Origin of the sequence: Pseudoduganella sp. R-34 (assembly GCF_049904655.1) — a bacterium.
GTDB lineage: Bacteria > Pseudomonadota > Gammaproteobacteria > Burkholderiales > Burkholderiaceae_D > Rugamonas.
On the sequence record NZ_CP184572.1, the window covers coordinates 1,466,335 to 1,575,866 of the forward strand.

Annotated in this window: 116 protein-coding genes and 1 riboswitch (2 of these 117 only partly in view); of the genes, 73 read left to right on the plus strand and 43 right to left on the minus strand. The window is 62.4% G+C overall.

The window, feature by feature from the left end; genetic code table 11:
• The 3 genes from ACN9MW_RS06810 to ACN9MW_RS06820 all read right to left on the minus strand — a co-directional run.
• Positions 1 to 506: the beginning of an acyclic terpene utilization AtuA family protein gene (locus tag ACN9MW_RS06810; protein ID WP_426168977.1), read on the minus strand. It extends 1,297 nt beyond the left edge of the window; 506 of the gene's 1,803 nt are visible here — the first part of the coding sequence; its start codon is at positions 504 to 506; its stop codon lies beyond the left edge, outside the window.
• 167 nt (positions 507 to 673) lie between these two features.
• Positions 674 to 1,876 (minus strand): DUF4382 domain-containing protein, encoded by a 1,203-nt coding sequence (locus ACN9MW_RS06815; protein WP_426168980.1) that lies wholly within the window; start codon positions 1,874 to 1,876, stop codon positions 674 to 676.
• Positions 1,877 to 2,044: 168 nt separating this feature from the next.
• A complete protein-coding gene (locus ACN9MW_RS06820) occupies positions 2,045 to 2,662 on the minus strand; it encodes a hypothetical protein (RefSeq protein WP_426168982.1) in 618 nt (205 codons plus the stop codon).
• Positions 2,663 to 2,719: 57 nt separating this feature from the next.
• Positions 2,720 to 2,831, plus strand: a riboswitch (TPP riboswitch).
• 77 nt (positions 2,832 to 2,908) lie between these two features.
• Between ACN9MW_RS06820 and thiC the strand changes: the two genes are divergently transcribed.
• The 10 genes from thiC to ACN9MW_RS06870 all read left to right on the plus strand — a co-directional run bounded on the left by thiC (position 2,909) and on the right by ACN9MW_RS06870 (position 13,237).
• The gene (thiC, locus tag ACN9MW_RS06825) at positions 2,909 to 4,768 is read left to right on the plus strand and encodes a phosphomethylpyrimidine synthase ThiC (protein ID WP_426168985.1); all 1,860 of its coding nucleotides are present in this window, start codon (positions 2,909 to 2,911) and stop codon (positions 4,766 to 4,768) included.
• Entirely contained in the window at positions 4,765 to 4,968 is a 204-nt protein-coding gene (gene thiS / locus ACN9MW_RS06830) for a sulfur carrier protein ThiS (RefSeq protein ID WP_426168987.1), read from the plus strand. The genes thiC and thiS overlap by 4 nt, the downstream gene beginning before the upstream one ends.
• Positions 4,969 to 4,984: 16 nt before the next feature.
• On the plus strand, positions 4,985 to 5,767 hold the full coding sequence (locus ACN9MW_RS06835) for a thiazole synthase (protein ID WP_426168989.1): 783 nt from the start codon (positions 4,985 to 4,987) through the stop codon (positions 5,765 to 5,767).
• Positions 5,764 to 6,762 (plus strand): bifunctional hydroxymethylpyrimidine kinase/phosphomethylpyrimidine kinase, encoded by a 999-nt coding sequence (gene thiD, locus ACN9MW_RS06840; RefSeq protein ID WP_426168992.1) that lies wholly within the window; start codon positions 5,764 to 5,766, stop codon positions 6,760 to 6,762. The genes ACN9MW_RS06835 and thiD overlap by 4 nt, the downstream gene beginning before the upstream one ends.
• Before the next feature lie 9 nt (positions 6,763 to 6,771).
• A complete protein-coding gene (gene thiE, locus ACN9MW_RS06845) occupies positions 6,772 to 7,389 on the plus strand; it encodes a thiamine phosphate synthase (protein WP_426168994.1) in 618 nt (205 codons plus the stop codon).
• Positions 7,390 to 7,406: 17 nt separating this feature from the next.
• Positions 7,407 to 8,036, plus strand: coding sequence for an ANTAR domain-containing response regulator (locus ACN9MW_RS06850; protein ID WP_426168997.1), 630 nt, complete (start codon positions 7,407 to 7,409; stop codon positions 8,034 to 8,036).
• Between the two features lie 155 nt (positions 8,037 to 8,191).
• Positions 8,192 to 8,584 (plus strand): response regulator, encoded by a 393-nt coding sequence (locus ACN9MW_RS06855; RefSeq protein ID WP_426168999.1) that lies wholly within the window; start codon positions 8,192 to 8,194, stop codon positions 8,582 to 8,584.
• A 37-nt stretch (positions 8,585 to 8,621) separates the two neighbouring features.
• The gene (locus ACN9MW_RS06860) at positions 8,622 to 9,728 is read left to right on the plus strand and encodes an S-(hydroxymethyl)glutathione dehydrogenase/class III alcohol dehydrogenase (RefSeq protein ID WP_426169002.1); all 1,107 of its coding nucleotides are present in this window, start codon (positions 8,622 to 8,624) and stop codon (positions 9,726 to 9,728) included.
• A 245-nt stretch (positions 9,729 to 9,973) separates the two neighbouring features.
• The gene (locus ACN9MW_RS06865; protein ID WP_426169004.1) at positions 9,974 to 11,977 is read left to right on the plus strand and encodes a M56 family metallopeptidase; all 2,004 of its coding nucleotides are present in this window, start codon (positions 9,974 to 9,976) and stop codon (positions 11,975 to 11,977) included.
• A gap of 147 nt (positions 11,978 to 12,124) precedes the next feature.
• Positions 12,125 to 13,237, plus strand: a complete 1,113-nt coding sequence (locus ACN9MW_RS06870; protein ID WP_426169007.1) for an aldo/keto reductase — start codon at positions 12,125 to 12,127, stop codon at positions 13,235 to 13,237.
• Between the two features lie 42 nt (positions 13,238 to 13,279).
• Here the strand turns inward: ACN9MW_RS06870 and ACN9MW_RS06875 are convergent, their stop codons facing one another.
• The gene (locus ACN9MW_RS06875) at positions 13,280 to 13,585 is read right to left on the minus strand and encodes a DUF7709 family protein (RefSeq protein ID WP_426169010.1); all 306 of its coding nucleotides are present in this window, start codon (positions 13,583 to 13,585) and stop codon (positions 13,280 to 13,282) included.
• Positions 13,586 to 13,737: 152 nt separating this feature from the next.
• Here ACN9MW_RS06875 and ACN9MW_RS06880 point away from each other — a divergent pair, with 152 nt between their 5' ends.
• On the plus strand, positions 13,738 to 14,175 hold the full coding sequence (locus ACN9MW_RS06880; RefSeq protein WP_426169012.1) for a hypothetical protein: 438 nt from the start codon (positions 13,738 to 13,740) through the stop codon (positions 14,173 to 14,175).
• On the opposite strand, the gene ACN9MW_RS06885 is transcribed toward ACN9MW_RS06880, so the two are convergent.
• Positions 14,167 to 15,090, minus strand: a complete 924-nt coding sequence (locus ACN9MW_RS06885; RefSeq protein WP_426169015.1) for a DMT family transporter — start codon at positions 15,088 to 15,090, stop codon at positions 14,167 to 14,169. The genes ACN9MW_RS06880 and ACN9MW_RS06885 overlap by 9 nt on opposite strands.
• 222 nt (positions 15,091 to 15,312) lie before the next feature.
• A complete protein-coding gene (locus ACN9MW_RS06890) occupies positions 15,313 to 17,619 on the minus strand; it encodes a UvrD-helicase domain-containing protein (protein ID WP_426169018.1) in 2,307 nt (768 codons plus the stop codon).
• 427 nt (positions 17,620 to 18,046) lie between these two features.
• Here ACN9MW_RS06890 and ACN9MW_RS06895 point away from each other — a divergent pair, with 427 nt between their 5' ends.
• The 16 genes from ACN9MW_RS06895 (at position 18,047) to ACN9MW_RS06970 (ending at position 27,975) form a co-directional block, all read left to right on the plus strand.
• The gene (locus tag ACN9MW_RS06895) at positions 18,047 to 18,325 is read left to right on the plus strand and encodes a hypothetical protein (RefSeq protein WP_426169020.1); all 279 of its coding nucleotides are present in this window, start codon (positions 18,047 to 18,049) and stop codon (positions 18,323 to 18,325) included.
• 87 nt (positions 18,326 to 18,412) lie between these two features.
• Positions 18,413 to 18,730, plus strand: a complete 318-nt coding sequence (locus tag ACN9MW_RS06900) for a hypothetical protein (RefSeq protein ID WP_426169022.1) — start codon at positions 18,413 to 18,415, stop codon at positions 18,728 to 18,730.
• A gap of 86 nt (positions 18,731 to 18,816) precedes the next feature.
• The gene (locus tag ACN9MW_RS06905; RefSeq protein ID WP_426169025.1) at positions 18,817 to 19,104 is read left to right on the plus strand and encodes a DUF2695 domain-containing protein; all 288 of its coding nucleotides are present in this window, start codon (positions 18,817 to 18,819) and stop codon (positions 19,102 to 19,104) included.
• A 356-nt stretch (positions 19,105 to 19,460) separates the two neighbouring features.
• Complete coding sequence (locus tag ACN9MW_RS06910) at positions 19,461 to 19,991, plus strand: hypothetical protein (RefSeq protein WP_426169027.1); 531 nt, start codon at positions 19,461 to 19,463, stop codon at positions 19,989 to 19,991.
• The gene (locus ACN9MW_RS06915) at positions 19,988 to 20,515 is read left to right on the plus strand and encodes a hypothetical protein (protein WP_426169030.1); all 528 of its coding nucleotides are present in this window, start codon (positions 19,988 to 19,990) and stop codon (positions 20,513 to 20,515) included. Before ACN9MW_RS06910 ends, ACN9MW_RS06915 begins: the two co-directional genes overlap by 4 nt.
• Positions 20,516 to 20,531: 16 nt before the next feature.
• Positions 20,532 to 20,921 (plus strand): MoaD/ThiS family protein, encoded by a 390-nt coding sequence (locus tag ACN9MW_RS06920; protein WP_426169033.1) that lies wholly within the window; start codon positions 20,532 to 20,534, stop codon positions 20,919 to 20,921.
• 78 nt (positions 20,922 to 20,999) lie between these two features.
• Positions 21,000 to 21,413, plus strand: coding sequence for a hypothetical protein (locus ACN9MW_RS06925; protein ID WP_426169035.1), 414 nt, complete (start codon positions 21,000 to 21,002; stop codon positions 21,411 to 21,413).
• A gap of 85 nt (positions 21,414 to 21,498) precedes the next feature.
• A complete protein-coding gene (locus ACN9MW_RS06930) occupies positions 21,499 to 21,948 on the plus strand; it encodes a hypothetical protein (RefSeq protein ID WP_426169037.1) in 450 nt (149 codons plus the stop codon).
• 20 nt (positions 21,949 to 21,968) lie between these two features.
• Positions 21,969 to 22,487: a DUF7716 domain-containing protein gene (locus ACN9MW_RS06935; protein ID WP_426169040.1), complete on the plus strand. Its 519-nt coding sequence runs from the start codon at positions 21,969 to 21,971 to the stop codon at positions 22,485 to 22,487.
• A 121-nt stretch (positions 22,488 to 22,608) separates the two neighbouring features.
• The gene (locus ACN9MW_RS06940; RefSeq protein WP_426169042.1) at positions 22,609 to 22,881 is read left to right on the plus strand and encodes a hypothetical protein; all 273 of its coding nucleotides are present in this window, start codon (positions 22,609 to 22,611) and stop codon (positions 22,879 to 22,881) included.
• Positions 22,882 to 22,967: 86 nt separating this feature from the next.
• Entirely contained in the window at positions 22,968 to 23,480 is a 513-nt protein-coding gene (locus ACN9MW_RS06945; RefSeq protein ID WP_426169045.1) for a hypothetical protein, read from the plus strand.
• Positions 23,481 to 23,570: 90 nt separating this feature from the next.
• Positions 23,571 to 24,032 carry a DUF695 domain-containing protein gene (locus ACN9MW_RS06950; protein ID WP_426169047.1) on the plus strand — a complete coding sequence of 154 codons (462 nt, stop codon included), beginning with the start codon at positions 23,571 to 23,573 and terminating at the stop codon, positions 24,030 to 24,032.
• 1,558 nt (positions 24,033 to 25,590) lie between these two features.
• A complete protein-coding gene (locus ACN9MW_RS06955) occupies positions 25,591 to 26,091 on the plus strand; it encodes a hypothetical protein (protein WP_426169050.1) in 501 nt (166 codons plus the stop codon).
• Between the two features lie 401 nt (positions 26,092 to 26,492).
• Entirely contained in the window at positions 26,493 to 26,879 is a 387-nt protein-coding gene (locus ACN9MW_RS06960) for an acyl carrier protein (protein ID WP_426172133.1), read from the plus strand.
• Positions 26,880 to 26,980: 101 nt separating this feature from the next.
• On the plus strand, positions 26,981 to 27,484 hold the full coding sequence (locus ACN9MW_RS06965; protein ID WP_426169053.1) for a DUF6985 domain-containing protein: 504 nt from the start codon (positions 26,981 to 26,983) through the stop codon (positions 27,482 to 27,484).
• A gap of 38 nt (positions 27,485 to 27,522) precedes the next feature.
• Positions 27,523 to 27,975, plus strand: a complete 453-nt coding sequence (locus ACN9MW_RS06970) for a DUF4275 family protein (RefSeq protein WP_426169056.1) — start codon at positions 27,523 to 27,525, stop codon at positions 27,973 to 27,975.
• A 729-nt stretch (positions 27,976 to 28,704) separates the two neighbouring features.
• Here ACN9MW_RS06970 and ACN9MW_RS06975 read toward each other — a convergent pair.
• From ACN9MW_RS06975 to ACN9MW_RS06985, 3 genes are read right to left on the minus strand one after another with little or no spacing between them, the layout of a single operon-like run.
• Positions 28,705 to 29,487 carry a BPSS1780 family membrane protein gene (locus ACN9MW_RS06975; protein WP_426169058.1) on the minus strand — a complete coding sequence of 261 codons (783 nt, stop codon included), beginning with the start codon at positions 29,485 to 29,487 and terminating at the stop codon, positions 28,705 to 28,707.
• Positions 29,488 to 30,444, minus strand: a complete 957-nt coding sequence (locus ACN9MW_RS06980) for a homoserine kinase (RefSeq protein ID WP_426169061.1) — start codon at positions 30,442 to 30,444, stop codon at positions 29,488 to 29,490.
• A 36-nt stretch (positions 30,445 to 30,480) separates the two neighbouring features.
• Complete coding sequence (locus ACN9MW_RS06985; RefSeq protein ID WP_426169063.1) at positions 30,481 to 30,900, minus strand: hypothetical protein; 420 nt, start codon at positions 30,898 to 30,900, stop codon at positions 30,481 to 30,483.
• A gap of 109 nt (positions 30,901 to 31,009) precedes the next feature.
• Here ACN9MW_RS06985 and polA point away from each other — a divergent pair, with 109 nt between their 5' ends.
• From polA to ACN9MW_RS07020, 7 genes are all read left to right on the plus strand, one after another.
• Positions 31,010 to 33,763, plus strand: a complete 2,754-nt coding sequence (gene polA, locus ACN9MW_RS06990; RefSeq protein ID WP_426169065.1) for a DNA polymerase I — start codon at positions 31,010 to 31,012, stop codon at positions 33,761 to 33,763.
• Positions 33,764 to 33,905: 142 nt separating this feature from the next.
• Positions 33,906 to 34,781: a dienelactone hydrolase family protein gene (locus ACN9MW_RS06995; RefSeq protein WP_426169068.1), complete on the plus strand. Its 876-nt coding sequence runs from the start codon at positions 33,906 to 33,908 to the stop codon at positions 34,779 to 34,781.
• A 130-nt stretch (positions 34,782 to 34,911) separates the two neighbouring features.
• Entirely contained in the window at positions 34,912 to 35,625 is a 714-nt protein-coding gene (locus tag ACN9MW_RS07000) for a ZIP family metal transporter (protein ID WP_426169071.1), read from the plus strand.
• A 53-nt stretch (positions 35,626 to 35,678) separates the two neighbouring features.
• Positions 35,679 to 36,281, plus strand: coding sequence for a type VI secretion system-associated FHA domain protein TagH (gene tagH / locus ACN9MW_RS07005; protein ID WP_426169073.1), 603 nt, complete (start codon positions 35,679 to 35,681; stop codon positions 36,279 to 36,281).
• An 11-nt stretch (positions 36,282 to 36,292) separates the two neighbouring features.
• The gene (locus ACN9MW_RS07010) at positions 36,293 to 37,063 is read left to right on the plus strand and encodes a PP2C family protein-serine/threonine phosphatase (RefSeq protein ID WP_426169075.1); all 771 of its coding nucleotides are present in this window, start codon (positions 36,293 to 36,295) and stop codon (positions 37,061 to 37,063) included.
• A complete protein-coding gene (locus ACN9MW_RS07015) occupies positions 37,060 to 38,826 on the plus strand; it encodes a serine/threonine-protein kinase (RefSeq protein WP_426169077.1) in 1,767 nt (588 codons plus the stop codon). Before ACN9MW_RS07010 ends, ACN9MW_RS07015 begins: the two co-directional genes overlap by 4 nt.
• Positions 38,823 to 39,293: a TssQ family T6SS-associated lipoprotein gene (locus tag ACN9MW_RS07020; protein WP_426169080.1), complete on the plus strand. Its 471-nt coding sequence runs from the start codon at positions 38,823 to 38,825 to the stop codon at positions 39,291 to 39,293. The genes ACN9MW_RS07015 and ACN9MW_RS07020 overlap by 4 nt, the downstream gene beginning before the upstream one ends.
• Positions 39,294 to 39,296: 3 nt before the next feature.
• Here ACN9MW_RS07020 and ACN9MW_RS07025 read toward each other — a convergent pair whose 3' ends face one another.
• Positions 39,297 to 39,482, minus strand: a complete 186-nt coding sequence (locus tag ACN9MW_RS07025) for a hypothetical protein (protein WP_426169083.1) — start codon at positions 39,480 to 39,482, stop codon at positions 39,297 to 39,299.
• A gap of 152 nt (positions 39,483 to 39,634) precedes the next feature.
• Here ACN9MW_RS07025 and ACN9MW_RS07030 point away from each other — a divergent pair, with 152 nt between their 5' ends.
• Positions 39,635 to 40,435 carry a hypothetical protein gene (locus ACN9MW_RS07030; protein ID WP_426169086.1) on the plus strand — a complete coding sequence of 267 codons (801 nt, stop codon included), beginning with the start codon at positions 39,635 to 39,637 and terminating at the stop codon, positions 40,433 to 40,435.
• Between the two features lie 134 nt (positions 40,436 to 40,569).
• Here ACN9MW_RS07030 and ACN9MW_RS07035 read toward each other — a convergent pair whose 3' ends face one another.
• The 3 genes from ACN9MW_RS07035 to ACN9MW_RS07045 form a co-directional block, all read right to left on the minus strand.
• Positions 40,570 to 41,424, minus strand: coding sequence for a sulfurtransferase (locus tag ACN9MW_RS07035; RefSeq protein WP_426169088.1), 855 nt, complete (start codon positions 41,422 to 41,424; stop codon positions 40,570 to 40,572).
• Between the two features lie 81 nt (positions 41,425 to 41,505).
• Positions 41,506 to 42,420, minus strand: a complete 915-nt coding sequence (locus ACN9MW_RS07040) for a DMT family transporter (RefSeq protein WP_426169090.1) — start codon at positions 42,418 to 42,420, stop codon at positions 41,506 to 41,508.
• Positions 42,420 to 43,520: an aromatic ring-hydroxylating oxygenase subunit alpha gene (locus ACN9MW_RS07045; protein ID WP_426169093.1), complete on the minus strand. Its 1,101-nt coding sequence runs from the start codon at positions 43,518 to 43,520 to the stop codon at positions 42,420 to 42,422. Before ACN9MW_RS07045 ends, ACN9MW_RS07040 begins: the two co-directional genes overlap by 1 nt.
• A gap of 262 nt (positions 43,521 to 43,782) precedes the next feature.
• Between ACN9MW_RS07045 and ACN9MW_RS07050 the strand changes: the two genes are divergently transcribed.
• Genes ACN9MW_RS07050 through dxs form a run of 3 tightly spaced genes read left to right on the plus strand, consistent with a single transcriptional unit; the run spans position 43,783 to position 46,779 of the window.
• Positions 43,783 to 44,022: an exodeoxyribonuclease VII small subunit gene (locus tag ACN9MW_RS07050; RefSeq protein WP_130315456.1), complete on the plus strand. Its 240-nt coding sequence runs from the start codon at positions 43,783 to 43,785 to the stop codon at positions 44,020 to 44,022.
• Positions 44,019 to 44,909, plus strand: coding sequence for a polyprenyl synthetase family protein (locus tag ACN9MW_RS07055; RefSeq protein ID WP_426169096.1), 891 nt, complete (start codon positions 44,019 to 44,021; stop codon positions 44,907 to 44,909). The genes ACN9MW_RS07050 and ACN9MW_RS07055 overlap by 4 nt, the downstream gene beginning before the upstream one ends.
• A gap of 1 nt (position 44,910) precedes the next feature.
• The gene (gene dxs / locus ACN9MW_RS07060) at positions 44,911 to 46,779 is read left to right on the plus strand and encodes a 1-deoxy-D-xylulose-5-phosphate synthase (RefSeq protein ID WP_426169098.1); all 1,869 of its coding nucleotides are present in this window, start codon (positions 44,911 to 44,913) and stop codon (positions 46,777 to 46,779) included.
• Positions 46,780 to 46,941: 162 nt separating this feature from the next.
• Here dxs and ACN9MW_RS07065 read toward each other — a convergent pair whose 3' ends face one another.
• Positions 46,942 to 48,024, minus strand: coding sequence for a hypothetical protein (locus ACN9MW_RS07065; protein ID WP_426169101.1), 1,083 nt, complete (start codon positions 48,022 to 48,024; stop codon positions 46,942 to 46,944).
• A 93-nt stretch (positions 48,025 to 48,117) separates the two neighbouring features.
• Here ACN9MW_RS07065 and ACN9MW_RS07070 point away from each other — a divergent pair, with 93 nt between their 5' ends.
• Complete coding sequence (locus tag ACN9MW_RS07070; RefSeq protein ID WP_426169103.1) at positions 48,118 to 48,852, plus strand: M48 family metalloprotease; 735 nt, start codon at positions 48,118 to 48,120, stop codon at positions 48,850 to 48,852.
• On the opposite strand, the gene ACN9MW_RS07075 is transcribed toward ACN9MW_RS07070, so the two are convergent.
• The gene (locus ACN9MW_RS07075) at positions 48,772 to 50,058 is read right to left on the minus strand and encodes an SGNH/GDSL hydrolase family protein (RefSeq protein WP_426169105.1); all 1,287 of its coding nucleotides are present in this window, start codon (positions 50,056 to 50,058) and stop codon (positions 48,772 to 48,774) included. The genes ACN9MW_RS07070 and ACN9MW_RS07075 overlap by 81 nt on opposite strands.
• 103 nt (positions 50,059 to 50,161) lie before the next feature.
• Here ACN9MW_RS07075 and ACN9MW_RS07080 point away from each other — a divergent pair, with 103 nt between their 5' ends.
• Positions 50,162 to 51,058 (plus strand): LysR family transcriptional regulator, encoded by an 897-nt coding sequence (locus ACN9MW_RS07080; protein ID WP_426169108.1) that lies wholly within the window; start codon positions 50,162 to 50,164, stop codon positions 51,056 to 51,058.
• Here the strand turns inward: ACN9MW_RS07080 and ACN9MW_RS07085 are convergent.
• Positions 51,055 to 51,609 carry a cob(I)yrinic acid a,c-diamide adenosyltransferase gene (locus tag ACN9MW_RS07085; protein ID WP_426169111.1) on the minus strand — a complete coding sequence of 185 codons (555 nt, stop codon included), beginning with the start codon at positions 51,607 to 51,609 and terminating at the stop codon, positions 51,055 to 51,057. The two genes, ACN9MW_RS07080 and ACN9MW_RS07085, sit on opposite strands and share 4 nt — an antisense overlap.
• 102 nt (positions 51,610 to 51,711) lie before the next feature.
• Between ACN9MW_RS07085 and ACN9MW_RS07090 the strand changes: the two genes are divergently transcribed.
• The 3 genes from ACN9MW_RS07090 to glcF are packed head-to-tail and all read left to right on the plus strand — an operon-like array spanning position 51,712 to position 55,481.
• Entirely contained in the window at positions 51,712 to 53,169 is a 1,458-nt protein-coding gene (locus ACN9MW_RS07090; RefSeq protein WP_426169114.1) for an FAD-linked oxidase C-terminal domain-containing protein, read from the plus strand.
• Between the two features lies 1 nt (position 53,170).
• Complete coding sequence (gene glcE, locus ACN9MW_RS07095) at positions 53,171 to 54,247, plus strand: glycolate oxidase subunit GlcE (RefSeq protein WP_426169117.1); 1,077 nt, start codon at positions 53,171 to 53,173, stop codon at positions 54,245 to 54,247.
• A 1-nt stretch (position 54,248) separates the two neighbouring features.
• Positions 54,249 to 55,481, plus strand: a complete 1,233-nt coding sequence (gene glcF, locus ACN9MW_RS07100) for a glycolate oxidase subunit GlcF (RefSeq protein WP_426169119.1) — start codon at positions 54,249 to 54,251, stop codon at positions 55,479 to 55,481.
• Positions 55,482 to 55,483: 2 nt separating this feature from the next.
• On the opposite strand, the gene ACN9MW_RS07105 is transcribed toward glcF, so the two are convergent.
• Genes ACN9MW_RS07105 through ACN9MW_RS07125 form a run of 5 tightly spaced genes read right to left on the minus strand, consistent with a single transcriptional unit; the run spans position 55,484 to position 62,179 of the window.
• The gene (locus tag ACN9MW_RS07105) at positions 55,484 to 56,467 is read right to left on the minus strand and encodes an HD domain-containing phosphohydrolase (protein WP_426169122.1); all 984 of its coding nucleotides are present in this window, start codon (positions 56,465 to 56,467) and stop codon (positions 55,484 to 55,486) included.
• Positions 56,464 to 59,496 carry an MHYT domain-containing protein gene (locus tag ACN9MW_RS07110; RefSeq protein ID WP_426169124.1) on the minus strand — a complete coding sequence of 1,011 codons (3,033 nt, stop codon included), beginning with the start codon at positions 59,494 to 59,496 and terminating at the stop codon, positions 56,464 to 56,466. Before ACN9MW_RS07110 ends, ACN9MW_RS07105 begins: the two co-directional genes overlap by 4 nt.
• A gap of 15 nt (positions 59,497 to 59,511) precedes the next feature.
• Positions 59,512 to 59,997 carry a glutathione peroxidase gene (locus tag ACN9MW_RS07115; RefSeq protein WP_426169126.1) on the minus strand — a complete coding sequence of 162 codons (486 nt, stop codon included), beginning with the start codon at positions 59,995 to 59,997 and terminating at the stop codon, positions 59,512 to 59,514.
• Positions 59,997 to 61,133 (minus strand): PilT/PilU family type 4a pilus ATPase, encoded by a 1,137-nt coding sequence (locus ACN9MW_RS07120; RefSeq protein ID WP_426169129.1) that lies wholly within the window; start codon positions 61,131 to 61,133, stop codon positions 59,997 to 59,999. Before ACN9MW_RS07120 ends, ACN9MW_RS07115 begins: the two co-directional genes overlap by 1 nt.
• Before the next feature lie 2 nt (positions 61,134 to 61,135).
• The gene (locus ACN9MW_RS07125; protein WP_426169131.1) at positions 61,136 to 62,179 is read right to left on the minus strand and encodes a type IV pilus twitching motility protein PilT; all 1,044 of its coding nucleotides are present in this window, start codon (positions 62,177 to 62,179) and stop codon (positions 61,136 to 61,138) included.
• 57 nt (positions 62,180 to 62,236) lie between these two features.
• Between ACN9MW_RS07125 and ACN9MW_RS07130 the strand changes: the two genes are divergently transcribed.
• The 3 genes from ACN9MW_RS07130 to ACN9MW_RS07140 all read left to right on the plus strand — a co-directional run bounded on the left by ACN9MW_RS07130 (position 62,237) and on the right by ACN9MW_RS07140 (position 64,896).
• The gene (locus tag ACN9MW_RS07130) at positions 62,237 to 62,944 is read left to right on the plus strand and encodes a YggS family pyridoxal phosphate-dependent enzyme (protein WP_426169133.1); all 708 of its coding nucleotides are present in this window, start codon (positions 62,237 to 62,239) and stop codon (positions 62,942 to 62,944) included.
• Between the two features lie 4 nt (positions 62,945 to 62,948).
• Positions 62,949 to 63,785: a pyrroline-5-carboxylate reductase gene (proC, locus tag ACN9MW_RS07135; protein WP_426169135.1), complete on the plus strand. Its 837-nt coding sequence runs from the start codon at positions 62,949 to 62,951 to the stop codon at positions 63,783 to 63,785.
• Positions 63,786 to 63,900: 115 nt separating this feature from the next.
• On the plus strand, positions 63,901 to 64,896 hold the full coding sequence (locus ACN9MW_RS07140) for a DUF4424 family protein (RefSeq protein ID WP_426169138.1): 996 nt from the start codon (positions 63,901 to 63,903) through the stop codon (positions 64,894 to 64,896).
• On the opposite strand, the gene ACN9MW_RS07145 is transcribed toward ACN9MW_RS07140, so the two are convergent.
• From ACN9MW_RS07145 to ACN9MW_RS07160, 4 genes are read right to left on the minus strand one after another with little or no spacing between them, the layout of a single operon-like run.
• Positions 64,835 to 67,093: an ATP-binding protein gene (locus ACN9MW_RS07145; protein ID WP_426169140.1), complete on the minus strand. Its 2,259-nt coding sequence runs from the start codon at positions 67,091 to 67,093 to the stop codon at positions 64,835 to 64,837. The genes ACN9MW_RS07140 and ACN9MW_RS07145 overlap by 62 nt on opposite strands.
• Positions 67,094 to 67,139: 46 nt before the next feature.
• Positions 67,140 to 69,533: a TonB-dependent receptor gene (locus tag ACN9MW_RS07150; RefSeq protein ID WP_426169142.1), complete on the minus strand. Its 2,394-nt coding sequence runs from the start codon at positions 69,531 to 69,533 to the stop codon at positions 67,140 to 67,142.
• A gap of 12 nt (positions 69,534 to 69,545) precedes the next feature.
• A complete protein-coding gene (locus ACN9MW_RS07155; RefSeq protein ID WP_426169144.1) occupies positions 69,546 to 70,676 on the minus strand; it encodes an SO2930 family diheme c-type cytochrome in 1,131 nt (376 codons plus the stop codon).
• The gene (locus ACN9MW_RS07160; RefSeq protein ID WP_426169146.1) at positions 70,676 to 71,923 is read right to left on the minus strand and encodes a parallel beta-helix domain-containing protein; all 1,248 of its coding nucleotides are present in this window, start codon (positions 71,921 to 71,923) and stop codon (positions 70,676 to 70,678) included. The genes ACN9MW_RS07155 and ACN9MW_RS07160 overlap by 1 nt, the downstream gene beginning before the upstream one ends.
• A 111-nt stretch (positions 71,924 to 72,034) precedes the next feature.
• Here ACN9MW_RS07160 and ACN9MW_RS07165 point away from each other — a divergent pair, with 111 nt between their 5' ends.
• Positions 72,035 to 73,036 carry a GlxA family transcriptional regulator gene (locus ACN9MW_RS07165; RefSeq protein WP_426169149.1) on the plus strand — a complete coding sequence of 334 codons (1,002 nt, stop codon included), beginning with the start codon at positions 72,035 to 72,037 and terminating at the stop codon, positions 73,034 to 73,036.
• On the opposite strand, the gene ACN9MW_RS07170 is transcribed toward ACN9MW_RS07165, so the two are convergent.
• Complete coding sequence (locus ACN9MW_RS07170; protein ID WP_426169152.1) at positions 73,012 to 73,761, minus strand: substrate-binding periplasmic protein; 750 nt, start codon at positions 73,759 to 73,761, stop codon at positions 73,012 to 73,014. The two genes, ACN9MW_RS07165 and ACN9MW_RS07170, sit on opposite strands and share 25 nt — an antisense overlap.
• 8 nt (positions 73,762 to 73,769) lie before the next feature.
• Positions 73,770 to 74,750, minus strand: a complete 981-nt coding sequence (locus ACN9MW_RS07175) for a porin (protein ID WP_426169155.1) — start codon at positions 74,748 to 74,750, stop codon at positions 73,770 to 73,772.
• Between the two features lie 114 nt (positions 74,751 to 74,864).
• Between ACN9MW_RS07175 and ACN9MW_RS07180 the strand changes: the two genes are divergently transcribed.
• On the plus strand, positions 74,865 to 75,647 hold the full coding sequence (locus tag ACN9MW_RS07180; RefSeq protein WP_426169157.1) for a substrate-binding periplasmic protein: 783 nt from the start codon (positions 74,865 to 74,867) through the stop codon (positions 75,645 to 75,647).
• On the opposite strand, the gene ACN9MW_RS07185 is transcribed toward ACN9MW_RS07180, so the two are convergent.
• Genes ACN9MW_RS07185 through ACN9MW_RS07195 form a run of 3 tightly spaced genes read right to left on the minus strand, consistent with a single transcriptional unit; the run spans position 75,644 to position 77,896 of the window.
• Complete coding sequence (locus ACN9MW_RS07185; protein ID WP_426169160.1) at positions 75,644 to 76,024, minus strand: DUF883 family protein; 381 nt, start codon at positions 76,022 to 76,024, stop codon at positions 75,644 to 75,646. The genes ACN9MW_RS07180 and ACN9MW_RS07185 overlap by 4 nt on opposite strands.
• Positions 76,025 to 76,072: 48 nt before the next feature.
• Complete coding sequence (ubiA, locus tag ACN9MW_RS07190) at positions 76,073 to 76,927, minus strand: 4-hydroxybenzoate octaprenyltransferase (protein ID WP_426172135.1); 855 nt, start codon at positions 76,925 to 76,927, stop codon at positions 76,073 to 76,075.
• Positions 76,928 to 76,957: 30 nt separating this feature from the next.
• On the minus strand, positions 76,958 to 77,896 hold the full coding sequence (locus ACN9MW_RS07195) for a hydrogen peroxide-inducible genes activator (RefSeq protein WP_426169163.1): 939 nt from the start codon (positions 77,894 to 77,896) through the stop codon (positions 76,958 to 76,960).
• 97 nt (positions 77,897 to 77,993) lie between these two features.
• Between ACN9MW_RS07195 and ACN9MW_RS07200 the strand changes: the two genes are divergently transcribed.
• From ACN9MW_RS07200 to ACN9MW_RS07235, 8 genes are all read left to right on the plus strand, one after another.
• Positions 77,994 to 79,190, plus strand: a complete 1,197-nt coding sequence (locus ACN9MW_RS07200) for a PilT/PilU family type 4a pilus ATPase (protein WP_426169165.1) — start codon at positions 77,994 to 77,996, stop codon at positions 79,188 to 79,190.
• On the plus strand, positions 79,187 to 79,669 hold the full coding sequence (locus tag ACN9MW_RS07205; RefSeq protein WP_426169168.1) for an adenylyltransferase/cytidyltransferase family protein: 483 nt from the start codon (positions 79,187 to 79,189) through the stop codon (positions 79,667 to 79,669). The genes ACN9MW_RS07200 and ACN9MW_RS07205 overlap by 4 nt, the downstream gene beginning before the upstream one ends.
• A gap of 9 nt (positions 79,670 to 79,678) precedes the next feature.
• Positions 79,679 to 79,933 (plus strand): hypothetical protein, encoded by a 255-nt coding sequence (locus ACN9MW_RS07210; RefSeq protein ID WP_426169170.1) that lies wholly within the window; start codon positions 79,679 to 79,681, stop codon positions 79,931 to 79,933.
• Positions 79,934 to 80,085: 152 nt separating this feature from the next.
• The gene (locus ACN9MW_RS07215; protein WP_426169173.1) at positions 80,086 to 80,550 is read left to right on the plus strand and encodes a RidA family protein; all 465 of its coding nucleotides are present in this window, start codon (positions 80,086 to 80,088) and stop codon (positions 80,548 to 80,550) included.
• A 219-nt stretch (positions 80,551 to 80,769) separates the two neighbouring features.
• Positions 80,770 to 81,135 (plus strand): hypothetical protein, encoded by a 366-nt coding sequence (locus tag ACN9MW_RS07220; protein ID WP_426169175.1) that lies wholly within the window; start codon positions 80,770 to 80,772, stop codon positions 81,133 to 81,135.
• Positions 81,136 to 81,615: 480 nt separating this feature from the next.
• The gene (locus tag ACN9MW_RS07225; protein ID WP_426169178.1) at positions 81,616 to 82,134 is read left to right on the plus strand and encodes a hypothetical protein; all 519 of its coding nucleotides are present in this window, start codon (positions 81,616 to 81,618) and stop codon (positions 82,132 to 82,134) included.
• A 49-nt stretch (positions 82,135 to 82,183) separates the two neighbouring features.
• Entirely contained in the window at positions 82,184 to 82,558 is a 375-nt protein-coding gene (locus ACN9MW_RS07230; RefSeq protein WP_426169181.1) for a hypothetical protein, read from the plus strand.
• Positions 82,559 to 82,604: 46 nt separating this feature from the next.
• Positions 82,605 to 83,273 carry an AbiV family abortive infection protein gene (locus ACN9MW_RS07235; RefSeq protein WP_426169183.1) on the plus strand — a complete coding sequence of 223 codons (669 nt, stop codon included), beginning with the start codon at positions 82,605 to 82,607 and terminating at the stop codon, positions 83,271 to 83,273.
• Positions 83,274 to 83,377: 104 nt separating this feature from the next.
• Here ACN9MW_RS07235 and ACN9MW_RS07240 read toward each other — a convergent pair whose 3' ends face one another.
• The gene (locus ACN9MW_RS07240; RefSeq protein ID WP_426169186.1) at positions 83,378 to 83,836 is read right to left on the minus strand and encodes a DUF421 domain-containing protein; all 459 of its coding nucleotides are present in this window, start codon (positions 83,834 to 83,836) and stop codon (positions 83,378 to 83,380) included.
• Between the two features lie 134 nt (positions 83,837 to 83,970).
• Here ACN9MW_RS07240 and ACN9MW_RS07245 point away from each other — a divergent pair, with 134 nt between their 5' ends.
• On the plus strand, positions 83,971 to 84,708 hold the full coding sequence (locus tag ACN9MW_RS07245) for a hypothetical protein (protein WP_426169187.1): 738 nt from the start codon (positions 83,971 to 83,973) through the stop codon (positions 84,706 to 84,708).
• Positions 84,709 to 84,721: 13 nt separating this feature from the next.
• Here the strand turns inward: ACN9MW_RS07245 and trmL are convergent, their stop codons facing one another.
• Together trmL and ACN9MW_RS07255 are read right to left on the minus strand one after the other, a co-directional pair.
• A complete protein-coding gene (trmL, locus tag ACN9MW_RS07250) occupies positions 84,722 to 85,192 on the minus strand; it encodes a tRNA (uridine(34)/cytosine(34)/5-carboxymethylaminomethyluridine(34)-2'-O)-methyltransferase TrmL (RefSeq protein WP_426169190.1) in 471 nt (156 codons plus the stop codon).
• 16 nt (positions 85,193 to 85,208) lie between these two features.
• Positions 85,209 to 85,946, minus strand: a complete 738-nt coding sequence (locus ACN9MW_RS07255) for a phosphoribosyltransferase family protein (protein WP_426169193.1) — start codon at positions 85,944 to 85,946, stop codon at positions 85,209 to 85,211.
• 60 nt (positions 85,947 to 86,006) lie between these two features.
• Between ACN9MW_RS07255 and ACN9MW_RS07260 the strand changes: the two genes are divergently transcribed.
• The 7 genes from ACN9MW_RS07260 (at position 86,007) to ACN9MW_RS07290 (ending at position 91,893) form a co-directional block, all read left to right on the plus strand.
• Positions 86,007 to 86,930 (plus strand): methyltransferase domain-containing protein, encoded by a 924-nt coding sequence (locus ACN9MW_RS07260; protein WP_426169195.1) that lies wholly within the window; start codon positions 86,007 to 86,009, stop codon positions 86,928 to 86,930.
• Positions 86,931 to 87,265: 335 nt separating this feature from the next.
• Positions 87,266 to 88,492: a cytochrome c oxidase subunit II gene (gene coxB, locus ACN9MW_RS07265; RefSeq protein ID WP_426169197.1), complete on the plus strand. Its 1,227-nt coding sequence runs from the start codon at positions 87,266 to 87,268 to the stop codon at positions 88,490 to 88,492.
• A 13-nt stretch (positions 88,493 to 88,505) separates the two neighbouring features.
• Positions 88,506 to 90,104: a cytochrome c oxidase subunit I gene (ctaD, locus tag ACN9MW_RS07270; protein ID WP_426169200.1), complete on the plus strand. Its 1,599-nt coding sequence runs from the start codon at positions 88,506 to 88,508 to the stop codon at positions 90,102 to 90,104.
• A 44-nt stretch (positions 90,105 to 90,148) separates the two neighbouring features.
• Positions 90,149 to 90,265 carry a cytochrome oxidase small assembly protein gene (locus tag ACN9MW_RS07275; protein ID WP_229209989.1) on the plus strand — a complete coding sequence of 39 codons (117 nt, stop codon included), beginning with the start codon at positions 90,149 to 90,151 and terminating at the stop codon, positions 90,263 to 90,265.
• A 1-nt stretch (position 90,266) separates the two neighbouring features.
• Positions 90,267 to 90,806, plus strand: a complete 540-nt coding sequence (locus tag ACN9MW_RS07280) for a cytochrome c oxidase assembly protein (RefSeq protein ID WP_426169203.1) — start codon at positions 90,267 to 90,269, stop codon at positions 90,804 to 90,806.
• A 9-nt stretch (positions 90,807 to 90,815) separates the two neighbouring features.
• Complete coding sequence (locus ACN9MW_RS07285; protein ID WP_426169206.1) at positions 90,816 to 91,001, plus strand: DUF2970 domain-containing protein; 186 nt, start codon at positions 90,816 to 90,818, stop codon at positions 90,999 to 91,001.
• A 28-nt stretch (positions 91,002 to 91,029) separates the two neighbouring features.
• Positions 91,030 to 91,893: a cytochrome c oxidase subunit 3 gene (locus tag ACN9MW_RS07290; protein WP_426169209.1), complete on the plus strand. Its 864-nt coding sequence runs from the start codon at positions 91,030 to 91,032 to the stop codon at positions 91,891 to 91,893.
• Between the two features lie 63 nt (positions 91,894 to 91,956).
• Here ACN9MW_RS07290 and ACN9MW_RS07295 read toward each other — a convergent pair whose 3' ends face one another.
• A complete protein-coding gene (locus tag ACN9MW_RS07295) occupies positions 91,957 to 92,157 on the minus strand; it encodes a DUF2909 domain-containing protein (protein ID WP_155455435.1) in 201 nt (66 codons plus the stop codon).
• Between the two features lie 33 nt (positions 92,158 to 92,190).
• Between ACN9MW_RS07295 and ACN9MW_RS07300 the strand changes: the two genes are divergently transcribed.
• From ACN9MW_RS07300 to ACN9MW_RS07325, 6 genes are read left to right on the plus strand one after another with little or no spacing between them, the layout of a single operon-like run.
• A complete protein-coding gene (locus ACN9MW_RS07300) occupies positions 92,191 to 92,916 on the plus strand; it encodes an SURF1 family protein (protein ID WP_426169212.1) in 726 nt (241 codons plus the stop codon).
• Between the two features lie 37 nt (positions 92,917 to 92,953).
• Positions 92,954 to 93,505, plus strand: a complete 552-nt coding sequence (locus ACN9MW_RS07305) for an SCO family protein (protein WP_426172137.1) — start codon at positions 92,954 to 92,956, stop codon at positions 93,503 to 93,505.
• Positions 93,506 to 93,515: 10 nt separating this feature from the next.
• A complete protein-coding gene (locus tag ACN9MW_RS07310; protein WP_426169215.1) occupies positions 93,516 to 94,655 on the plus strand; it encodes a COX15/CtaA family protein in 1,140 nt (379 codons plus the stop codon).
• A 2-nt stretch (positions 94,656 to 94,657) separates the two neighbouring features.
• The gene (gene cyoE / locus ACN9MW_RS07315) at positions 94,658 to 95,533 is read left to right on the plus strand and encodes a heme o synthase (protein WP_426169218.1); all 876 of its coding nucleotides are present in this window, start codon (positions 94,658 to 94,660) and stop codon (positions 95,531 to 95,533) included.
• Positions 95,534 to 95,538: 5 nt separating this feature from the next.
• Positions 95,539 to 96,117 (plus strand): SCO family protein, encoded by a 579-nt coding sequence (locus tag ACN9MW_RS07320; RefSeq protein ID WP_426169220.1) that lies wholly within the window; start codon positions 95,539 to 95,541, stop codon positions 96,115 to 96,117.
• Positions 96,118 to 96,136: 19 nt separating this feature from the next.
• Complete coding sequence (locus ACN9MW_RS07325; protein ID WP_426169223.1) at positions 96,137 to 97,180, plus strand: AI-2E family transporter; 1,044 nt, start codon at positions 96,137 to 96,139, stop codon at positions 97,178 to 97,180.
• A gap of 3 nt (positions 97,181 to 97,183) precedes the next feature.
• Here the strand turns inward: ACN9MW_RS07325 and ACN9MW_RS07330 are convergent, their stop codons facing one another.
• The 7 genes from ACN9MW_RS07330 to ACN9MW_RS07360 all read right to left on the minus strand — a co-directional run bounded on the left by ACN9MW_RS07330 (position 97,184) and on the right by ACN9MW_RS07360 (position 105,894).
• The gene (locus ACN9MW_RS07330; RefSeq protein ID WP_426169225.1) at positions 97,184 to 97,969 is read right to left on the minus strand and encodes a substrate-binding periplasmic protein; all 786 of its coding nucleotides are present in this window, start codon (positions 97,967 to 97,969) and stop codon (positions 97,184 to 97,186) included.
• 1 nt (position 97,970) lies between these two features.
• Positions 97,971 to 99,308, minus strand: a complete 1,338-nt coding sequence (locus tag ACN9MW_RS07335) for a hemolysin family protein (RefSeq protein WP_426169228.1) — start codon at positions 99,306 to 99,308, stop codon at positions 97,971 to 97,973.
• Positions 99,309 to 99,396: 88 nt separating this feature from the next.
• Positions 99,397 to 100,854 (minus strand): efflux transporter outer membrane subunit, encoded by a 1,458-nt coding sequence (locus ACN9MW_RS07340; RefSeq protein WP_426169231.1) that lies wholly within the window; start codon positions 100,852 to 100,854, stop codon positions 99,397 to 99,399.
• 12 nt (positions 100,855 to 100,866) lie between these two features.
• Positions 100,867 to 101,985 (minus strand): ABC transporter permease, encoded by a 1,119-nt coding sequence (locus ACN9MW_RS07345; RefSeq protein ID WP_426169233.1) that lies wholly within the window; start codon positions 101,983 to 101,985, stop codon positions 100,867 to 100,869.
• Positions 101,986 to 101,987: 2 nt separating this feature from the next.
• The gene (locus ACN9MW_RS07350) at positions 101,988 to 103,130 is read right to left on the minus strand and encodes an ABC transporter permease (protein WP_426169235.1); all 1,143 of its coding nucleotides are present in this window, start codon (positions 103,128 to 103,130) and stop codon (positions 101,988 to 101,990) included.
• A complete protein-coding gene (locus tag ACN9MW_RS07355) occupies positions 103,127 to 104,896 on the minus strand; it encodes an ATP-binding cassette domain-containing protein (RefSeq protein WP_426169238.1) in 1,770 nt (589 codons plus the stop codon). The genes ACN9MW_RS07350 and ACN9MW_RS07355 overlap by 4 nt, the downstream gene beginning before the upstream one ends.
• Positions 104,897 to 104,898: 2 nt before the next feature.
• Positions 104,899 to 105,894: an HlyD family efflux transporter periplasmic adaptor subunit gene (locus tag ACN9MW_RS07360; protein WP_426169241.1), complete on the minus strand. Its 996-nt coding sequence runs from the start codon at positions 105,892 to 105,894 to the stop codon at positions 104,899 to 104,901.
• Positions 105,895 to 105,971: 77 nt separating this feature from the next.
• Here ACN9MW_RS07360 and ACN9MW_RS07365 point away from each other — a divergent pair, with 77 nt between their 5' ends.
• Positions 105,972 to 106,649, plus strand: coding sequence for a CerR family C-terminal domain-containing protein (locus tag ACN9MW_RS07365; RefSeq protein WP_426169243.1), 678 nt, complete (start codon positions 105,972 to 105,974; stop codon positions 106,647 to 106,649).
• Here ACN9MW_RS07365 and nhaR read toward each other — a convergent pair.
• A complete protein-coding gene (gene nhaR / locus ACN9MW_RS07370) occupies positions 106,603 to 107,493 on the minus strand; it encodes a transcriptional activator NhaR (protein WP_426169246.1) in 891 nt (296 codons plus the stop codon). The genes ACN9MW_RS07365 and nhaR overlap by 47 nt on opposite strands.
• 100 nt (positions 107,494 to 107,593) lie before the next feature.
• On the opposite strand from nhaR, the gene ACN9MW_RS07375 reads away from it, so the two are divergent.
• Both ACN9MW_RS07375 and ACN9MW_RS07380 read left to right on the plus strand, forming a co-directional pair.
• Positions 107,594 to 108,634, plus strand: coding sequence for a DUF475 domain-containing protein (locus ACN9MW_RS07375; protein ID WP_426169248.1), 1,041 nt, complete (start codon positions 107,594 to 107,596; stop codon positions 108,632 to 108,634).
• 4 nt (positions 108,635 to 108,638) lie between these two features.
• Complete coding sequence (locus ACN9MW_RS07380; RefSeq protein WP_426169250.1) at positions 108,639 to 109,337, plus strand: TIGR00266 family protein; 699 nt, start codon at positions 108,639 to 108,641, stop codon at positions 109,335 to 109,337.
• A 75-nt stretch (positions 109,338 to 109,412) separates the two neighbouring features.
• Here the strand turns inward: ACN9MW_RS07380 and ACN9MW_RS07385 are convergent, their stop codons facing one another.
• Positions 109,413 to 109,532, minus strand: the final stretch of a protein-coding gene (locus ACN9MW_RS07385) for a CPBP family intramembrane glutamic endopeptidase (protein WP_426169253.1). Its footprint extends 2,211 nt past the window's final position; the window shows 120 of its 2,331 coding nt (coding positions 2,212-2,331); its start codon lies off the right edge, out of view; its stop codon occupies positions 109,413 to 109,415.

The window sequence follows — 109,532 nt, forward strand, 5'->3', positions numbered from 1 at the left end:
CTGTCGACGCAGCGGCCGGTGATCACCACGTCGGCGCGTGCATCCAGCGCGGCCTTGATCGGCAGCGCGCCGAGGTAGGCGTTTGCGCTCAGCACCGTGGCCGGCAGCTCGATGCCTTCCGCATGCAGGGCGGGCAGCAGGGCAGATACATCGTCGCCTTCGACCACGGCGATGCGCGGCTCCAGCCCCTGTTCCGCCGCCAGCGCGAGCAGTGCTGCCGCGCAGCCTTGAGGGTTGATGCCGCCGGCGTTGGCGACGATGCGTACGCGGCGCGCCAGGGCGTCGCCCAGCACGTCGCGCATGACGTCGATGAAGTCGGTGGCGTAACCGAGTCCGGGCTGCTTGCGGCGCGCTGCCGCCAGCAGCGACATGGTCAGCTCGGCCAGGTAATCGAAAACCAGGTAATCGAGGTCGCCGCCATCGAGCAGCTGGCGCGGGCCGAGGGCGCTGTCGCCCCAGAAGCCTGCTGCACCGCCGATCCGGACATGGTTCCTGCCTGCGCGCACTGCGGCTCCCTTTTTATTAAATCGATCGATTGAATAATTCAGGATACCGCGGAAAAGCGCGCCTGCGCAAGCCTGTTGCGTTGCTGCGGCACGACGCATGAAAAAAGCCCCGGCTGCCGCCAGTGGCGGGGCCGGGGCCGTCGCGTCGGCGGAGCCGACGCAGGTGCTTAAGGCACCAGGTTGAAGTTCACGTTGACCGCGTTGGCGACATTGATGTCGACCGCCGCGTTGGACAGCGTGGTGTAGCCGGTGGCGGAGGCATCCACCTTGTACATGCCGGTTGCCGGGATCGTGCCTGCGCTGGAGAATGCCAGCGGCAGGGTGGCGCTATAGGCGGCGTACTGCGGCGCGGCCAGCGGCAGCTTGGTGATGCTGTAGGCGCCGGTGGCCAGGTCCGCATTGGTGTAACGCAGGGTGACGGTCGGGCCGCCGGTAATGGCTTGCTTGGCCGAGACCAGGGCCGATTCCGTGGCGCTGGCCGGGGTCAGCGTCGCGGTGCCGCTGATCGAGCCCATCAGGCTGGTGTTGGCCAGGGTGAAGGGCGCGCCGGTGGTGCTGATCGGGACCATGCCGGTGGTGGAGGTCACTGGCACGCCGCCCACCACGTAGGCCGCGTGGGTGTTGGAGGTGATCACCACGTCGTAGTTACCGAGAGGCAGGCGTGGCAGCACGAATTCACCGGTGGCGCTTGGCACCGTCGCCGCCACCACGGCGCCGTTTTGCTGGGCGCTGACGGTGACGCCGTCGGACAGCGTCGACGTGGCAACGAAGCCGCTGATGCCGTTCAGTGCAGTCGGGATCACTTTAACGACCGGTTTCAGCGCGTACTTGCCATTGCCCTTGGTGACGATGGATTTGCAGGCGTCGAAATCCATCACCAGGTCGTAGCGCTGGCCCGCTTCCACGGTGAAGTCGGCATTCATCTTGATGCCGGACTGGACCGCGCTCGGGGTGTCGAGCGAGATCTCGGTGGTGGTGCCGCTGAGGACCACGGAGTTGGCAGTCGCGTTGCCGGTGTTCGGGTCCAGTACCAGGCGCACCTGGTTGTAGCGGCCTGCTGCCAACGAGGTCTGGCCCAGTGCATCCAGGGTGCCGTTGGTCAGGTTCAGCAGGTTGATTTTCTTGCCGGGCGACAGGGTGATGTCGGTCCAGCCGCTGTCGGTGTCGCTGGCGGTCGCGCTTGTGTTGACGCGTACTTTGTTGACCGTCACGTTGACGGCATCGAAGCCGCAGGCCGGTGCGTCGGTAATCGACACGCCCAGGGTGCCCATGGTCTGGACCGGCGGGGCGTCGCCGCCGCCACCGCCGCCGCAGGCCGAGAGCAAGAGGGATGTCAGTGCGAGTGGAAGCAGGGAGACTTTGGAGTTCATGGTGTTGCCTCTCGAAGTAGTTATTGGTGCTCTTCCATTATCGGAACCGAGAGGAAAAACGCTATGTGCGATTACGCACATAGTAACGAATTGTTACACTTGCAGATGGCAAGTAACTGAGCGGTTCCGCCTTGTGTTGGCGCATGGCAACACAGCCATCCCGCACTCCTATGGGCAGTTGACATTCCACGCGGTGAGCTCCGCGCGCGACGGCCGCACCGTCACGTCTACCTTGCTGCCGATATCGCTTTCGTAAGCAAGCAGGAACATGCCATCGGGACTGCGGCCCAGTGCGCGCAACTGGAAATTGCGCGAGCGCGTTGGTGCGCAACTGGTGTTGCCGGCCATGAGCAGGCGAGCGCGCTGCAGCAGTTCGCCCTGGGCCTGGATCAGGCGCAGCATGTCGATCTCGGGCAGTGGCGCGCGCAGTTCGACCATCGTGGCCGGCGGCGTGCCGCAGCTGGTGGTGTGGTGAATCCAGACATGCTGGCTGCTGTCGGCGCTCCAGCTGTCGTCGGCCTGCTGTGCGTAGCGGGTGCGCGTGACGCGGCACAGCGGCAGCACCAGGCGCACCGGCGGCGCGTCGCTGCTAGCGCTGGCAATCCATTTTCTTCCATCGTGTCCGCGCTCAATGCGCAGCGGCGGAACGGGCGCGCCCGGCGCGGTGCGCTGCATGAACTGTTCGAACGAGCGCTGCTCGGCCAGCGTTGGGGCGCGCGCATCGGCGCCTGGCGCCGCCATGGCGGCCTGCGCAGCCATCGCTGCCAGGAATACTACATATCGCATCCGGTCTCCTTTTAATGCGCACCGATTATAGATATAATCCGCTCGCTGCCGAAAGGTGGCACACGCTAGGGGTCCTGTGCGCGCGGTTCGATACCGGGTGCGCGGGTGAGAAATACCCTCCGAACCTGATCTGGATAATGCCAGCGAAGGGAAGCTTCAGGATACGCAGCGGCTGCGCCTACACGGCGCAACCGCAAGCGCAACCTAACCTCCTTTGCTGGCTCCTGCGCCAACAAAGGAGCCAAAATGAACGCCAATCCAACCTTCCTCGCCGCCCAGGCCGAGGTCGACTCCGCAGCCGTTACCCCGCTGCCGAATTCCCGCAAGATCTATGTTACCGGTAGCCGCCCGGACCTGCGCGTGCCGATGCGCGAAATCAGCCTGTCCGGCGACAACGCACCGGTCACCGTGTACGATTGCTCCGGCCCGTACAGCGATCCGGACGCCACCATCGACATTCGCAAGGGTTTGGGCACGCCGCGCGCCGCCTGGATCGCCGAGCGCGACGACACCGAATTGCTGGCCGGCCCGACTTCCGATTACGGCCGCCTGCGCCTGGCCGACCAAAAGCTCGACGCGCTGCGCTTCGAGCTGCACCGCCAGCCGCGCCGCGCCCAGGCCGGCCGCAACGTAACGCAGATGCACTACGCGCGCCAGGGCATCGTCACGCCGGAAATGGAATACGTGGCGATCCGCGAAAACCTGCGCCGCAAGGAATACCTGGCCGGCCTGCGTGCCCAGGGCGAGAAGGGCCAGCGCATGGCCGACCTGCTGGGCCGCCAGCACCGTGGCGAATCGTTCGGCGCCGCCATCCCTGAGGAGATCACGCCGGAATTCGTGCGCCAGGAAATTGCCCGCGGCCGCGCCATCATCCCAGCCAACATCAACCACCCGGAACTGGAGCCGATGATCATTGGCCGCAATTTCCTGGTCAAGATCAACGCCAATATCGGCAACTCCGCCGTCACCTCCTCGATCGGGGAGGAAGTGGAGAAGATGACCTGGGCCATCCGCTGGGGCGGCGACACCGTGATGGACCTGTCCACCGGCAAGCATATCCACGAAACGCGCGAGTGGATCGTGCGCAACTCGCCGGTGCCGATCGGCACCGTGCCAATCTACCAGGCGCTGGAAAAGGTGAACGGCAAGGCCGAAGACCTGACCTGGGAAATCTTCCGCGACACCCTGATCGAACAGGCGGAGCAGGGCGTCGACTACTTCACCATCCACGCCGGCGTGCTGCTGCGCTACGTGCCGCTGACGGCCAACCGCATGACCGGCATCGTGTCGCGCGGCGGTTCGATCATGGCCAAGTGGTGCCTGGCGCACCATCAGGAAAACTTCCTGTACACGCACTTCGAAGAGATCTGCGAAATCATGAAGGCCTACGACGTGAGCTTCTCGCTGGGCGACGGCTTGCGTCCCGGCTCGGTGTGGGATGCCAACGATGCGGCGCAGCTGGGCGAGCTGAAAACCCTGGGCGAACTGACGCAAATCGCCTGGAAGCACGACGTGCAGGTGATGATCGAAGGCCCTGGCCACGTGCCGATGCAGCTCATCAAGGAGAACATGGACCTGCAGCTGGAACAGTGCAGCGAGGCGCCGTTCTACACCCTGGGCCCGTTGACCACCGATATCGCGCCGGGCTACGACCACATCACCTCCGGCATCGGCGCCGCGCAGATCGGCTGGTACGGCACCGCCATGCTGTGCTACGTGACGCCGAAGGAGCACCTGGGCCTGCCGAACAAGGCCGACGTCAAGGAAGGCATCATCACCTACAAGATCGCGGCTCACGCGGCGGACCTGGCGAAGGGCCATCCGGGCGCGCAGATCCGCGACAACGCGCTGTCGCTGGCGCGCTTTGAATTCCGCTGGGAAGACCAGTTCAACCTGGGCCTGGACCCGGACCGCGCGCGCGAATTCCACGACGAGACCCTGCCGAAGGATTCGGCCAAGGTGGCGCACTTCTGCTCCATGTGCGGCCCGCATTTCTGCTCGATGAAGATCACGCAGGAAGTGCGCGACTTCGCTGCCAAGGGCATGCAGGAAAAATCGATCGAGTTCGTCAAGGGCGGCGCGAACATCTACCGCGAGCAAGCATGATCGAGATTGAACTGAATGGCGCCGCGCATGCGGTGCCGCCGCAGCAGACGCTGGACCAGCTGATCGATTCGCTCGAGCTGACCGGCCAGGCGCTGGCGCTGGCGGTCAACCGCCAGGTAGTCCCGCGCCAGCGCTGGCCGCAGGTCGCGCTCAACCACAACGATAAAGTAGACATCGTCCGCGCCATCGGCGGGGGCTAAAAAGGGGAGACTGCAAATGCAAGACAAACCATTGGTTATCGCAGGCAAGGAATACAACTCGCGCCTGCTGGTCGGCAGCGGCAAGTACAAGGACCTGCCGCAGACCCGCGAAGCCACGCTGGCGGCGGGCGCGGAAATCATTACGGTGGCGATCCGCCGCGTCAACATCGGCCAGGACCCGCAAGCGCCCAGCCTGCTGGACCATGTGCCGCCGCACGAATTCACCATCCTGCCGAATACGGCCGGCTGCTACACGGCGCAGGACGCCGTGTACACGCTGCAGATGGCGCGCGAGCTGCTGAACGGCCACAAGCTGGTCAAGCTGGAAGTGCTGGGCGACGAGAAGACCCTGTTCCCGAACATGCCGGAAACCCTGGTCGCGGCGCGCGAACTGGTGAAGGACGGCTTCGACGTCATGGTCTACTGCAGCGACGACCCGATCCAGGCGCGCATGCTGGAAGACATCGGCTGCTGCGCGGTGATGCCGCTGGCGTCGCTGATCGGCTCCGGCATGGGCATCCTGAATCCGTGGAACCTGTCGCTGATCATCGAACAGTCGAAGGTGCCGGTGCTGGTCGATGCCGGCGTCGGCACCGCCTCCGATGCAGCGATTGCCATGGAGCTCGGTTGCGACGGCGTGCTGATGAACACCGCCATCGCCGCTGCCGGCGACCCGGTACGCATGGCGCGCGCCATGAAGCTGGGCGTGCAGGCCGGCCGTGAAGCCTTCCTGGCAGGCCGCATGCCGCGCCGTTTCGCCGCCTCGCCTTCGTCGCCGACGGCGGGGAGGCTCGCATGAGCGACCGGCCCTGCGTGCTGGTGTTTTCCGGCGCCGATCCTTCGGGCGGCGCCGGCATGGCGGCCGATATCCAGGCCATCACCGCGATGGGGGCGCATGCGCTGCCGGTGCTGACTGCCATCACGGTGCAGGACAATAACCGCGTGCATGCGGTGATGCCGGTGGCTGCGGATGTTGTGCTGCAGCAGGCGCGCGCGCTGCTGGCGCAGGTGCCGGTGGCGGCGGTGAAGATCGGCATTCCGGGCAGCGCGGAAAACGCGCAGGCCATCGCCATGCTGATCGGCGAGCTGCGCGCCACGCATCGCGCGGCAGCCGGCGCGGCGCCGGGCTGGGCGCAGCGGCTGTACAGCGATCCGCCGGTGGTGCTCGATCCCGTGCTGCGCAGCGGTCACGGAGATGCGCTGGGCCGCGACGATGCGGTGCAGGCGCTGGCGCCCTTGCTGCCGCTGGCAACGCTGATCACGCCGAATGGACCGGAGGCGGCAGCCCTGGCTGGCAACGCGGCGCGCTATCGCGCTCCCGTTCGCGTGGGCGCCGCGGCGGAGTCCATGATGGCCTCCATGGCCGCCGCGCCGGTTGCTGGCAGCGCGGAACCGTACGATGAACCCGGCCCGGAGCGTGGCGAAGTGCCCGCCCGCGCGGCGCCTGGCGTGCCGCGGGCATGGCATGGCACTGCCCATGGCAATGCACTGGCCCATGCCCGCGCGCTGCGCGCCCTGGGCTGCACCCACGTGCTGGTGACCGGCGGCCACGACGAAGACAGCGACGTGGTGGTCAACCGCTGGCTCGGGCCGGACCGCCAGCAGAACTGGAGCTGGCCGCGCCTGCCCGGCGGCTTCCACGGCAGCGGATGCACGCTGGCCGCCGCCACGGCAGCCCTGCTGGCGCTGGGCAATACCATGGCACAAGCATTAACCAAGGCGCAAGGCTACACCCAGCGCGCACTGGCCGCCTCATATGCGATCGCACCCGGCCAGCGCATTCCGCAGCGATAAGGAGAAATAATGCAAGGACTTTACCTGGTGACCCCGAATTGGGACGACACCGACAAGCTGCTCGAGGTCACCGAGCAGGCCCTGCGCGCCGGCGTCGCGCTGCTGCAGTACCGCCACAAGGACGCCAGTGCCGCCCTGCGGCGCGAGCAGGGCGGGGCGCTGCGCGAACTGTGCCACAAGTACAGCGTGCCTTTCCTGGTCAACGACCACGTGGCGCTGTGCCGCGAACTGGGCGCCGACGGCGTGCACCTCGGCGGCACTGATGCACCGCTGGCCGAGGTGCGCGCTTCGCTCGGCCCCAACAAGCTGATTGGCGCTTCCTGCTACGGCGAGCTGGCGCGCGCCCAGGCGGCACAGGCGGCCGGCGCCAGCTATGTGGCGTTCGGCGGCTTTTATCCATCGAAGGTGAAGCAGTACGCCGTCACCACCCAGCCTTCCGTCCTGCGCCATGCGCGCGAGGTGATCAGCGTGCCGCTGTGCGTCATCGGCGGCATGACGCCGCAGAATGCCGCGCCGCTGGTGGCCGAGGGGGCGCAGCTGGTAGCGGTTATCACCAGCGTCTACCTGGCCGAAGATGTAGCGGCGGCAGTGCGGGAGTTTCAGTCTATAATTTGTCCATTAGCATAACCATAAGGTTGACGCCGATGAACTCCCAGACTCCGCCAAAGCGCCTGATCCTGATCGTCGATGATGACAAGATCCTGACCGAGTTCCTGGGCGAATTGCTAGCCCGCGCCGGCTACGACACCATGCTGGCGCATTCGTCGGACCAGGCCTTGTCCCTGATCGCCGAGCGCGAACCCGACCTGGCCCTGCTCGACATCCACATGCCGGGCATGTCGGGCCTGGAGCTGGCCAAGCAGCTGAACCGCAACACCACGGTGCCTTTCATGTTCCTGTCCGGCCGCGGCGACGCTGACGCCGGCAAGCAGGCAGCCGCCTACGGCGCCGTGGGTTTCGTGGTGAAACCTGTCGACGAGCACCACCTGATGCCGGCCTTCGAGGCCGGCCTGGCGCGCGCGGACGAAATCCGCCAGTTGCGGCGCACCGAGATCAACCTCAACGCGGCGCTGGCGGCCGGCCGCGAGACCAGCCTGGCCGTCGGCCTGTTGATGTGCAAGTACCAGACCGACCGCAACACCGCCTTCGAAGTACTGCGCGACCACGCCCGCTCCAGCCGGCGCAAGATCAATGAAGTGGCCGACCAGTTGCTGGCTGCGGAGGAAATGTTGAACGGCTTGCATGCAGCGTTTAACGCACGCCTGAAAAAATAAGACTTTCCGCCGGCCATCTTCTTGCATTAGACTATTGCGGTGGGCCCCGACTCGCCCGCCGCAACACCCTTCAGCGGCCGCCACTCCTTCGCGGCCCGGCAATATCCTTCGGCCCAGCTCCGCCGACCATTCCCTGCAGTGCGGAGAAACGCTTCATGAACATGTCATTTGATTTGCATCCGGCGCCACGGGTGCTGCACGTCGATCACGATGAAGATAGCGCCGTGGTCCTGGCGACCTTGCTGGCGCCCGAAATCCACGTGGTGCATGCCGCCAGCTTCGACCAGGCGCAAAGCCAGTTGCAGCAAGGCGAATTCGCGTTGCTGGTGATCGATCCCGACCTGCCCGACGGCGATGGCCACGCCCTGATCCGCTCCATGCGCCAGGCCGAGCAAGACATTCCGGTGCTGCTGTATTCGGCCAGCCAGCCGATGCTGCACCACCAGGCCCACGCCTTCCTGCCCAAGCCCTGGACTTCGCCGCGCCAGTTGTGGCGCACCGTGTCGCACATGCTGGGGCTGGAGTCCATGCTGGCGGTGAGGAGTTAGGCTATGCTGTCGTCTTTATCACATTCGGAGTACCGGGATGAAGACGAGAGCAGCAGTTGCATGGAAGGCGGGCGCGCCCCTGACCATTGAAGAAGTGGACCTGGACGGGCCACGCGCGGGCGAAGTACTGGTGGAGATCAAGGCCTCCGGCATTTGCCACACCGACCACTACACGCTGTCCGGCGCCGATCCGGAAGGGCTGTTCCCGGCCATCCTCGGCCATGAAGGCGCAGGCGTGGTGGTAGACGTCGGGCCGGGCGTCACATCGCTCAGGAAGGACGACCACGTCATCCCGCTGTACACGCCGGAATGCCGCCAGTGCAAATTCTGCCTGTCGCGCAAGACCAACCTGTGCCAGGCGATCCGCGCCACCCAGGGCAAGGGCCTGATGCCGGACGGCTCCAGCCGCTTCTCGCTGGACGGCAAGCCGCTGTTCCACTACATGGGCACGTCCACCTTCTCCAACTACATCGTGGTGCCGGAGATTGCGCTGGCCAAGATCCGCCCCGACGCGCCGTTCGACAAGGTGTGCTACATCGGCTGCGGCGTGACCACCGGCGTCGGCGCCGTGCTGTTCACCGCCAAGGTTGAAGCGGGCGCCAACGTCGTGGTGTTCGGCCTGGGCGGCATCGGCCTGAACGTGATCCAGGCGGCGAAGATGGTCGGCGCCGACAAGATCATCGGCATCGACATCAACCCGGCGCGCGAAGCGATGGCGCGCCAGTTCGGCATGACCCACTTCATCAACCCGCGCGACGTGGAGAACGTGGTGGACGCCATTGTGCAGCTGACCGATGGCGGCGCCGACTACAGCTTCGAATGCGTCGGCAATACGCAGCTGATGCGCCAGGCGCTCGAGTGCTGCCACAAAGGCTGGGGCAAGTCGATCGTGATCGGCGTGGCGGCGGCAGGGCAGGAGATCTCCACCCGTCCGTTCCAGCTGGTCACCGGGCGCCATTGGCTGGGCTCTGCTTTCGGCGGAGCGCGCGGCCGCACCGACGTGCCGAAGATCGTCGACTGGTATATGGAAGGCAAGCTCAAGATCGATGAGCTGATCACCCACACCCTGCCGCTCGATCGCATCAACGAAGGCTTTGACCTGATGGAACGCGGCGAATCGATCCGCTCCGTGGTCGTCTACTAAACCTCTACAGTCCGCGGCTTTGGCCGGTTGGGTCAGGCCCTCGGGTCTGACCCAGGGTTACCGGTTTTAAGCATCCTGGAACAACAAATCTGCATTCTGTCGCACTTCGCATGCTGCCGTGGCAGCGCGCGGCTACATTGGCTCCAGAGCACTTGCATCCCGATCTAGACAAAAAGTTCTAGACACGAAGTTCTAGATCATTTAATCTAGTTTGCAAGGACACCATCAAACCGGAGCCGCCCGCCATGAGCAACCTGCTGAACGCCGTCATTCCAGCCCTGGGCTGGTCATTGCTGCACTTCCTGTGGCAAGGCTTGCTGATCGGCTGCGTCGCGGCACTGCTGCTGCATGCCTTGCGCAACGCCCGCCCGCAGGCGCGCTACCTGGTCGCGTGTATCGCCTTGTTCATGTGCGCAGCGCTCCCGCTGGCCAACTTCGCCTGGCGCCTGGCCGATGCCGCCGACACCGGCTACGTGCTGCCGGCGCCGCTGGAAACCGCCGCCATTGCCGCCATCCCCGGCGCAGCCGATGGGCAGGGCGCCGAAACCGCCTTGGTCGACGTCGACGCCATGGCCTCCTGGGAATACCTGCTGCGCCGCCAGATGCCCTGGCTGGTGCTGCTGTGGGCCGCCGGCGCCGCTCTGATGACGCTGCGCCTGTCGCTCGGCCTGCAGTGGGTGCGCACCCGCACCCTGCCGAACCATTACCACGCCGACGCCACCTGGCAGGCGCGCGCCACCGCACTGGCGCAGCGCATGGGCATTCGCCGCCCGGTGCGCCTTGGCGTATCCGACGATGCGCTGGAAGGCCCGATCACAGCCGGCATCCTGCGGCCGATCGTGCTGCTGCCAGCCTCGCTGGTCAGCGGCCTGCCGCCCGACTTGCTGGAAGCGTTGCTGGCCCACGAGCTGGCGCATGTGCGCCGCCACGACTACCTGGTCAACCTGGTCCAGAGCGGCATCGAGATTTTCCTGTTCTACCACCCCAGCGTATGGATGCTGTCGCAATGCATCCGCCGCGAACGTGAACAGATAGCAGACGACTTAGCAGCAAGCACGCTCGGCGAACCGCGGCGCCTGGCACTTGCACTTTCCGAGCTGGATAAATTCCAGTTCACCACCAATCACTTTGCCGTTCCCGCGGCAAACGGAGGAGACCTCATGTCCCGAATCAAACGCCTGATCCGTCCCGATGCACAGCCACTGAGCTGGAAGATGGCGACCCCACTACTAGGAATTTTTGCTGCCTGCGCCGCCTTGTATGCCCACGCCATGCCGCAGGCAGTATCGCTCCCCGCCGCCAGCGCTGTTGCGGCACCAGCGCCCGCCGTGGCAATGCACGTCACCGATGCCGACGACCAGCACGACGTCGAGCCCGCGCCGCCAGCTCCGCCAGCGCCGATGGCTGCAGTCCTGGTTCCGCCCAAGCCGCCGAAACCGCCAAAGCTGCCGAAAGAGCTGCGGGATATCGAGAGCCACAACTACTTCTCCATCGATGACGGCAGTCGCAGCGCCTACGCCTATGTGCGTGACAACAACCAGAAGCTATCGGTGACCAACTTCCACGGCGCCCCCAGCGACCTGGCTGCGCTGCGCAAGCTGCACCAGGAAACCAAGGGCGAATTCATCTACGTGCGCAAGGATGGCAAGTCCTATGTCATCCAGGACCCGGCCCTGCTGGGCAAGGTGCGTGAGTTGTGGAAGCCAGCCGAAGCACACGGCAAGCTCATGGAAGAGCAGGGCAAGTTGATGGACGTCCAGGGCAAGCAGGTAGAAGCCATGAGCGACAAGATCGCAAAAGAAGCCGAAGCCGCCATGGGCAGCAAAGAGCAGCAAGCGATCGAGCGCGAGCTGGAGCGCCAGATGGAGCTGCCCGCGCGCCAGCAGGAACGCATCGCCCGCGCCATGGAAAAAGCCAGCCGCAAAATGGAAATGGCCGACGACAAGACCCGCGCCCAGCTCGAACGCGACCTGGAAGGCTTGCGCAAGCAGATGGAGCCGCTGTCGGAAGAGATGGCGCGCCGCGGCAGTGAGATCGGCGCCCGCCATGCCGCGCTGGCAGCACGCCAGGCGCCAATGGCCGCCATGCACGCCCGCATCGCCGAAGCGTCCCGGCCCCTGGCCGAAATGGGCCGCAAAATGGGCGAGCTGGGACGCGAACAGGGCCGCCTGTCGCGTGAAGCCGACAAAGCCTCGCGCGCCCTGATCGACGAAGCCATCGGCAACGGCAGCGCCAAGCCGCTTATGTAATAAAAGTCGGGGTCAGGTCTGGCAATCCGCCATCTTTTTCGCCATGCGAAAAAGATGGCGGATTGCCAGACCTGACCCCGACTTTCATTTCCATGGTATTGTTGATTTTGCATTTCCTCATTGTCAACAAACCACCATGGAGAAAGCATGTCCCTCAAACAGTATTACACCCTCGGTAATTCCGGCTTGCGCGTGTCGCGCCTGGCGCTTGGCACCATGACCTTCGGCACCGACTGGGGCTGGGGCGCCGACAAGGCCAGCGCGCGCGAGCAATTCATGACGTACACCGAGGCCGGTGGCAACCTGGTCGATACGGCCGACCTGTACACCAATGGCGAATCGGAACGCTGGGTCGGCGAGTTCGTGCGCGATAGCGGCCTGCGCGACAAGATCGTGCTGGCCACCAAGGCGTCCTACAGCAGCGATCCATCCAACCCGAACGCGGGCGGCAATGGCCGCAAACATTTGATGCGCGCGCTGGAAGGTTCGCTGCAGCGCCTGGACACCGATTACGTCGACCTGTACCTGGTGCACGCCTGGGACATGGTGACGCAGCCGGAAGAGGTGCTGCGCACGCTGGACGATGCGGTACGCGCTGGCAAGGTGCGCCACATCGGCCTGTCGAACGTGCCGGCCTGGTATGCCAGCCGCATGCAAACGATCGCCGAACTGCGCGGCTACGAAGCATTGTCCGCGCTGCAGATGGAATACTCGCTGGTGGAGCGCGCCATTGAAGACGAATACATCCCGCTGGGCACGCGGCATGGCATGGGCGTGATGGTCTGGAGCCCGCTGGCCAGCGGCCTGTTGTCCGGCAAGTACAAGCCCAGCACCGGCGGTCAGTTCGGCGAAGGGCGCCTGCAAACCATGAGCGGCTCGAACAACCCGGCCTTCGCCAAATTCAACGAGCGCAATTTCGCCATCGTGGCGGAGTTGGAAAAGGTGACGAACGAGGTGGGCCGCAGCATGGCGCAGGTGGCGGTGAACTGGGTGGCCAACCGTCCGGGCGTCGCAACCGTGATGGTGGGTGCGACCAGGCTGGCGCAGTTGCAGGACAATCTCGGAGCGCTGGACTTCGACTTGCCGGCGCAATTGCGCGAACGCCTGGATGCGGTCAGCGCCAAGGCGGCAGGCTATCCCTACACCTTCTTCACCCCGGGCATGCAGACCATGCTGTCGGGCGCGGCGCCGCTGGGCGACAAGCCGGGCGGATACCGGGCGCCGGTGCGCATCAGCGGCCCCGCGGCAGGCGTGCAGTAAAAATATCTGGACGTCCGTCACTGGCAACGGTGCGCACAGCGCTCAGGCAAAGTACTGCGCCGCCAGGGTGCCGACCAGACGGCGCCCCTGGTTGTCCCCTGCAATCCATTCTTCCGGGGGGAACAGGTCGAACAGCCCGACCTGGGCGACGGTCGGGATGGCCGCCGCGAGTTCTTTCTCAATCTCGCCACGCTCGCCGGCGTTGTATAACTCGATGTTGCGCAGCATTGTTGCGACGGTGCCGGTTTGTACCTTGCTGCCGTCTTTTAACTGCACCAGCGGCAGGGACTCGCCGTCGGCGAGGATCTTCTGGTTGATAGCAGCAAGCTCGTTTTGCGTGTTCATCATTGCTCCTTTGGTTTGCATGAAGCGCATATTCGCATCTTCAGGAGCGCCTTCAAGGCCCGGGCCCCCAACTTGGCGGTTTCCCGACAAGATGTGGCGAAAATCCTGCATTCAGTACAATGCAGGCACGATGAACCGCGAGCAAATGCTAGGGAATGAGCAAACTTAAAGACGATATCCTGTCGGGCGATGCGACCAGGGTCTGGTCGAGTGCATGCGCGATTATCAAGCTGCGCGACAGCGCCGAACTGGACGCACTCGCTTCGATTCTCGACGAGATCACGGCCAGCACGAAGAAGCTCTCGCTTGGGGGCGTGGTGTTCCCCAACGATAAACACCTGCAGTTTGCCCTTCGAAAGCTGCGTTTTCACCGTGACGGGGAGGGGTGCCTGTGCCGCCTTTATCCCGAATACCTGATGTTCGACCCGAATCAGGAGCAAGCCGCAGGGAATGTGCGCATCGAAGGAGTCACCTACCTCGAAGGCAACTGGGTCGACTTTTACCGGTGTTCATGCTCTGTTTGCGGAACTGCCTTCAAGGTCGAGGAGCGCGAATACCACTATACCTGGTGGGGCTGGGGTCTCTCACAGTAGCTTGATGACTGCCACACCGGCCAGCAGCAGCACGACGCCCGTCAAGCGCAGTGCGGAAACATCACGCTGCGGCAGCCGGAACCAGCCATGACGGTCGACGAAAACTGACGCCACTTGCTGTCCTGCCACCGTCAAGCCGACTGCCGCCGAAGCGCCGATGACCGGGATTGCGGTGAAAACGGTGGTCACATAGATCGCGCCGGCGAAGCCGCCCAGCCAACCCCACCAGGGCATGGCAGGCAGTCCTTGCAGCGTGGGCGCCGGTGCGCGCAGTACCGTGGCCGAGAACAGCAGCGTCACCGTCATCGCCAGGGTGGCGACGAGAAAGCTCACGGCGCCGACCACGAACGGTGCACCAAGGTCATGCCGCAGCAAACCGTTCACCACGCCCTGCATCGGAAGGACCGCCCCGGCCAGCAGCGCCAGGACAATCCAGCCAGCCTTGCCCGCGCCAGGCTGCGACTGCTGGCCCGACTGCCCCTTCACGATGATGGCGGCACCTGCCAGGATGGCCAGCATGCCGATGGCAAGCGGCGCATCGATTGTGCGCGGCGTGCCGCCCGCCAGTCCGGTGACATCAAGCGCAAATGACGCCAGCATCTGGCCCGCAATGAACAGGCCAACCGATACGATCGCGCCTAGGCGAGGAAACAGCAGGATGGTGGAGACGACATAGAAGGCGCTCGCCACGCCGCCGACCGCATGCCACCAAGGCACGCTGGGGAGGGCAGCGACGGCGGTCAATGTTCCAGTGAGCGAGGCAAGCACCAGCAGCGCAAGCGTGCCGACCGAGAGCTGCAGCGTGGTTGCCGCAAAAGGACTGCCGGTTGCTTTGGACAGTTGCGCATTGGCGCCCGCCTGCACGGCGAGCAGGCCGCCGGCTAGGAGCGAAGCAGGGATCAATAGGGTTTCCATGTGTAGCCTCCGTGGGAATGTCAGTAACGATGGCGTCCACTGTAGGCTATGCCTCATTGCATGAAAATTCCAAATAATCGCGTTTATCCTATGCAAAAATGCATAACGATGGCGACCTGTGTTTCGAGAACAGCTATGGGCACCCGGGGATTAGATTTCGCTCAAAGAGTTAGCGCGGTGAAGTAGTGGGCGGAAATGCGAGCACTTCCGCCCGAGCCGGCATCAGAGCCGTTCCAGCTTGGCGACCGAGAGGTCGAGCACCTTCATGCCGAAGGAGCCGAAGTTGATTTGCGCGCGGCAGTTGGCGCCGCTGCCTTCGAGGTTGACGATTACGCCTTCGCCGAACTTGGCGTGAGCGACCGACTCGCCGATGCGCCAGCCGCCGGATGCACCGGAGCGCTCGTTCATGCGTGCAGCCAGGCGGTTGTCCGCGCTTGGCACGGAAGGCATTTCATCCCACGCCGACTTGCGCGAGCCGGTAGAGAACCAGTTGTTCTGCACGCGCGCCGTCAACCACTTCAACGATTCCTCCGGCAGTTCGTCGAAGAAGCGAGACTTCATGTTGTAGCGCGTCTGGCCGTGCAGCATGCGGGTCTGGCAGAACGACATGTACAGCCGCTTGCGCGCGCGCGTGATCGCGACGTACATCAGGCGACGCTCCTCTTCCACGCCGCCTTCTTCCTTCGAGCTGCTCTCGTGCGGGAACAGGCCTTCTTCCAGGCCGGTGATGAAGACGTTGTCGAATTCCAGACCCTTGGCCGAGTGCACAGTCATCAATTGCAGCGCATCCTGGCCTTCCTGCGCCTGGTTGTCGCCGGCTTCCAGCGAAGCGTGCGACAGGAAAGCTGACAGCGGCGACATCACGGTCGCCAGCGGAGCGTCTGCATCAATGATCTCGACACCATCGGCCACCACCACTTGCGCGCTCGCAGCTGCAGAGGCCTGCGGACCGAGGTGCGCAGGCGCGCCCTGGCCGAAGCCTTCCTCCGAAACGAACTGCGTTGCCGCGCTGACCATCTGCTCCAGGTTTTCGACGCGGTCGGCGCCTTCCTTCTCGTTTTGGTAATGCTGCAGCAGGCCGGAAGAATCCAGCGTGATCTTCACCAGTTCCGGCAGCGCCAGTTGCTGCGTCTCGAAACGCACGCCCTCAATCAGCTTGGTGAAGGCGGCCAGCGAGCTGCCAGCTTTGCCGACCATGTATGGCACGGCTGCATACAGCGAACAGTTGTAAGTAGCCGCTGCATTCTGCAGTTGCTCGATCGAGCGCGCACCGATGCCGCGCGCCGGGAAGTTCACCACGCGCAGGAAAGCCGAATCGTTGTGCGGATTGTCCATTAACTGCAAGTAGGCGATGGCATGCTTGACCTCAGCGCGCTGGAAGTAGCGCAGGCCGCCGTACACGTGGTAAGGCATGCCGGCCGAGAACAGCGCATGTTCGATCACGCGCGATTGCGCATTCGAGCGGTACAGGATCGCGATCTCGCGGCGCAGGGCGCCTTCGGCAATCAGCGACTTGGCTTCCTCGATGATCCATTGCGCTTCCTGCAGGTCCGAGCTCGCCTCGTACACGCGAACTTGCTCGCCGTGGCCGGCGTCAGTGCGCAAGTTCTTGCCCAGGCGGCGGCTGTTGTTCGAGATCAGCAGGTTGGCGGAATCCAGGATGTGGCCGTGCGAGCGGTAGTTCTGTTCCAGCTTGATCAGGTTCTTGACCTGGAACTCGCTTTCGAAGGCCTGCATATTGCCCACGTTGGCGCCACGGAAGGCGTAGATGCTCTGGTCATCGTCGCCCACCGCGAACAGCGCGCCGCCGAACGGCGAGGCGTGGCCCGCCATCAGCTTCAGCCAGGCGTACTGCAGGTTGTTCGTATCCTGGAACTCGTCGACCAGGATGTGGCGGAAGCGCTGCTGGTAATGCTGGCGCAGCGGCTCGTTGCGCGACAACAGTTCGTAGGTGCGCAGCAGCAGTTCGGCGAAATCCACCACGCCTTCGCGCTGGCACTGATCGTCGTAGAGCTGGTAAAGCTCGACCAGCTTGCGCTCCAGCGCGTCGTAGGCCTCCACCTGCGAGGCGCGCAATCCCTGGTCTTTGTTGTTGTTGATGAAGTACATCACCTGCTTCGGCGGGAACTTCTCGTCGTCGATATTGTTCGCTTTCAGCAGGCGCTTGATCATCGACAGCTGGTCCTGCGAATCGAGGATCTGGAAAGTCTGCGGCAGCGCAGCATCCTTGTAGTGGGTGCGCAGCAAGCGGTTGCACAGGCCGTGGAAAGTGCCGATCCACATGCCGCGTGTATTGATCGGCAACATGGCGCTCAAACGGGTGAGCATTTCCTTCGCCGCTTTATTGGTAAAGGTCACCGCCAGCACGCCGGCCGGAGAGACCTGGCCAGTCTGGATCAGCCACGCGATACGGGTGGTCAGCACGCGCGTTTTGCCCGATCCGGCGCCGGCCAGGATCAGGGCGTTTTGCGGTGGCAGGGTGACTGCTGCGAGTTGTTCGGGATTGAGGTTGTGGAGGAGATTTTGCATGCCGCCATTATACCGGCGGTGCGCTTGGAAGGTCGTCTGGCCGCCGCCATAGCTAGTTGGTTATGGCTTGGAGATTGATTGCCAGAGTGTTAGGCGTCATAATGATGTTTGTTAAAACGTCAATATGACATCGAATTCACGTTGTACCTCGCTTTGATTTGTTTATGACGCTTGCCTCCGCCACTTCGTTCAGCCTCTGGGCCGCCGCCAAATCTGGCCGTGCGGCTCGCGGTGGCGTTTGGGCCGCTGGCAGCGCCGCGTTCTGTGGCAAGAGCAAGCAGGTGCGGTATGCTGCTGGTCGCATGGGCGCTGACGCGGACGCACTGGTGGCCCTGCCTTCGTGGCAAGTTCATACGCGTTGCACAACCCTACATTCGAGCGGACGCGCTAAAGCGCACCGCTCAATTCCACGTTATGCGGCAATAGCATGAACCTGCAAGAGATTTCTGAACTGCTTAAGAACCATAGGGAATTCGAACTTCCCGACCTGGTCGTAGAACGTGCATTCATGCTAGCTCTGGTTGAGTGCGAAAACCCTCAGTTCCTCTTTGAAGTACCGGAGCCGTTTCGCTCAAGGATCGTAATATTCGGCCTTAGCGTTACAAATGAATGGTATGAGATATCGAGCGATGGTCGGCGGGACTATTCACACCATGCTCCGGCACTGCGCAAACTGGTAGAACAATTCGCGGCCATTTCGCGTTGAGACTAGAATGCAAACGAAAAATCGGCATAACAACAAGTTCCAGCGGACGCCTTGCAGCGCCGCTGAACAGTCACGTTGGGCTGTGTAATGGAGCTATCCGAATACTTTGAACAATTTGAACGGCGCCGGAACGTTGAAGTCGGGACCGGTTTCCCTGCCAACATCGCAGCGGAGATCGCCGCTGCACATTCCATTGGTTTGAGCCTTGAGAAACTTCAGCAATTTCTTGCCCGTCGTACTGAAATCACCAGCGTTGCCGTTGCTTTGAAAGGGCATACGCTCTCGGTAGAAAAAATTGAACGAATCCTTTCTACTCGTCGTAAGGGGCTAATCTATCCAAAAGACATTTTGGGAGCAGGATTTTCGAAAGACGAAATCTTGGAGAACTTCCATGCTGATTTGTGAGCGAACTGCCCAACAATTCATTCAACACGGACGCGCTGACGCGCGCCGGTTAATTCAAACACGTTGGGCTGCTGGATCGAAAACTAATGGATAACACCGACCGTAATCGTAAACGTGCGTGGAAAGTCGAACAGAAAATCCAGGCGCGAGCGTCCTTCCCGCTGAAAGACGAATTGATGGAGCAGCTCTTTTCTGCTGTCGATCAGGCGCTGGAAGCTGAAGGATGCGATCACACCCTCCGATTCACTGAGTCTTGGCTCGATCGCAGTGGCTTCGATCGGCAGGCCCCGATCGCCTGGCTCAAAGAACATGGCGGGTACTGCGACTGTGAAGTCATTGCGAACGCTTGCGATCACTGGGAGCAAAATCGGTGAACATTAGCTTTTCTATGCCCAACCCTTCCGTCAACCGAACCTCCGCATCGCTTCGCGCTGCTACGGCCGGTTACGTCCCACGTTGGGCCGCATGATGAAAGAAGAAGGGAAGCGCTGCGATGAATGCGGAAGCCCGTTCGTGGCAGCTCGTTCGCCGATGGCTTCGTTATGTGCCGAGTGTGCCTCGGCTCTGTACGGATATCCGGCATGCGAGCACCTATTTGAAAATGGTCGCTGCAAAACCTGTGGCTGGGACGGCAGTCGCTCCGAGTACGTGGGTGTTCTTCGCCCAACTGTTCATTCAACACGGACGCGCTGACGCGCGCCGGTTAATTCAACCACGTTGGGAGTTTTGAGTGCGTAAACTTATCGCCGGTATCGCGGCATTATTAACCACAAGCGCCGCTTCAGGTACTGCGCAGCCCGTTGGCTCGAAACAGATCAACTACCGCGGGGGCCTAGTCGAGTTTTCCATACCAGCGGCATGGGTCGAAGAGTATGAACCCGAGGGCGGCGGCACATTCTATGAGCCAGGCGACGGTACGGGCACGCTCAGGCTGAATGTCATTTCGGCGAAGCCACCGAATTCGGACGCAAAGTTGACGAGTGATCGAGTCCTTGCGCAGATCGGTCACCCCGCATCTGAAATCCTTCCGAACGGGAATGCCATTTCAACGAAGGTCTCAAGAGAAACCGAGCAAGGAACTCCGCCCATAACCTTTTGGTGGCACGTGGCGAATGTGGTGAGCCCAACGCACGTTCGAATCGCGAACTTCAGTTATACGATATTGAGCTCTAACGAAGGAACTGCGCTTACAAAATCAGAACTATCCTTTCTTGAGAAATCAATTCGAAACGCTAGTTTTAGTCCGGTGACTGGAAAGTGACCTATCCCAACTTTTCCATCAACACGGACGCGCTGGCGCGCGCCGGTTATGGCCCACGCTGGGAGAATCAATTGCGCGGTATTCTTGCAGTCCTGTTTATGGCCGTGCTTCCTTTAGCATCGGCGACTAAAGTTCAAGACATGCCTTTGAAAGACATGGTTCAAGGGGCAACGCAGATCGCAGTGGCAACGAGTGATTCTGTTTATGGGCGAACTGCTGACGGCTCGATCCTTCTGAAAGGGCAATTCCGAACCGGCCCTGGGCTGGGGAACGTCCTCGTGTCAAAAATGCGAATTGTTCGCGTGCTTCGCGGAAATGCTTTACGCAAAGGAGAGGTCCGCGACGTTGAGTTCTGGCCGGGGTGGCATATGGACACAGACTTGGCTGCAAAGTCGGATCACTATCCGGTAATTCTGATGCTAAAGGAATCCGAAGGTTCATTGGCCCCTGTTTTCCCGCCGGAGCCTTGGATCGATAGTCGTTTGGAAAAAGATGTTCTCGGCTTGTTGAAGGTCAAGAAATGAGTCATGCATACTTTTTTTGTCCCAACCCATCATTCCAGCGGACGCCTGCGGCGCCGTTGAATTCAACACGTTGGATTTCTGCCTAAATATGCCAGTTCTTTACACCCCTGATCATCCGCAATTTGAAATGCCGGATCTGCGCGAACTTGTGGAGAATCCTGGGTTCGCATCCGAAGCGACAACCCTTGGCGGGCTGCTTGAGGAGTACGAATCTTCTACTGGATTTTGCTTCGCACTTCATGATCCGCCAAAGTACTTCCGTTACTTTGGCAACGACTTCAAGCCCGAATTTATCTTGGTTGACATCCATGTGATGCGCAATGGAATTGAAATATGCCCCAAGCAAGCACTCGACTTTCCACTTGAGCCGAATGATGTTGTAGAAGCGGGAGTGTTAATTTGCTGAATTTCTACAATCGCAACACGTTTTGTTCCGACCATTTGTTCCAGCGGACGCCCGACGGTGCCGCTGAACAGCGACGTTATGCCTAAGATGATCCTGAACTGGGAACGCCCCTTATACAAATTGCATGCGGATTTGGCTGCTTCAACATCATCAGTTGCGGACGCCGACGTGCTGTTCGTGATCGATGGAATTGAGCGCTCGCTGCAAACAAACTGCGACAGCGCCGCTCAATACCTTTTTTTCGCAATCGCGCCTATCTGCCAAAGCAAACCATACCTGGAAAGTGCATTGCTCCCTATTGCGCTGCGTCCGCTATACGCTCTCGGCATCGAAACTGAGGCCGCCGTATCAGAATGGCTCAAAGACTTCCTCGCTCGAGGCAAACCGTACGTTGATTTATCGGAGAGCGGGCGTACCTGGCTTGAGCGCGCGGTGTCTAGTCCGAACACCTTTCAATCAGCCCTCTCCAAATTGGTCGTGTCAGGTGAGTGAGCCTCCTAAGCTGCATAACACTTCCGTCAACCGGACCGCTACATCGCTGCGCGCTGTAGCGTCCGGCTACGTCAAACGTTAGCCAATGAAGAACGCCAACGACTACTTTGAACTGATTGCAGCAACGGCTGATTTGGATGATCCGAGTGAGGTGGCTCTCGCTCAGAAGTTTATGATCGACGCGCTGTATCGGGTAACTGACGATTTACCACTTCAAGCCCGAGATGCCGCTGCAGTGGCAAATCGATTTTCGACCGGGGTGGCGACTGAGTCCGACCTTGAAAAAGAGCGAGTTCGCCTGTGGAATTCAATCAACGGGCGAGATATGTCTCAAGATGCTGATGTACTGCGTACTCGAACGGCAATTCATGTACTGTACCCGCCAAAGGCTCTCGACATGCGCGATACTCTGGCTTCCTTCTTGGGGTTCTGGTTTGGAAGTGGCCTGAGTGAATCTAAGCTTTCCGCTGTGCTTGCGAACGACTATGGGCTAACAATCAATTCCAGCGGATCGCCTGCGGCGCCCGCTGAATAATCACGTTGGGCCCAAGAGCAATGACTACCTCAGTACGTTCGTTAACAATGCGCTTCGCGCTTCGCGCTGCCGCGGCCGCAAAACTAGAGGACGGTTGGCTTTATCTGCCCTGCGACAAAAATCCTAGCCTTGATTCTGCTTGCCTATTGGTCGTTTCTGATTCAGATGATGACCCTCAGGCTATCGCAAGTGAACACGGGTTCCCTTCGGAGGGCTTGGACACGCCAACGATTGAGGACACGGTAAACGCTGCTCGGCAATTCCAAGACTCTCCGTCGGACGAACTCATGCTGGAGTCCTTTATTTATTATTGGCGCTTTGATGCATGGTTGCCTGAGCCTGGAGCACCGGAACCCCCTCCTTGGGAAGAAGCGAAGCTCAAGTGGGATAGAGAGTTTTTTGATTCATTGGGTGCCGAACGACCGACGGAGCCGTGCCATGCCGAGGGATGCCCGCGCGGTGCGATTCATCACAGCGTTCTTTGTTGGATACATCACTTCGAAATGATCAGGAAAGAACCATGTCCGTTTCTGGAGTAAGTATTTGCCCAACAATTTGCTCAACCGGACACGCCAATCGCTGCGCGTTTGTCGTGCCGGTTGGCACGGCACATTGGGCCAAACCTGAGCTCACGTCTGCTTTAGGCATATGAATACCCTCATGGATAAGATTGAAGACTACTCTAGGCTCCTTGAAGGCTACGACCGCGGCCTATATACCGACGGCGAAGTTGTGTCCGCAGCACTCGGGTTTCTTTTCGAGAGTGCAAATCGTGAAGCAATTTGGAAATCTCTGACTCCTGCTCACCGAGAAATAATGGAGCGACTCTTGCTTGAGTTCGATGAAGCTGACGAACCTTTTTCCATTCGAGGTGATCCACACCAACTGTGGCGTGAGTTGTCGATCTTAAAGCGGTGGCTTTCCGGAATCTGAACATGACGCTATTGCCCAACCTTACATTCGACCGGACCTGCGCGAAAAGCCGCGCAGTCCGGTGATCTTGCACGTTTAGAGAGTCGATGAAGATCTTCACCGTTCCGGACACAGAGACCCAAGCTTCGTTGCGCCGCCAGTTTCCTGAGTTCCAGGCAGTACTTGAGCATGAACCCCATTCGATGGGGCGATTTGGTATTTCGGTTTTTGATCACTGGCTTCGCGACGAAACCGAGTGGAATTTGATGGACTGCTATGACGGACCGGAGCGGATCGAACGCGATCGGAAGTTCCTGTCGCACTGGGAGGCTCTATTCGATGCTACTGACATTTATGCGGTTAGGTATCGCGGGCGCTGGCCACATAAGTCAAAGCTGGTGTTGAAGAAGTACCTCGATAAGGGCGGATTCCTTGAGCGCTGCCGTTTTGATCCCAGTAGGGCTCCTACTCAATTCGTCTTGCTGCCTGAGTATGATTGTATCTTGGTCGCCTCTTGGGACGACACCAACGTTGCCTTCTTCAACTCCAGAGAGCGTGCCGAACCACTTATCTCTCTTGCAAAAGACTGCGGATTGCATTGCCTTGAATTCGACGCTTAAGCCTAACCCACTAATCAACCGGACGGCGTCCGCGCTGCGCGCTCCAGCCGCCGATTATCGCTCGCGTTATGCCTGAAAAAACTTAGCTATGTGGCCCTTCAAAAAAAACACCTCCCAATAGAAACGCTCGACGATGATAATCACAAGTGGTCGATCGCCGAAACGACGGGAAACGGCGGTCCGATGATTGTCCGTTTCAACGAAACGGCAAAGTCGTGGGCTAAGCACCCAGCACTTGATATCCGCGTTGGCTTTGCCGTTCCTTTGAAGCAGGCAAATCCGGATGGGCTACCTGTCCCCGAAGAAAATCAGGAGCTCTCCCTCGTCGAAGACTCGATTCTCTCCCATGTCCGAAAGTTGGGGCCATCGGTTCAAGTCCTAGCCATTACAACCGGGACCTTTAAGGAATTCGTGTTCTACGTTGGCAACGCTGCAGGCATTGCCGATGTCCACAAACAAATCATGTCTGATGTAACTTCACATGAAGTTCAATGTGTAGCAGAGCGGGATCCAAAGTGGAGCGTCTATGACGTTTTTGCGAAATTCGCATAACAATTCCGTCAACCGGACTCACGGAAATGGCCAACTGGCGGCTGAGGGACACTATGAAAATGGTAAGGAGGTCGGCACCTGGAACTACTGGAACGCGACGGTCAAAAGGAGCAGTAATTGTTTTGGCCTTCTGCTCCAGCGGACGTGCTACAGCGGGCGATGCCCGCTTCCGCTCGCCGCTGAGCAATCACGGTCGAAGCGTCCTTCGAACACGTCACAGATTTGCTTGCGGAGAAAGGGCTTCTTGAACAGATTACGGCTGCGTATAGGCTTCTTGATGACGAGCGCTATTCAGTCCTCTGGCCAAATACGTTTCAAGGTGTATTTGAAATCGCATGATCAGTGATGGGAGCCGCGCGGCTTCACGCAGGGTCGTGGCTATCAGGTCTACTTATTCAAGGAGTTCGTATAATGCCCAACAATTCCGTTAATCGGACCCCAGCATCGTGCCGCGCTGCAACAGCCGGTCAAGTCCAACTTTAAGCATCATGAACATCTCTCGCAGTCGATTCGAACGATATCAATGTGCCGACTACCTCACTTCAGTCTGGAGCGTGGACGGTCTTTGGGATGAGGCTTCCTGCCTTTGGCTTCTGGAACCGTTATCTCAAATCGACGAAATCGGCGAGAGGGGCTTCTTACAAGTTGGACGTGCCGGTGTCGATGGAATTGGATTTGGATATCGGCTCGGGTATGAGGGATTCTGGGCGTATTACCCGATGGAAGATCACTTTGAGATTTTGTCTCCATCGATAACCGAGTTTGTAGAGGGGTGGCAAGCCGGTACGATTGCGGTATAGGCTCACTTTGCATTCCGGCCGACGCCTTCGGTGCGACCGAACCCACACGTTAAGTACGCAGGCCCTGAGGGGAAATTTTTAGGTTGAATATGAACGAATCACAAAGCACCACTGGACAGACATCCGCGAAGCAGCCCAACGCGGGCCTCTACGAAAAATTCATTCACGGTGAGTTTGGCCTTGCGAAAACATATTGGTTATTTGGAGTTCTTCCCAATTTCCTTGTCAACATTGCGCTACGTACTGTAGCGTCGGATGACTTGGCGTACTGGATTGGAGCCACGTTCCTGATCTATTTGTGTGTCTTGCTCGTGGCGCTTTGGAACGCGGGGCGGAAATACACTGGGTCCAAGATCTGGTCGGTCCTAGCCTTCCTTGTAGTATTGTCGGCAGTACTGCGGAGCATAGGTCCGGTTCTCAATATGGGAAAGAGCTAGCGCGAATGCCCAATCATTCAATCCGGCGGACGCCTGACGGTGAGGTTGAACCTGCGCGCCAGGCGTCATGCTTACTAGACCCGATATCATCCAACGGCGCTCGAGGCGACATGGACGGCGCCTGCCACTCGAAGCCTGTTTCTGGACGAATCGACCTTGAGCAAAAGTACGCTGAAGCCATACTGGCGTCTTGGGTTCCACGACATATTCGTAAGTCGTATATTCGTGACGCAAAAAAACGAAACGTCCCAACAATGCCGCCGGCCGCCGTCCTCGGGATGGCTGAACGGTTATGTTGTTATGATCTAGAAAGAGCCTCTTATGAGTCAGTTCCAACGGTTGAAAACGTTATTCATGATCCTGCTAATGAGTACTTCGTTACAGGGATGCGTGGGCCTTGTTCAGTATGGAGAAAAGACAACGCAAACTGAGATGCCGAGCGTTTCACTCAGTGCAAAGTCTCCATCCGCTAATCCGCCTGCAATCTCTCCAGGAACTGATAAGCAAGACGGTCGCTGGATTTCGACACCGACCACCAGCTGGATGCGGGAAAACTGGGGTAAGCCGACACGCGTGAAGGCAGTTTCAGAAGAACCGAAAGCCGAACTATGGACTTACGAGTTCGACACAATTTGGGGTGGAGTGATGCCTATTTTCTTGGTCCTGCCAATCCCACTTCGTGCGCCCACTGGCAAGGAAAAAATCGAGTTCTTGCTACAAGACGATCGAGTTATCCGTGCCACCGTGACGCAAGCTACTTACCAGTATGGCGGTGTTTTCCTCTTTTCCCCAGAGGGCCCATTTGTCAGGTCATTCCGTTGAAGGGTAAGGGGTTCTAATGCCGATCTTTACAGAAGGACGGTTCACGCAGGTAAGGAAAGGCCTCGGTCGTTTCTTGTTCAGCCCAGGCCCGATCGAACTCGCAAGAAGGAGGAAGAGAGATCTTGAGCGGGAACGGTCCACGCTCACTGCAAGTGCTAGTCCTGACGAACACGCTCAGCTCAGCGCGCTGATTGACTTTGAAGAGGAGTTCATCCGTTCTATGTCGGAGCGAGCGGCTGAAATAAGGAAGCGGGACTATTCGGTCAGCGCAAAAGGCATTCTTCAACTCTTGGGGTTGTCCGTGCTCGTGCTTTTCGTCGTCGTTTGGCTAAGGTGATTGTCATCCACGTCAGGAGGCAGGCATCAAAACTTTCGTGATAATTCTATGCGTCGTCGTGTTGATGCCCACCTCTGTGCGGCTCGACGCCTGGCGGCGGAGAAGAAGGATTGAGCGTGCGTTCCAGGGCCGCGAATCCCTCACGCCCGAGACGTTCTATGAAACGTATTTTCTGAAGAAGGGCTTTCCACTTTCTGTGGTGGCTGGCGTGCGAGACGTGCTCGAAACGCAGCTTTCTGCAGACTTGTCTCGGCTTGTAGATACCGACGATTTTTCTAAGAACCTGAGTTTCTTTTGGTCCTTTGACTCGATGGCGGACGTGGAAGTGGTGTGTGCGTTGGAAGAACGGTTTCACATTGAGATCTCGGACGACGAAGCCTTGAACGCCCACACGGTTGAAGACATTGTAAGTCTTGTACATAAAAAAACTGGAGTACAGGGGCAACCGTGAGCCATGGTACATTCCGATCTCAAACTTTCTAACCAGCGCACGCTAGGGCCTCAGTTATGTCTTCCGAAAGATTATCGTTTTCCTGTGTCAACGACACATTGATGGTTGCACGCGTCAGCGGTCAACGTTGGGGAGAGATTAATTTTCAGGCTGCCGACCGTCAGTTGGATATCTACTTGATTTACGCTCCTTACGGGCGCGAACCTGTTCCTTTATCGGAGCGGGAAATGGAAATCGTGGAGTGGGTGCTTGAGAACTCCGAAGAAATTGGCCACTCGATTGTTGATGCGGTTCATAGCAACTGCGCAGAGTTGCTGGCCACCAGTTCATCTACGCGAAAACACGACAATCCATTGCCCAACATTCAGTCAAGGGAAGAGGTGCTACGTCATATTAGTCTCAATGCGATATATATCCATCACTTGCCAGATGTGCCTGGTACGATCATTGGTGCGGAACTGGGCTGCACGTGGGACCGCTGGGGCGTTGGTGTGTTGTTGTCGGGAAGTACGGTGCTTCGCGTTGGTTCTCTCGAAACGGCGTTCTCTGAGACGCTGGCGCGGCAATATGCCAGCGAACCATCTGGGACCAAGGCTTCGGACTGACCTGCGGCTGACCAGGGAAGCGTATGCGGGTTAAGGAAATGATTCATCCGGGCAGCGTAGTGCGCCAGTTCTCCGAGGCGGAGGCGAGCCAGCTTGCCGACGACTGGCTCGCGGTATTTGGCAAGAACCGGCAAGGCGCCAACACAAAGGCGTACCTCTGGCATGTCTTCAGCGCCGCGCGCTATCCGAGTATTGCCGGCGCCGAAGCAATTCAACAATACGAGCAACAGGCGGGCATGGAGTTCGTCGTCCTGTCGAACGATCGCAAATTGGCCTTTGTTACCGATTTGCTCCCCAAGTCATCGTCGCTTGCCGACTACTATGTGTTCCCGCCAAACCTCGCGTGGACCATGGCATTCACGCACGAAGACGGCTGGCTGGGCCCGTACTTTGCGCGCCATCCTGACTTTGTGAAACTGGATGCTGAAAATCAGTTCAAGCTGGAGAAGCGACGCCAGGCCGAGGCGGCGCGTCGGAAAGGATGGGCCTAAGGGTTTTATGATCGGGGGGAATGAGCGCATTCAAGGCTTGCCAGTAGCGGCGGCGCGGATGGGGCGGACCCTTGGGTCTGACCCTGGGTTACCGGGTTTGCACTTTTGGGATGAGACAACTGCGGTCGCGGCGATCATGCGGCCTGTGCGCCAGCCTGACTTTTGCACTCTTTCGATTTTCAAACCAGAACCGGTAATTCAGGGTCAGACCCAAGGGGCAGACCCGATACGCGACGGTCGCTGACTTCGGTATTCCCCATGAAATTGCAGATCTCAACCTTACTGTTCTTAGCTCTCATGACGAATACTTTTGCCGCCGAAGTTGGGCGGCCTGGTGAGCTTCTCGGATGCTGGGGCGGTAGTGAGGCTGAGACTCGTTTCAGCGATGGCGTGGTGCAGCGAACTACTACGGAGTGCACGCGCTTCTACTCGGATTCGGAAATTTTCGTGACCTGCGCTGGGCCAAATCCAGGCCAACCTCATGGCTCACACTCGAGTACCAGGTGGAATCTGCGTCAACATACACGCAGCAGCCTCGAAGAGGCAGCCATATGGCGCAGTCGGTAGGGTATTTGCGTCCGAACGAGTTCTCGATTGATGGCGACCTTCTCAGCGTTACCAGCTATCCGGACGCCACTGGCCGGAGCGGGCGATCAATCACGCAGATGACTGCCCGGTTCAAACGTATATCTGGCGTGAACGCGCCAAGTGAATGTGTGCTCGAGAGGTTTATTGACCTGGCGCCGCTCCCGGCAGCGCCGGCTCGCCAAAAATAGCCTTATAAGCGGCGTATACCGAGCATTGGATGACCATGACGAGTACCATCAGCGACGATTGCAGCACTGCCATGCCCAGCAGGGTCTTGCCGAGCAGGAGCAGCACCACATTAGTCAGCAGCATCACAATCGCCACCCAGCATACGAAATACAGCAGGAAGGCACGCAGCGCTCGCCAGACGGCAAAGAAGCTGTAGAACAGCGCTTTGCCGACCCGCATTTGCTGCCAGAAGATTAGCGGCGCGGCGAACAGCATCGCCATGCTGAGCGGCAGCGACAGCAGGAAGATCACAAACATGGCCCAGCCGAAGTTGCCGTTGGCAGCCGCGGCCGCTGCTGCTGCATCCGGCTTTGCCTGCTGCTCCGCCAGCTGGCGCATCGTGTCCATGCCGACCACGGACGCAAACAGCATGGCCAGCAGGGCCAGCACCAGGACGAACAGCGCCCCCAGTCCGGCCAGGCGCGGGAAAATCGGTTTCTGGAAGACCGGGCGCAGCATTTCCGGCGTCAGGCTTTGCTTGCGATCGGCGGCGGCGCAGGCCTGCACGAAGACTGCGGTGAATACCGGCGCCAGGATCATTGGCAGCCATTGCCCCAGCAGGGGAATAATTCCCAGCACCACACCCGCCACCAGGTAGGCCAGCATCAATAGCATCAGCCCGCCGGGCTGTTTGCGGAAGATGGCGAAGCCTTCGCGAATCCAGGCGACGCCTGCGCTGGCGGGGATGTTACTCATTTAATACAACTCCGGGGCCGGAACGGCAATGCGTGTGCGCAGGATGCGCTCAAAGTGGGTCGGGTCGTGCGGCGTCAGCATTTCGGCGGCGCGCGGCAAATAAAAATCGTACAGGCGCGACAGCCAGAAGCGCAAGGAGCCGGCACGCAGCAGGGCCGGCCACAGCGAATGCTCGGTGGCGGTGAAAGGCCGCACCGCGTGGTAGGCGTCCAGCATGGCGCGCACGCGTGCTTCGTCGAGGGCGCCGGTCGCCAGGTCGATGCACCAGTCGTTGACGGTCACTGCGACGTCGAACAGCCAGCTATCGCAGCCGGCAAAGTAGAAGTCGAAGAAACCGGTCAGGCGCTCGCCGTCGAACATCACGTTGTCGCGGAACAGGTCGGCGTGCACCGGGCCGCGCTGCAGGGCGTGGTAGTCGTCGGAGGCGTGCAGCGCTTCCTGGAACTTCATTTCATCGTGCAGCAGGTGGGCTTGTTCCAGCGCCAGGTGCGGCAGCACGGCGGCGGTGGCTTCGCGCCACCATGGCAAGCCGCGCAGGTTGGGCTGCTGCAGGGCGAAGTCCTGGGCGGCCAGGTGCATGCGCGCCAGCATGGCGCCGACGGCAGCGCAGTGCACCGGTTGCGGCGCCATTTGCGGCTTGCCTTCCAGCTTGGAGACGATGGCGGCCGGCTTGCCGTGCAGCGGCACGCAAAGTTCGCCCTGGTCGTTGGGGACGGGCGCCGGCACCAGCACGCCGTGGTCGGCCAGGTGGCGCATCAGCTGCAGGTAGAACGGCAGCTGCTCGAACGTCAGGTTTTCAAAAATCGTGAGCACGAACTCGCCGCGCTCGGTAGTCAGGAAAAAATTGCTGTTCTCGATGCCGGACGCGATGCCTTTCAGCGCGAGGGCTTTGCCAAGGGGGAATTGCTTGATCCAATGGCCGACATCTTCCAGTGAGACCGGGGTAAAAACTGCCATGAGAAACCAGGTTAAGTGTTCGTACGGGGCGCGCGCTTACTTGGTCGGCGCGGCCGGCTGGGCTGGCGGTGGAGGTGGCGGCGGGCCGTCTTCCTTTTCCGCTTCCTCGGCAGAGCGTTTCTTCTTCTTGCTGAGGAGGTCGAACTCCAGCACAGTCCACTGCGGGCCACGGTTGGCCGAGCCGGCTGCATCGCCGGGCAGTGCGCTGCCAGCCGGGGTATTCGGCTTGACGGTATACGTGCTTCCGCCGCTCTTGACCTTGGCTTCGGTCACGCGGCCACCTTCGCGCTTTTCCACAATCTTGGTTTCCCGGCCCGGCTTGGCCGTGACGGTGACCGGATTGTCCACTTCCTCGATGCGTTCCAGTTGCTGCGGCTGGGGCGGGGCAGACTGCGCCAGGGCGCCGGAAGCCAGCAGGACTAGGGGGAGGGCAAGCCAGGAAGTGTGGGCGCGCATGATGGGATTTCGTTCAATTTATTGGTTTGACCATTGTATCAAATGCCCTCCTGTCCCGTTGTAAAACTCTGCGATAATGGAATATTGAGATTTACACCACTCCCCCGCTATGCAAAAGACCCTGTTGCTGGTCGATGGTTCCAGCTACCTGTACCGTGCCTTCCATGCCTTGCCTGACCTGCGCAGTGCCGAAGGCTATCCAACCGGCGCCATGCACGGCATGGTCAATATGCTGCGCCGCCTGCGCGCCGATTTCCCGGCTGCCTACATTGCCTGCGTCTTCGATGCCAAGGGCAAGACTTTCCGGGACGATATGTATCCCGACTATAAGGCGACCCGGGCGCCGATGCCGGACGACCTGCGCCTGCAGATCGAGCCTATCCACGAAGCGGTGCGTGCCATGGGCTGGCCGATCCTGATGGTGGAGGGGGTGGAAGCGGACGACGTGATCGGCACCCTGTCGGTGCAGGCTGAGCAGGCCGGCCTGGACGTGGTGATTTCCACCGGCGACAAGGACCTGGCCCAGCTGGTGACGCCGAAAGTCATGCTGATCAACACCATGACCAATGAAAAGCTGGACGAGGCGGGTGTGCTGGCCAAGTTCGGCGTGCCGCCGAACCGCATCATCGATTACCTGACCCTGATCGGCGATACCGTCGACAACGTGCCGGGCGTGGCCAAGTGCGGCCCGAAAACCGCGCTGAAGTGGCTGCAGGAGTACGACAGCCTGGCCGGCATCATGGAAAACGCCGACAAGATCGGCGGCGTGGTGGGCGGCAACCTGCGCGCGGCGCTGGAATGGCTGCCGAAGGGGCGCGAGCTGATTACCGTGAAGACCGATTGCGACCTGTCGGCGCACATGATGTCGATTTCGGAATCGCTGGGCGCCAAGGATGAAGACCGCGAACAGCTGGTCGCCTTCTTCACCAAGTACGGCTTCAAGACCCTGCTGCGCGAGCTGTCCGGCCTGACCCCGGCCGCGCCGGCACCGGGCAGTGCTGCCGCTGCCGTGCCGGCACCGGGCGCCACGGCCGACCTGTTTGCCGCGCCGCCGGCGACCATCAGCTACGAAACCGTGCTGACCGAAGAGCAGTTGGAAGCATGGCTGGCGCGCATCGATGCCGCCGCGCTGACCGCGCTCGATACCGAAACCACTTCGCTGGAACCGATGTTGGCCGAAATGGTCGGCATTTCGCTGTCCACCGAGCCTGGCATTGCCTGCTACATTCCGCTGGCGCACCGTTACCCTGACGCGCCGCAGCAGCTGCAGCGCGACTGGGTGCTGTCGAAGCTGAAGCCCTGGCTGGAAGACGGCAGCAAGCCGAAACTGGGCCAGAACCTGAAGTACGACGCGCACGTCTTCGCCAACCACGGCGTGACCCTGCGCGGCATCGTGCACGACACGCTGCTGCAATCGTACGTGTTCGAGTCGCACCGCACCCACGACATGGACAGCCTGGCGCTGCGCCACCTGAACCACAAGGCCATCGCTTACGAAGAAGTGTGCGGCAAGGGCGCCAGCCAGATCGGCTTCGACCAGGTTGAAATCGGCCGCGCCACCGAGTACGCGGCGGAAGATGCCGACATCACGCTGCGCCTGCACCTGGCCATGCACGGCCAGGTCTCCGGCGACGAAGGCCTGACCCGCATCTACAACACCATCGAGCTGCCGACCGCCGTGGTGCTGCAGAAGATCGAGCGCAACGGCGTGTTGATTGATGCCGCCCTGCTGGCGACCCAGTCCAACGAACTGGGGGCGCGCATCCTGGAACTGGAGCAGAAAGCCTACGAGCTGGCAGGGCAGCCGTTCAACCTCGGCTCGCCCAAGCAGATCGGCGAGATCTTCTTCACCAAGCTGGAACTGCCGGTGGTGAAAAAGACCCCGAGCGGCGCGCCATCGACCGATGAGGAAGTGCTGCAAAAGCTGGCGGAAGATTATCCGCTGCCGAAAGTGCTGCTGGAATACCGCGGCATGGCCAAGCTCAAGTCGACCTATACCGACAAGCTGCCAAAGATGATCAACAGGCTGACCGGCCGCGTGCATACCAACTATGCCCAAGCGGTGGCGATCACAGGCCGCCTGGCGTCCAACGATCCCAACCTGCAGAACATTCCGGTGCGTACCGCCGAAGGCCGCCGCATCCGCGAAGCATTCATCGCGCCGCCTGGCGCGCACATCGTGTCGGCCGACTACTCGCAGATCGAGCTGCGCATCATGGCCCATATTTCAGGCGATGAAGCGATGCTGCGCGCCTTCCACGAAGGCGAAGACATCCACCGCGCCACCGCCGCCGAGATCTTCGGCGTGGCGCCAGCCGATGTGCAGCCGGAGCAGCGCCGTTATGCCAAGGTGATCAATTTCGGCCTGATCTACGGCATGAGCGCCTTCGGCCTGGCGGCAAACCTTGGCATCGACCGCACCGCCGCGCAGAACTACATTGACCGCTATTTCGCCCGCTTTGCCGGCGTCAAGCGCTACATGGACGAAACCCGCGCCGAAGCCAAGGCGCAAGGTTATGTGCAGACCGTGTTCGGCCGCCGCTTGTGGCTGCCGGAGATCAACTCGCCAAATGGCCCGCGCCGCCAGGGCGCCGAACGCGCGGCGATCAATGCGCCGATGCAGGGCACGGCGGCGGACCTGATCAAGCTGGCCATGATCGCGGTGCAGGACTGGATCGAGCGCGAAGGACTGGCGACCAAGATGATCATGCAGGTGCATGACGAGCTGGTGCTGGAAGTGCCGGACGCCGAACTGGCCTTGGTCAAGGACATGCTGCCGAAGCTGATGGCCGGCGTGGCCGAACTCAAGGTGCCGCTGGTGGCCGAAGTGGGCGTTGGCTGCAACTGGGAAGAAGCCCACTAAGCCGACTGGTAGCCCTCGAGCCGTTGTTTTGCCTGTGCCATTTCCTGTGGGGCTGACAGAATTTGGCAATCGGGTTGACAATTTTTGTCATATCAGGCTGCTGCAATTGTCATTCAATTAATATTCCCAACAATTAAACCGCATGCAGGATTTGCAAAACGACGCCAAAGCGCTGATTGGCCCAGCAGAAGGCATGGATCGCCGCGATTTCATCAAGGCTGCCTTGGGCACCGGTTTCGCCACCGCTGTGATGCCGGTGCAGGCGCAAACCGTGATCAGCACGGATACCACGGGCCTGACTGCCGGCACCATCCAGATCCAGGTCGGCGGGCAAACCGTCCCGGTCTACCGCGCCCAGCCGGAAGGCAAGACCAGGCTGCCCGTGATTCTTGTTGTTTCTGAAATTTTCGGCGTCCACCAGCACATTGCCGACGTGACGCGCCGCCTGGCCAAGGCGGGATACCTGGCGCTGGCGCCGGACCTGTTCGTGCGCCAGGGTGACGCAAGCCGCGAGCAATCCATCGCTGACCTGATGGCTAACATCGTCCGCAAGACCCCCGATGCTGACGTGATGGGCGATCTGGATGCCGTTGTGGAGTGGGCGCACACTAACGGCGGCGATGCCAGCCGGCTGGGTATCACCGGCTTTTGCTACGGCGGCCGCATCACCTGGCTGTACAGCCACCACAACCCGCAAGTCAAAGCCGGCGTCGCCTGGTATGGCCGCCTGGTGGGGGAACGCACTGCCGCCTGGCCCGCGCTGCCGGTCGACATTGCGCCAACCCTGAAAGTGCCGGTACTGGGGCTGTACGGCGGCAAGGACCAGGGCATCACGCTTGCTTCGGTGGAGCAGATGCGCGCCGCCCTGGCGCAAGGAAGCGGCAAATCCACCATCCACGTCTATCCCGATGCCCCGCACGGCTTCAACGCAGACTACCGTCCGGAATATCGCCCGGACGCGGCGCAGGATGGCTGGCAGCGCACGCTAGCGTGGTTCCAGGCCCACGGCGTGGCCTAAGTTAGCGAAAAATGCTGCAGGGCGGTAAAATGCCCGGTTTGCACGCGAAGGAAGCACCATCGACCCCGTCCTGACCTCCATCCTGCTGGCCACCACGATTGCCGGCGTTGCCAGTATCACGGCAGCGGCGGTGTTTTCGTTCGCCCTGCTGTCGAAGGTGGTCGAAAAGATGGTCAGCCTGTCGGTCGGCATCATGCTGTCGACCTCGCTGCTGCACGCGCTGCCGGAAGCGTTTGAATCGGGCACCGACCCGCGCCACCTGTTCGGTGCGCTGCTGGCCGGCCTGCTGGCCTTCTTCCTGCTTGAAAAGCTGGCAATCTTGCGCCATTCGCACCATCACGAGCATGACGGCCACCACCACCATCACGGCCACGACAAGGCGGAAGCCGGCCGTGCAGGCTGGATGATCCTGCTGGGCGACGGCATGCACAATTTCACCGATGGCATCCTGATCGCGGCGGCCTTCCTGGCCAACCCGCAGCTTGGCATCGTCACTGGGGTAGCCATCATCGCCCATGAAATCCCGCAGGAAATCGGCGATTTCATCGTGCTGCTCAATGCCGGCTTTTCACGCACCCGGGCCTATGTCTACAACCTGCTGTGCAGCCTGTTGTCCGTCGCCGGCGGGGTGCTTGGCTACTACACGCTGGACAAAGCTACCAACCTGATCCCCTTCGTGCTGGTGTTTGCCTCATCGGGTTTCATCTATATCGCGGTCAGCGACTTGATGCCGCAAATGCAACGCCGCGCCACCATGCGCGAAACCATCCCCCAAGTTGTCTTAATTGCACTTGGTGTTGTAATTGTGCTTTTCCTGACCGCCGGTGCGCACAATACGCACTGATTAGTTACGTGCGGGCATCATTTTTGCTACGCTACGGGGGATAGGAGATCCACATGCAAGAAACTTCGACCGAACACCACACTGCCGATGCCCTGATGGCTGCGTTCCAACGCGGCGCCGGGGTGCAACCGAACTGGCAACTCACGCCAGAATTCATGGAAATGCTGGGAAAACTGGTCGGTACCTCGATCAGCGGTGCGCATAGCCTGCTGCTGAATCGCGCTGAGCTCAAGCGCAATATCCACGCCGACGCAACGGTCGTCGTCGTACGCAACAACAATCCCCTGAAGTTCCTGCCTGACAGCCAGGCTGCCAAGACCCAGATGCTGCGCAAGAAAATGCCTGGCTTCATGGGCCCGGTGGAAGCGCTGGAAGATGCCTTTGCCGACCTCTCCGCCCACCAGGCCTGCGTCAAAGCCGGCATGGAGGGCGCCGTGGCGGAAGCGTTGACGCGCCTTTCGCCGAAAGCGGTCGAGGAGCAGCAGAAGCGCAGCGTGCTGGGCACGGTGCTGCCGATGGCGCGCAAGGCCGCCCTGTGGGATAGCTACCGCGCCCGGCATGCAGACCTGGCCAAGGCCTGCGAGTCCAACTTCAACGGCACGCTGGGCGATGCTTTCCTGAGCGCCTATGAGCGCCGCCAGGACGAGATGGAATAAGGGAGTCAGCCATGGCCGATATGCCCCAGCGCATTGCGCTCAGCGTCGCGGAGGTTTCCTCCGTCGGCGGACGTGCATCCAACCAGGATGCCATTGGCCGTGCCGAGCGCGGTGAACTGGTGTGCTTCGTGGTCTCCGACGGCGCGGGCGGCCATGAGGGAGGCGAAATCGCCTCCCAGATCGTGGTGCAGGCGGTTTTGTCCAACTTTGGCGCGCGGCCCGACTTCAGCGCCGACGCCACGCCGGCCATGGTGGCCGAAGCGGCTATTGCGGTGGCCCGCAGCAAGAGGGAGCGCCCGGCGCTGCAGGGCATGAGCGCCACGGTGGCGCTGGCGCTGGTCGATCGTGCCGGCGCCCAGGCGACGTGGGCGCATATGGGCGACACCCGCATCTACCTGTTCCGCCGCGGGCGCCTGCTGCATGCCACGCGCGACCACAGCATGGTGCAGCAGATGATCGACGCCGGCCTGGCCGCGGGCGCCGACCCGCGCAGCCATCCCAAGCGCAATGTGCTGTATGCTGCCATTGGCACTGAGAACGAAGTGCAGCCGTCCGTGATGCCGCCGATGGCGCTGCGCGCGGGCGACGCGATCCTGATCTGCACCGACGGCCTGTGGGAATGGGTCGCCGAGCCGCAGATGGAGTTGTTGCTGGCGAAAGCGGGCAGCGCGCAGGAATGGCTGTCCGCCATCTGCACCCTGGCCGACGAGCGCGCGGGCCTGGTGCACAAGGCCCGCGATAATTTCAGCGCGCAGGCAATTTTTATCGGTGAAGCTCCATGAACAAAGCAGTCGAACTGCCTAACAGCCTGCCAATCGGCACCCGCGTCGCGGAATTCGAGATCCGCGAAGTGATCGGTGAAGGCGGTTTCGGCATCGTCTACCTCGCCTTCGACCACTCGCTGCAACGCACGGTGGCCATCAAGGAATACATGCCGTCGGCGTTGGCCGCGCGCGCAACCGATCATACGGTGACGGTGCGCTCCAAGCGCCATGCGGAAGCGTTCGAAGCCGGCCTGCGCAGCTTCATCAACGAAGCGCGCCTGCTGGCGCAATTCGACCACCCGGCGCTGGTCAAGGTGTACCGCTTCTGGGAATCGAACGGCACGGCGTACATGGCCATGCGCTATTACGAAGGGCGCACGTTCAAGGCGGTGGTTCGCGACAATCCCGAGCTGGTGAACGAGGCCTGGCTCAAGCGCCTGCTGCAGCCGGTGCTTGGCGCGCTGGAAGCGCTGTACGCGGCCAAGATCCTGCACCGCGACGTTTCGCCGGAAAACATCATGATCCAGCCCGACGGCCAGCCGGTGCTGCTCGACTTCGGCGCGGCGCGCCAGATCGTGCAGGACATGGCACAGTCGCTGACCGTGATCCTGAAGCCGGGCTTTGCGCCGGTCGAACAGTATGCCGATGACGAATCGATGCGCCAAGGCCCGTGGACCGATATCTATTCTCTGTCGGCCGTAATGTACGCCGCCATCACAGGCAAGGCGCCGCCGGCAGCGGTGGCGCGCATGCTGAATGACCCGATCGAGCCGCTGGCGATCAGCGGGCGCGAAGGCTACAGCAACCAGTTCCTGGAAGCGATCGACCGCGGCATGGCCGTGCGTCCGGAAATCCGGCCGCAATCGATCGCCGAATTTTCCTCGCTGCTTGGTTTTGACGCTGCTGCGCCGGCCGCGGCGCCCGCCGCCGAGGGCAGCAATGCAGCAGCCGACGCCGCTGCCGACGGCGCAAATGCCAGCGCCGCCGGCGACGCCAGCGCAGCGCCAGAGAGTGCGCCGCGCCGCCATCGTTCGCGCTCGGCCCGCAATGCCGAGAAAGGCGGGCCGGCAGCAAGCGAAGCCAGCGCCAGTTCAAGCCCGAGCGCCAGTTCGCCGTTCGACTCCGGCTCGCGCTCGAGCCGCAACAAGACCAGCAGCAAATCGGGCAGCAAGTCGGGCCGGCAGGCAATGCCGGTCGCACGCAGCTCGCGCCCGTCAAACAATATGATCGCTGGCGGCCTTGTCGTGCTGGCTTTGCTCGTTGGCGGCATTTCGTGGCTGGCCGACGGCAGCCCGGTCAAGCCGGCCGCGCCGGAAGTAGCCAGCGCGCAGGTGCCGGCCGCTGGCAGTGCCGGCAGCGAAGCGCCGGCCAGCGCAGCATCGGCCGGCACAGAATCGGCCAGCGCGATTGCCGCAGCCAGCACGCCGCCTGCCGAGCCACAGCTTGCAGTTGCCGGCAGCAGCACTAATGCAGCGTCGACCTCCGGCGCCGCGCCTGTCGCGGCACAGGCGGCATCGGCCGGCGCAGCGCCAGGCGCTGCAGCCGCGAGTGCAGAAGCTGCCGCGCCGACTACCGGCACGCTCAGCATCGCTGTGCAGCCCTGGGCTACAATCTACGTCGACGGCGTCCAGAAAGGCATCACACCGCCTTTGAAGAAACTGACGCTGCCGCTGGGCGAGCACGAAGTGCGCCTCGAGAACCCCAACTTCCAAGCCTATGTCCAGAAAGTCAACGTGGACGCCAGGAAGCCGGTCACCATCAAGCATGACTTTGCACAATGAAGAATAAGATTTTCCTGATCGCCGCCGCACTGGTGCTGGCCGGCTGCGAATCCTTCGGGCCACTGCACGACAAGCCGGCGCACCCACCTGCGACGGCCAAGGAAGCGGCGCCGACGCCGGTCAAGAAGGCCAGCCCGCCCCCTCCGCCAGCGGAGCCTGAAGTGCCCGATGCGCGCAAGGCGCTCAACGCGGGCATCGAGATGTACAAGGCCGGCAATTTCAACGGCGCGATCAAGCAGCTCACCGGGCCGGAACTGGCCAATGCGGAAAAGCCGCTGCAGGTGGAAGCGCTCAAGTACACCGCCTTCAGCTACTGCGTCACCAACCGCACCACGCTGTGCCGCCAGCAGTTCGCCAAGGCCTTCAAGCTGGACAGGTCCTTCGACCTGAGCCCGGGCGAAAAAGGCCATCCTCTGTGGACGCCTTCTTTCGAACGCGCCCGTAAGGAAGCCGCAAAAAAAAAGTAGTTGCTAATGAACGACGCGCAATGACGGGGTGTGACGCAGCAAGTTCATGATCTCTTCATCCCGGAAGCCATTCTGCTTCAGGAAGATCCAGGCATGAATGCTGCCTGCCTCCACGTTGATGCGCATGGCAATCTGGACGATGTCCTGGGTCTCGAATTGCGCGGCCGCCAATTCTGTTCTGATTTTCATATTTTTGCTCTCGCAACAAGTTCGTTATCCCCGACGAACTCCCAAGAACATAGTCACACGTTCCCATGCAAATTTCCAACGAAAAGCGAGCTGTTGCGGCAAGCACGCCACGTTGTAATACACTTGTCATAATCTTTCCATAGGCTGGCATCATGATTTGGACAATGTTGAATACCTGGTACGCCCAGCGTCTCATGCAGCGCTCGCGGCACGGCAAGGCGCTCAAGGAACTACCGCCCGGCCTTTACAATTACTGGAAAAGCAGCGCACGTCTCGAATACCACGGCATCCCGACGGATGCCGTTTTTTTTGCCCGATCCGCGATTGGCCTGCTCGACTTTTTCGAATGCGCCGCACAGGGCCAGACGCCATGCGCCTTGCCCTCCAAGGCCGCTGACTCGGTCTGGCATGCCTGGCTGCGCCTATCCCCGCTCAAGCTGGAAGCGTTCTGCCGCAAGCACTTTGGCCGCGTGGTGCCGCACGTGGAAGGTTCTGCCATGGGCGGCAACCTGGATGAAGCGCTGGCGGTCTGCCTGGTAAGGGCGCGCCATGCGGAAGGACTGAACCGCGAAGGACCGCGGCTGCCGTCGCTCTTCCTGTTGGACAAGAAGCTGAAAATGCCGCTTGGCTACGGCTACTCGGTCAAGCACGGACAGCCGGGATACAGCCAGCTCGACGCGCGGGGCCGGTTCGACCCAAACATCAGCTGCCCACCGCAGATGGCTGCCGCCGGCTTGCTGACAGCGGGCCTGATCACGACCGCACAGTTCAACGACTTCGAGCAACGCGCCCGGCAGCAGGTCACGGGCAGCAGTGACAGCAGCGGCAGCAGTTGCGGCTCCGGCTGCGGCAGTTCGGTCGACTGCAGCGATGCCTCAAGTTCCAGTTGCGACAGCGGTGGCAGCAGCTGCGGCAGCAGTTGTGGCAGCAGCTGCGGCGGAGGCGGCGACTAACGCTACGCTCGAGCCCGTGTCACACCCTGGGGTCACACCCCAAGTGTGACACGGCCTCGGCTGTTCACGCAGATGAGGCCGTGTCACTGTCGGGGTGTGACCCCATGGTGTGACACGAGCTGGGCCGTGGGATTTCAGGCGGGGCCGGTGGCGACGGGGCGGGTGCTGTCGGCGCACCATTCGGACCAGGAGCCGGGGTACAGCGCGGCACCTGGCAGGCCGGCGATTTCCAGTGCGAGCAGGTTGTGGCAGGCGGTGACGCCGGAGCCGCATTGCATCACGGCGCTGGCCGGCGCGCCGACTATCTGCTGCAGTTCCTGTTTCAGCACTGCGGGCTCTTTGAAGCGGCCGTCGGCTTGCAGGTTGTCCTTGAAGAAGCGGTTGCGCGCGCCGGGGATATGGCCGCCTACCGGGTCGATCGTTTCGTTCTCGCCGCGGAAGCGGTCGTTGGCGCGGGCGTCGACGACTTGCAGGCGTTTCGTGTCGAGATTTTCAAGCAGCTCGCCGACCGTTGCCGTGCGCGTCAGCGTTGCCTTGTCGGCGAGCTTGCCGCGCGGGCGCTCGGTGATCGTCGTCACCAGGGGCTGGCCGGCGGCGCTCCACGCTGCCAGGCCGCCATCGAGCACCGCTACCGCGCCATGCCCGACCCAGCGCAGCAGCCACCACAGGCGCGCTGCGTACATGCCGCCGTGTGCATCGTAGGCGACGACTTGCGTGTCGTCGTTGATGCCCCAGCGGCGCAGGGTTTCCAGCAGCGCTGCGCGTTCCGGCAGCGGATGGCGGCCGCGGAACACGCCTTCGGCGTCCTTCTTGGGGCCCGACAGGTCGGTGTCGATATTGGCGAATTGGGCGTTCTGGATGTGGCCTTCGGCAAAGGCATCGCGGCCGAAAGCGGGATTCATCAGGTCGTGGCGGCAGTCGAGGATGACCCATTGCGGGTCGTCCAGGTGCTGCGCAAGGGTGTTGGCGTCAATCAGGGTGGTATGCATGCAGTTTCCTTCAGTGTCGCTGGCAATGCTGGCGACTATAGCAGCTTAGCTCCGCGCATGACAGCGCGCGGAGCCGCCTGCTCAGACTTCACTGGCAATCGGGTCGGTTTCGGAAATGGCCTTGCCGCGATCCGTGCTGCGGGTGTTGTAGAACGTCGCGGCCACGCCGGACAGCAGGATGATCGCCATGCCTACCCAGCTTAACCAGCCGAAGCTGTCGCTGAACAGCAGGACGCCCCAGATGCTGGAGAACACAATCCCGGTGTACTGCAGGTTGGCCACCACCAGCGTCTTGCCGAGGCGGTAGGCGCGCGTCATTGCCACTTGCGCGGCGGTGGCGCACAGCCCCACGCCCAGTATCAGCAGGATGCTGCGCGAGTTGTCCAGCGGGTGCCAGTGCCAGCCGCTTTCCAGCAGGTGCCCGCTGAAACCGGCGAAGAGGTTGGTCACGCTGAAGAAGAACACCACGCGCGATTCGGGTTCGCCCGCCAGGCCCAGCTTGCGCACCTGCATATAGGCCATGGCCGACAGCACGGAGGAGCCGAGCGCCATCAGGGCCGGGCCGAGCTGGTTGGCGTCAAAGGCCGGCTGCAGCAGGCAGGTGACGCCGACAAAGCTCATGCCGACCGCCAGGATCAGCGGCCATTCGACGCGGTTTTTCTGGTGCCACCAGCCATGCGCGAACAGCCACACGGCGATCCAGATCGGCGCCATGTAATTGAGCGTCATGGCCGTGGCCAGGGGGAGCTTGGCGATGGTGTAGTACCAGATCCAGAGCGAAAGGACGCCGACTGCGCCGCGCCAGAGGTGGGCCAGCGGCATGGTGGTCTTGAGGGTGCCGCCTTGCAGGCGCAGCATGGTGAACAGGATGATCATGCCGATCACTCCGCGGTACATCACCATTTCGGATACGCTGAATTCGTCGGACGCCAGTTTCACGCACACCCCCATGGCGGCGAACAGGAAACTGGCAACTAACATCCAGAGTGATTGCATCAGATGTCCAGTTTGCTCCGGTACCATTCATGGAAGTGCTGCATGCCGTCTTCCATCGGCGATTGGTAAGGGCCGGCGTCGTTTTCGCCGCGTTCCATGAGGATCTTGCGGCCGGCGTCCATGCGGGCGCCGATTTCATCGTCCTCGACGCAGGTTTCCATGTAGGCTGCGCGTTCGGCTTCGATGAATTCGCGTTCGAACAGCACGATTTCTTCCGGATAGTAGAACTCCACCACGTTGCGGGTGCGGTTCGGGCCTTCCGGCCACAGTGTCGATACCACCAGCACGTGCGGGTACCATTCGACCATGATGTTCGGGTACAGGGTGAGCCAGATCGCGCCGTGCTTCGGCGGTTCGCCGTTGCGGAACTTGAGCAGCTGCTCGTGCCATTTCTGGTAGGTGTCGGAGCCGGACTTCTTCAGGCCCCGGTTCACGCCCACGGTCTGCACGCTGTAGTCCTGGCCGAATTCCCAGCGCAGGTCGTCGCAGGTGACGAAGCTGCCCAGGCCCGGGTGGAACGGCTCGACGTGGTAGTCCTCCAGGTAGACCTCGATGAAGGTCTTCCAGTTGTAGTCGCAGTGGTGCACTTCCACGTGGTCCAGCATGTAGCCGCTGAAATCCAGGTCCTTCGTGACCGACAGGGCGCCCAGCTTGTTCATCACGTCGTAGCCGTTCTGCTCGAACAGCAGGCCGTTCCAGTTCTGAAGCCTGGCTTTCGGCAGGTTCAGGCACGGGGTGTCCGGGAAGTGCGGCGCGCCAATCAGCTCGCCCTTCAGGTCGTAGGTCCAGCGGTGCAGCGGGCAGACGATGGTGTCGGCATTGCCGCGGCCATTGAACATCAGCGCCTGGCGGTGGCGGCAGACGTTGGACAGCAGTTCGATGCCGTTGGCATTGCGGACCAGCATGCGGCCTTCATTTTCAGCCGCCAGCGTGGCAAAGTCGCCGATATTCGGCACCATCAGCTCGTGGCCGACGTAGCGCGGGCCTTTCTTGAACAGTTCCTGCATTTCACGCTGCAGCAGCGTTTCGTCAAAATAGACGTTGACCGGAAGTTGCGCGTTCGAACGCGCCAGCTTGGCGTGGCTACCCAGATCGGACATCCAAACCCCCCTTAATTAAATATCAAACCAAGAAGAGAAAGATCCGTAAAGACCTGAATTCAGATTATAAAAACGGTATTTCGGACAGAACCGGAGATTATAGCGCGGAATAGGCTATCTTCGCTGAACTTTCTGGGGTGGGGCGCCCCGCAGGCGGCGTGAATGTAATTGCAACGTTTCCACCCTGTTTAGAGGCCGCTTTTTAGACCGAATGCAGGAGTTTGTTCTAAAATAGCGGGCTACACTAGTGTTATATAGCTTTATGACCAAGAAAATGAATGCGCCCGCCACCTTTGAGGAAGCGATGGCCGAACTGGCCCAGCTGGTCAGCCAGATGGAAGCCGGCCAACTGCCACTGGAAGCTTCGGTGGCCGCCTATGCGCGCGGCTCCGAACTGGTGAAGTTCTGCGCCGGCCAGCTCGACAAGGTCGAAGCCCAGGTCAAGGTGCTCGAAGGCGATATGCTCAAGCCTTTCGCCGAAGGCGAGGAGGCAGCCCAATGAGCGCATCGTTCCAGGACTGGATGAAGACCATCCAGGCCGGCATGGAGCAGGACTTGTCGTCCTACCTGCCTGCCGAAGATGTAGTTCCAACCAAGCTGCATGCCGCCATGCGCTATGCCGTGCTCGATGGCGGCAAGCGCGTGCGTCCGCTGCTGGTGCATGCTGCCGGCGCCTTGTCTGGCGCCGATGCACAGGCCCTGAGCCGCGCCGCCGCCGCCTTGGAAATGATCCACGCGTATTCGCTGGTGCATGACGACATGCCCTGCATGGACGACGACGCGCTGCGCCGCGGCAAGCCGACCGTGCACGTGGCTTATGACGAAGCCACCGCGCTGCTGGTGGGCGATGCGCTGCAGGCGCAAGCCTTCGGCGTGCTGGCCGGCGTCGAATCGGTGCCGCCGCAACGCCTGGTCGGCATGCTGCGCCTGCTGGCGGATGCCGCCGGTTCGGCCGGCATGTGCGGCGGCCAGGCCATCGACCTCGATAGCGTGGGCATCAGCCTGACGCTGGAACAGCTCGAGCGCATGCACCAGCTGAAGACCGGCGCGCTGTTGCGTGCCTCGGTCGTGCTGGGCGCGATGGCTGGGAAGGACTTGACGGATGCCGAGCTGGCGGCCCTGCACGATTATTCGCGCGCCATCGGCCTGGCCTTCCAGGTGGTGGACGATGTGCTCGACGCGACGGCCGATTCGGTCACGCTGGGCAAGACGGCAGGCAAGGATGCGGCGGACAACAAGCCGACTTACGTATCCATCCTCGGCCTGGAACCATCGATCGCCCTGGCGGAAAAACTGCGGCAGGATGCGCACGCTGCGCTGGCGCCGTTCGGAGAACAAGCTCTGCGCCTGCGTGAACTCGCAGACCTGATCGTGCAGAGGAAAGCTTAAAATGAAACTGCTTGAAACCATCAATAACCCGGCCGACCTGCGCAAGCTGGCTCGCCACCAGCTTACGCCGCTGGCCGAAGAACTGCGCAGCTTCCTGCTCGATTCCGTGTCCAAGACCGGCGGCCACCTGTCCTCCAATCTGGGCACGGTGGAACTGACCGTCGCGCTGCACTACGTGTTCAACACGCCGCAGGACCGCATCGTGTGGGACGTGGGCCACCAGACCTATTCGCACAAGATCCTGACCGGCCGCCGCGACCAGTTCCATACGCTGCGCCAGTTGAACGGCATTTCCGGCTTCCCGCGCCGCGTGGAATCGGAATACGACACCTTCGGCACCGCGCACTCCTCGACCTCGATTTCCGCCGCGCTGGGCATGGCCCTGGGCGCCAAGATCAAGGGCGAGCACCGCCATGCGATCGCCGTGATCGGCGACGGCTCGATGACCGCCGGCATGGCATTTGAAGCGCTGAATAACGCCGGCGTGGAAAAGGACTGCAACCTGCTGGTGATCCTGAACGACAACGACATGTCGATCTCGCCCCCGGTCGGTGCACTGAACCGCTACCTGGCACGCCTGATGTCGGGCCAGTTCTATGCAGCAGCCAAGAACGTCGGCAAGTCCGTGCTGCCAGGCCCGCTGCTGGAAGTGGCCAAGCGCCTGGAAGAACACGCAAAAGGCATGGTGGTTCCTGCCACCATGTTCGAAGAGCTTGGATTCAACTACATCGGCCCGATCGACGGCCATGACCTCGATTCGCTGATCCCGACGCTGCAGAACATCAAGCAGCTCAAGGGTCCGCAGTTCCTGCACGTGGTAACCCGCAAGGGCCAGGGCTACAAGCTGGCCGAGGCCGAGCCTATCCTGTACCACGGTACCGGCAAGTTCAATCCGGCCGAAGGCATCAAGCCTGCGCTGGCGCCTTCCAAGAAAACCTATACCGAAGTGTTCGGCGACTGGCTGTGCGACATGGCCAAGGCCGACAAGCGCCTGGTGGCGATTACGCCGGCCATGCGCGAAGGCTCGGGCATGGTGCGCTACGAGAAAGAGCACCCGGACCGCTACTTCGACGTCGGCATCGCCGAGCAGCATTCGGTGACCTTTGGCGCCGGCCTGGCCTGCGAAGGCTTGAAGCCGGTGGTGGCGATCTACTCGACCTTTCTGCAGCGCGCCTACGACCAGCTGATCCACGACGTGGCGCTGCAAGACCTCGACGTGACCTTTGCGCTGGACCGCGCGGGCCTGGTGGGCGCCGACGGCGCCACCCACGCCGGCAATTACGACCTCGCCTACCTGCGCTGCATCCCGAACATGGTGGTGATGGCGCCGTCCGACGAGAACGAATGCCGCCAGATGCTGACGACCGCTTACCAGCATCCTGGTCCTGCGGCCGTGCGTTATCCGCGCGGCGTCGGCATCGGCGCGACCATTGCCCAGGAACTGACAACGCTGCCTATCGGTAAAGGCGAAATCCGTCGCAAGGGCCAGAAGATCGCGATCCTGGCTTTTGGTTCGATGGTGGCCCCGGCCATGGGCGCGGCCGAACTGCTGAACGCCACCGTGGCCAATATGCGCTTCGTGAAGCCGCTGGACGTGGAACTGGTCAAGCAACTGGCGGCCGACCACGATGTCCTGGTGACGGTGGAAGAGGGCTGCATCATGGGCGGCGCAGGCGCCGCCGTGGCCGAAGCCCTGGCGGCCGAAGGCATCATCAAGCCGATCCAGATGCTCGGCCTGCCGGACAAGTTCATCGACCACGGCGACCCGGCCAAGCTGCTGGCGCTGGTGGGCCTGGATGCCGCCGGCATCGCAGCCTCGATCAAGGGCCGTTTCGGCGACGAACCGCGCCTGGTGGTCAACAACGGCTGATCACGCACAGCCTGCAAGGGACGGCAAGAGGCGAGGGATGCTGGCCGGGCTCCGGAGTTCAGCCAGCTTGGCGGGCGCTGAGTGCCTATTGGTGATTGGCCCCGAGGTGCTGCACGGGTTCAACCCGGCTGCGCTGGATGCCTCGATCCGGCGCGCCGCGCCTTAGGGCAGGCGTGCCACGCGCAGCGTTGGGGCTTCCTTGTCGCGTGCATCAAGCGTGAAGGAGTAGCGGCCGGCGCTTTCCACTTTGAGGCGCAGGCGCTTGCCCTGTTTGGCCAGCGGCACGGCTACGCCGTCCGCTAGCTGCTGTTCCGGCGCCGGCGCGCCAAGGCTGATTGCCGCCAGGCCGCGCGTGCCGACCTTGAATGAATGTGAGCCCTTGTCCAGGTCCAGTTCTGCGGCGTAGATGCCTTCCTCAACCCTGCGCAGCGGATTGCGCGAAGCCCAGTCGCTCATGGAACCGGTCACGAACAGCGTTTGCAGCCAGGGATTGGCTTTTTCTTCCGGCGTCAACTCCGGGGCGTAACGCAGCTCGATGCGGGCTTCGTTCGACCAATCGCTTTCGCCGATCGGCGAGCGGAAACTGAAGTCGCCGGTATCGAGCTTTTCGTGGCGTTCGCCGTCGATGATTTCGGCGCTTTCGAGCGGGCGCAGGCTGCGGAAGGCGAACCTGATCTTCTTCTTGTCAAAGCTCATGTCGCACCAGTTGGTCGTCATGGCGACAGTGTTGACGAACAGCTTCATCATCAGGCCCATTTCCTTCTTGGCGATGGCGATCATCACCTGGCATTCCAGGCGCAGGTCGCCCAGGCGACGGACGTTTTCCGGCAAGCCTGGCGTGCGGATATCGGGGTAGCCTTTCAGCACTCCCTTCTTGCGGTTCAGTATCAGATCGGCATCGTCATCGATTGCCGATTGCACGCGTGGCACGGCGAAGGTGCCGTCTTGCGCGATGGGGACCGGGATCGGTTCGCCGTTGCCGACAATGCGCAGGTAGAGGGCATCGCCGGCAGGCTGCTCCTGGCCCTCGCGCCCCGTCAGCCGGAAGCGCAGCTCCGGCACCGATGGCGCCAGCGCATGGTGCTCCTCGAATGCATCAAGGCCGGCCACGACGGCGCGGTAGGACTTCATGTCCGGATTCTTTACGCCCTGTACCTCGACGCTTGGAGTCGTCTCCTGGGCTGCCGCGCCACCGGTCGCGAACGCGACTGCGATGGCAAAAACGCATTGTTGAAATTTTCGCATCTGCGCAGTCTAACAAACTTCCATCAAACCTTGTGCCTGCGGCGAGTGTCGCCTAGATTGGTATAAATAGTTTATTCCAATCGAGGGAGTGAAATGCGCTATCTCCTGCTCGCACTGCTGGTCTCGGCCTCGCAAGCCATGGCGCAGGTTCCCGAATCCGGCCGCTGGCAGGAGCTGCGTTTTCCCGCCGAAGAAGTCGAGCAACAGGCGGAGAGCCAGTATATCGAGCAGACGGTGTCGCTGGCTGCTGTTGGCCGGCTTGACCGCGACAAGGTCCTGCTGCTGCGCGTGAAGGGCATCGCCGATGGACTGGTGCGCGCAGCCAGCTCGCTAAGGCCCGCTGCTGCGGGATGGCCGTGGGAATTCCACGTTACCGACGATCCGGCTGTGGAAGCCGAAAGCCAGGCCGGCGGAAAATTGTTGGTCGGCAGCCTGTTTGTCGAACGCCTTCGGCTGAATGATGGCGAACTGGCGGTCCTGCTTGCGCATGAAATTGCCCACGTCGTCGCAGAACACGAGCGCGAAACCCTGTCGGAGGCCTTGCTCGACAGCCGGCGCGACTTGCCGCTCGATGTGGTTCTGGAGCGGTTGGCCTCCGACGTGCCCCTGCAATTCCGCCTGTCCAAACTCGCCGCGATCCAGGAGCGGGAGGCTGACCAGCTTGGCATGCTGATCGCCTATCGCGCGGGCTGGCCATGCGCGGCCATGCTGACCTTTTACAGCAAGCTTGCCGCCGATTCCCCCGCCTTAACCGTGCTCGCCAGCCACCCCAGTGGCGCCACTCGCCTGAGCCTTGCCAAAGGCATGTCGCGCTTGCTTGGCGATTAATGCTGCGGCGCGTGCCATTTCGGCATAGCCAGCGTCGCTGGGGTGCAGGTGGTCACCAGAGTCGAATTCGGGGCGCAGGCGGGATGGGTGCGCAGGGTCTTGCAGCAGGTGGTCGAAATCGATGATGGCGTCGAATTCACCGCTGTGGCGGATCCACTCATTGGCTTCGCGGCGCACGCGGTCCTTGGCGGGCGAGTAGTGGCCGGCGTAGGGCGTGCCTTGCAGGGCGTCTTCGAAGGGCAGCAGCGTGCCGCCGACGATGCGCACTTGCCGGGCGCGTGCGGCGGCGATCAGCTTGCGGTAGCCGGCAATCATGGCGCCGGCCGTGACTGGCGGCTCGTGCGGGGCAAATGCGCTGCCAGGCCAGCCGATGTCGTTGATGCCCAGCAGGACGATCACCGTGTCCACGCCTGGTTGCGACAGCACATCCCGCTCGACGCGCGCAGCCGCCTTTTCGCCCATGCCATCCGCCAGGAGGCGCGCGCCGGAAATGCCGGCATTGACCACGGCGACGCCCTCGGCACGCTCGGCCAGCTGGTCGGGCCAGCGCAGGTTGCGGTCGGGTGTGGAGCCGTTGCCGTCGGTGATTGAATCTCCGAGAGCGACAACGGTGCGTCGCGCTGGGCCCGAGACTTGCACGGCACTCAGGAAGGTGCGGCCAGCCAGCGCTTGGGCGCCCGGCAGCTCGGCGGCAGCGGCCCAGTTGCCGGGAGCCGCAAAGGCCGTTTGCTGCGCACCCCAGTGGAAAGTCGTGAGCGGAGAGCGTTGCGGCAGCCAGGTGGAAATTGACAGGCGCTGGCGGGCGCCAACCGCCAGCGGGGCCGCGTCGCTGGTGACCGACTGTCCCGGCGCAATTGTCACGCTGCGCTGGCCACCAAAGGTCAGTTGCACGCCTGCGCCATCTTGCTGCGACGTAGCTGCGCGCGACGGTTCGCCGCGGGCCGGCGCCAGCCGCACTTCGCCGATCACGAGCGGCGCGCTGCCATAGCGGTTGGAATAGCTGACGCGCACCTGGTCGCCGCCGACGCTGGTGCGCACGAACTCCCGCACTGTCTGCGCCTCCAGCGACGGCGGCATCATGGTGGGCAAGGCGAATTCGGCGCCCCAGGCCGGCATCGGCGCAGCGTACCAGCTGGTGCGCCATTCGGCTGCATGGACGGCTGTTGCGGCGAGCAAGGCAGCCAGGGAAAAAGCAAGGCGTTTCATGTGGATTCTCCAGTCAAGTTCGGATGGAGCCATGCTCCCTTATTCCGATGTCGACTGGTAGTCGCGAAAATGGACTATATTTAAGTCCAAAAAGGAATGATGGATGGACACTTTACGCTCCCTCGAATGCTTCGTGCGTGCCGTTGAACTGGGTAGTCTTTCGGCCGTCGCCCGCGAGCAGCACACCACGCAATCGAATATCAGCAAGGTCGTCGCGGCGCTGGAGGCCGACCTTGGCGTGCGACTGCTCGAACGCAGCACGGCCAGCCTGTCGCCGACCGTGCCCGGACGCCGCTTTTACGAACGCGCCCGCGGCGTGCTGGAAGAATATGCCGACGCGGTAGCCGACGTGCGCGGCGAGACGGCTGCCGCCAGCGGCCTGCTGCGCATCAATGCACCGGTGGCCCTGGGGCAGTTCTGCCTCAACGCCTATGTGCAGGACTTCCTGCGGCAATACCCCGCCATTGAAGTTGAACTGATCCTGAACGACCGCATGGCGGACCTGGTGGAAGAGGGCGTGGACATCGCGGTGCGTCTCGGCAGCGACTTGCCGCCGAACGTGATCGCGCGCCGCATCGGGGCTTCGCCGCGCCTGCTGGTGGCCGCGCCGTCCTACCTGAAGACGCACGGCACGCCGCAAACGCCCGTTCAACTGGGCGAGCACGAATACATCCGCTTCGCCTGGTTGAGCAGCGGGGACACGCTCGAATTATCGGATGGGGAGCAAAATGTGACAGTCGCCACGCACGGCCGTTACCGCGTCAACAATGCGCTGGCAATCCGCGATACGCTCGCTGCTGGCGGAGGGATCGGCTTGTGCCCGGAATGGCTGGTGCATGACTTGCTGGCCCAGCGCAAGCTGCGCCGGGTGCTGCGCGGCTGGCAGGGGCCGGCGCAGGAACTGCACCTGCTCTACCCCAGCCGCCGCTACCTGCCGCACCGGGTGCGGCTCATGCTTGATTACCTGCAGCAGCGCTTTGCCGCGCAGGCCGGCTTTTAACCGCGCTTGCGGTCGTGGTGCCACAGCACGTCGCTGCCGCCTGCAAAGCGGTTCAGCACACGCGCCAGCACGAACATCAGGTCCGACAGGCGGTTCACGTACTGGCGCGGGAAGTCGTGGATGGTTTCGTTCTTGCCCAGCATGACGATGGCGCGCTCGGCGCGGCGGCATACGGTGCGGCACACGTGCGACAGCGCCGCGGCGCGCGAACCGGCCGGCAGGATGAATTCCGTCAGCGCCGGCAGCGTCGCGTTGTACTTGGCCAGCAGCGCATCCAGGCGCTCGACGTGTTCTTCCTTGATCATCTGGTAGCCCGGAATGCACAGCTCTCCACCCAGGTCGAACAGGTCGTGCTGGATCGAGACCAGTTCCTCGCGCATCTCGTCCGGCAGCGCTTCGGCCAGCAGCACGCCTAGGTTGGAGTTCAGCTCATCCACTTCGCCGATGGCCTGGATGCGCACATTGTCCTTGTCCACGCGGGAGCCGTCGCCCAGGCCGGTGGTGCCTTTGTCGCCGGTGCGGGTGGCGATTTTCGAGAGTCGATTACCCATTGCAGCCTCAAATTGTCGTTAACGGTGGCAGGATACGACAAATTACCATTGGTTGGGAGGGGAATTCCGCGTGCTTGCAGGATTTGAACTTACAATGGATCAATGAAAAACAGCACAGCCTTTGTTGCCGCCCTGCGCGCGGCCCTGCCGCCATCGAGCGTGCTGTCGGAAGCGGAAGACACGCGTCCCTATGAGTGCGATGGCCTGTCGGCGTATCGCCAGCTTCCCATGGCGGTTGCCTTGCCGGCTGACGAAGCTCAGGTGCTGGCCGTCCTGCAGGTCTGCCGCGAATTCAATGTGCCGATCGTGCCGCGCGGCGCGGGTACCGGCCTGTCCGGCGGCGCCATGCCGATTGCCGACGGCCTGGTGCTGTCCACCGCACGCATGAACCAGATCGTGCGCATGGACGCCTTTTCACGCACGGCAGTCGTGCAGCCGGGTGTGCGCAACCTCGCCATCTCCGAAGCTGCCGAACCATACGGCCTGTACTATGCGCCCGATCCTTCCTCGCAGATCGCCTGCACCATCGGCGGCAACGTGGCGGAGAATTCTGGCGGCGTGCACTGCCTGAAGTACGGCCTCACCGTGCACAACGTGCTGCGCGTGCGCATGGCAACCATCGAGGGCGATGTGGTGGAGCTGGGCGGCGAGTCCCTCGATGCCCCGGGCCTGGACCTGCTGGCCGCCTTTGTCGGCTCCGAGGGCATGCTGGGCATCGTCACCGAGGTCACCGTCAGGCTGGTGCCCAAGCCCGCCAGTGCGCGCGTCATCATGGCTTCCTTCGACGAGGTTGGCGCAAGCTGCAGCGCCGTGGCTGACGTGATCGCGGCCGGCATCATCCCGGCCGGCCTGGAAATGATGGACCGCACTTCGTCGCGCATGGTCGAACCCTTCGTGCGCGCCGGCTACGATACCGATGCCGCCGCCATCCTGCTGTGCGAAGCCGACGGCACGGTCGATGAGGTCGAAGAGGAAATCGCCCGCATGACGGCCGTGCTGCAGGCGGCTGGCGCCAGTGCGGTACTGGTCTCGAGCAGCGAGCAGGAGCGCCTGAAATTCTGGTCCGGCCGCAAGAACGCCTTCCCGGCAGCAGGGCGCATTTCGCCCGACTATTACTGCATGGATGGCACCATCCCGCGCAAGCAGCTTGCGCGCGTGCTGCTTGGCATTGAGCAGATGGAAGCCAAGTACGGCCTGCGCTGCGCCAACGTGTTCCACGCGGGCGACGGCAACCTGCACCCGCTGATCCTGTTCGATGCCAACCAGCCCGACGAGCTGCATCGCGCCGAAGCTTTCGGCGCCGAGATCCTGGCGCTGTGCGTGGAAGTGGGCGGCACCATCACCGGCGAGCATGGCGTGGGCATCGAGAAGATCGACTCCATGTGCGCCCAGTTCAGCGATGCCGAACTGGCGGCCTTCCTTGCGGTGAAGCGGGCGTTCGATCCTGTGTCGCTGCTGAATCCGAACAAGGCGATTCCAACGCTGAACCGCTGCGCGGAGTTCGGCAAGATGCATGTGCGTGCGGGACGTTTGCCGCATGCCGGATTGCCGAGGTTCTGAGATGGATGCGATGCTCGAACAGTTCCGCGCCCGCATCCAGGCTGCCAGCGCCGATGGCACGCGGCTGATGCTGCGCGGCGGCGGCACCAAGGACTGGTATGGGCAGAACGTGGTCGGCGATGTTTTCGATACCCGCGCCTATGCCGGCGTCGTCGAATATGAGCCGACCGAGCTGGTGGTCACGGCACGCTGCGGCACGCCGCTGGCCGACATCGAAGCCTTGCTGGCGCAGCATGGACAGATGCTGGCCTTCGAACCGCCGCGCTTCGGCGCTGGCTCGACCATTGGCGGCGTGGTGGCCAGCGGCCTGTCCGGCCCGCGCCGCGCCACAGCAGGCGCCTTGCGCGACTTCGTGCTGGGCGCGCAGCTGATGGATGGCCGCGGTGAACTGTTGTCCTTCGGCGGCCAGGTAATGAAGAATGTGGCCGGCTATGACGTATCGCGGCTGCTGGCCGGTTCGCTGGGGACGCTGGGCCTGGTCACCCAGGTGTCCTTGAAGGTGCTGCCCGTGCCTTTCTGCGAGGCGACCATCCGCTTCGAGGTGGACGAAACCGGGGCGCTGCGCATGATGAACGAGTGGGCCGGGCGGCCGCTGCCGGTGTCGGCGACTTGCTGGCATGGCGGGATGCTGACCGTGCGCCTGTCGGGAGCCCAGGCGGCAGTAAGGGCGGCGCAGGCTGGCATGGGCGGCGAGGCGCTGGCCTACGGCAGCGCGTTCTGGAGCGCCTTGCGCGACCAGCGCGGCGATTTTTTCGCGAGCGCAGAGGCGGGAGCGGCGGAGCTGTGGCGGCTGTCCGTGCCAAGCGCCGCCAGCGCGCTGGTGATGCGCGGCGAACAGCTGATCGAGTGGGGCGGGGCGCAGCGCTGGCTGCGCGTCGACCACGGCGTCGCCGAAGACATTCGGCGCGTCGCGGCTGCGGCCGGAGGACACGCTACGCGTTACCGGGTCGCGAGCGAAGATCTTGGCGCAGGCGTTGGGGCCTTCCATCCGCTGGCGCCGGCGATCGCGCGCATCCACGAACGACTGAAGGCCGCCTTCGACCCGGCGGGCATTTTCAATTGCGGCCGCATGTACTGATATGCAAACGAACCTGGCAGATTTCATCAAGGGCACGCCGGACGGCGACGAAGCGGAAGCGATCCTGCGCGCCTGCGTGCATTGCGGCTTTTGTACTGCGACCTGCCCGACATACCAGCTACTGGGCGACGAACTGGATGGGCCGCGCGGCCGCATCTACCTGATCAAGCAGGTGCTGGAGGGTGCGCCGGTGACGGCCAGCACCCAGCTTCACCTGGACCGCTGCCTGACTTGCCGCAATTGCGAAAGCACCTGTCCTTCCGGCGTTAAGTATGGGCGCCTGGCCGACATCGGCCGCAAGGTGGTTGAGCAGCGCGTGCCGCGCAAGCTGCCGGACCGCATCCGGCGCTACGTGCTGAAGGAAGCCTTGCCGCGCCGCTGGCTGTTCGAACCGGCCCTGCGCGCGGGGCAGTTGCTCAAGCCTTTGCTGGGCAAGCCGTTGCAGGACAAGCTTCCCGCGCGCCGGCCCGCGAGCGCATGGCCGGTGCGAGCGCACGCCCGCAAGATGCTGGTGCTCGATGGCTGCGTGCAGCCCGGCCTGGCGCCGAACATCAACGCGGCCGCTGCGCGCGTGCTGGACACCCTGGGCGTGCAGTTGCTTGCCGCACCCGGCGCCGGCTGTTGCGGGGCGCTGCGCTTTCACCTGAACGACCAGGATGCGGCGCTCGACGATATGCGGTGCAATATCGACGCATGGTGGCCATACGTGGCGCAGGAGCAGGTGGAGGCGATTGTGATGACCGCTTCCGGCTGCGGCGTCACGGTCAAGGAATACAGCCATCTGCTGGCGCACGACAGCGCCTATGCCGCCAAGGCGGCGCGCATTTCGGAAATGACGCGGGACCTGAGTGAAATCCTGCCGGCGTTCGAGGCCGAACTGGTGCAGCGCGCAGGCGCGCGCGCTGCCGGGGCGCCGGTCGCGTGGCACCCTCCATGCACGCTGCAGCACGGCCAGCAGATCCGCGGCAAGGTCGAGGGGCTGTTGCGCGCGCTGGGCGTCGAGGTAAGGATGTGCCGCGATGCGCACTTGTGCTGCGGTTCAGCCGGCACCTATTCGCTGCTGCAGCCGGAATTGTCGCTGCAGCTGCGCGACCGCAAGCTTGCCAGCCTGGCCGGCACCGGCGCCGAACGGATCGTCTCGGCCAATATGGGCTGCATCGGGCACCTGCAGTCCGGTACGCAAACGCCGGTCGAGCACTGGATCGAACTGCTCGACCGCGCCTTGCACGGCTAGCTTCAGCGCTCGGCCCACTTGTCCATGATGCGCGTCACCTCGGGCAACTGGTCGAGGAACAGGTCGACCAGCCGCGGCTCGAAATGCCGGCCGCGCTGGTCCTTCATCCAGGCGCAGGCATCCTCCAGCTTCCAGGCTGCCTTGTAAGGGCGCACGGACGTCAGCGCATCGAATACGTCGGCAACCGCAACGATGCGGCCCGCCAGCGGGATGTCTTCGCCGGCCAGGCGATTGGGATAGCCGCTGCCGTCCCATTTTTCATGATGGCACAGCGCCACGTCGTGCGCCATGGCCAGCATGCCGCCCTCGTGCTGGCCGATGATGTGGGCGCCGATGCCGGGGTGGGTTTGCATGACCAGGTATTCTTCCGGCGTCAGGCGGGCAGGTTTTTGCAGGATGCTGTCGGGGATGCCGATCTTCCCGATATCGTGCATGGGGGCGGAAATGAACAGGTCATCCGCGTCCTGCTCGTCGAGGCCTGCGGCAGTGCCGAGCAGGCGGGCATAATGGCTCATGCGAATCACGTGCAGGCCGGTCTCGTTGTCCTTGTACTCGGCTGCCAGGCCAAGCCGCTGCACGATGGCCAGGCGGCTGGCGCGCAGCTCCTCCATGCGCACCATCGACAGGTGCAGCTTGACGCGGGCCTTGACCACGGCGGGGCTGAGCGGCTTGCTGATGAAGTCCACCGCGCCCGCTTCGAAACCGTCCACTTCGTCGTTCGAATCGGTCAGCGCGGTGACGAAGATCACGGGGATATTGGCGGTGGCGGGGTTGGCCTTCAGTACCCGGCAAACGTCGTAACCCGTCATTTCGGGCATCATCACGTCAAGCAGGATCAGGTCGGGTTTTTCGTTGACCGCCAGCTCGATGGCGCGCGCGCCATCCTTGGCAAACAGCAGGCGGTAACTGTCCTGCAGGATCTGGCGCAGCAGCTGCAGGTTGGTCGATTCGTCGTCGACGGCAAGCACGGTGGCTTGTCGGGTCATGGCGTATTCCTTTGCGTGTCCAGGCATTCGTCGAGCAGCGCTTGCAAGGCGTCGCGGGCGGCCGGGAAGTCGAAGTCGTCCAGCGCGCGCTGCAGGGCCTGCAGGTGCGCTTCGGCAACGCAGCCGCGCAGCACATCGGCCAGCGCGGCCAGTTCCTGCTGCTCGAAGCTGCCGCGCTCCAGCGACTGCAGCATGGCCTTGCCCATCGCCTGCACCTGCTCCAGGTCGAGCGGCGACGCCGGCGTTGCGGACTGCGCAAGCGGGTCGCCGGCATCGTCCCGCGCCCACACGGCGGCCAGGGCGTCCGCCAGACGCTGCGTCGCCTGTTCCAGCAAGGCCGGCAGCCCGGCACGGCCGTCCTGCGCCTGCAGGCCGGTCTCCAGCCGCCACAGCGCATCTGCCAATTGTTCCATGCCAAGGTTGGCGGCGGCGCCACGCAGGCGGTGCGCCAGGGCTGCGCAGGCTGCGTGCTGGCCAGCAGCAATTGCGGACCCGAGTTCCCGCTGCGCGCTCTCATAGTCTTGCGCGAAGCGCTGCAGCGCGCGCTGGTAGGCTTCGCGCTGGCCGGCCCAGCGCGCCAGGCCCTTGTCCGCATTCAGCACCATGCCGCGCACCGGGCTGGCCGCTGGCGCCAGTTGCGGCGCGCCGGACGGCATGCCAAGCACGCGCGCCAGTTCCTGCGTCAGCACGGCCACGTCCACCGGCTTGGTGGTGAAGCCGTCCATCCCGGCCTCCCGCGTGGCGTCGCGGTCGCGTTCCAGCACGCTGGCCGTCATGGCGATGACCGGGGTGCGCTTGCGGCCCGCGGCCGCTTCGTCGGCGCGGATGCGGCGTGTGGCCTCCAGGCCGTCCATGCCGGGCATCTGCACGTCCATCAGGATCGCATCGAACTGCGCTTCGGACGCCAGTTGCGCAGCCATGGCGCCGTCGCTGGCGCCGGTCACGGTATGGCCCAGCTTTGCCAGCAACAGCATCAGCACTTCCAGGTTCTGCGGCACGTCGTCGGCAGCCAGGAGATGCATCGGCGGCAGCAAGGTGGGCGCTGCCGCGCTGCGCACGGCTTCGTCGCGCGCCGCCAGCAGCGGCAGCAGCACGTGGAAGGTGCTGCCCGCGCCCGGCGTGCTGTCGGCCCACAGGCGTCCGCCCATCAGCTCCACCAGTTGCTTGCAGATGGTGGTGCCCAGGCCGGTGCCGCCGAAGCGGCGGTTCATCGAAGCGTCGGCCTGCACGAAGGGCTCGAAGATGGCAGCCATGCGGTCGGGCGCAATGCCGATGCCGGTATCGCTGACGGCGAAATGCACCAGGCGCCGCTCGCCTTCGCGCTCGGCGTTGACAGCCAGCGACACGCTGCCCTGGCTGGTGAACTTGACGGCGTTGTCCAGCAGGTTGGTCAGCACTTGCCGCACGCGCAGTTCATCGCCGTGGATCCAGTTCGGCAGTGCCGGGTCGTAGTGCAGCGACATCGCCAGGCCCTTGGCCTTGGCCGCATTGCCCATGCTGGAAGAGAGTTCGTCGGCCAGGGCCAGCAGGCTGAAATCATGCAGTTCGAGTTCCACCGCGCCCTTGTCCAGCTTGGCGGTATCGAGGATGGCGTTCAACAGTCGCAGCAGCGAACGGCCGGCATTGCGCACCGTGTCGAGGTGGCGCCGCTGCACGGCGCTCAATTCGCCATGCAGCAGCACGTCGGTGAAGCCAAGGATGGAGTTCATCGGGGTGCGGATCTCGTGGCTCATATTGGCCAGGAAAGCGGCGCGTGCCGCCGCTGCCTGCTCGGCGCGCTCCTTGGCAATGCGCAGGTCCTGCTCCATCAGGCGCCGGTTGCTGATGTCGAGCACCACGCCGTCCAGCAGTTCGACTTCGCCGTCCGGGCCGAGCACCACGTTGCCGTTGCCCCAGAACCAGTGGATGCTGCCGTCGCGGTGGATGATGCGGTATTCCAGCGTGAACGCGCGGCGCTGTTCGACCGCGCTGCGGCAGCCTTGCTGCACGCCCGGCCAGTCGTCTGGATGCACCAGTTCCCCGAACAGGCGCCGGGGCGGATCGCCGAGGAAGTCGGAGGCGGGGTAGCCGGTCATGCTTTCGATGGCGTCGCTGACGAATACCAGCGGCCAGCCTGGCGCATTGCGGCAGCGGAAGGTGATGCCGGGGATGTTGGCGACCAGCGAACGCAGTTGCTCTTCGCTGGCGCGCAGCGCCTGTTCCAGGTCGCTCACGTGGTGGAACAGTGCGCGGTAGCGCAGCATGCCGTTGGCGAACACCACCAGCGCCGTCAGCAGCGCGGTGGTCAGGGTCACCGCCAGCGCCAGAAAGCCGGCATTCGCGATGCCGCTGGCCGGGTCGAGCGGCACGCGGCCGACGAAGCGCGCCGCAGCCATGCCGGTATAGTGCATGCCGGAGATGGCGCAGCCCATGATGACGCCGGCCGCGGCGACGGTCCCGCGTTCCCCCAGCCGGCGGCGCAAGCCCTGCGAGCCCTGCAAGCCGAAGCGCACCCACAGCGCCAGGGTCGCCAGCGCAATGGCGACCACGATGGACAGCCCGAACATCCACGGGTCATAGCGCAGATGCAGCGCCGAGCGCATGGCCGCCATGCCCGTGTAGTGCATGGCGCCGATACCCGCGCCGACCAGTACCCCGCCCACCAGCAGGCTGCGCACGCCGATACGATGACGGCCAAGCAGCGGCAGGGCGACGCTGGAAGCGGCGATGCTGGGCAGCATCGACAGCAGGGTGGTGGAAGGATCGTAGGAAACCGGCGTGCACAGGTTAAAGGCCAGCATGCCGATGAAGTGCATGGCCCACACGCCGCTGCCGAGCGCAAAGCTGCCGGTCGCCAGGGCGGCCAGGCGCAGCGTGCGCTTGCTGCTGCGTGCCGCCTGGCCGGCCATCTGCAGGCCCATGGCGGAGGAAAAACTCGCCACCAGCAGCGACAGGATGACAAGCGAGGGAGTGTAGATCCCGTAGGTGAGTAGCGCCGGGTCAGCTGGCGGCGAAAACAGCTGGATCAAGTAGTGCTTGATCTCGCCCATGGCGGCGCTTCCTCCTTACTGCGCTATCAGCTTCCTGATCTCGTCTGCCAGGTCGGCAGGCTTGGTGGTCGGCGCATAACGGTCATGGATGCTGCCGTCCTTGCGCACCAGGAATTTGGTGAAGTTCCACTTGATGCCTTCCGTGCCGAGGATGCCCGGCGCATTCTTTTTCAGGTGCTGGTACAGCGGGTGCGCGTTGTCGCCGTTGACGTCGATCTTGGCGAACACCGGGAAAGTGACGCCATAGTTCTTCTCGCAGAAGGCGCCGATTTCGTCGGCGCCGCCAGGCTCCTGCTGGCCGAACTGGTTGCAGGGGAAGCCCAGCACTTCGAAGGGCTGGCCGGCGAACTGCTTGTGCAGTTCCTCCAGCCCCTGGTACTGCGGCGTGAAGCCGCATTTGCTGGCCGTGTTCACGATCAGCAGCACCTTGCCCTGGTACTGTTTCAGGTCCACCTGCTGGCCTGACAGGCTGTCGGCGCTGAAGTCGTAAACAGTGCTCATCAGACGATCCCCAGGTGCTCGGTGCCGGCGGCCAGGTCGCGGTTCCTCGCTTCCTTCGATTCCAGCTTGATGGCCAGGCGCAGGTCGTTGACCGAGTCCGCGTTGCGCAGCGCATCTTCATAGGTGATCTGGCCCGCTTCGTACAGGTCGAACAGCGCCTGGTCGAAGGTTTGCATGCCAAGTTCGCGCGAGCGCTTCATCAGCTCCTTGATCTCGTGCACCTGGCCCTTGAAGATCAGGTCCGCGATCAGCGGGGAGTTCAGCATGATTTCCACCGCCACGGCGCGGCCCTTGGCATCCTTTTTCGGAATCAGGCGCTGCGAAATCATGCCCTTCAGGTTCAGCGACAAGTCCATCAGCAGCTGCTGGCGGCGCTCTTCGGGGAAGAAGTTGATGATACGGTCCAGCGCCTGGTTGGAGCTGTTGGCGTGCAGGGTGGCCAGGCACAGGTGGCCGGTTTCGGCGAAAGCGATCGCGTGGTCCATGGTCTGGCGGTCGCGGATCTCGCCGATCTGGATCACGTCCGGCGCCTGGCGCAGGGTGTTCTTCAGCGCCACTTCCCAGTCCTCGGTATCGACCCCCACTTCGCGCTGGGTGATGATGCAGTTGCGGTGCGGGTGCACGAACTCGACCGGGTCTTCAATGGTGATGATGTGGCCGTAGCTGTTTTCGTTGCGGTGGCCCACCATGGCCGCCAGCGTGGTCGACTTACCGGAACCGGTCGCGCCGACCATGATCACCAGGCCGCGCTTGGACATGATCACGTCCTTCAGGATGGGCGGCAGGCCCAGTTCGTCGAATTGCGGGATCGAGCTGTTAATGGTACGCAGCACCATGCCGACCGCGCTCATTTGCACGAAGGCCGAGACACGGAAGCGCCCCAGGTCGCCGGGGCTGATCGCGAAGTTGGCTTCCTTGGTCAGTTCGAAAGAAGCGGTCTGCTTGTCGTTCATGATCGAACGGGCCAGGTCGGAGGTGTGGGCCGGCGTCAGCGCCTGCGCCGACACGGGCGTCATCTTGCCGTCGATCTTGATGGCCGGCGGGAAGCCGGCGGTAATGAATAAGTCGGAGCCCTTCTTGCTGACCATCAGGCGCAGCAAGTCGAACATGAATTTTGAAGCCTGGTCGCGTTCCATGGTTAGCCTGGGAAGTTATCTGGGATCTTGGCCGCCGAGCGTGCTGCTGCCGGGGAGATCATGTTGCGACGGATCAGGTCCGTCAGGTTCTGGTCCAGCGTCTGCATGCCAACGTTGTTGCCGGTCTGGATCGAGGAGTACATCTGCGCGATCTTGGCTTCGCGGATCAGGTTGCGGATTGCCGGGGTGCCGATCATGATTTCGTGCGCGGCGACGCGGCCGGAGCCGTCCTTGGTCTTGAGCAGGGTTTGCGAAATGACCGCCTGCAGCGACTCCGACAACATGGCGCGCACCATTTCCTTTTCTTCGGCCGGGAACACGTCGATGATACGGTCGATGGTTTTCGCGGCCGAGGAGGTGTGCAGGGTGCCGAACACCAGGTGGCCGGTTTCCGCCGCCGACAGCGCCAGGCGGATGGTTTCCAGGTCGCGCAGCTCGCCCACCAGGATCGCGTCGGGGTCTTCCCGCAGCGCCGAGCGCAGCGCGTTGTTGAACGACAGCGTATGCGGGCCCACTTCGCGCTGGTTGATCAGGCACTTCTTCGATTCGTGCACGAATTCGATCGGGTCCTCGATGGTCAGGATGTGGCCGTACTCGTTTTCGTTGAGATGGTTGATCATCGCTGCCAGCGTGGTCGACTTGCCGGAGCCGGTCGGACCGGTCACCAGCACCAGGCCGCGCGGCTTCATGGCGAAATCGGCGAAAATCTTCGGTGCGTTCAGTTCTTCCAGCGTCAGGACCTTGGAAGGAATGGTACGCAGCACGGCGGCGGCGCCGCGCTCCTGGTTGTAGGCGTTGACGCGGAAACGCGCCAGGCCCGGAATGGCGAACGAAAAGTCGCATTCCAGCATCTCTTCGTATGCCTTGCGCTGGCCGTCGTTCATGATGTCATAGATCATGCCGTGCACGTCCTTGTGCTCGAGCGGAGGCAGGTTGATGCGGCGCACGTCGCCGTGCACGCGGATCATCGGTGGCAAGCCTGCCGACAGGTGCAAGTCGGATGCCTTTTGCTTGAAGGAGAATGCGAGAAGTTCGGAAATGTCCATTTATAATCCCTGTGCTTTTTCAATAGCCAAAAAAGCTTGGCACTGTCTCATTCGATTATGTCCACAATAGCCCACAACTTGCAAGTTGTTACTGAAGCAATTAACGTTGCCGCGCGCGAAGCGCGGCGCGCGCCCAACGAAGTGCAGCTGCTGGCCGTCTCCAAGACCTTCCCGGCGCAGGCAGTTTTCGAGGCGGTGCTGGCGGGACAGCGTGCTTTCGGTGAAAACTACGTGCAGGAAGGTGTGGACAAGATCCACGAACTGGCAAGAATGCGCGGCTGCACGCCGTTGGAATGGCATTTTATTGGACCAATCCAGAGCAATAAGACGCGTCTTATAGCTGAAAACTTCGATTGGGTGCACACGATTGAACGCGAAAAGATCGCGCAACGCCTGAGCGAGCAGCGGCCGCAAGGCCTGCACCCCATGCAGGTGTGCATCCAGGTCAATACCAGCGGGGAAGCCAGCAAAAGCGGCGTGCTGCCCGCCGACGCCGCAGCGCTGGCCCGTACCGTGGCCGCGCTGCCGCGCCTTGTCTTGCGCGGCCTGATGTCCATCCCCGAGCCGCAAGACGATTTCGACCAGCAGTGCGCGGCCTTCCGCGTCCTGCGTGAACTCTCCGATCAACTGCGTGCAGAGGGCTTGGCGCTCGACACGCTGTCGATGGGCATGTCGGCCGATATGCGCGCCGCCATTCATGAAGGCGCGACCATCGTGCGCGTCGGCAGCGCCATTTTCGGCGCCCGCGACTACAACAAAGGATAACGTGATGAAGATTGCATTTATCGGCGGCGGCAACATGGCCGCCGCGCTGATCGCCGGCCTGGCCAGCAAGCTGGCGCCCGGCGCCAATATCCACGTGGTGGACCCGAACCCGGCCTCGCTGGAAAAACTGCGCCAGGAATACGGCGTCACCGTGGCCGCGGCGGCCGGCGAACCGGTGGCGGCGGCCGAGGTGCTGGTGCTGGCGGTCAAGCCCCAGGTCATGCACGAAGTGACGCAGCAATTGCTGCCGCTGCTGCAGGCGGCGCAGGCGGCCGGCCGCTCGCCGCTGGTGCTGTCGATTGCGGCCGGCATCCGCGCCGCCGACCTGTCGCGCTGGCTGGGCGGCTACCAGGCCATCGTGCGCACCATGCCGAATACGCCGGCCCTGATCGGCATGGGCGTGACCGGCATGGTGGCTTCCGCCGGCGTCAGCGTCCAGCAGCGCGAGGCGGCCGACCAGATCCTGCGCGCCGTGGGCGCCACGGTGTGGCTGGACGATGAAGCGAAGATCGACGCCGTGACGGCCGTTTCCGGCAGCGGTCCGGCCTATGTCTTCTATTTCATCGAAGCGATGCAGCAGGCGGCCGAGGAGCTGGGGCTGACGGCGGAGCAGGGCAAGGCGCTGGCCATGGCCACCTTTACCGGCGCAGCCCAGCTGGCGCTGCAGTCGCCCGACCCGGTGCCGGTGCTGCGCGAGAAAGTGACCTCCAAAGGCGGCACCACCTATGCCGCCCTGGCCTGCATGGAAGCGAGCGGCGTCAAGGCCTCCATCGTCGCCGCCGTCAAGGCTGCCGCCGCGCGCGGCAAGGAGCTGGGCGAGCAGCTCGGCGCCGCCGGCTGACGCCGGGCGGCTTCCCTGGCTTGCCAGGCCATGCGCTTGGCTCGCCGGGCCAGTGGACCCGGTGTGGCACAGCACATATCATTCTTGCTTTGTTGATATTGGAATGGAGCAGGATATGCGCAGGACGATCGCGGCTGGCCTGGCAGTGCTGGCCGCCTTGTTTTCCGGGCCGGTGGCACAGGCCAACGATTCCACGGCGCGCGTCGGCGCCGGCGGCCTGGTGCTGCAAAAAAACGGCGACATCCGCATGCTCAGCGAACACCTGAGCATTTCCGTCAAGCGCATCGAAGTGGAATACCGCTTCCGCAACGAGAGCGCGCGCACGATCGAAACCGTGGTCGCTTTCCCGATGCCGGAATTCCATTGGGACCCGGAACAGGATGCGAACTGGCGCAATATCGGCCCGGTCGAGAGCTTCCTGGTGCACGTCGATGGCAAGCCGGCCGTGGTGCGTGCGGAACGCAAGGCTTTGCTGCAGGGGCGCGATATCACGGCGCTGTTGCGCCGGGCCGGCTTGAGTGAAGACCACATCTTCCGCACCTTTGGCGATGCCTTCGATACCGGCGGCATGACGCTGCCGGAGGCGGTGGTGGCACGCCTGCATGCACTGGGCGCGAGCGACCAGAGGATGCCGCAATGGCGGGTGGCGGAAACGGCGTACTGGACCCAGGCCTTCCCTGCCGGGAAGGAAGTCGTCGTCACGCATTCCTATCGTCCCTTTGCCGGCCGCATCTTCGGCACCTATGATGGCGCAAGGCCACCTTCTGAAGATAGCGTCCCGCTTTCATCCATCGGGGAACAGGATCGCGCCTGCCTGGGGGAGGGGGGAATGAAGGCCGTGTTGAACAAGGCACGCCAGAGAGTGAAAGATGGCGCCAGATCGGGCTACATCAACCTGAAGGACGTTGAATACATCCTCGGTACGGGGCGCAACTGGAAAGGCAGCATCGGCGAGTTCACGCTCGACGTCGTCAAGGAGACACCGCAGGACACCGTCTCGCTATGCTTCCCCGGCAAGCCGGAACGCATCGGCGAGCGCACCTTGCGCTTCAAGATGCGTGACTATGTGCCACAGGAGCGGCTGGTGCTGAATTTTTACAGTTTTGAATAAGGGCCAGTTCGGCCAGCAGCGCCGCCAGCTCGCTTTCCACTTCGCTGACAAGCGGCGGAATGCGCTCGATCATGCCGGCGTTGGCAAGCGTTTCGACCAGGCCGCACAGGGCGCTGAGTTCGCGCGCGCCAAACAGGCCGGCGCTGCCTTGCAGGCTATGCGCGTTCAGGCTGATGGCCGAAACGTCGCCGCACTGGATGCCCTGCCGGATTGCGGCAAGCTGGCGCGGGCCTTCCTGCATGAAGGCGGCGCAGGCTGCGGGGCTTAAGGCGCGCGTCGCCGGCGGCGGCGCCACGCTGTCCGCGGTGCCGAACATGGCGTCAAGCTCGGCACGGCGCGGCGACTGCATCAGCAAGCCGGCGTGGCGGCCGATTTCCGCATGCAGGTTTGCCTCGTCGATCGGCTTGGGCAGGAAACCGTTGGCGCCGGCTTCCATGAAGCGCTCGCGCTCTTCGGCAGCCGCGTTGGCGGTCAGGGCGATGACCGGAATGGCAGGCTGCCGCACGCCGGCCGCACCGGCACGCAGCAGGCGCAGGGCGGCGATGCCGTCCATGCGCGGCATGCGGCTGTCCATGATCACCAGGTCGAAGTCGCGTTCCGCCAGGCGTGCCAGCGCAGCGGCGCCATCTTCCGCGATCGTGACGGCATGGCCCATTTCGCCCAGCAGCTCGCGCAGGATGATCTGGTTGGTGCTGCCGTCTTCCGCGCACAGGATCTGCAGGCGCGCGGCATGCGGGGCGCGCGCCTCCAGCGCCCTTTCGGTTGCGGGCTGTCCTGCCTGCAGCGGCAGCCACACCTCGAACACGCTGCCGGCGCCGCGTTCGCTGCGCACCTCGATCGTGCCGCCCAGGGCGTCGACAATGTTCTTGCAGATCGCCAGGCCCAGGCCGGCGCCGCCGTACTTGCGCGAGGTGGCTGCATTGGCCTGCTCGAATTTTCGGAACAGGCGGGAAATCGCATCGGGCTCGATGCCGATGCCGGTGTCGCAGACGGCCAGCGCGATGCCGCCGTTGTGCGCCACGCTGGCCATCAAGCGAACTTCGCCGCGCTCGGTGAACTTGACGCCGTTGCCCACCAGGTTCATCGCCACCTGGCGCAGTCGTACCGGATCGCCGCGCCACCAGCGCGGCAAGGCCGGGTCGATCTCGGCCACCAGCGAAATGCCCTTGGTCTCGGCACGATCGGCCAGCAGCGCCACCACGTCGCGCAGCAGGGCCGGCAGGTCGAAGTCGATGCTTTCGAACGGCATCTTGCCCGCCTCCAGGCGCGAGAAATCGAGGATGTCGTTAATGATGTGCAGCAGCACCTCCGCGTTGCCCAGGCTGATGCGCAGCTTGTTGCGTGTTTCGGGCGACAGGCTGGCGTCCTTCTTCGCAAGCTGCAGCATGCCGATCACGCCGCCCAGCGGTGTGCGCACTTCGTGGCTGATCATGGCCAGGAATTCCGACTTCTGCTCGTTCGATTCTTCCGCCGCCTTGCGTGCAGCCATTGATTCGCGCAATTCCAGGTCGCGCGCCTGCAAGGTGGCGACCTGCTTTTCCAGCGCTTCCTGCACCGCACGCTGGCGCGCCAAGGCGCCTTCCAGGCCGTGCAGCAGGTAGGCGCAGGACACCACCAGCACCGCAGCCACCAGCGTGAAGTTCAGCGACACCAGCGACCAGTGCATCAGCAGGGTCACAAACACCTTGCTCAAGCCAGGATCGATGTTCCCGAAATAGCCGACGATGAAAAGGGTGGCGCTGCACCAGAGCAAGGCCACCATGGCCGGGCGTAGCCCGAGCAGCACGGTGCACAGGATCGGAACGGCAAGCAGGTAGGGCTGGACCAGCGGCCCCACGGAAAAGAGCTGGACCAGTGCAAGCAGGTAGCTGATGGCCAGGAATGCCAGCGCGCGGAAGCGGAACGACAAGGCGCGATAGCAATACAGGATGCCGACGCAAACCAGGGCCGTGATATCGCTCACGATCAGCGGCCACTGGTTCATCTTCATGCTGCCCACGACGCTGGGGATTGCCACCACCAGCCCGAGGAACAAGGCAACGGCGCACAAGCCGTTCAACAGGTTGTTGCGCCAGGTTTGCAGGTTGTCGGCCTGTTCGTTCAGGCCATCGAGCCGGCGGGACAGGAAGTCCCCGGCCCCGTCGTACTGCGGGGGCCGGTCCGGTGTGGTGGAAGAACGCTTGGCGCGGACGAACATTGCAACATAAAAGTATTGGCTAAGGGGTTGATTTTACTACAAGTGGCTACATGTTCACGCGCAGTTCGACGCCGACCTGGCGCGGCGAGTTGACCATGGCGTACGGCGTGCCAAGCAGGCCGGTGGTCATGTTGCCGATGCTGGTCACATAGCGCTTGTCGAACAGGTTGTTGGCAAACAGCGCCACTGCCCATTGATGGCTGGCGGCTTCGTAGCCGGCGCGCAGGTCGGTGCGCTGGGTGGCGCCGCCGACGCGGAAGCGAGGCGTGGTCAGGCAGGCGCCCTGCAGTGCATCGGCATTGCAGCGCGTGGCGCTGGTATAGGCATGCTGCAGCGTGAAATTCAGGTCCCCGCCCGCCACGCCGCGCACCCAGTAATCGGCGCCGAGCGCGGTGGTCCACTTCGGCGTGCCGACCGGCTGGCCATCGAGCCGGATGCCGTCGCTGGTGGTGAAGGTCTTGTAGGTCTGGTCGATGTAGGCGGCGCTCATGTTCAGGCGCAGGTCGCGCACCGGCTGCCAGCGCATGTCGAAGTCCAGGCCATGCGCTTCCTGGTCGCTGCTGGTGACCTGGTAGGTCGGGATGGCGGAACCGTTGTTCACCAGGGCCAGCGATTGCAGGTTGCTGAACTTGTACTTGTAGAGCGAGGCGTTCACCAGCAGCTTGTACTGGCGGTAGTAGTTTTTCACGCCGACTTCCGCGTTCCACACTTTTTCCGGTTCGTAGGTGGCGTTCACCTGCAGTGCATTGAACCCGCCGGCCTGGTAGCCCTTGGCGATGGAGCCGTACACCATCATGTCGTCGTTGAGCTTGTAGTCGAGCACTGCGCGCGGGCTGGTGTCGTTCCACCTGTTCTTCCTGGACAGCGGCGCCGTGGTCGCGCCGGCGCTGGTGAACTCGATGTTCTGCGTCATCGCGCCCAGCGCCATCATCAGCTGCTCCGGCGTGAGGGCGCCCATGCCGACCAGGGCATCGAAGAAGCCGAGGTTTTGCAGGCGGGTGATGCTGTCGTCCAGGCCGGCCGCCGTGCGCGGCGGGCTATACCAGCTGAAGCGCTTGTCGTCGCGCGTGTAGCGCACGCCGGTGGTCAGGTTCAGCTTCGGCGCCAGGTGCCAGATCACGTCGCCGTAGATCGCGGTCGCCTTGTAGCGGCCCTCGACGTGCATGTTCTCCTGCCAGGGGTTGCCCAGCAAGCCGGCCGGAATGTCGACGGCGGCCGCGGCGCCTTCCAGCAGGCTGAAAACGGGGAAGCTGGCCACGTTGCCGAAAATGGTGTCCAGGGTGTTGGTGTTGGTGTTGACCTGGCTGGTCTGGCGGGCTTTCTCGTGATAGAAGCTGAGGCCCGTGACCCAGTCGGCCATGCCGGTATTGCCCGACAGGCGGAATTCCTGCTGCCAGCTGCGGTTGCGTTCCGAGTTTTCGGTATCGACGTAGTGGGTGATCAGGTTGGTGCCGTCGTTGTCCTGCCGGTTGCGCGAGTCGAAGCGGCGATAGCCGGTGGTGGAATTGAAGGTGGCCCAGCCCAGCGGCACTTCGATGCGCAGCGTGCTGCCGCGGAAGTCGCGCGTTTCGCCGTTGTTCATGGCGTCGTTGTAAACCGGGGCCGTGCGCGGGTCGAGGTAGGTGGAAGGGTCGGACGGCACTACCGGAACGCCGGCCACCAGGCCGATGGCAGGGCGCGCCATGTGGTCGAGCTTTTCGGCCTCCACCGACAGCAGCACTTTCGCGCGTGCCGGCGCGTCCCAGCGCAGGGTCGCGCGCAAGCCGTTGTCGGTGCCGTGCTGTAGCGAGTCGCCTGTGGCCGCATCCTTCAGCCAGCCGTCGGTGCCGTGATGCACGGCGGTGATGCGCAGCGCCGTGGTGTCGCCGAGCGGCGTATTGGCCATCAGCTCGACGTTGCGAGTGTGGAAGCGGCCGTAGCGCAGGCGCGCTTCCAGTTCGGTGTCGCGGCCCGGTTCGCGCGTCACGACCGAGATGGCGCCAGCCGCGCTGTTGCGGCCGAACAGGGTGCCTTGCGGCCCTTTCAGCACTTCGATGCGCTGCACGTCGTTGAAATTCATGATCGCCCCGCCGGTCTTGCCGGCATAGACGCCATCGATGTACATGCCGACCGGAGCGTCGGTGCCGATGCCGAAGTCGCCGGTGCCGATGCCGCGCAGCGACAGCGAGGGCTGGGTCGCCTGCTCGGCGTTGACCGACAGGCCGGGGATGTAGCCGTTCATTTCGGCCAGGCTGGGAGCGGCCAGCTTGTCGATCTGGTCGGCGCCAATGATCTGCAGCGCAATCGGCACGTCCTGCGCCTGCTGCGTGCGGTTCTGCGCGGTGACGACCACCACATGGGTTTCTTCCTTCGGCGCCGGATCGGCGGCCATGGCGGCGCCGCTGCAGGCGAGCAGGGCGGTGGAAATGCTGGACGACAGGACTTTCTTGCGCAGCTTCATGTGGTCTCCCCGTTATTGTTGGTTGCAGCTTTCCTTCATCGATGCGATCCATTCGCGTATCAGTTCAACACCTTCGCGGTGCGAAGTGGTGCGACCCAGTTCGGGCATCATCACGCCGGTTTCGGTCGATTTCAGGCGGAAGACGAAAATCGAGTCGTCCGGTTTGCCGGGATTGATGCCGAAGGAGTTGCCGCCGGTGCCGGCGCCTGCGGCCACGGGCGGTTTGCACAGGCCCAGGTGCTGGTTGGCCGGCGCGCCAATCTCCAGGTGCAGGGCGGTGGTATTGGCGGTGCCCTTGTTGTTATGGCAGTGGGCGCAGTTGATATCGAGGTAGGCGCGCGCGCGGGCATCGATCGGAGCACCCTTGTCGCGCCAGTCGACATTGTGCGGCACGTCGGCGGCGCCCGGGACGCCTTGCAGGTAGCCTGCCTGCACCATCTTTTCCAGCTGGCCGTTCAGGTTGATGTGGCGCGCTTTCAGGCCAAGCGGTTCGAACTTCCTGCTCTTCAAGTCCGTCACATGGCAGGAGGCGCACTGGTTCACGTTCGGCACCACGTAGGTGAACTTCTGGCGGCCCTGGGCCGACACCAGCTCCATCGGCACCTGGTCGCCGGTGCGCTTCAGTTCGGCCTCGGTCTGCGCCTCGTTCCAGACGTAAGGCAAGGCGACCCAGCCGCCTTCGCGCCGCACCAGCAGGCGCGTTTCCATAAGCCGCACCTTGCCCAGGTCGAGCGTGGTGTCGGTGCCGCTGTCGTCGCTCGCCAGCACGGCCTGGCTGCCGCCGTCGCGCGGGTAATAGAAGGTCTTGCTGATGATGGTCCCGACCGGGAAGTCGAAGGCGGCATCGGCCTTGTAGGCAGCCGAAACGCCTTTCGGCATCCACACCGTGCGCAGCTTGTGGGCGTAGTCGCTGAAAAGAGGCGTGTTCAGCGTGTAGGGCAGCACGTCCTTGTTCAGTGCCAGGCGGCCGTCGCTGGCCGCCATCAGGCGCCACTCGCTGAGTTTTTCAGGACGGCCCTCGACGATGAACTTCACGGGTTCGGCGGGCGGGGCAGGGCTGCGTGCGCAGGATGAAAGAACGAGCGCGCACGCCGCCACGCCGGCCGCCCTCCACGGGCGGAAAGCAGGGACGGCAAGCTTCATCAGGATTGCGAACTGAGTTGAGGGATGGTAACCGGCGGCAGCTTGGCAAGCTGGCAGCGGTGCGGGGCCGAATCGGCTTTCGGGTTCTTGTACTTGTTGGGGCCATCGGCATTCAGCACTTCGACGTTGTCCTGCACGCAGATACGGGCCTCGGCAGGCATAACGCCGTTCCTGGCCAGCGCATTGTCGGCGTAGCCGTCCCACAGCACGTCGGGCAGGTGGCCGGACAGGCCGTACATCGCCACCTTCAGCGCCTTCAGGTCCAGGCCGTCGGGCGCGTCGCCGCCGCCCTTGAAGCGGTTGCCGTAGACGTAGATCGCCTTTGGATACGGGTCGTAGTCCTTGGAGACGCCTTTCTCGGTGAAGTAGCCGGTCGAGTGGTAGCTGGAGATGATGACGTTGGCGGTCTGGTTGTTGACGATGTCGTTGTCGAAGATCTCCACCTTCGAATTCGAGTTTATCACCACCCCCGAACCGGCCGGCACGCTGGCCACGGCCGTGCCCTTGGCGGCAAAGTTGCCCAGGTTATTCTCGATGACCTTGTTCCTGAACACGCGCGTGCTGTGCCCCGGCTGCTGCAGGTTGGGCATGTTGAACACCAGGATGCCGCCGGTGTTGGCGGTGGCAACGTTGTCGTAGACGTCGGCGTTGATGGTGTTTTCGATTTCAATGCCCGCTACATTGGCTTCGGCGCGCGAGTTGCGCACTACCACGTTCTGCGACTGGCCGACGTAGATGCCGGCGTCCGATGCGGCAATGGCCACGCAGTGGTCGATCAGCACATTCCTTGTCTTGACCGGGTAGATGCCGTAAGCGCCGTTGGTCACCTTGGAGCCGCCGGTCCATTGCACCCTCACGTTGCTGATGGTGATGTGGTCGCCGTCATTGATTTTCAGGCCATCGCCTTTGGAATCCTCGATGGTCAGGCCTTCGATGGTGAAGTCGTTGCCGTAGACAAGCAGACCTTCCGGTCCTGTTACTTGCGGCTTGAAAGACAAGACAGTCTTGTCCATCCCCGCGCCGCGGATGGTCACGCCGTCCGCGCGCAGTTGCAGCCCGCTGGTGAACCGGTATTTGCCGGCGGGGATCTCGATCACCGAGCCGGGCTTGGCGTCGAGCAGTTGTTCCTGGAGTTGCTTCTGGAACGCGATGTCGGCAGCCGAAGCAGGCGCCGGCAAGGAAGGCGTGGTCTTGTAGCAGGCGGATAGCAGGCCGCACAGCGCGAGTGCGCCGATGGCTTTGTACATACATGTCTCCCATTTATTGTTGTAGGGATGCAGCAGCGAAGCCAGTATATCTGTCCATTATTGAAATGATATGTGCAAGATCGGCCAATTCTGCTGTTAGTATCGGCCAGGATGAGAGCGCCAGTTTCAATCGCCATTGTTGTGGGGGACGACTGCTGGGGAGGCCTTGCCCTGCTGGCGCGGGAAGCGTTTGCGATCGCCGGCACGCTGCATGCGCGCAACGCGGACCTGCGCGCAGCGGAGCTGTTCCGGGCGCGCCTGGTGGCCATCGACCGTGCGCCGGTGCGTTCCTTCACCGGCCCGTCATTGCAGCCGGAGGCAACGCTGGCCGACATGCCGGCGCCGCAAGCCGTCATCGTGCCGCCTTATTATCTGCCGCTGTCCGCGCGCCAGCCGATCGCCTCGCCGCTGCGCGATTGGCTGCTGCAAGCCCACGCCGCCGGCGCCGTGCTGGTGGGCATGGCGGGCGGCATGCGCATCCTGGCCGAGACTGGCCTGCTCGACGGCCGCGAAGTGACGGGCAACCTGTCGGACCAGCGCGTCTTTGCCCAGCACTATCCGGAGGTGCGCTTCAGCCCCGACGTGCCGCTGGTGATCGACGGCAGCATCATCAGCGCCGGTTCGGTCAACCCCTGCCTGGATGCCTGCAGCTACCTGGTCGGCCACTTCCACGGCGACGCGGTGGCGCACAAGCTCTCGCGCTATACCAATCCCCCCAGCCAGCCGAGCGCGGGGCACATCGCCCTGCGCAATGCAGGGCTGAAACAGCATGGCGACCAGCGCATCCGCCAGGCGCAGGAATACATCGAGCGCTGCTTCAAGCAGGACTTGACGGTGGAAGGGGCTGCGCAGCGCACGGCCATGAGCGTGCGCAATTTCTCGCGCCGCTTCCAGCATGCGGTGGGCATGCCGCCGCACATCTATATCGCCCGCTGCCGCGGCGAATATGCCAAGGAGCTGCTGGCCCGGCCGGGCCTGTCGATGCTGCAGGTTGCGCTGAAATCGGGGTTTCGCAGCGAGGCGATGATGCGCCGCAGTTTCTGCCAGCTATTCGGCGTCACGCCGGCCGCGTTCCGCGCCGGCGCCGCTCAGTCGCCTGCCAGGTATTTATAGTAGATGGCCTGGAAGCGGCCGGTATCCTTCAGCTGCTTCAGGCCTGCGTTGAAATCGTCGCGGATGGCGGCGTCGCGGAAGACAGGCCGGTAGTCCATCGGGTTGAGCTTGACGAAGGGATGCTCGACCACCGGCTTGGGCCTGAACGACTTGTTAAGCTTGAGTTGCAGGGTAAAGTACTTGAAGATGTTGCGGTCGCTGAGAACGACGTCGTAGCGTCCGCGATCGAGCGTCAGCACTTGCAAGGCCTGGTCGTTCTGCTCATAGTAATGGCCCGCCTTGCGTACGGCGTCCAGCCAGTCCGGATAGCGTTTGGATGCGCCGGCGAAGGAAATCACGGTCAGCCCCCGCAAGTCCTCCGGCTTTGTGATCGACAAGTGGCGTTCTTTCAGCGTGATGAAGACATTGTCGTAGATGACGGCGGGGTTGCCATAGTAGGCGCCCCAGCTCGTCATGTCTTCGCCCAGGTCGGTCATCGCTGCTTCCACTTCGCCAGCCTTGAAGGCGACCGGGATGCGGGCAAACGAGTAGTAGCGCGGCCTCAGGACGTGGCCGCGGTACGCCAGCGCTTCGCGCATCACTTCCAGTTCGATGCCGGAGTCCGTTTCGGGAAAGCAGAAGGGCGGGATCTTTTCGCCGAAAGCCATTGTGACCTCGGCCGCCAGCGCGGGGACGGCAACCAAGGCCAGGGCGGCGGCGCGTACGAGATGGATGGTCCAGGACACGGCATGCCTCAGAATTGATGGCGCATGCCGCAGGCAAGCAGGCGCCGTGCGCCACCGGGCAAGGATGCCTGGTATTGCACGGCATCGTCATTGCGCAGGTCGGATGCGATGAGATAGGTATTGGTGCGCTTCGACAGCGCGTAGTAATAGCCCACGGCCAGCTGGCGTGCATCGGCATTGGCGTGGAAGCGGTCCGCCTTGTAGACGTAAGTGGCGGCGATCGAGGCTACGCCAAACGGCACGCTCACGCCCAGCAGGTAGTCGCGCGTATCGAGCTCGCTGTCGTTGCGGTTGCGCGCAGCCAGCAGCCAGGCGCGCAAGCGGCCGAAATCCATATTGCCGCCTGCGAGCACGCTGCGCACCTGCTTGCGGCCCTGGGCATCGTTGGTCTGATGGAAGGCCAGCACGGTATTCAGGGGCCCGGCCGTATATCCCGCGTCCATGCTGAGCTGTCGGTTGGCAGCCTGGCTGACACCGGACTCGCCAAAACCATAGGCCAGGTCGGCGTAGAAGCCGCCCAGTGTCGGCGGCAGCGAGTACTTGACCGTATTGTCCATGCGCACGCCGGAATCCTGGAACAGGCGTGTCGCTTCGCCGGGACCTTTGGCGTCGAACGGATCGTTGGTGGCGATGGCGCCAAAATAGGGAGTGAACATGCGGCCCAGCCTGACCGTGCCCAGCGGGCTGGACAAGCCGACCCACACCTGGCTGCCAAACACGCGGCCGGCGAAAGATGGCTGGCCCGAATCGGCTTCAATCTGGGATTCGATGACAAAACTGGCCGCCAGGCCGCTGCCCAGTGCTTCAGTGCCCTTGAAACCCAGGCGCGAGGCGGTTTGCAGGCCGCTGTCAACCTTCATGGTGGTGACGCCTGAATCGCTGTCGCGCACCACGCCAAGATCGGCCACACCATATACGGTGATGCCCTGCTGGGCAAAGGCTGTGACGCATGTTGCCAATGCAGGCCATGCCAGTGCAAGCCGGTTCACGACTGCCTCGCGGAAAAAGCAGATAGTTACTTTGTACGCCTGGGCGCGCAACAATGCAATGCTGAGGCCGGGCACTGTTTTGCATTCGCTACAGGATTTGTCTATGCTGGCCCCATGTTGACCAAGACCCTACTGTGTGCAGCGCTCTGGCTGGGCGGCCCGCTGGCGGCGGCCCATGCTTGCGAAGCGGCGCGCGGTGGCAAGTTCAGCATCGGGGTCGAGAAACTGCAATACCTGCCGCTGCACACCGTGGACGCGAACAATCGCTACGGCGGCTATGCGCGCGAGGTGCTTGACGCCTTCGCCGCCCAGCATGGCTATACCTTCGAGTACGTTCCCTTGCCGATCAACCGGCTGTACAGCCGCTTCCTGTCCGAACGCACGCTCGACTTCAAGTATCCCGATCATCCGCAGTGGCGCGAGGACTTGCGAGCCGGCATACAGCTGAGTTACAGCAAGGTGGTGGTGTCAACCGAGGAGGGCGCCATGGTACTGCCGCAGCAGCGCGGCAAGCGCCTGGCGGACCTGCGGACACTGGGCACGGTGCTGGGGTTCACCCCATGGCCTTACAAGGCTGCCATCGACAGCCACGCATTGAAAGTGTCGACCGTCGGCAGCACCGACAGCCTGCTGCGGCTGGTCCTTGGCGGCCATCTCGACGCCGCGTACGTGAATGTCGATGTCGCCAACCATATGCTGGCCGGCGACCTGAAGGCGCCGGCCGGCCTGGTGTTCGACCCAGGCCTGCCGCATGCCCGCTCCGACTTTCGCTTGTCGACCTTACGCTGCAAGGAAGTGGTTGAGCAATTCAACCGCTTCCTGCAGCGGGAGCAGGGCATGTTGCAGCTGCTGCGTGCCAGCCACGGCATCGGCGAGGCCGGCAGCAACGGACGCTAGCGGCGCGCGATCAGCAGGCCGACAATCACGCCGATGGCGGCGCCAGTGGCAACCGACTTCCACGGATTGTCATGCACATAATGGTCGGTGGCCTGGGCTGCCATCTTGCCACGGGCAATCATGCTGTCTTCCAGCTTCAGCAGGTCGCGCTTGGCGGTACGCAGCGTGTCTTCGAACTTGGCCTTGACCATGCCAAGGTCTTCGGAATTGGCCGTAGCAGCATTGCGCAGCCAGGTTTCGGCATCCTGCACGGCCTGTTTCAAGTCGCCCATCAATTTTTCGCGGGCTTCCATGCTTTCGTTGTGGCTATGGCTCTTGCCGTTGGCAACGCCGCCGCCGTTGGGTTTTGCGGTAGTGGATTGTGGTGTCTGGTCCATGATCGCCTCGTCTCAGTGAACAGCACTCGAAGTAAATTCCAGTATAGGTCAGCGCAGCGCGTAGTCGAGCGCAATGCCTGCGAAGACTGCGGCGCCGAGGTAGTTATTGTGGCGGAAGGCGGCAAAGCAGGGCGCACGCTCGCGCCCGCGGATCAGGAAGTAGTGGTAAATCGCGCAGCCGGCTGCCACTGCAATACCCAGCAGGAAGGGCAGGCCCAGGCCGAACTGCCGGCCGACCACCAGCAGGATCGCCAGGTGCACGCCGTAGCAGAGCATGATGGCGGCCACGTCGAAGCGGCCAAAGGTGATGGCGGAGGTCTTGATGCCGATCTTCAGGTCGTCGTCGCGGTCGACCATGGCGTATTCGGTGTCGTAGGCAACGGCCCAGAACACATTCCCCGCCAGCAGCAACCAGGCCACCGGCGGCACCGTGCTTTGCACGGCGGCGAAGGCCATCGGCATGCCGAAGCCGAAGGCGATGCCGAGGTAGGCTTGCGGAATGGCGAAGAAGCGCTTGAAGTAAGGGTAGGTGCCGGCAATGATCAGCGCCGCCACGCTCAGTTGCTTGACCAGCGCGTTGAGCGGCTGGATCAGGAGGAAGGCCAGCAGGGACAGGCCGGCGGCGATCAGCAGCGCCTCCTTGCCGCTGACGCGGCCGCTGGTGATCGGGCGTTCGGCGGTGCGCTTGACGTGCTTGTCGAAGTCCTGGTCGGCGTAGTCGTTGACGGCGCAACCCGCGGAACGCATCAGGAAAGTGCCCATCGAGAAGATCAGCAGCAGCTTCCAGTCCGGCACGCCGCCGGAAGCCAGCCACAGCGCGGCCAGGGTTGGCCACAGCAGCAGCACGGTGCCGATCGGTTTGTCCAGCCGGACCAGGCGGAAATAGAGTTCGAGTTTGCTCAGGGGAGGATTAGTCGCATGCATCCCGGCATTTTACTCTTCGTGGCCGTTCAGCATGCGGACGCCGGGCAACTGGCAGTCGGCCACCGCGGCGACGATGGCATCGATGGCGGCCTTGCGGGTGAAACTCTTGCGCCAGACAATGACGACGCGCCGGTTCGGCTCCGGCTTGTCGAAATAGCGGAAAGACAACATGCCGTCGCGGCCTTCCATGTCCGGCACCGAGGCGCGCGGCAGCACGGTCAGGCCGATGCCGCTGGCCACCATGTGGCGGATGGTTTCCAGCGACGAGCCTTCGAAGGTGCGCTGCATGCCGTTGCCCGGCGAGGAAAAACGCGCCATTTCGGGGCACACTTCCAGCACCTGGTCGCGGAAGCAGTGGCCGTTGCCCAGCAAAAGCATGGTTTCGGTCTTGAGGTGTTCGGCGGGAATGCTGCTGCGTGCGGCCCAGGGATGGTTTTTTGGCATCGCCACCACAAACGGCTCGTCGTACAGCGGCTGGACCGCCATGCCGTGTTCCGGCAACGGCAGCGCCATGATGGCTGCGTCCAGCTCGCCCTGGCGCAGCATTTCCAGCAGCTTGACGGTGAAGTTCTCCTGCAGGACCAGCGGCATCTGCGGCGTGGTTTCAATCATCCGCTTGACCAAAGGCGGCAGCAGGTAGGGGCCGATGGTGTAGATGACGCCCAGGCGCAACGGCCCGGCCAGCGGGTCCTTGTTCTGTTTTGCCAGTTCCTTGATCGCTGCCGTCTGTTCCAGCACGCGTTCGGCCTGGGCCACGATCTGGGCGCCCAGCGGGGTGACCGAGATTTCCGCCCCGCCGCGCTCGAACAGGACGACGCCGAGTTCGTCTTCCAGTTTCTTAATTGCGACAGAAAGAGTAGGTTGAGCCACAAAACATGCCTCGGCGGCATGGCCGAAGTGTTTCGCTCTGGCAACTGCTACGATATATTTGAGCTCGGTCAGTGTCATGAACCCATTTGAACACAGTTGAATGCCTTGTTGCAATGCCATGAATGGGGGAGGGCTCTGGCTATAATGACCAGCAAAACCATAGAACGAGGCGAATATGTCTTCCACACTTGGCCATGAAGAGGCCCAGTCGTATATCTTTAAACTGCTGACGGCCATGCACCAGGTCGGCGGCTCCGACCTGTTTATTTCGGCGGATTTCCCGCCCAGTATCAAGTCGCAGGGCTCGATGCGCGCCCTGAGCCAGCAGCGCCTGACCCCGGACGTGACCCGGGCCCTGGCTTACGCCATCATGAACGAGAAGCAGCGCCGCGAGTTCGAAACCGAGCTTGAGTGCAATTTCGCGATTTCGCTGCCCAATGTCTGCCGCTTCCGCGTGAATGTCTTCGTGCAGCAGCAGGCGGTCGGCATGGTGTGCCGGACCATTGCTTCCGAAATCCCGAATTTCGAGAAGCTCGACCTGCCGGAAGTGCTGAAAGAAGTTGTGATGACCAAGCGCGGCCTGGTGCTGGTGGTGGGCGGTACCGGCTCCGGCAAATCGACTTCGCTGGCGGCCATGATCGATTACCGCAACCAGAATTCGGCCGGCCATATCATCACCGTGGAAGACCCGGTCGAGTATGTACACAAGAACAAGAACTGCCTGATCACCCACCGCGAAGTGGGCGTGGATACCCTGTCCTGGCACCATGCGCTGAAAAACACCCTGCGCCAGGCGCCGGACGTGATCCTGATCGGCGAGATCCGCGACACTGAAACCATGGAACACGCGATTGCCTTCGCCGAGACGGGCCACCTGTGCCTGGGCACGCTGCACGCGAACAATGCGAACCAGACCATGGACCGCATCATCAACTTCTTCCCGGAAGAGCGCCGCAACCAGCTGCTGATGGACCTGTCGTCCAACCTGCGCGCCATTGTCTCGCAGCGCCTGATCCGTACCGAAGACGGCAAGGGCCGCAAAGCGGCGATCGAGATCCTGCTGAACACGCCGACCATCTCCGAGATGATCTTCAAAGGCAACTTCCACTCGATCAAGGAGATCATGGCCAAGTCGCGCGAACTGGGCATGTGCACCTTCGACCAAGCCTTGTTCGAACTCTATAATAAGGGCTACATTGCCTATGAAGAGGCGCTGCGCAATGCCGACTCGACCAACGGCCTGCGCTTGCAGATCAAGCTGAATAGCAGCCGTCCACCACCAGACGCCGCTGCGCCAGCCGCGGCGGCGCCGAAGTCGTCGGGCGGCCTGAGCATGCAGCTGGATGAAGAAGAGGAAGAAGAAGGCGAATGATCGAGTTTGAAAAGAAGATGTGCTCGCGCGAGGAACTGGCCGCGCGGGTGGCGGCGCTGCCGAAACCGGTGGTGATGACCAATGGCGTGTTCGATATCCTGCACCGTGGCCACGTCACCTACCTGGCGCAGGCGCGTTCGCTGGGCGCCTCGCTGGTGGTGGCGGCCAATACCGACGCTTCCGTCAAGCGCCTGGGCAAGGGCGATGACAGGCCCTTGAACAATTGCGAGGACCGGATGGCGCTGCTGGCGGCGCTGGAATCGGTGAGCCTGGTCGTGCCATTCGACGAAGATACCGCGCTGGAAGCGGTGCTGCAGGCCAGGCCCGAGATCTACGCCAAGGGCGGCGATTACGATATGACCGCGATCCCGGAAGGGCAGGCGGTGCTGGCATACGGCGGCAAGGCGGTGGCCATCGATTTCGAGCACGACCGCTCGACCACCAAGCTGCTGGCCAAGGTGCGCATGTTTGGACAATAGGAGGCCGTCATGGCTTTTGGTGTGCTGCTGACCGACGAAGGCGTGGCCGAACTGGGCGCTACGCTGAAGGATTACCTGACTGACGGACCGTCCGGCAAGTTCTTGCCCTGCAAGGAGGCCAGTCCCGACCGCAGTTTCTTCCACCTCATCTCCGAGACGCGCAATGCCGAAGGGGCGATGGTGGAGGTCGAGCTGTACATCCCCAACCGCTACATCAAGCTGGTGATGTCGGGGCTGGAGCGCAAGCACATCGGCTTCCTCTGATAGTTGTAGTCGTTCAGACTTGACATGACGTGAATGTCCAGTGTGTTGGAGTTCGTTTGAGCCGATCGGCTGCCAACCCCGGACGCTCAGGCGCCCGCCGATTAACGCAAGCTTGTTGACCCTATGAAGATAAATTGACTATGGCTAGCAAAATGAGTGCAGAACAACGATTCAAAGACCTGGATCTCGAGCTTCCTCACGTCAGCGCGCCAGCGGGTAATTACGCAACTGCAGTTCAGTCTGGAAATTTCTTGTTCATTTCTGGCAAAGCTCCACTACCGGTCAACGGTCGCCCCGCGAAAGGACGACTCGGGCAAGAGTATTCAACCGCTGAAGGATATGCCCTTGCTCGCTCTGCGTGCATGGACCTTATAGCCGCCATAAGGGAAAAGCTAGGTTCCCTAGACCGAGTCGTCCAGGTGGTTGAACTTCATGGCTCCATCAATGCTGTTCCTGAGTTCGAGGATCACGCAAAGGTCTTGGACGGTGCCTCAGACCTTCTCGCAGAAATTTTTGGTCCAGCCGGGGTCCATGCTCGTTCAGTCATAGGTGTGAGCTCACTTCGCAATGGGGTCCCCCTAACAGTTAAGGCAACCGTAGAAGTTAAGTCTGAATAGATGACGTCTCGTCAGCGAGCGATGAGGCGGCCGAGATCGGCCACGAGCGGACCTCCAACACTTTTTCTTATGAGTTCTTTACCATTTTCGCAGTTGGCTGGGCGCACTATCGTAAGCTGGGTTGGCACTGAAATGGCGCTTTCAGAGGGCCCTCAAGGGGAAGGTCCGATAGTTTGGGAGCACCCGAGCGTTCAGTATTTGCAGCTCATTAGCATTGATATGATGTTGAGCGACGGCGAGGTCTATCGGGTGCTTTCTCAGAGCGACGATGGGAGCGGCTATTATGGGTTGTATTTAGAACGACAAGTTGCGATGGAAGCGCCATCCTGCCCCGAGAGTGGCAGCATTTACCGCACTCGTATGCTAAATGAGTTGCCCATTGGGGCCGTCACCATAGCGGTCGGAGAATCTGATGGTTCGAGTGCAGTTCTGCGCATTGAAGCGATTGTGGATGGCTCTAAGGTTACATTGCTGTCAGGCGAAGTGTACGAACGCGATGCAGGAAACTTCTTTGTCGCCGAAGGGGATGAATCCATCCTCGTTCAAGTCAACGGAGTTCGGCCGACAAACAACCTTTGGGGCTGACGGAGATCGGCCACAAGCAGCCCATCGAATGGAAATACCGGGTAATTCTGTGAGAAGCCAAGTTTAGTATCGTGAGTTCAAAGGAAATTCGTTCGTATCAGTATCTCTGGGACGGCTCTCAGCCTGGATGGGTGCTAACTCGCCTATATGGAAGTTATGTTGAAGTATCGCTGAAGTTCGAACAAACCGGGCCATCTACTCGGGAACTGATGGCGGTGAGGCGTTCCGTGTCGGAGTTTAAGTCTCTACCGCTTAATCAAGTAATTGAGCAATTGCGGGGATGTCCGATCTTATTCTTGGGACGATTTGAGTCTAGGCAGGCCCGTAGAGTAACGGCCGCTTGTCGCAGCGAAGGTTTGAACGTGTTGGAGAAAGCTATTGATGCTCCCCGATTCTTGCCAACGAACGAGATAACAAATTCAGTCCTGGTGATCGAGGATGACGAGTTGGCAAAGTGTGTGCACGAATCGGCGCTACAACATGGCATTCCTGTTCGACACGTTGAGAATTAAGCGAGTGCCTGACCTGACCGCGTACAATCGGCCATTTGCGGCCATGGGGAAGGGCAAGCAGGATGCTAAAAGAATGAAAAAACCGGATGCAAGACTCTTTGACGCCATTTCTTCTCGATCCGATTTAAGTGACTCAGCGGAGCAATTCCTAGCTCAAAGGTTCATGATTGAGGCACTCGGGCGAGTAACGAATCAGTTGCCGTTGATCGCCCAGACTGCTGCCGCCACGGCCAATCGCTTCATTACCGGCGCAGCATCGGCAGACGAAGTTATAGAAGAGCGCGTCCGACTTTGGAACGCGATAGAAGGTAGGGATTTATCGAACGAGCCCGAGGTTCTCAAAATCAGAACTGCGATATGCGTATTGCATCCAATGGAGCTGGCGGTGGCTGGAGAAGCGCTCGAATACTTTTTTGCATTTTGGCAGCGCGGTGGATTGGGACTACCTGAGCTGAGGGCAGCCGTTGAAAACAAGTATGGCTTTTAATGGGCCTGAAACGGCTGCGGACGGCAGTTACAACCCAAGTGGACCCCGAATGAAAATCGTTAAGAAAGCGCTCCTTTCAGCAATCTTGGTTTCCATGATTATTTGGATCGTTTCTTCCATTCCTGGTTACCTTGAGCACAGGGCCGCAATGGCAAAATGGGCCCCTGAAAAAGCAGGGATCGAGGCCGCGAAAGACATTGCTTCAGGTTCAGTCAAGATTTACTTGCACGGGTCCTTTGCCGCTTACGCTGTGGGAGTAGATGAACAATTTATGCCTCTCATCAAAGGGCTTCCAAGGGAAGATGCTGGCGTCGGTTGTGTGATAGACGATCTGGATGTCTTTGAAGCACAGCGCGAGTATGCGACGCGCTATAACAAGCTCATTGTTGAGCACATGCAATCCCGTTCGGAAAAGAATGGATAATTGTCAGCAGCGGGCGGCCAAGGGCGGACATTGAGCGGAAATCAAAATGACGCAGAAGCACAGCAAGCAGCCAAAAAAACTATCCAAGTACAAATGGAAGAAGCTGGGCGCTGAGTCGCTGCGAAATGCACTGCGCTTGCACCAAGACTCTATATCGTTGTTTCATTTGGAATCATATCCGTCGGCATTTCAATTGTCAGTGCTTGCTCTGGAGGAGTTCGCGAAGGCCAAATGGGTCGAGCATTATTACTACAGTTGCATCACGAACGATGGGTTTCCCGATACTGAATTTGAGCAAGATTGGCTCAAACTTCTGTACATTCATTCTGAGAAACAGTTCGGATTCGTCGCGAGAGACATGTTTGAATATTCTCCAAACTTGGTCAATGCGTTGAGACGCGGCGAACTTGAGCGCCGTAAGCAGCAAGCCGTATATGTCGGATTTGACCGCGATAAAAAATTGATAAAGACGGAAGGAAGAATTTCGCTTCCCTCTAGAATAAAACCTCAAGATGCGAAACGAATGATTTCTTGGATCAATGCAGAATTTCTATTTGCACGTAAGCTTCTTGAGTTCCACGAGTCTTACTTTGGTATTGAAGCGATGGACGGCATCCTGCTTTCGCCGGCCGCAGATTTCTTGGCGGAGTGGCCATTTAAGTCGCGCATGCGTTCACGTTCGCATTTGCTACGCCATATCGGTCGAGTCAAGTGACTACTATTTGATGAGATAGCCTGCCCTATGCTCCAAGTTCCGCTTAGGGGCGGAAGCTGCCAGCCGCCTGGCGCGTTTAGTCATCAAGTTTGAGCTGCGACAGATTAGTGCTGCAGGATAGTGATCTTGCCGTCTGCCTCAAGGAAGGCATATTTCATTTTTTCGCGCGGGCAGTCGGCCTCGCGCAGCGACTGCTCCAGGTCACTTTCTGCCACGTGGTTGCGGCGTAGCGCTTCCTTGAAGATTTTGCCGTCACGTCCCAGGAGCACGGCGGTGCCCTCCACCAGGTCGGCAGCCTTCCTGTTGCGGGCGGTGATGAAGGCGATTACCACGTTCAGCGCCACCAGGGTGACGACCACGATCAAGCCGCCGGCAACTGAATCGTCGCCGCCCGTCAGCCCGGGCGATACCGATTCACTGAGCAGCATCACCACCAGCAGGTCGAATGGCGTGAACTGGCCGATGGTGCGCTTGCCGCTCAGGCGCATCATCACCAACAACGCGCCGTAAATCGCAACGCCGCGCATGACGTATTCCCACCAGGGCAATTCGAGATCGAACATTGCGGCCTCCTTCCTGGCCGGTTATACGACGAATCGCCTGAGCCCGGCCACACGCTTCGATCCGGCAACGGCCAGTTGACGGGCTCAAGTCAATATCCCAGAATGTTCGATCTTGATTTACGGAAACATGTTTGATGAAGAATGCGATTGCCGTATTGAGCCTGTGCAGCAGCCTGTTGCCAGTGCTGGCGCGGGCGGACGAAGTGGAATACATCACCGGCAAGCTGGTGGCAGAGGCACAGCTGAAGTGCCTCGACGAGGCGCTCACCATTTCGAACAATCATTTTCGCAGCATCCTGCCCGACCTGATGCTGGATGGCGCGCGCGACCTGGCGAAAATGGGGCCGGAATGGGGGCCGGGCAATGAAAACTATCGCCAGGCTCGCGACCTGCTGGAAATAGCTTTCCAGGATGATGAGATGAGCAATGGGCCGTTGCTTGACGCCGGTTTGCCCCCTTTGCTGCATACCATGGTGAGTGGCTGGGCGCCGGCCCAGCGCACGGAATTCCAGTCCTTTTTGAAGAAGAAGGGCGGCCGCCTTTACTGGGATACGATGATGGACGGCGCAATGTGCGAGGCCTTGATCGAGTTGAGTTCGAAGCCTCCGCATCCACTGCCGCCAGGCGCGGATAAGAATCGCCTGTATGCGCTTGCAACAGGGATTGGCATCCGCAAGATGACAATGGAGCTGGAGTTCAACCTGCTGCCAAAGGACCAAGCCGCCCAAGTGGAGAAGGCGGGGGCGGAGTTGAGCAAATCCGTGCAGCAGGCATTCGGCACGGTGTCTCAGGCCTACGCTGCGCGCGCGCAACAAGTTTTCCGTGCCGTGGAGCCGGATCTGAAGAAAATCCTGGCGGCCTACAAGCCGTAGAGTTGGCGATTACTCAGGCGCCGCCGGCGTAGCCATGCTGGCGCCAGGCTTCAAATACCACCACCGCCACGGTGTTGGAGAGATTGAGGCTGCGGTTACCGGGCATCATCGGCAGGCGAATGCGCTGTTCGGTCGGGAAGGATTCGCGGAACTCGGGTGCCAGGCCGCGGGTTTCGCTGCCGAACACGAACACATCTCCGGGCTGGAAGGCCAGTTCGGCGAACGGGCGCGAGCCGTGGGTGGTCATGGCGAACATGCGGCTCGTATTCGGCTGGACATCCGCCAGGAAGGAGGCCCAGTCCTTGTGCACTTTCATCTGCGCGTATTCGTGGTAGTCGAGGCCGGCGCGGCGCATCTTGGCATCGTCCAGCGGGAAGCCGAGAGGCTCGATCAGGTGCAACTGAGCGCCGGTGTTGGCGCACAGGCGGATCACGTTGCCCGTGTTGGGCGGGATTTCCGGGTTGACCAGCACTACATGAAACAAATCGTTCTCCTAATTCCTAATGAGTCTGCGGCGGCGTGCGGGCGAACACATAGTTCGTCACGCGCGCGGCGCCGTGGCGCTTTAGCGTTGCGGCAAGTTCCTGCAGCGTTTCGCCGCTGCTCATGACATCGTCCACCAGGCCGATATGCCGGCCTTCGACCAGCGCCCGCTCGGGAATCGCAAAGGCATGCGCGATATTGGCATGGCGCGCGCCGTGGGGCGTGCTGCTCTGGGCCAACGTGTCGCGCACGCGTACTGCGAGTCTGGCATGGACGGCGATGCCAAGGGCCTTGCCTAGCGGGCGGGCGATTTCCAACGCCTGGTTGAAACCGCGCTCCGACAGGCGCTGCAGGCCAAGCGGCACGGGGCACAGCAGGGCGGGGCGCGGGTAAAGCCTGGCATCGGCGCGCTCCACCGCGTCTGCCAGCAGGCCGGCAAACAGGCGCGCCAGCGCGAGCTGGCGGGCGAATTTTAACTGAAGCACGAGGCGGTCCACAGGAAGGGCGTAGTCGGCAGCGGCCACCGTGGCGTCGAAGGCGGGACGCTGGGCCTGGCAGCGGCCGCAGGGCATTGGCTCCAGGTCCTCGGGCGCTGGCGGCAGTGGATTGGCGCAGATCGGGCAGCGGGGAGCCGTGGCGGCGAAGAACTGCTGGCGGCAGCCGGGGCAGAGCAAAGCTGGTCCGCAGGCGCCGCACAGCACGCAATTACAGGGCAACAGGGCGGCCAGCAGGCCGTTGGCAAATGCACTACCCATCGCAAATCTCCGCGAACGAGTAAACTGCCCGGATTATCCCATTAAAGAACCGTATTAAATATGCAAGCCCCAGCAAAACCGCCGAAATTGAGCGCTCCTATTGACCTGGATCGAGTCCGCGCCCTGTTTGCCGACCCGGCCCGCGTGGCGGAAGCCGATTTCCTGCGGCGCGAGATTGCCAGCCGCATGCACGAGCGCCTGCAACTGGTCAAAGTCAACCCGCTGCGCGTCATCGACGCGGGTTGCGGCACCGGCCCGGATTTGCCGGTCTTGCAAAAAAGCTATCCGGCCGCCCAGATCCTGGGCGTCGACACGTCGCCCGCCATGATTGCTGCCGCGCGCGGCCAGGCCGGCAAAACCGGCCTGAGCCAGCTGATTGGCAAATTGCTACCAGCAAAATCGGGCATTGACTACCTGTGCGCCGATATGGCCGACCTGCCGCTGGCGCGGAACAACGCGGACCTGGTGTGGTCTAACCTTGCGCTGCACTGGCACCCGCAGCCGGACCGCGTGTTTGCGGAATGGCATCGTGTGCTGAAGGTGGGCGGCTTGCTGATGTTTTCCTGCTTCGGCCCGGATACACTGCAGGAGGTGCGCGCGGCCTTTGCCGAAGTCGACCTGGCGCCGCACACGCTGCCTTTCGTCGACATGCACGATTTCGGCGACCAGCTGGTGGAAGCCGGCTTTGCCGAGCCGGTCATGGATATGGAAAAGATCACGGTGACCTACGACAGCGCCGACAAGCTGCTGACAGATGCCCGTGCGCTGGGCGGCAATCCCTTGCAGACGCGGCGCAAGGGGCTGCTCGGAAAACAGGCGTACCAGCGCATGCTGCAAGGCCTGGAAAAGCAGCGCCGTGCGGACGGCAAGCTGGCGCTGACGTTTGAAGTGATCTACGGCCATGCCTTCCGCCCGGCCCCAAGGGTCACCAGCAGCGGCGAAGCGATCATCCGTTTTGACTTGCCAAGGAAGCCTAAAAAATAGGCAGGGAAGGCCGGGGTTACTTGCGTATACCACAGTGAGGGGTGTGCTGCCCTTGATGTAGGACATGTTCACTGAGTATAATCTTTAGCTAATTTTGCCAAGACTTCGCCCAGCCGAACGCAACAAGGCGGTCCAGGCCAGGCAAATATGGCAGCAAAGCTATCGATGATGTGTGGTCATCGGGAGTGTTTTTCAAGGTTCCAGCACAGTCCGGTCGCGAATTATTTTGCGCTGGCTTGGCTCGGAGCCTTTAGGTGTTTAGCGTGCGGCGGGTCCGCGGTTAGGCGGGCCTGGCGCACAAAAATCTTCTTTATTTTTGGGTGGTTGGGGAAAACATGAAACTTGCGAAGCGACTTCAATCGTTGATGCTCGGCTTGGCCGTTACCGCCGCAGCAATGCCGGCGTGGGCAGAGCCTGCGGCGACAGCGGCCGGCGACTACACGGCAAAGACCGGTGGCACCGGCGGTCCGATGGTCCATCAGTTGAACCTGCAGGCTCCTGCAACAAAGATCGCTGAAAACATCTATGACCTGCACACCATGATGATGGTCATCATTATGGTCATCTTCGTCGCCGTGTTCGGCGTGATGTTCTACTCGATCTTCAAGCACCGCAAGTCGGTCGGCCACAAAGCCGCCACCTTCCACGAATCCACCGCCGTTGAAATCGCCTGGACCGTCGTGCCTTTCCTGATCGTTATCGGCATGGCACTGCCAGCAACCAAGACCGTGGTTGCGATGAAAGACACCTCCAACGCCGACATCACCATCAAAGCCACCGGCATGCAGTGGAAATGGGGCTATGACTACCTGAAGGGCGAAGGCGAAGGCATCTCCTTCATCTCCAACCTGTCGACCCCGCGCTCGCAAGTGGGCAACCCTGGTGAAGAATTCACCGGCAAGCGCAACGAAAACTACCTGATGGAAGTGGACAACGAAGTCGTGGTCCCGGTCGGCAAGAAGGTCCGCATCGTCACCACCGCCAACGACGTGATCCACGCCTGGATGATCCCGGCATTCGGCGTCAAGCAGGATGCGATCCCAGGCTTCGTGCGCGACACCTGGTTCAAGGCTGAATACACCGGCACCTTCCGCGGCAACTGCGCCGAGCTGTGCGGTAAAGAGCACGCCTTCATGCCGATCGTGGTCAAGGTCGTGACCGCCGAAGAGTACACCGCCTGGGTCAACGGCAAGAAGAAGGAAATGGCTGCCCTGGCAGACGATCCGAACAAGACCTGGACCATCGACGAATTGAAGACCAAGGGCGAAAAAGTCTACACCGCTAATTGCGCAGTCTGCCACCAGGCAAACGGCAAGGGCGTGCCGGGTGCCTTCGCGCCACTGGACGGCTCCGAAGTGGTGAACGGCCCGAAAGCCGAACAGATCAATGTGCTGCTGCACGGTAAGAAATCGGGCAAGTACCCATCCGAAATGCCGGCATGGAAGCAACTGTCGGATACCGATATCGCGGCTGTCATCACCTACACCCGCAACAACTGGTCGAATAAGCCAGCGGAAAACATCGTTCAGCCAGCCGAAGTTGTGGCTGCTCGCGCCAAGTAATTAGGAGCATTACATGAGCACTATCGATCACGCACACGATCACGCCCACGGCGACCACGATCACGCACACGATCACCCACACGGCTTGAGCCGTTGGCTGTTCGCGACCAACCACAAGGACATCGGTACCCTGTACATGTGGTTCTCGTTCATCATGCTGCTGTCCGGCGGCGTGCTGGCGCTGATGATCCGTACCGAACTGTTCAAGCCTGGCCTGCAGTTCTTCCAGCCTGAGTTCTTCAACCAGCTGACCACCATGCACGGCCTGGTGATGGTGTTCGGCGCCATCATGCCGGCCTTCGTCGGCTTCGCCAACTGGATGATCCCGCTGCAGATCGGCGCCTCCGACATGGCGTTCGCCCGCATGAACAACTTCTCGTTCTGGCTGCTGCCTCCAGCGGCGATCCTGCTGGCCGGCTCGTTCTTCGTGCCTGGTGGCGCGACCGCTGCCGGCTGGACCCTGTACGCTCCACTGTCGACCCAGATGGGCATCGGCATGGACATGGGTATCTTCGCCATGCACATCATGGGCGCGTCGTCGATCATGGGTTCGATCAACATCATCGTCACCATCCTGAACATGCGCGCTCCTGGCATGACCCTGATGAAGATGCCGATGTTCTGCTGGACCTGGCTGATCACCGCCTACCTGCTGATCGCCGTGATGCCGGTTCTGGCAGGCGCCATCACCATGACCCTGACCGACCGTCACTTCGGCACTTCCTTCTTCAACGCCGCCGGCGGCGGTGACCCTGTCATGTACCAGCACATCTTCTGGTTCTTCGGTCACCCAGAGGTGTACATCATGATCCTGCCGGCCTTCGGCATCGTGTCGCAGATCATCCCGGCCTTCGCCCGCAAGCAGCTGTTCGGCTACGCTTCGATGGTGTACGCCACCGCGTCCATCGCGATCCTGTCGTTCATCGTCTGGGCCCACCACATGTTCACCACCGGCATGCCGGTGACCTCGCAGCTGTTCTTCATGTACGCCACCATGCTGATCTCCGTGCCTACCGGCGTGAAGGTCTTCAACTGGATCGCGACCATGTGGAAAGGCTCGATGACCTTTGAAACCCCGATGCTGTTCTCGGTCGGCTTCATCTTCGTGTTCACCATGGGCGGCTTCACCGGCCTGATGCTGGCAGTGACCCCGGTCGACATCCAGCTGCAGGATACCTACTACGTGGTGGCGCACTTCCACTACGTGCTGGTGGCAGGTTCCCTGTTTGCGCTGTTCGCAGGCTTCTACTACTGGGTACCGAAGTGGACCGGCCACATGTACAACGAGACGATGGGCAAGGCCCACTTCTGGCTGTCGCTGATCACCTTCAACGTGACCTTCTTCCCGATGCACTTCCTGGGCCTGGCCGGCATGCCGCGCCGCTACGCCGACTACCAGGCGCAGTTCACCGACTTCAACTCGATCGCTTCGATCGGTGCTTTCGGTTTCGGCCTGAGCCAGGTGTTCTTCCTGTTCTTCGTGGTGCTGCCGACCATCCGTGGCGGCAAGCAGGCGGAAGCCAAGCCATGGGATGGCGCTGAAGGCCTGGAGTGGACCGTGCCGTCGCCGGCGCCGTTCCACACCTTCGAAGTACCGCCGACTGTCAAGTAATCGCTTTTCGGGGACGGGCCAGCCCGTCCCCTATAGGAAGTACCATGTCTGACCCGAAGAAGCCGAATAGCAACCTGCGCCTGGCCCTGATTCTGTTGTCGGTCGCCGTAGTGTTCTTTGTTTCCGTCATCGGCAAGCAATGGATGCTGGGGCACCACTGAAATGAGCGGCGGCGAGAACAAGAAGCTGCTCGGCAAGTTGTTGGTCATTGCCGTCATGATGTTCGGCTTTGGCTATGCGCTGATCCCGGTGTACAAGCACCTGTGCGAGGTGCTGGGACTGAACCTGATCGATGGCAAGCCGCAGGAAGTTGCCAAGAACAGCCAGGTCGACATGAGCCGTGAAATCACGGTGGAGCTGGTCAGCAATGTGCAGGGCACCTTGCGTTTCCGCGCCACCCAGAACAGCGTGACCGTGCACCCTGGCGAAATGACGACGGTGGTGTACGAGGTAGTCAACAGCGTGGATCGCACGGTGAAGGCGCAAGCCGTCCCGAGCTACACGCCGATGGAAGTGACGCCGCATTTCAAGAAGGTGGAATGCTTCTGCTTCAAGGAGCAGACGCTGAAACCGAAAGAAGCGCGGCAGATGCCTGTGGTGTTCTTCATCGATCCGGCGGTGCCGAAGAGCGTGAAGACCGTCACCCTGTCGTACACCTTTATCGAGGCGGGCGGCCTGGGCAACCAGACCGCAGCCAATTAAGGAAGGCAGATGGGATCGTTTTTGTATTCGATGAAAGCAGTGATCTGGTCGTTCTTCGGCCTGCGCCGCAAAAGCGATTTTGACCAGGACCAGGAGAAGATCAAGCCGGTCCACGTCATCGTCGCCGGATTGCTGGGCGCGGCCCTGTTCATCGGCTTGCTGGTTTCGATCGTAAAACTCGTGGTTTCAAAGTAAATTATTGCAGGATTTTAGGGAGAACAAGATGAGCTCTAATAACGCCGCGGCACCGTACTACTTCGTGCCTGGTCCTTCCAAGTGGCCGATGCTGGCAGGTATTTCCCTGCTGGTGACCATGATTGGCGCATCCGCATGGGTCAACGACGCACCATGGGGCATGATCGTCAATAACATCGGCATCGTCATGACCCTGGCCGTGCTGTACTTCTGGTTCGGCGACGCCATCTCCGAATCCGAGAAGGGCCTGTACTCCAAGCGCATCGACGTGTCCTACCGCTGGTCAATGGGCTGGTTCATCTTCTCCGAAGTGATGTTCTTCGGCGCCTTCTTCGGCGCGCTGTACTACGCACGCCAGATCACCATGCCTTGGCTGGCCGACCTGGACCACAAGCTGATCTGGCCTGACTTCTCGGCCAACTGGAATGGCGGCGTGGGTCCTGCAGGCACCGTGGACAACTACACCCCGATGGGCCCGTTCCCGATCCCGACCATCAACACCGCGCTGCTGCTGGCTTCGGGCATGACCCTGACCATCTCGCACCACGCGCTGCAGGCTGCCAACCGCTCCAAGGCGATCTTCTGGCTGGCCGCCACCGTGCTGCTGGGCGCAACCTTCATGGGCTTCCAGGCGTATGAATACATGCACGCTTACAGCGAACTGAACCTGAAGCTGACCTCGGGCATCTACGGCTCGACCTTCTTCATGCTGACCGGCTTCCACGGCTTCCACGTGACCATGGGCGCGATCATGCTGTCCGTCGTGCTGTACCGCCTGATCCGCGGCGACATGAGCGCCGAACACCACTTCGCCTTCGAAGGCGCGGCCTGGTACTGGCACTTCGTTGACGTTGTCTGGCTGGGCCTGTACGTCGTCGTATACTGGATGTAAGTCGCAGGTATAATTTAGCCGCAAAAAAAGCCGCAGCGCTTGCTGTGGCTTTTTTTTTTGCATTCAGCGGATGCCGGTCGGTTTAATATAGCCGAGCTTTGCCAGCACCAGGATGGTGATGAACAACGCGATCGAGAAGCCGACGCGCAGCGCAAAAGCGCGCACCATTTTCGGGTTGGCCGATTTGCTGCGCATCATGCTGATGAAGGCTGAAGCCAGGCTGCCAATGATCAGCACGAAGGCGACGGCGACAAAGTATTTCATGGTAATAGAGCGGTTTCTGAGGAACCTTATTGTATGGCATTCCGCTTTCGGTTGATCCCTTTCCTGGCCACGGTGGTCCTGGTGGCGATCGGCGTTTCCGCCGGCCGCTGGCAGGATGGCCGCGCCGCCCAGAAGCTTGCGCTCGAAGCGCGCCTGGCGGCCGGCAATGCCGCCGCGCCTTTGGACCTGGGCGCCGCTCCGGTGGCTGCCGCCGACGTGGAATTCCGCCGCGTGCGGCTGCAAGGCGAGTGGGTGAGCGGCTGGCCGGTCTACCTCGACAACCGCCCGCACGCAGGGCGTCCCGGCTTCTACCTGTTGATGCCGTTGCGGCTGGCCGGCAGCGATATGCACGTGCTGGTGGCGCGCGGCTGGCTGCCGCGCGATATGGCCGACCGCAGCAAGCTGCCTTCGTATGCAACGCCGGCGGGCCCGGTGGTGGTCGAAGGCATCGCCCGGCTGGCGCCAGGGCATGTGATGCAACTGGGCGAAGTGCCCAAACTTGCGCCGGGAGCGATCGTGCAGAATGCCGATGCGGCGGCGCTGGCCGCAGCGACGGGCTGGAGATTCCAGCCGCTGGTGGTCGAGCAATCGTCGCCGGATGGCGCGACCGGCACCGCCGAAGCGCTGCAGCGCGACTGGCCCGCACCGGCGATGGGCGCGGACAAGCATAAAGGTTACGCCTTCCAGTGGTACGCACTGGCGGCAATGGCAGGTCTTTTCTTTGTATTCACCGGATTGAGAAAAAGTGGAAAACGCTAAACAAGACGAGAACCAGCGCCGCCGTGGCCGCTGGAGCATGTTCGCGGTGCTGCTGGTGTGCGCGGCACCGATCCTTGCTTCCTATATCACCTACTACTTCATCAAGCCGGAAGGGCGCACCAACTACGGCGACCTGCTCGACCCGCGCCAGCACCCGATCCCCGCCATGGCCAGCACCACGGTCGATGGCAAGCCGCAGACGCTGGAAAACTTCAAGGGCAAGTGGCTGATGGTCAAGGTGGGCGGCTCTGCCTGCGACCAGAAATGCCAGGACATGCTGTTCATGATGCGCCAGCTGCGCACCATGCAGGGCAAGGAAGCCGACCGCATCGAGCGCGTGTGGCTGATCACCGATAGCGAGCCGCTGGAAACCTTCATGCTGCGCGTGAACGATGGCACCCGCTTCCTGCGTGCGCCGGCCGACGCGGTGGCCAAGTGGCTGCCGCTGGAAAAGGGCGGCAAGGTGGAAGAGCACATCTACCTGATCGACCCGATGGGCCACCTGATGATGCGCTTCCCGAAGAACGCCGATCCGGCCAAGGTGAAGAAGGACCTGGCCAAGGTACTCAAGGCTTCGGCCATCGGCTAAGGCGGGCGCAATGGACCACAATTCCTTTGCCCATATGGCGATTACGGCGCTGGTCGTCGCCTCGCTGCCGCTGTCCATCGTCTGGATTTCGAGGGACACCAATAAATACCGCAAGCTGGTCTGGATCGCGGTCTTCCTGACCTTCGACCTGATCGTGTTCGGCGCCTTTACGCGCCTGACCGACTCGGGCCTGGGCTGCCCGGACTGGCCGGGCTGCTATGGCGAAGCCAATCCTTTCATCGCGCATGAACAGATCCGTGCCGCCGAAGCGCTGATGCCGACCGGCCCGGTCACCATGATGAAGGCCTGGATCGAGATGATCCATCGCTACCTGGCCATGGGCATCGGCGTGCTGATCGTGGCCATGATGGGCGTAGCCTGGTGGCGCTCGACGGGCAGGGGCCGCACCGGCGCTGGCGCCGGCATGGCGCGCCGCATCCCGCCGGGCTTTCCGACCTTCCTGTTCTTCTTCATCCTGCTGCAAGGCGCGTTCGGCGCCTGGACCGTGACGCAGAAGCTGCAGCCGATCTTCGTCACCGGCCACCTGGTGCTGGGCATGTCGCTGCTGGCGCTGCTGGCCTGGTTCGGTGGCCGCGAAGACCAGCTGCATGCGCCGCTGCCGCGCGCAGCGGGCTCGCAGGCGGCGCGCCTGGGCCGCATCCGCCTGCTGGCTGCGCTATCCGGCGTGGTGCTGCTGGCGCAGCTGGCGCTCGGCGCCTGGGTCAGTTCCAACTACGCCACGCTGGCCTGCACCGAATTCCCGACTTGCGCCGGGGCCTGGGTGCCGCCGATGGACTTCGAGCACGGCTTCCACCTGTGGCGTGAGCTGGGCAAGACTGCCGCCGGCCACTACCTGCCATTCGAGGCGCTGACTGCGATCCACTGGGTGCATCGCAACTTCGCCGCCGTGGTGGTGCTGGTGCTCGGCGTGACCGCCTGGCAGGCATGGCGCGTCGAGGGCCTGGGCAGGCATGCGCGCTGGATGGCGGCGGTGCTGCTGCTGCAGGCATTTACCGGGGGCGCGACCATCTATTTCAACTTCCCGCTGGCCATTGCCGTGATCCATAACGCCGGTGCGGCAGCCCTGGTGCTGTTGCTGACCATGATAAACTACAGGGCTAAGTACCTGGCTGCCCCCGCCTACCAATAACAATGAAATCCTCGACCTCCCGCATGGGCCAGTACTGGGCCCTGACCAAGCCGCGCGTGACGCAGCTGGCGGTGTTTTGCGCCGTCATCGGCATGTTCCTGGCCTCCGAAGGCATGCCTGACTGGCGCGTGGTGATTGCGGCGACTGCCGGCATCTGGCTGCTGTCCGGTGCTGCGTTCGCCGTCAACTGCCTGGCCGAGCGCGAAATCGATGCCCGCATGGCGCGCACCGCACGCCGTCCGATGGCGATGGGCGAGATTACCGTCATGCAGACCGTGGTGTTTGCCGCCGTCATCGGCGGCGCCGGCATGTGGATCCTGCACCAGTTGGTCAACCCGCTGACCATGTGGCTGACCTTTGTCACCTTTGTCGGCTACGCCGTGATCTACACCATGATCCTGAAGCCGGCCACGCCGCAGAACATCGTGATCGGCGGCCTGTCCGGCGCGATGCCTCCGGCCCTCGGCTGGGCCGCCATTGCCAACGACGTGCCAATGCAAGCCTGGCTGCTGGTGCTGATCATCTTCGTCTGGACCCCGCCGCACTTCTGGGCGCTGGCGATGTACCGCAAGGCCGACTACGAGCGTTCCGGCCTGCCGATGCTGCCGGTCACCCACGGCATGGGCTTCACTGCTTTCCACGTCTGGCTGTATTCGATCATCCTGGCCGCCACCACGCTGCTGCCGTTTGCCGTGAAAATGAGCGGCCTGATATACCTGTTCAGCGCAATTGCACTGAACGCGGTATTCTTGTACTACGGCTGGCGCATCTACAAACACTACAGCGATATCGTGGCGCGCAAGGCATTCACCTGGTCCATCATCTACCTGTCGTTGCTGTTCGCGGCACTGCTGGTCGACCACTACTTCAAGTTCTGAGTCCTATGAAAAAACTGTTTGCGGCGCTGTTCATGCTGCTGGCGCTGGCTGCCTGCGGCGAGAAGCAGTTCAAATTCGAAAACACCGACTTGACCGGCCTCGACTACGGCAAGGGCTTTTCGCTGAACGACCACACCGGCAAGCCGGTGACGCTGGACTCCTACAAGGGCAAGGTGGTGGTGCTGTTCTTCGGCTTTACCCATTGCCCGGACGTGTGCCCGACCACCATGGCTGAAATGTCGGCCGTGATGAAGGAGCTGGGCCCGGACGCCGACAAGGTGCAGGTGCTGTTCGCCACCCTCGACCCTGAACGCGACACCAAGGAACTGCTGTCGCAATACGTGCCGGGCTTCGACTCGCGCTTCGTGGGCCTGTACGGCACGCCGGAGCAGGTCGCCGCCACGGCCAAGGAGTTCAAGGTGTTCTACCAGAAGGTGCCTGGCAAGACGCCGGACAGCTACACCATCGACCACACGGCCGGCAGCTATGTTTTCGACAAGAGCGGCAAGCTGCGCCTGTTCCTGCGCCATGGCGGCGGGCCGGCGCCTATCGTGCACGACCTGAAGCTTCTCGCCGCCAACTGATTCCTGCTAAGCTAAGGGCATGGAACAACGATTTCAGCCCTATAGCCGCCTGGCAGCCATTGTCTTCCTCGTCATTGGCTGCCTTTACGTCCTTCGCCCCTTCCTGGCCGGCATCCTGTTTGCCGCCGCCATTGCGATTTCTTCCTGGCCTCTTTACCAACGCCTGCTGGCCCGCCTGAAGGGCCGGCGCACGCTTGCGGCTGCAGTAATGACGGTGTCGCTGGTATTGATCATCGTCCTGCCGCTGTCGCTGGTGACATGGAATATCGCCGACAGCGTCACCCACTTCTACCGCGGTGCGCGCGATGCGCTCGATGCTGGCGGCTTCGAGCCGCCAGCGTGGCTGCGCCAGCTGCCCCTGGTGGGCGAGTCGGTCGATTCCTACCTGCGCCAGATCCTGAGCAGCAAGGAGGAGCTGCTGGCCGTGGCCAAGAAGTACGTGGAACCGGCCCGCAACATCCTGCTCAATAGCGGCATTGTGCTGGGCGCCGGCGTGGCGCAGGTCAGCCTGGCCGCCTTTGTCTCGTTCTTCCTGTACCGCGACGGCCATAACATCGTGGCCGCGCTGGAAGTGGGCATGGACAAGATCATGGGCGAACATGCGGTCGAAGTCGCGGAGACTGTCAGCCGTACCGTCACCGGCGTGATGTACGGCATGCTTGGCACCGCGCTGGCGCAGGCAGCCGTAGCGGCGGTGGGTTTCCTGATTGCGAGGGTGCCCGCGGTGGCCCTGCTGTCGGTAGCCACCTTCGTCTTCTCGCTGGTGCCGGTGGGCCCGCCGCTGATCTGGGGCGGTGCGGCGATCTGGCTGTTCTCGCAGGGAATGACTGGCTGGGGCATCTTCATGCTGATTTACGGCACGGTCGTCATCAGCGGCGTGGACAACGTGGTCAAGCCGATCCTGATCTCGCGCGGTTCCAGCCTGCCGTTCGCGCTGGTGCTGCTTGGCGTGATGGGGGGCGTGCTCGCCTTCGGCTTCGTCGGCCTGTTCATCGGCCCGACCCTGCTGGCCGTGGCGCTTGGCCTGCTCAGGAACTGGACCAAGGTCAAGCCAGTCGTTTGAGCGCTAGCGCACCAGCATGGCCAGCGCCCGTTCGGGGCTGGTATGGCGCTCCATGATGGTCTTCACGGTGCCGTCTTCGCGCATGGCGCGCAGCGCCTGTTCGATCCTGCTGGCCGAGGTATCGGCAACCAGGCGGGAAATCACCAGCGAACCCTGTACGTTCTCGCGCGGCACCAGGTCCAGTACGCGGAACTGTCCGCGCAACTGGGGATCGCGGTGCAAGGCGTCGACATTGCTGCTCAGCTGGAGGATCGCGTGCACGCGGCCATACTGGAAGAGCCGCAGCAGCGTGGTGTAGTCGGGCGTGTCATACACGCGGCCCTGCTTGCGCAGGCGGTCCAGCCAGGCGTCATAGGTGGCGCCGTGCCGAAATCCCTTGATCACGGCGATCTTCAGTTCCGGCTGCGCGGCGAATTGGTCGAGCGTGGCGGCATGCCGCGCCACCTCGTTGCGCAGCAGGAGCATATTGCGCGATTGCAGATAGGGCGTGAAGCGCGCAAAGCCTTCGCGTTCGGGCGTGGAAATGCCGGACATGGTCATGTCCAGCGTGCCGTCTTTCAGCATGGTCCAGATGCGGATGCGCGAATCGCGCGTCATGCGCAGTTCGCAGCCGGTACGGCGCGCCAGTTCGTCGACGATGTCCTTGTCGATGCCGGCCCACTGCTCGCCGCTGCGGTAGTACAGGGCGCCGTGTTCGTACATGGCGACCGTGTAGGGACCACAGGATGCCGCCGCGGCGCTGCCGGCAAGGCAGGCCGCGACGGCCAGCAGCATACTGCGCACAAGCATATCAATCCTGTTCGTCGGAATCGGGCGGCAAGTTGCGCGGGATTACCTTTACCAACAGTATACGCGGGCCGTTCATCTTTTTCACGACCAGGTCGAAGGCATCGAATTCGACGCGCTGGCCCTGTTTCGGAATGTCGCCGAGCTTCAGCATGATCAGGCCACCGACCGATTCCACTTCATCCAGGCCCATTTCTTCGTTCTCGATGTCGACGCCGAGGATGCGCTCCAGGGAGAAGATGGGCAGGCTTGCCTTGCCGATCAGGGAGCCGTCCGGCTGCGACAGCCAGTCGTTTTCGTTGAGGCGGAACTCGTCGTGGATCTCGCCGACCATGGCGCCCAGCAGGTTATCCAGCGTGAGGAAGCCCACCGGGCGCTTGCCCTTTTCGCCGATCAGGGCGAAGTGCGGCGCGCCATCCTTGAAGCGGCGGAACAGTTCCAGCGCCGGGGTACGGGCGGAGATGGTCTCCGCCGGACGCAGGAAGCCTGCCAGGTTTTTCAGTTCCTTGCGCGACTGCAGGGCGAAGAACAGGTCTTTCAGGTGCACCACGCCCAGCACCGCGTCGCCTTCTTCGTCGAAGTAAGGGTAGCGGCTGAAACGGTTGCGCACAACGGTGTCGAGGTTCTCGTCGATCGAACGGTCGGCGTGCAGCGCAATCACCTCATTGATCGGGCGCATCAGGTCGGCCACGCTCAGTTGCGAGAAGTCCAGCGAGTTGGCCAGGATGTTGCGTTCGTCCTTGTTGAAGGATTCGCCGGGCTGGCTGGTGCGCAGGATCAGCTTCAGTTCGTCGGTCGAGTAGTGCGACTCGTGGCCGCCGGCATTGCCAAGCCCGGCCAGGCGCAGCACCGCGTTGGCGCTCTGGTTGAGCAGCCAGATGGCCGGGTACATGGTCCAGTAGAAGGCGTACAGCGGAATGGCGCTCCACAGCGCGACCGCTTCGGGAATGCGGATCGCCAGCGATTTCGGCGCCAGCTCGCCCACCACGATGTGCAGGAAGGAGATGGTGACGAAGGCGAACACGAAGGAAATGCCGTGCACGATTTCCGGCGAGGTGATGCCGATGAAAGTGAGCAGGGGTTCCAGCAGGCGGGCAAAGGCTGGCTCGCCGATCCATCCCAGGCCGAGCGAGGCAAGGGTGATGCCCAATTGGCAGGCGGACAGGTAGGCATCGAGCTGGCCGTGGACCTTGGCAAGGATGCGGCCACGCAGGCCCTGGGTCTTTTCGATGGCACGCACGCGGGTGCGGCGCAGGGTGACGATGCTGAATTCGGCGGCGACGTAAAAGCCGTTCAGTGCTACGAGGAAGAGTGCGAAAATGACTAGTAAAAGGTTGTCCATATGCGCCCTAAGGCGGAGAGTCGAAAACCTCTATCTTATCCGACCCGGGGCATAGCTCGCGCAATTGTGATAATTTCTTGACGGAAAGCTAAGGCTGCGGAGCCAGGCCGCTGGCCTTGCAAATGGCCAGCAGGCGCATGGCCAGCTCGCTGTCGTTGGCGGCGCGCTCGCGCTGGATGGCCAGCAGGGCGCGCTGCGCTTGCAGTACCGGCTGCTCGTCGCTCATGCCGCGCCGCGCGCGCGTTGCCGCCAGTTCCAGCGCGGAGCGGGCGCTGGCTTCCCGGACGGCGAGAGCTTGCCGGCGCTGGCGCGCGGCGGCGTAGGCGGACAGGGCGTCATCCATTTCATGCCAGGCTTTCAGGACGGTTTTCTGGAAACTGATGGCGGCTTCCTGCTCTTCCAGCTTGCGCAGCTCGACGGTCGCGCGGCGCCGCCCATTCTCGAAGACCGGCAGTTGCAGGCTCGGTCCGAGCGACCATTGGCGGCTGCCCCAGTCGCCGAACTTGCCGGCATCGACTGATTCGAAGCCGAGTGAGAGGCCAAGCGTGATGCGCGGATAAAGGTCGGCGACTGCGACGCCGATCCTCGCCGTTGCCGCCTGCAGGCGGGCCTCTGCCGCCTGGATGTCCGGGCGATGCCGCATGACCTCTCCCGGCACGCCAAGTGCAAGGTCAGGGCCGTCTGGCGCCGGCGCGCCCTGCTGCGCTGCAAACTGCTCCTGAAGCGCGCCGGGCGGCTTGGCAAGCAACATGGTCAGCCTGTTGGCGCCTGCCGCTTCCTGCTCGAGCAGGGCCGGCGCGTGGCTTTCCAGTTCGGCGAGCGCCAGGCGCTGTTGCTCGACTTCGAGATCGGTGGCGAGCCCGCCGCGCTGGCGGGCCGCTGCCAGCGCAGCCAGGTCGCGCGCTGCGGCCAGGTCGGCCTGGAGCAATTCCTGCTGGCGCTGGGCTGCGCGCAGCTCGTAGTAATTGCGGGCCACTTCCAGCTGCACCGCCAGTTGCACGTCGCGCAGGATCGAGCTGGCTTCCGCCATCCCGGCATCCGCCGCCTGCACGCTGCGCCGCACGCGCCCCCACAAGTCCAGCTCCCAGGCGGCATCGAAGCCGGCCTGGTACAGCGCGAAGGGATCGCTGAGTTTTTCGATCAGCACCTCGCGATTGGCAGGGGCGATCGCGTCGACCATGCGCGTACCTGCGCCGGATTCCGACTGGCGCTGCCGGGCGGCGCCAGCATGGGCGGTAAGCTGCGGCCCCTGGGCGCCGGCGGCGACGTTGCGTGCCATCCTGCTTTGGGCGAAGCGCAACGCGGCCGACTGCACGTCGAAGCTTGCGGCCAGTGCTTGCTGCTGCAGGCTGCGCAATACGGGATCGTCGAAGCGGGCAAACGATTGCGCCGTGCCGGCTGCCAGGCCTGTCTCGCGCAGGGCAGGAGCCCCGCCGTGCCAGTCTCCATAGGCAGCAGGCGCTTGCACGGCCGGTTCGTGGTAGTCCGGCCCAACCGTACAAGCAGCCAGCGCCAGGCAAAGCAGGGAGACGGTAATCTGTTTCATGATGGTTCCAGTTCAAGCAAGGCGATGGCGGAACAGCCATGCCGCCAAGGGCAGCGTTATGAGGGCAATCAGCACGAGCGGCACCATATTCGGCCACAAGGTGCCGAGCCCGACGCCTTCGAGATAAATCCGCTGCACCATGTCGATGGCAAAGCGCAGGGGATTTGCCATCGTCGCGACTTGCAGCACTTGCGGCATGTTGCGTACCGGCGTGGTGAGGCCTGACAGCAGCATCATCGGCATCACCAGGACAAAGGTGTACAGCATTGCTTGCTGCATGTTCAGTGATACGGCAGATATCGACAGGCCGATGCCGACGCTGGCAACCGTGAACAGCGTCAGTCCTGCGTAGATCGAAAGCAGCGAGCCCGCCATCGGCACACCGAACCAAAGCCGCGTGACCAGCAGGATCAGGGTCGACTGCACCAGCCCGATCATGATGGGAGGCAGGGCCTTGCCGATCATGATGTCGATCGGCGTCAGCGGTGTCACCAGCAACTGGTCGAAGGTGCCTTGCTCGCGCTCGCGCGCTACGGAAAGGGCGGTCAGCAGCAGGGTTTGCAGCATGCTCAGGGCCGCGATCATGCCCGGCATCAGATACCAGCGGGTTTCCAGGTTCGGATTGAACCAGGCGCGCGCCTCGATGCGCAATGCCGGCGGGGCGCCGCCGTGCCGCTCCCGCCACTGGCGATTGAAGTCAGCGACTACGGCGCCGACATAGGCTGCGGCCGAACCGGCCGTATTGGAATTGCGGCCGTCCAGTACGATTTGCAGCGGTGCTGCATCGCCAGCATACAGGCGGCGTTCAAAGTCGACGGGGATGCTGACGGCAAGCAGGGCCTTCTCGCTGTCGATGGCGTCGCGCAGCGCTTCCTGCGTTTCGACAGTCAGCGCGCGGCGAAAGGTACCGCTGGCATCCAGCCTGGCCAGCAGCTCGGCAGAGGCGGCGCTGTGGCTGGCGTCATGCAGCGCATACGGCACGTACGTCAGGTCATAGGTTGCGGCGTAGCCGAACAGCAGGCTTTGCACGATGGCGGGCACCAGCAGGATGAAGCGGCTCTTGGGATCCTTGAGCACGGCCAGGAATTCCTTGCGGACGATGACGGCAATGCGGCGGAAGAGTGCGATCATGGCTAGTCCAATTGCTTTCGGGTGACCGCACGGGCGATGCCCAGCAACAGCACGGCGTAGGCGGCGAGGATGGCGCAGTTGCGCAGTATCAGCGGCCAGACATTCCCGGCCAGGAACAGGGTCTTTACCAGTTCCATGAAATAGGTCGCGGGCAGGATGCGGCCGACCACCTGCACCGCAATCGGCACGTTGCGCAGGTCGAACAGGAAGCCGGACAGCATCAGCGAAGGCATGAAGCTGCTGACCAGGGCGAGCTGGCTGGCGAGGAACTGGTTCCTGGTCGCGGAAGATATCAGCAACCCCATGCCCACCGCGACGACCAGGTACAGCATGGAGGCGAAAATGATGACCAGCAGCGATCCCTGCATCGGCACCTTGAACAGGAAGCGTGCGGCGGCCAGGCACAGGAAAAGCCCCATCATCCCGACGCAGAAGTAGGGGATGACCTTGGCCAGCAGGATTTCGACTGGCCGCACCGGCGTGACGAACAGCGCTTCCAGCGTGCCGCGTTCCCATTCGCGCGCCATCACCAGGGCGGTGAGGAAGGCTCCCACCAGCGTCATGATCAGCACAATCAGGCCGGGTACCAGGTACCAGGTGCTGGTGTTGGCGCTGTTGTACCAGATGCGCTGCTCGATGCGTACCGCGCCGTTGGCTGGAAGGGCGTCGGGGCGGGCGGCGCTGCCCAGGCGTTCTGCGCGGCGGGCACTCCATTGCTGCAATGCTCCGCTTGCGTAGTTCAGGATGATGCTGGCGCGGTTGGCTTCCGCGCCGTGCACGATGATTTGCACGGCTGCGCTGCCTGCTGCCGCATCGCGCGTGAAGGTGGCGGGAATTCGAACGATGGCGTCCACGCGGCGGTCGCGCATCAAGGCCTCGGCATCATGCATAGACGTGACGGGCAGCGGCGCGAAGGATGGCGACAGGCTGAAGCCGGCGGCAGCTTCCTGCGCGGTTGGCGAACTGTCTTCCATGACGATGGCGACCGGAGCATTTTTTACGTCCAGCGACAGCCCGTAGCCGAAAATCAGGATCAGCACGATTGGCAGGGCGATGCCGATTGCCAGGTTCGAAGCGTCGCGCAGGAGCTGGCGGAATTCCTTGCGCACCAATGCCGCGAGGCGGGAGCGGAAGCCGCTGTTCATCGTGCGCCTCCGTTACGGTTCTTTTCGACGATCTTGATGAAGGCGTCTTCCATATTGCTTGCATCGCCCGCCTGCGTCCTGACCTCGCGCGGCGTGCCGATGGCGAGCACCTTGCCTGCATCCTGGATCAAGATGCGGTCGCAGTACTCGGCTTCTTCCATGAAGTGGGTGGTCACCACGACGGTGACGCCTTGTTCGGAGAGAGTGGTGATCCGGCGCCAGAATTCGCGCCGGGCGAGTGGGTCGGCGCCGCTGGTTGGCTCGTCCAGGAACAGTACTTCAGGCTCGTGCAGCAGGCCGGTGGCCATGGCGAGACGCTGCTTGAAGCCGCCCGGCAGCTGGCCGCTGGGCATGTGTTCCTGTCCCCGCAGCTGGAATTCTTCCAGCACCTGGCTGGTGCGCTTTTCCAGGCGCTGGCCGTACAGGCCGTAGGCGCCGCCAAAGAAATCGAGGTTTTCCCGAACGGTCAGGTTGCCGTACAGGGCAAATCTTTGCGATACGTACCCGACCTTGGCGCGTGCTTGTGCGCGGGCGTGGCGCAGGTTGACGCCTGCCACCTGCAGGAAGCCGGAGCTGGCAGGAAGCAGTCCGCACAACATGCGGAAGGTGGTGGTCTTGCCGGCGCCGTTAGGGCCCAGCAAACCAAAGATCTCGCCGCGCGCGACGCTGAAGCTGGTGCTCGCCACGGCGGTGAAGTCGCCAAACTTCCGCACCAGGTCGCGCACCTCGATCATCGAATCCGCGCCGCCCTCCGGGCTGGCGGCTGGCGCGGGCTTGCTTGCTGCAGGGGGCGTGAGGGCGGGCGAGGCCGGCGAGTCGGGCGGTGGCGGGGCCGCGCGCAGCAGCATCATGAATCCATCTTCCAGCCGTGCGGGAACGGGGTTGACTGGCAAGCCGTCAAGCAGTTGCGCGACCGCGCCATCCGAAGCCTCCGCCCGCCGGATGAACCTCACGTGCCCACCCTCCGGCACGGCATCGACCACGACATCGCACGCATCGAGCAAACGCGCCTGCAACGCCCGCGCCGAATCGCCAGTACGCGGCACGGCCGTAAAACTCAAGCCCTCGGCACGCGAACGCAGGTCCGCCGGCGCACCGGCCGCCAGCAATCGACCCTCATGCATGACAAACACCTGTTGGCAACGCTCCGCCTCGTCCATGTAGGAAGTGCTGACGAAGACGGAAAGCCGTTCTTGCTCCACCAGCTGCCGCACGATTTCCCACAGTTCGCGCCGCGACAAGGGATCGACGCCGACAGTCGGCTCATCGAGCAGCAGCAACTCCGGCGAGCGCACCAGCGTGCAAGCCAGCCCAAGTTTCTGCTTCATCCCACCGGACAGCTTGCCCGCCGGCCGCGAGGTGAAGCGCGCCAGGTCGGTCATGTGCAGCAGCTGCTCGAATCGCTCGCGCCGCACGTCAGCCGGCACGCCATGCAGGTCCGCATACAGGTCCATGTTCTCCTGCACGCTCAAGTCTTCGTACAAGCCGAAGCGCTGCGGCATGTAACTGATACGGTCCTGCACTGCCTGCGGATGCGCCGCAACATCCACGCCCAGTACCGACAGGCTGCCAGCGCTGGGCGCCAGCAGGCCCGCCACCATGCGCAGCAAGGTAGTCTTCCCGGCGCCATCCGGCCCGACCAGCGCAGTCAAGGCGCCAGGCGCCACCTCCAGCGTCACGTCGCGCACCGCCTCGACAGGCGCTGCTGCGCCTTTGACGTTGAAGTGGCGGGACAGGCTGCGTCCGCTGAGGACTGCCGAATCCATGATCAGTGCCCGGTTGCGATCCGCACGGTTGCCGGCATCCCCATGCGCAGCACATCGGCCTTGTCGTCGGCCAGCACGCGCACCTCATAGACCAGCGCCGTGCGCAGCTCCTCCGTCTGCACGCTCTTCGGCGTGAACTCGGCGACCGAGGAAATGTAGCCAACCTTGCCGGCCAGTGGCTTGCCTGGCTGGCTGTCGATGGCAATGCTGGCGGCTACGCCGGGCCTGATACGGCCCAGGTCAGCCTCGCGTACATAGGTTCGGACCCATTTGGGGTCGGCAATTGCCAGTGTATAGACAGGACGCTGCGGCGAAGCCATGTCGCCAGCCTCCATCAGCCGGGCGCGCACGACCGCGTCGACAGGCGCCTTCAATGATGCCTCGCCAAGCTGGTATTGCAACAGCGCGACCGCTGCATTGGCGGCATCGAGTTGCGCCTGCGCTTGCGCGATATCTTCGCGGCGCGGGCCGTGCTGGGCCAGCTCCTGCGCCTGGCGCGCCTGTTCCAGCGCCGCTTGCGCCGATTTGGCGCGGGCGCGCGCGGCGTCGACGTCCTGCTGGCTGACGGCGCGGCCATTGCTGTCCCGTTGCACGGCCAATACACGCTCGAGCTGCTGGCGCGCGAGATCGGTATCCGCTTGTGCGGCGCTGGTGCGGGCACGCGCCAGCGCCAGCTCTTCGGAGCGTGTGCCGGCCTTGAGGCGAGCCAGCGCCTGCTGCTGGGCCGCCGCCTGGGCTTCGGCCTCCGCCAGGCGCAAACGCAGGCCGCGCGTATCGAGTTCCGCCAGGACCTGGCCCGGCCGCACCTTCTGGCCTTCTTCCACCAGCACGCGTGCAATCCGTTCGCTGGAGGGAAAGGCGAGTGCCACCTGGCGCAGGTCGACATTCCCGTACAGGACCAGTTCCTTGTCATTTGGCGCAGGACGGCTCCAGTACCAGGCGCCTGCCGCGATGGCCGCTGCGGCGACAATGGCAAATCCAACAAGCTTTTTGTTCATGGCAGAACCTCCTGCGGAAAATTCTACATCAAATTCAAATTTGGATTTGAAATAGTTTTGGACGTAAAATGCGAGCCATGCAAAAAAAGACAGCAATCCGTGCCAGCCGCCAAGACGGCGACGCCACCCGCCAGGCCCTGTTGGACGTGGCAGGGCAGGTGTTCGCGGAACGCGGCTTTGCCGACGCCACCAGCAAGGAAATCTGCGCCCGCGCCGGCACCAATATCGCCGCCGTCAATTATCACTTCGGCAGCCGCGGCGCGCTATACGAAGCGGTGCTGGTGGAAGCGCACCATCATTTGCTCAAGCTTGAGGACATGCAGGAAATCGCGTCGCGCGACATGGCGCCGCGCGACAAGCTGCGCCTGATCTTGCGCAGCATCGTGCTGCGCGCCACCGGACCGGAAGCACATTGGGGCGCGCGCGTCGTGATCCGCGAACTGATGTCGCCCACCGAGCACGCCCCGGCGCTGGTGCATCAGGCCATCGCGCCCAAGGCCATGGTCATGTTGGCGCTGGTGTGTGACATCCTCGGCCTGCCGCCCGCCACGCCGGGCCTGCAGCGCGCGCTGTTCCTCCTGATGTCGCCCTGCCTGGCGCTGCTGGTGGCCCCGCGCGACATGCGTACGAAACTATTCCCCGCGCTGGGCGACGATGCCGAAGGCCTGGTCGACGACATGATGACCTACGCCAGCGCCGGCCTTGACGCTATCGCTGCGAAATATTCAGCATCGCCTCGACCACGGGGTGGCTGATGCGGCGTTCGTTGGAGATGGCGTAGAACTGCTCGCGCAGTTCGGAGGCCGGCCCCACCGGAACGGCGCCAAACTGCTCCAGCATGTCGCCCGCCAGCGCCGCCGGTGCAAAGAACAGGCCCATGCCGCTGCGGCCGAAAGTATTCAGCATGGCGCTATCCTCGAATTCCCCCACCACGTCGGGCCGCACGTCCTGTTCCAGCAGCCAGGCGTCGATCCGGCCGCGCAGCGCGGTATTCCGGGTCGGCAGCAGGATCGGGGCGCCGTTCAGGCTCTCCGGGAAGTCCCTGCCGTACTTGCGCGCCAGCGCGCGCACGCCGAACAACTGCATTTCGCTTTCACCGAGCAGGTGGCTGAATACCTTGAGCGATGCGCTGGCGCGCACCGGGCGGTCGGTCAGCACCACATCCAGCTTATGCAGCGCCAGTTCGGCCAGCAGGGCGTCAAATTCGCCCTCGGTGCAGACCAGGCGCACCGGCGTGTCCGGCGGCAGCGCCGCCTGCAGGTAGTGGGCCGCGATCAGCTTGGGCATGGAGTCGGAAATGCCGACCGTCAGCCGGATCTTGCCGGCATCCACTTCTTCCAGCGCCTCTTGCATCCGGTCGCCGAGCTGGAAAATCTGCTCGGCGTAGGTCAGCGCCACCCGGCCCGCTTCGGTCGGCACCAGGCGCCGGCCCTGCTGGGTCAGCAGCGACTTGCCGATCGATTGTTCCAGCGCCGCGATTTGCGTGCTGACCGTCTGGATGGCCAGGCCGAGCCGGTCGGCAGCCCGGGTCACGCTGCCTTCGGCGGCAACCATGCGGAAAAAGTAGAGGTGGCGGAAGTTCAGCCCAGTGGTCTTCATGCTTCTGTTTTTACGAAGTAATACTTCGATTATCTTCTATTTTTTAAAAGTCGTCCCGGGCTTAGACTTGCCAGACTTATCAACGAGAAAGGGTCAACCGATGAAGCACTTCAGGATCTCATTCCTGGTCTCCTTCATCTGTCTTGCTGTGGCAGGGTGGTGGGGGTACCAACAAACCGGCGTCAGTGGCGCCCTGGCGGCCTTGTGGATCGCCTTTATCCTGAGCGTGATGGAAGTCTCGCTCTCCTTCGACAACGCGGTTGTCAATGCCTCCGTCCTGAAAAACTGGGACGAATTCTGGCAAAAGCTGTTCCTTGGCGTCGGCATCATCATCGCGGTATTCGGCATGCGCCTGGTATTCCCGCTGGTGATCGTGGCGGTGGCGGCAGACCTCAGCATTCCCGATGTATGGAACCTGGCGCTGAACGACCCGAAAGCCTTCTCGACCCATCTGACCAACCACCATGCCGAGGTGGCGGCTTTCGGCGGTATCTTCCTGCTGATGGTGTTCCTGAATTTCATCTTCGATCATGAAAAACAGATGCACTGGCTGGGCAATGTGGAACGCAAGCTCGGGGCGCTGGGCAAGGTGTCTTCGATCGCCACCATGATCTCGATGGGCGTTCTGCTGGGCAGCCTCGGCATCGTCGAGGAATCGCAGAAATTCATCGTGCTGGTGGCCGGCATGTGGGGCCTGCTGACCTACATTGGCGTGGATGCGCTGTCGTCCTGGATGGAGAAGAGCGAAGAAGGCGGCGTGAATGCCGGTGAACTGGTCAAGCGCGGCGGCGTGGGCGGCTTCCTGTACCTGGAAGTGCTGGATGCCTCGTTCTCCTTCGACGGCGTGATCGGCGCGTTTGCGATTACCAGCGACGTCGTGATCATCATGCTGGGCCTGGCCATTGGCGCGATGTTCGTACGCTCGATGACGGTCTACCTGGTGCACAAGGGGACGCTCGAAGAATATGTCTACCTGGAGCACGGCGCGCACTACGCGATCGGCATTCTGGCAGTGATCATGTTGGCGAGCATGAAGTTCCATATTCCGGAAGTGATTACCGGCCTGATCGGGGTGGCGTTCATCGTGGCATCGCTGTGGTCCTCGATCCGCCATAAGAAACTTGAAATGAAGGGAGCCTGAAACCATGACGATTTTTAAAGTGACCGGGGATATCGATCCCTTCCTGCAGGTGTCGATGAAGCAGGGCGAGCGCATCTTCTGCGAATCGAACGCGATGGTGATGATGGATTCCACGCTCGAGCTGAAAGGCAAGATGCGCGGTGGCCTGGGCGGCGCCCTGATGCGCTCCCTGGCGAACGGCGAGTCTTTCTTCCAGCAGAACATCGAAGCCACCGGCGGCGACGGCAACTGCCTGCTGTCGCCCAACCTGCCGGGCGCCATGCGCGTGCTGGACGTCGGCGAGCGCCAGTACCTGATCAGCGACGGTGCTTTTGTAGCGGCCAGCAGCGGCATCGACCTGCGGGTGCGTACCCAGAACGTGGGCAATGCGCTGTTCGGCCAGAGCGGCGGCTTCTTCGTCACCGAATCGACCGGTTCCGGCCAACTGGTGGTGTCGGGCTTCGGTGCGCTGCATGAAGTCGATGTGGAGCCGGGCAAGGAAGTCGTGATCGACAATGCCCACGTCGTGGCCTGGGACAGCGCCCTGCGCTACGAGATGGCCGTGGCGACGCGCTCCGGCGGCGGCTTGTTCGGCAACCTGGTCAACTCGGTGACCAGCGGCGAAGGCATGGTGCTGCGCTTCTCCGGCCGCGGCAAGGTGCTGATCTGCTCGCGCAACCGCGAAGCTTTCGTGGCCTGGATGATGTCGCACCAGTCCCGCTAATACGATTTATCTCCGTTAAACGCCCCCCATGGCGTTCTTCCTTGCGGTGGTCCTGGAAACAGGCCACCGCTTTTTTTATTGGAGGGCGAGCATGCCGGCGTTATACAGGGCATGCGCCAGCATGGGCGCCAGCAGCGATTTGCTGCGTTCCGCGGCAATTGCCGTGCACAGGCCCAGCACGAAGACCGGCGCCAT

Coding starts and splice junctions, on each gene's coding strand:
- dxs (WP_426169098.1), top strand. CDS start 44,911: ATGAAACTGCTTGAAACCATCAATAACCCGGCCGACCTGCGCAAGCTG.
- ACN9MW_RS07335 (WP_426169228.1), bottom strand. CDS start 99,308: ATGGACAACCTTTTACTAGTCATTTTCGCACTCTTCCTCGTAGCACTG.
- ACN9MW_RS07375 (WP_426169248.1), top strand. CDS start 107,594: ATGAAGCACTTCAGGATCTCATTCCTGGTCTCCTTCATCTGTCTTGCT.
- ACN9MW_RS06885 (WP_426169015.1), bottom strand. CDS start 15,090: ATGGAAACCCTATTGATCCCTGCTTCGCTCCTAGCCGGCGGCCTGCTC.
- ACN9MW_RS07260 (WP_426169195.1), top strand. CDS start 86,007: ATGCAAGCCCCAGCAAAACCGCCGAAATTGAGCGCTCCTATTGACCTG.
- ACN9MW_RS06880 (WP_426169012.1), top strand. CDS start 13,738: ATGAGCAAACTTAAAGACGATATCCTGTCGGGCGATGCGACCAGGGTC.
- ACN9MW_RS06875 (WP_426169010.1), bottom strand. CDS start 13,585: ATGATGAACACGCAAAACGAGCTTGCTGCTATCAACCAGAAGATCCTC.
- ACN9MW_RS07070 (WP_426169103.1), top strand. CDS start 48,118: ATGCGCTATCTCCTGCTCGCACTGCTGGTCTCGGCCTCGCAAGCCATG.
- ACN9MW_RS07230 (WP_426169181.1), top strand. CDS start 82,184: ATGAAAATCGTTAAGAAAGCGCTCCTTTCAGCAATCTTGGTTTCCATG.
- ACN9MW_RS07055 (WP_426169096.1), top strand. CDS start 44,019: ATGAGCGCATCGTTCCAGGACTGGATGAAGACCATCCAGGCCGGCATG.
- ACN9MW_RS07130 (WP_426169133.1), top strand. CDS start 62,237: ATGTCCACAATAGCCCACAACTTGCAAGTTGTTACTGAAGCAATTAAC.
- ACN9MW_RS07085 (WP_426169111.1), bottom strand. CDS start 51,609: ATGGGTAATCGACTCTCGAAAATCGCCACCCGCACCGGCGACAAAGGC.
- ACN9MW_RS06890 (WP_426169018.1), bottom strand. CDS start 17,619: ATGCAAAATCTCCTCCACAACCTCAATCCCGAACAACTCGCAGCAGTC.
- ACN9MW_RS06870 (WP_426169007.1), top strand. CDS start 12,125: ATGTCCCTCAAACAGTATTACACCCTCGGTAATTCCGGCTTGCGCGTG.
- ACN9MW_RS07090 (WP_426169114.1), top strand. CDS start 51,712: ATGAAAAACAGCACAGCCTTTGTTGCCGCCCTGCGCGCGGCCCTGCCG.
- coxB (WP_426169197.1), top strand. CDS start 87,266: ATGAAACTTGCGAAGCGACTTCAATCGTTGATGCTCGGCTTGGCCGTT.
- ACN9MW_RS07040 (WP_426169090.1), bottom strand. CDS start 42,420: ATGCAATCACTCTGGATGTTAGTTGCCAGTTTCCTGTTCGCCGCCATG.
- ACN9MW_RS07105 (WP_426169122.1), bottom strand. CDS start 56,467: ATGACCCGACAAGCCACCGTGCTTGCCGTCGACGACGAATCGACCAAC.
- ACN9MW_RS07010 (WP_426169075.1), top strand. CDS start 36,293: ATGGCCGATATGCCCCAGCGCATTGCGCTCAGCGTCGCGGAGGTTTCC.
- ACN9MW_RS07015 (WP_426169077.1), top strand. CDS start 37,060: ATGAACAAAGCAGTCGAACTGCCTAACAGCCTGCCAATCGGCACCCGC.
- ACN9MW_RS06925 (WP_426169035.1), top strand. CDS start 21,000: ATGCCTAAGATGATCCTGAACTGGGAACGCCCCTTATACAAATTGCAT.
- ACN9MW_RS07025 (WP_426169083.1), bottom strand. CDS start 39,482: ATGAAAATCAGAACAGAATTGGCGGCCGCGCAATTCGAGACCCAGGAC.
- ACN9MW_RS07110 (WP_426169124.1), bottom strand. CDS start 59,496: ATGGGCGAGATCAAGCACTACTTGATCCAGCTGTTTTCGCCGCCAGCT.
- ACN9MW_RS07310 (WP_426169215.1), top strand. CDS start 93,516: ATGGACCACAATTCCTTTGCCCATATGGCGATTACGGCGCTGGTCGTC.
- ACN9MW_RS07020 (WP_426169080.1), top strand. CDS start 38,823: ATGAAGAATAAGATTTTCCTGATCGCCGCCGCACTGGTGCTGGCCGGC.
- ctaD (WP_426169200.1), top strand. CDS start 88,506: ATGAGCACTATCGATCACGCACACGATCACGCCCACGGCGACCACGAT.
- ACN9MW_RS07030 (WP_426169086.1), top strand. CDS start 39,635: ATGATTTGGACAATGTTGAATACCTGGTACGCCCAGCGTCTCATGCAG.
- ACN9MW_RS07275 (WP_229209989.1), top strand. CDS start 90,149: ATGTCTGACCCGAAGAAGCCGAATAGCAACCTGCGCCTGGCCCTGATT.
- ACN9MW_RS07080 (WP_426169108.1), top strand. CDS start 50,162: ATGGACACTTTACGCTCCCTCGAATGCTTCGTGCGTGCCGTTGAACTG.
- ACN9MW_RS07380 (WP_426169250.1), top strand. CDS start 108,639: ATGACGATTTTTAAAGTGACCGGGGATATCGATCCCTTCCTGCAGGTG.
- ACN9MW_RS07160 (WP_426169146.1), bottom strand. CDS start 71,923: ATGTACAAAGCCATCGGCGCACTCGCGCTGTGCGGCCTGCTATCCGCC.
- ACN9MW_RS07235 (WP_426169183.1), top strand. CDS start 82,605: ATGACGCAGAAGCACAGCAAGCAGCCAAAAAAACTATCCAAGTACAAA.
- ACN9MW_RS07045 (WP_426169093.1), bottom strand. CDS start 43,520: ATGTCCGATCTGGGTAGCCACGCCAAGCTGGCGCGTTCGAACGCGCAA.
- ACN9MW_RS06940 (WP_426169042.1), top strand. CDS start 22,609: ATGGATAAGATTGAAGACTACTCTAGGCTCCTTGAAGGCTACGACCGC.
- ACN9MW_RS07210 (WP_426169170.1), top strand. CDS start 79,679: ATGGCTTTTGGTGTGCTGCTGACCGACGAAGGCGTGGCCGAACTGGGC.
- ACN9MW_RS07155 (WP_426169144.1), bottom strand. CDS start 70,676: ATGAAGCTTGCCGTCCCTGCTTTCCGCCCGTGGAGGGCGGCCGGCGTG.
- ACN9MW_RS07280 (WP_426169203.1), top strand. CDS start 90,267: ATGAGCGGCGGCGAGAACAAGAAGCTGCTCGGCAAGTTGTTGGTCATT.
- ACN9MW_RS07350 (WP_426169235.1), bottom strand. CDS start 103,130: ATGAACAGCGGCTTCCGCTCCCGCCTCGCGGCATTGGTGCGCAAGGAA.
- ACN9MW_RS07115 (WP_426169126.1), bottom strand. CDS start 59,997: ATGAGCACTGTTTACGACTTCAGCGCCGACAGCCTGTCAGGCCAGCAG.
- ACN9MW_RS07075 (WP_426169105.1), bottom strand. CDS start 50,058: ATGAAACGCCTTGCTTTTTCCCTGGCTGCCTTGCTCGCCGCAACAGCC.
- ACN9MW_RS06895 (WP_426169020.1), top strand. CDS start 18,047: ATGAACCTGCAAGAGATTTCTGAACTGCTTAAGAACCATAGGGAATTC.
- ACN9MW_RS07320 (WP_426169220.1), top strand. CDS start 95,539: ATGAAAAAACTGTTTGCGGCGCTGTTCATGCTGCTGGCGCTGGCTGCC.
- ACN9MW_RS06995 (WP_426169068.1), top strand. CDS start 33,906: ATGCAGGATTTGCAAAACGACGCCAAAGCGCTGATTGGCCCAGCAGAA.
- ACN9MW_RS06970 (WP_426169056.1), top strand. CDS start 27,523: ATGATTCATCCGGGCAGCGTAGTGCGCCAGTTCTCCGAGGCGGAGGCG.
- ACN9MW_RS07325 (WP_426169223.1), top strand. CDS start 96,137: ATGGAACAACGATTTCAGCCCTATAGCCGCCTGGCAGCCATTGTCTTC.
- ACN9MW_RS06985 (WP_426169063.1), bottom strand. CDS start 30,900: ATGCGCGCCCACACTTCCTGGCTTGCCCTCCCCCTAGTCCTGCTGGCT.
- ACN9MW_RS07300 (WP_426169212.1), top strand. CDS start 92,191: ATGGCATTCCGCTTTCGGTTGATCCCTTTCCTGGCCACGGTGGTCCTG.
- ACN9MW_RS07195 (WP_426169163.1), bottom strand. CDS start 77,896: ATGACACTGACCGAGCTCAAATATATCGTAGCAGTTGCCAGAGCGAAA.
- ACN9MW_RS06980 (WP_426169061.1), bottom strand. CDS start 30,444: ATGGCAGTTTTTACCCCGGTCTCACTGGAAGATGTCGGCCATTGGATC.
- ACN9MW_RS06900 (WP_426169022.1), top strand. CDS start 18,413: ATGGAGCTATCCGAATACTTTGAACAATTTGAACGGCGCCGGAACGTT.
- ACN9MW_RS07215 (WP_426169173.1), top strand. CDS start 80,086: ATGAGTGCAGAACAACGATTCAAAGACCTGGATCTCGAGCTTCCTCAC.
- ACN9MW_RS07120 (WP_426169129.1), bottom strand. CDS start 61,133: ATGGAACGCGACCAGGCTTCAAAATTCATGTTCGACTTGCTGCGCCTG.
- ACN9MW_RS07225 (WP_426169178.1), top strand. CDS start 81,616: ATGGCATTCCTGTTCGACACGTTGAGAATTAAGCGAGTGCCTGACCTG.
- ACN9MW_RS06905 (WP_426169025.1), top strand. CDS start 18,817: ATGGATAACACCGACCGTAATCGTAAACGTGCGTGGAAAGTCGAACAG.
- ACN9MW_RS07360 (WP_426169241.1), bottom strand. CDS start 105,894: ATGAACAAAAAGCTTGTTGGATTTGCCATTGTCGCCGCAGCGGCCATC.
- ACN9MW_RS07295 (WP_155455435.1), bottom strand. CDS start 92,157: ATGAAATACTTTGTCGCCGTCGCCTTCGTGCTGATCATTGGCAGCCTG.
- ACN9MW_RS06820 (WP_426168982.1), bottom strand. CDS start 2,662: ATGCGATATGTAGTATTCCTGGCAGCGATGGCTGCGCAGGCCGCCATG.
- ACN9MW_RS07050 (WP_130315456.1), top strand. CDS start 43,783: ATGACCAAGAAAATGAATGCGCCCGCCACCTTTGAGGAAGCGATGGCC.
- ACN9MW_RS07240 (WP_426169186.1), bottom strand. CDS start 83,836: ATGTTCGATCTCGAATTGCCCTGGTGGGAATACGTCATGCGCGGCGTT.
- ACN9MW_RS07180 (WP_426169157.1), top strand. CDS start 74,865: ATGTTGACCAAGACCCTACTGTGTGCAGCGCTCTGGCTGGGCGGCCCG.
- ACN9MW_RS06860 (WP_426169002.1), top strand. CDS start 8,622: ATGAAGACGAGAGCAGCAGTTGCATGGAAGGCGGGCGCGCCCCTGACC.
- ACN9MW_RS06855 (WP_426168999.1), top strand. CDS start 8,192: ATGAACATGTCATTTGATTTGCATCCGGCGCCACGGGTGCTGCACGTC.
- ACN9MW_RS07330 (WP_426169225.1), bottom strand. CDS start 97,969: ATGCTTGTGCGCAGTATGCTGCTGGCCGTCGCGGCCTGCCTTGCCGGC.
- ACN9MW_RS07185 (WP_426169160.1), bottom strand. CDS start 76,024: ATGGACCAGACACCACAATCCACTACCGCAAAACCCAACGGCGGCGGC.
- ACN9MW_RS06930 (WP_426169037.1), top strand. CDS start 21,499: ATGAAGAACGCCAACGACTACTTTGAACTGATTGCAGCAACGGCTGAT.
- ACN9MW_RS06965 (WP_426169053.1), top strand. CDS start 26,981: ATGGTTGCACGCGTCAGCGGTCAACGTTGGGGAGAGATTAATTTTCAG.
- glcE (WP_426169117.1), top strand. CDS start 53,171: ATGGATGCGATGCTCGAACAGTTCCGCGCCCGCATCCAGGCTGCCAGC.
- thiC (WP_426168985.1), top strand. CDS start 2,909: ATGAACGCCAATCCAACCTTCCTCGCCGCCCAGGCCGAGGTCGACTCC.
- ACN9MW_RS06835 (WP_426168989.1), top strand. CDS start 4,985: ATGCAAGACAAACCATTGGTTATCGCAGGCAAGGAATACAACTCGCGC.
- ACN9MW_RS06815 (WP_426168980.1), bottom strand. CDS start 1,876: ATGAACTCCAAAGTCTCCCTGCTTCCACTCGCACTGACATCCCTCTTG.
- thiS (WP_426168987.1), top strand. CDS start 4,765: ATGATCGAGATTGAACTGAATGGCGCCGCGCATGCGGTGCCGCCGCAG.
- ACN9MW_RS07220 (WP_426169175.1), top strand. CDS start 80,770: ATGATGTTGAGCGACGGCGAGGTCTATCGGGTGCTTTCTCAGAGCGAC.
- ACN9MW_RS07150 (WP_426169142.1), bottom strand. CDS start 69,533: ATGAAGCTGCGCAAGAAAGTCCTGTCGTCCAGCATTTCCACCGCCCTG.
- ACN9MW_RS06955 (WP_426169050.1), top strand. CDS start 25,591: ATGAGTCAGTTCCAACGGTTGAAAACGTTATTCATGATCCTGCTAATG.
- thiE (WP_426168994.1), top strand. CDS start 6,772: ATGCAAGGACTTTACCTGGTGACCCCGAATTGGGACGACACCGACAAG.
- ACN9MW_RS06945 (WP_426169045.1), top strand. CDS start 22,968: ATGAAGATCTTCACCGTTCCGGACACAGAGACCCAAGCTTCGTTGCGC.
- ACN9MW_RS07125 (WP_426169131.1), bottom strand. CDS start 62,179: ATGGACATTTCCGAACTTCTCGCATTCTCCTTCAAGCAAAAGGCATCC.
- glcF (WP_426169119.1), top strand. CDS start 54,249: ATGCAAACGAACCTGGCAGATTTCATCAAGGGCACGCCGGACGGCGAC.
- ACN9MW_RS07355 (WP_426169238.1), bottom strand. CDS start 104,896: ATGGATTCGGCAGTCCTCAGCGGACGCAGCCTGTCCCGCCACTTCAAC.
- tagH (WP_426169073.1), top strand. CDS start 35,679: ATGCAAGAAACTTCGACCGAACACCACACTGCCGATGCCCTGATGGCT.
- cyoE (WP_426169218.1), top strand. CDS start 94,658: ATGAAATCCTCGACCTCCCGCATGGGCCAGTACTGGGCCCTGACCAAG.
- proC (WP_426169135.1), top strand. CDS start 62,949: ATGAAGATTGCATTTATCGGCGGCGGCAACATGGCCGCCGCGCTGATC.
- ACN9MW_RS07035 (WP_426169088.1), bottom strand. CDS start 41,424: ATGCATACCACCCTGATTGACGCCAACACCCTTGCGCAGCACCTGGAC.
- ACN9MW_RS07305 (WP_426172137.1), top strand. CDS start 92,954: ATGTTCGCGGTGCTGCTGGTGTGCGCGGCACCGATCCTTGCTTCCTAT.
- ACN9MW_RS07290 (WP_426169209.1), top strand. CDS start 91,030: ATGAGCTCTAATAACGCCGCGGCACCGTACTACTTCGTGCCTGGTCCT.
- ACN9MW_RS06975 (WP_426169058.1), bottom strand. CDS start 29,487: ATGAGTAACATCCCCGCCAGCGCAGGCGTCGCCTGGATTCGCGAAGGC.
- ACN9MW_RS06960 (WP_426172133.1), top strand. CDS start 26,493: ATGCCCACCTCTGTGCGGCTCGACGCCTGGCGGCGGAGAAGAAGGATT.
- ACN9MW_RS07065 (WP_426169101.1), bottom strand. CDS start 48,024: ATGCGAAAATTTCAACAATGCGTTTTTGCCATCGCAGTCGCGTTCGCG.
- ACN9MW_RS07140 (WP_426169138.1), top strand. CDS start 63,901: ATGCGCAGGACGATCGCGGCTGGCCTGGCAGTGCTGGCCGCCTTGTTT.
- thiD (WP_426168992.1), top strand. CDS start 5,764: ATGAGCGACCGGCCCTGCGTGCTGGTGTTTTCCGGCGCCGATCCTTCG.
- ACN9MW_RS06935 (WP_426169040.1), top strand. CDS start 21,969: ATGACTACCTCAGTACGTTCGTTAACAATGCGCTTCGCGCTTCGCGCT.
- ACN9MW_RS07245 (WP_426169187.1), top strand. CDS start 83,971: ATGAAGAATGCGATTGCCGTATTGAGCCTGTGCAGCAGCCTGTTGCCA.
- ACN9MW_RS07145 (WP_426169140.1), bottom strand. CDS start 67,093: ATGTTCGTCCGCGCCAAGCGTTCTTCCACCACACCGGACCGGCCCCCG.
- ACN9MW_RS06850 (WP_426168997.1), top strand. CDS start 7,407: ATGAACTCCCAGACTCCGCCAAAGCGCCTGATCCTGATCGTCGATGAT.
- ACN9MW_RS07340 (WP_426169231.1), bottom strand. CDS start 100,854: ATGAAACAGATTACCGTCTCCCTGCTTTGCCTGGCGCTGGCTGCTTGT.
- ACN9MW_RS07345 (WP_426169233.1), bottom strand. CDS start 101,985: ATGATCGCACTCTTCCGCCGCATTGCCGTCATCGTCCGCAAGGAATTC.
- ACN9MW_RS07285 (WP_426169206.1), top strand. CDS start 90,816: ATGGGATCGTTTTTGTATTCGATGAAAGCAGTGATCTGGTCGTTCTTC.
- ACN9MW_RS07165 (WP_426169149.1), top strand. CDS start 72,035: ATGAGAGCGCCAGTTTCAATCGCCATTGTTGTGGGGGACGACTGCTGG.
- ACN9MW_RS07255 (WP_426169193.1), bottom strand. CDS start 85,946: ATGGGTAGTGCATTTGCCAACGGCCTGCTGGCCGCCCTGTTGCCCTGT.
- ACN9MW_RS07365 (WP_426169243.1), top strand. CDS start 105,972: ATGCAAAAAAAGACAGCAATCCGTGCCAGCCGCCAAGACGGCGACGCC.
- ACN9MW_RS07205 (WP_426169168.1), top strand. CDS start 79,187: ATGATCGAGTTTGAAAAGAAGATGTGCTCGCGCGAGGAACTGGCCGCG.
- ACN9MW_RS06865 (WP_426169004.1), top strand. CDS start 9,974: ATGAGCAACCTGCTGAACGCCGTCATTCCAGCCCTGGGCTGGTCATTG.
- polA (WP_426169065.1), top strand. CDS start 31,010: ATGCAAAAGACCCTGTTGCTGGTCGATGGTTCCAGCTACCTGTACCGT.
- nhaR (WP_426169246.1), bottom strand. CDS start 107,493: ATGAAGACCACTGGGCTGAACTTCCGCCACCTCTACTTTTTCCGCATG.
- ACN9MW_RS07200 (WP_426169165.1), top strand. CDS start 77,994: ATGTCTTCCACACTTGGCCATGAAGAGGCCCAGTCGTATATCTTTAAA.